At 68.7% G+C, this 98,262-nt stretch carries 92 protein-coding genes, 2 tRNA genes, 3 pseudogenes and 1 riboswitch; of the genes and pseudogenes, 54 read left to right on the top strand and 43 right to left on the bottom strand.

From position 1 onward, the window contains the following. On the top strand, positions 1 to 1,131 hold a 1,131-nt coding region (locus tag ACDP63_RS12790; RefSeq protein ID WP_409928102.1), incomplete at its 5' end, for a hypothetical protein. A 681-nt stretch (positions 1,132 to 1,812) separates the two neighbouring features. Here ACDP63_RS12790 and ACDP63_RS12785 read toward each other — a convergent pair. From ACDP63_RS12785 to ACDP63_RS12760, 6 genes are all read right to left on the bottom strand, one after another. Further along, complete coding sequence (locus ACDP63_RS12785) at positions 1,813 to 2,169, bottom strand: DUF779 domain-containing protein (protein WP_024843513.1); 357 nt, start codon at positions 2,167 to 2,169, stop codon at positions 1,813 to 1,815. Positions 2,170 to 2,171: 2 nt separating this feature from the next. After that, positions 2,172 to 3,206 (bottom strand): alcohol dehydrogenase AdhP, encoded by a 1,035-nt coding sequence (adhP, locus tag ACDP63_RS12780; protein WP_024843514.1) that lies wholly within the window; start codon positions 3,204 to 3,206, stop codon positions 2,172 to 2,174. Between the two features lie 91 nt (positions 3,207 to 3,297). Beyond that, positions 3,298 to 4,824 (bottom strand): aldehyde dehydrogenase, encoded by a 1,527-nt coding sequence (adh, locus tag ACDP63_RS12775; RefSeq protein WP_024843515.1) that lies wholly within the window; start codon positions 4,822 to 4,824, stop codon positions 3,298 to 3,300. A 106-nt stretch (positions 4,825 to 4,930) separates the two neighbouring features. Continuing rightward, the gene (locus ACDP63_RS12770; protein ID WP_024843516.1) at positions 4,931 to 5,929 is read right to left on the bottom strand and encodes a helix-turn-helix domain-containing protein; all 999 of its coding nucleotides are present in this window, start codon (positions 5,927 to 5,929) and stop codon (positions 4,931 to 4,933) included. A 129-nt stretch (positions 5,930 to 6,058) separates the two neighbouring features. Continuing rightward, positions 6,059 to 11,560 carry an alpha-2-macroglobulin family protein gene (locus ACDP63_RS12765; protein ID WP_024843517.1) on the bottom strand — a complete coding sequence of 1,834 codons (5,502 nt, stop codon included), beginning with the start codon at positions 11,558 to 11,560 and terminating at the stop codon, positions 6,059 to 6,061. Between the two features lie 57 nt (positions 11,561 to 11,617). Continuing rightward, positions 11,618 to 12,676, bottom strand: a complete 1,059-nt coding sequence (locus tag ACDP63_RS12760; protein ID WP_024843518.1) for a quinoprotein relay system zinc metallohydrolase 2 — start codon at positions 12,674 to 12,676, stop codon at positions 11,618 to 11,620. Positions 12,677 to 12,815: 139 nt separating this feature from the next. Here ACDP63_RS12760 and pqqA point away from each other — a divergent pair, with 139 nt between their 5' ends. The 6 genes from pqqA to ACDP63_RS12730 all read left to right on the top strand — a co-directional run bounded on the left by pqqA (position 12,816) and on the right by ACDP63_RS12730 (position 16,861). After that, complete coding sequence (pqqA, locus tag ACDP63_RS12755; RefSeq protein WP_024843519.1) at positions 12,816 to 12,908, top strand: pyrroloquinoline quinone precursor peptide PqqA; 93 nt, start codon at positions 12,816 to 12,818, stop codon at positions 12,906 to 12,908. Positions 12,909 to 12,974: 66 nt separating this feature from the next. Beyond that, entirely contained in the window at positions 12,975 to 13,865 is an 891-nt protein-coding gene (gene pqqB / locus ACDP63_RS12750; protein ID WP_024843520.1) for a pyrroloquinoline quinone biosynthesis protein PqqB, read from the top strand. Beyond that, positions 13,862 to 14,656: a pyrroloquinoline-quinone synthase PqqC gene (pqqC, locus tag ACDP63_RS12745; RefSeq protein WP_024843521.1), complete on the top strand. Its 795-nt coding sequence runs from the start codon at positions 13,862 to 13,864 to the stop codon at positions 14,654 to 14,656. The genes pqqB and pqqC overlap by 4 nt, the downstream gene beginning before the upstream one ends. Continuing rightward, positions 14,653 to 14,961: a pyrroloquinoline quinone biosynthesis peptide chaperone PqqD gene (gene pqqD, locus ACDP63_RS12740; protein ID WP_024843522.1), complete on the top strand. Its 309-nt coding sequence runs from the start codon at positions 14,653 to 14,655 to the stop codon at positions 14,959 to 14,961. Before pqqC ends, pqqD begins: the two co-directional genes overlap by 4 nt. After that, entirely contained in the window at positions 14,958 to 16,094 is a 1,137-nt protein-coding gene (gene pqqE, locus ACDP63_RS12735) for a pyrroloquinoline quinone biosynthesis protein PqqE (RefSeq protein WP_024843523.1), read from the top strand. Before pqqD ends, pqqE begins: the two co-directional genes overlap by 4 nt. After that, positions 16,091 to 16,861, top strand: coding sequence for a quinoprotein dehydrogenase-associated SoxYZ-like carrier (locus ACDP63_RS12730; RefSeq protein ID WP_024843524.1), 771 nt, complete (start codon positions 16,091 to 16,093; stop codon positions 16,859 to 16,861). Before pqqE ends, ACDP63_RS12730 begins: the two co-directional genes overlap by 4 nt. On the opposite strand, the gene ACDP63_RS12725 is transcribed toward ACDP63_RS12730, so the two are convergent. From ACDP63_RS12725 to ACDP63_RS12715, 3 genes are all read right to left on the bottom strand, one after another. Further along, complete coding sequence (locus tag ACDP63_RS12725; protein ID WP_024843525.1) at positions 16,849 to 17,439, bottom strand: ATP-binding cassette domain-containing protein; 591 nt, start codon at positions 17,437 to 17,439, stop codon at positions 16,849 to 16,851. The genes ACDP63_RS12730 and ACDP63_RS12725 overlap by 13 nt on opposite strands. Then, entirely contained in the window at positions 17,429 to 18,142 is a 714-nt protein-coding gene (locus ACDP63_RS12720) for an ABC transporter permease (protein ID WP_374327897.1), read from the bottom strand. The genes ACDP63_RS12725 and ACDP63_RS12720 overlap by 11 nt, the downstream gene beginning before the upstream one ends. 76 nt (positions 18,143 to 18,218) lie before the next feature. Beyond that, a complete protein-coding gene (locus ACDP63_RS12715) occupies positions 18,219 to 19,202 on the bottom strand; it encodes an ABC transporter substrate-binding protein (protein WP_409928101.1) in 984 nt (327 codons plus the stop codon). A gap of 189 nt (positions 19,203 to 19,391) precedes the next feature. Here ACDP63_RS12715 and ACDP63_RS12710 point away from each other — a divergent pair, with 189 nt between their 5' ends. The 10 genes from ACDP63_RS12710 (at position 19,392) to ACDP63_RS12665 (ending at position 29,405) form a co-directional block, all read left to right on the top strand. Next, positions 19,392 to 20,102: a response regulator transcription factor gene (locus tag ACDP63_RS12710; protein ID WP_024843528.1), complete on the top strand. Its 711-nt coding sequence runs from the start codon at positions 19,392 to 19,394 to the stop codon at positions 20,100 to 20,102. Further along, entirely contained in the window at positions 20,099 to 21,280 is a 1,182-nt protein-coding gene (locus tag ACDP63_RS12705) for an FIST N-terminal domain-containing protein (RefSeq protein WP_024843529.1), read from the top strand. Before ACDP63_RS12710 ends, ACDP63_RS12705 begins: the two co-directional genes overlap by 4 nt. Positions 21,281 to 21,283: 3 nt before the next feature. Next, entirely contained in the window at positions 21,284 to 22,609 is a 1,326-nt protein-coding gene (locus tag ACDP63_RS12700; protein WP_409928100.1) for a hybrid sensor histidine kinase/response regulator, read from the top strand. An 84-nt stretch (positions 22,610 to 22,693) separates the two neighbouring features. After that, positions 22,694 to 23,308, top strand: a complete 615-nt coding sequence (locus tag ACDP63_RS12695; protein ID WP_024843531.1) for a hypothetical protein — start codon at positions 22,694 to 22,696, stop codon at positions 23,306 to 23,308. Next, positions 23,305 to 23,643 (top strand): hypothetical protein, encoded by a 339-nt coding sequence (locus ACDP63_RS12690; protein WP_024843532.1) that lies wholly within the window; start codon positions 23,305 to 23,307, stop codon positions 23,641 to 23,643. The genes ACDP63_RS12695 and ACDP63_RS12690 overlap by 4 nt, the downstream gene beginning before the upstream one ends. A 58-nt stretch (positions 23,644 to 23,701) precedes the next feature. After that, positions 23,702 to 24,484: an SDR family oxidoreductase gene (locus ACDP63_RS12685; protein WP_024843533.1), complete on the top strand. Its 783-nt coding sequence runs from the start codon at positions 23,702 to 23,704 to the stop codon at positions 24,482 to 24,484. Positions 24,485 to 24,538: 54 nt separating this feature from the next. Next, a riboswitch (glycine riboswitch) is annotated at positions 24,539 to 24,628 on the top strand. A gap of 132 nt (positions 24,629 to 24,760) precedes the next feature. Beyond that, complete coding sequence (gcvT, locus tag ACDP63_RS12680; RefSeq protein WP_024843534.1) at positions 24,761 to 25,873, top strand: glycine cleavage system aminomethyltransferase GcvT; 1,113 nt, start codon at positions 24,761 to 24,763, stop codon at positions 25,871 to 25,873. Between the two features lie 10 nt (positions 25,874 to 25,883). Continuing rightward, positions 25,884 to 26,240 (top strand): glycine cleavage system protein GcvH, encoded by a 357-nt coding sequence (gcvH, locus tag ACDP63_RS12675; RefSeq protein WP_081750479.1) that lies wholly within the window; start codon positions 25,884 to 25,886, stop codon positions 26,238 to 26,240. A gap of 153 nt (positions 26,241 to 26,393) precedes the next feature. Next, positions 26,394 to 29,222 carry an aminomethyl-transferring glycine dehydrogenase gene (gcvP, locus tag ACDP63_RS12670; RefSeq protein ID WP_024843536.1) on the top strand — a complete coding sequence of 943 codons (2,829 nt, stop codon included), beginning with the start codon at positions 26,394 to 26,396 and terminating at the stop codon, positions 29,220 to 29,222. Positions 29,223 to 29,329: 107 nt separating this feature from the next. Beyond that, a tRNA-Ala gene (locus ACDP63_RS12665) sits at positions 29,330 to 29,405 on the top strand. Positions 29,406 to 29,899: 494 nt separating this feature from the next. Here ACDP63_RS12665 and ACDP63_RS12660 read toward each other — a convergent pair. Then, the gene (locus ACDP63_RS12660) at positions 29,900 to 32,080 is read right to left on the bottom strand and encodes a heavy metal translocating P-type ATPase (RefSeq protein ID WP_028710085.1); all 2,181 of its coding nucleotides are present in this window, start codon (positions 32,078 to 32,080) and stop codon (positions 29,900 to 29,902) included. Between the two features lie 97 nt (positions 32,081 to 32,177). Between ACDP63_RS12660 and ACDP63_RS12655 the strand changes: the two genes are divergently transcribed. The 5 genes from ACDP63_RS12655 to ACDP63_RS12635 all read left to right on the top strand — a co-directional run bounded on the left by ACDP63_RS12655 (position 32,178) and on the right by ACDP63_RS12635 (position 35,027). Beyond that, a complete protein-coding gene (locus tag ACDP63_RS12655; RefSeq protein ID WP_024843538.1) occupies positions 32,178 to 32,618 on the top strand; it encodes a MerR family transcriptional regulator in 441 nt (146 codons plus the stop codon). Between the two features lie 67 nt (positions 32,619 to 32,685). Continuing rightward, positions 32,686 to 33,315 (top strand): CDP-diacylglycerol--glycerol-3-phosphate 3-phosphatidyltransferase, encoded by a 630-nt coding sequence (gene pgsA / locus ACDP63_RS12650; protein ID WP_024843539.1) that lies wholly within the window; start codon positions 32,686 to 32,688, stop codon positions 33,313 to 33,315. Next, a complete protein-coding gene (moaD, locus tag ACDP63_RS12645; RefSeq protein WP_024843540.1) occupies positions 33,305 to 33,556 on the top strand; it encodes a molybdopterin converting factor subunit 1 in 252 nt (83 codons plus the stop codon). The genes pgsA and moaD overlap by 11 nt, the downstream gene beginning before the upstream one ends. 1 nt (position 33,557) lies before the next feature. Further along, entirely contained in the window at positions 33,558 to 33,998 is a 441-nt protein-coding gene (locus tag ACDP63_RS12640) for a molybdenum cofactor biosynthesis protein MoaE (RefSeq protein ID WP_024843541.1), read from the top strand. A 72-nt stretch (positions 33,999 to 34,070) separates the two neighbouring features. Beyond that, on the top strand, positions 34,071 to 35,027 hold the full coding sequence (locus ACDP63_RS12635; RefSeq protein WP_024843542.1) for an acetyl-CoA carboxylase carboxyltransferase subunit alpha: 957 nt from the start codon (positions 34,071 to 34,073) through the stop codon (positions 35,025 to 35,027). A 160-nt stretch (positions 35,028 to 35,187) separates the two neighbouring features. Here ACDP63_RS12635 and ACDP63_RS12630 read toward each other — a convergent pair whose 3' ends face one another. Beyond that, positions 35,188 to 36,456, bottom strand: a complete 1,269-nt coding sequence (locus ACDP63_RS12630) for a 4-aminobutyrate--2-oxoglutarate transaminase (RefSeq protein WP_024843543.1) — start codon at positions 36,454 to 36,456, stop codon at positions 35,188 to 35,190. A gap of 100 nt (positions 36,457 to 36,556) precedes the next feature. On the opposite strand from ACDP63_RS12630, the gene ACDP63_RS12625 reads away from it, so the two are divergent. Continuing rightward, entirely contained in the window at positions 36,557 to 37,273 is a 717-nt protein-coding gene (locus ACDP63_RS12625) for a rhomboid family intramembrane serine protease (protein WP_024843544.1), read from the top strand. Here ACDP63_RS12625 and mnmD read toward each other — a convergent pair. Then, entirely contained in the window at positions 37,270 to 37,926 is a 657-nt protein-coding gene (mnmD, locus tag ACDP63_RS12620) for a tRNA (5-methylaminomethyl-2-thiouridine)(34)-methyltransferase MnmD (protein WP_024843545.1), read from the bottom strand. The genes ACDP63_RS12625 and mnmD overlap by 4 nt on opposite strands. A gap of 46 nt (positions 37,927 to 37,972) precedes the next feature. On the opposite strand from mnmD, the pseudogene ACDP63_RS12615 reads away from it, so the two are divergent. Then, a pseudogene (locus ACDP63_RS12615) lies at positions 37,973 to 38,695 on the top strand (NAD(P)/FAD-dependent oxidoreductase); the annotation flags it as partial. Positions 38,696 to 38,736: 41 nt separating this feature from the next. After that, a pseudogene (locus tag ACDP63_RS12610) lies at positions 38,737 to 39,120 on the top strand (NAD(P)/FAD-dependent oxidoreductase); the annotation flags it as partial. On the opposite strand, the gene ACDP63_RS12605 reads toward ACDP63_RS12610, so the two are convergent. Beyond that, positions 39,104 to 39,613: an NnrU family protein gene (locus ACDP63_RS12605; RefSeq protein WP_024843547.1), complete on the bottom strand. Its 510-nt coding sequence runs from the start codon at positions 39,611 to 39,613 to the stop codon at positions 39,104 to 39,106. The pseudogene ACDP63_RS12610 and the gene ACDP63_RS12605 sit on opposite strands and share 17 nt — an antisense overlap. A gap of 88 nt (positions 39,614 to 39,701) precedes the next feature. On the opposite strand from ACDP63_RS12605, the gene ACDP63_RS12600 reads away from it, so the two are divergent. Together ACDP63_RS12600 and ACDP63_RS12595 are read left to right on the top strand one after the other, a co-directional pair. Beyond that, complete coding sequence (locus tag ACDP63_RS12600; RefSeq protein ID WP_024843548.1) at positions 39,702 to 40,265, top strand: DUF4202 domain-containing protein; 564 nt, start codon at positions 39,702 to 39,704, stop codon at positions 40,263 to 40,265. Continuing rightward, positions 40,258 to 40,950: a sirohydrochlorin chelatase gene (locus ACDP63_RS12595; RefSeq protein WP_024843549.1), complete on the top strand. Its 693-nt coding sequence runs from the start codon at positions 40,258 to 40,260 to the stop codon at positions 40,948 to 40,950. The genes ACDP63_RS12600 and ACDP63_RS12595 overlap by 8 nt, the downstream gene beginning before the upstream one ends. Before the next feature lie 61 nt (positions 40,951 to 41,011). Here ACDP63_RS12595 and ACDP63_RS12590 read toward each other — a convergent pair whose 3' ends face one another. From ACDP63_RS12590 to ACDP63_RS12565, 6 genes are read right to left on the bottom strand one after another with little or no spacing between them, the layout of a single operon-like run. Next, positions 41,012 to 44,104: a valine--tRNA ligase gene (locus ACDP63_RS12590; protein ID WP_024843550.1), complete on the bottom strand. Its 3,093-nt coding sequence runs from the start codon at positions 44,102 to 44,104 to the stop codon at positions 41,012 to 41,014. Between the two features lie 60 nt (positions 44,105 to 44,164). Continuing rightward, entirely contained in the window at positions 44,165 to 44,824 is a 660-nt protein-coding gene (locus ACDP63_RS12585; RefSeq protein WP_051419523.1) for a glutathione S-transferase family protein, read from the bottom strand. Continuing rightward, positions 44,824 to 45,456 carry a glutathione S-transferase family protein gene (locus tag ACDP63_RS12580; protein ID WP_024843552.1) on the bottom strand — a complete coding sequence of 211 codons (633 nt, stop codon included), beginning with the start codon at positions 45,454 to 45,456 and terminating at the stop codon, positions 44,824 to 44,826. Before ACDP63_RS12580 ends, ACDP63_RS12585 begins: the two co-directional genes overlap by 1 nt. A gap of 3 nt (positions 45,457 to 45,459) precedes the next feature. Then, positions 45,460 to 46,095, bottom strand: coding sequence for a YceI family protein (locus ACDP63_RS12575; protein WP_024843553.1), 636 nt, complete (start codon positions 46,093 to 46,095; stop codon positions 45,460 to 45,462). Beyond that, positions 46,092 to 46,880, bottom strand: coding sequence for a VOC family protein (locus ACDP63_RS12570; RefSeq protein WP_024843554.1), 789 nt, complete (start codon positions 46,878 to 46,880; stop codon positions 46,092 to 46,094). The genes ACDP63_RS12575 and ACDP63_RS12570 overlap by 4 nt, the downstream gene beginning before the upstream one ends. A 10-nt stretch (positions 46,881 to 46,890) precedes the next feature. Then, on the bottom strand, positions 46,891 to 47,247 hold the full coding sequence (locus ACDP63_RS12565; RefSeq protein ID WP_024843555.1) for a DUF1428 domain-containing protein: 357 nt from the start codon (positions 47,245 to 47,247) through the stop codon (positions 46,891 to 46,893). 88 nt (positions 47,248 to 47,335) lie between these two features. Here ACDP63_RS12565 and ACDP63_RS12560 point away from each other — a divergent pair, with 88 nt between their 5' ends. After that, positions 47,336 to 48,049 (top strand): winged helix-turn-helix transcriptional regulator, encoded by a 714-nt coding sequence (locus tag ACDP63_RS12560; protein ID WP_024843556.1) that lies wholly within the window; start codon positions 47,336 to 47,338, stop codon positions 48,047 to 48,049. Here the strand turns inward: ACDP63_RS12560 and ACDP63_RS12555 are convergent. After that, the gene (locus ACDP63_RS12555) at positions 47,983 to 48,465 is read right to left on the bottom strand and encodes a peroxiredoxin (protein ID WP_024843557.1); all 483 of its coding nucleotides are present in this window, start codon (positions 48,463 to 48,465) and stop codon (positions 47,983 to 47,985) included. The genes ACDP63_RS12560 and ACDP63_RS12555 overlap by 67 nt on opposite strands. A gap of 79 nt (positions 48,466 to 48,544) precedes the next feature. Between ACDP63_RS12555 and ACDP63_RS12550 the strand changes: the two genes are divergently transcribed. Further along, entirely contained in the window at positions 48,545 to 49,741 is a 1,197-nt protein-coding gene (locus ACDP63_RS12550) for an NAD(P)/FAD-dependent oxidoreductase (protein ID WP_409928099.1), read from the top strand. After that, entirely contained in the window at positions 49,738 to 50,334 is a 597-nt protein-coding gene (gene rsmD / locus ACDP63_RS12545) for a 16S rRNA (guanine(966)-N(2))-methyltransferase RsmD (protein WP_024843559.1), read from the top strand. Before ACDP63_RS12550 ends, rsmD begins: the two co-directional genes overlap by 4 nt. Here rsmD and ACDP63_RS12540 read toward each other — a convergent pair. Next, on the bottom strand, positions 50,301 to 50,732 hold the full coding sequence (locus ACDP63_RS12540) for an Lrp/AsnC family transcriptional regulator (RefSeq protein ID WP_024843560.1): 432 nt from the start codon (positions 50,730 to 50,732) through the stop codon (positions 50,301 to 50,303). The genes rsmD and ACDP63_RS12540 overlap by 34 nt on opposite strands. 140 nt (positions 50,733 to 50,872) lie before the next feature. Between ACDP63_RS12540 and ACDP63_RS12535 the strand changes: the two genes are divergently transcribed. Together ACDP63_RS12535 and ACDP63_RS12530 are read left to right on the top strand one after the other, a co-directional pair. Beyond that, a complete protein-coding gene (locus ACDP63_RS12535) occupies positions 50,873 to 52,030 on the top strand; it encodes a type III PLP-dependent enzyme (RefSeq protein ID WP_024843561.1) in 1,158 nt (385 codons plus the stop codon). Between the two features lie 80 nt (positions 52,031 to 52,110). After that, positions 52,111 to 53,196 carry a DUF2235 domain-containing protein gene (locus ACDP63_RS12530; RefSeq protein ID WP_024843562.1) on the top strand — a complete coding sequence of 362 codons (1,086 nt, stop codon included), beginning with the start codon at positions 52,111 to 52,113 and terminating at the stop codon, positions 53,194 to 53,196. 35 nt (positions 53,197 to 53,231) lie between these two features. Here ACDP63_RS12530 and metF read toward each other — a convergent pair whose 3' ends face one another. Further along, entirely contained in the window at positions 53,232 to 54,095 is an 864-nt protein-coding gene (metF, locus tag ACDP63_RS12525; RefSeq protein WP_024843563.1) for a methylenetetrahydrofolate reductase [NAD(P)H], read from the bottom strand. A gap of 90 nt (positions 54,096 to 54,185) precedes the next feature. Between metF and ACDP63_RS12520 the strand changes: the two genes are divergently transcribed. From ACDP63_RS12520 to ACDP63_RS12500, 5 genes are all read left to right on the top strand, one after another. After that, positions 54,186 to 55,103 carry a LysR family transcriptional regulator gene (locus ACDP63_RS12520; RefSeq protein WP_024843564.1) on the top strand — a complete coding sequence of 306 codons (918 nt, stop codon included), beginning with the start codon at positions 54,186 to 54,188 and terminating at the stop codon, positions 55,101 to 55,103. Between the two features lie 407 nt (positions 55,104 to 55,510). Beyond that, entirely contained in the window at positions 55,511 to 56,605 is a 1,095-nt protein-coding gene (locus tag ACDP63_RS12515; protein ID WP_024843565.1) for an MlaE family ABC transporter permease, read from the top strand. Then, positions 56,602 to 57,378, top strand: a complete 777-nt coding sequence (locus ACDP63_RS12510; RefSeq protein WP_024843566.1) for an ABC transporter ATP-binding protein — start codon at positions 56,602 to 56,604, stop codon at positions 57,376 to 57,378. Before ACDP63_RS12515 ends, ACDP63_RS12510 begins: the two co-directional genes overlap by 4 nt. Before the next feature lie 4 nt (positions 57,379 to 57,382). Further along, complete coding sequence (locus ACDP63_RS12505; RefSeq protein ID WP_024843567.1) at positions 57,383 to 58,684, top strand: MlaD family protein; 1,302 nt, start codon at positions 57,383 to 57,385, stop codon at positions 58,682 to 58,684. A 10-nt stretch (positions 58,685 to 58,694) separates the two neighbouring features. Beyond that, positions 58,695 to 59,321, top strand: a complete 627-nt coding sequence (locus ACDP63_RS12500; protein WP_024843568.1) for an ABC-type transport auxiliary lipoprotein family protein — start codon at positions 58,695 to 58,697, stop codon at positions 59,319 to 59,321. Here the strand turns inward: ACDP63_RS12500 and ACDP63_RS12495 are convergent, their stop codons facing one another. From ACDP63_RS12495 to ACDP63_RS12440, 12 genes and pseudogenes are all read right to left on the bottom strand, one after another. Beyond that, positions 59,322 to 59,753, bottom strand: coding sequence for a DUF4440 domain-containing protein (locus ACDP63_RS12495; RefSeq protein ID WP_024843569.1), 432 nt, complete (start codon positions 59,751 to 59,753; stop codon positions 59,322 to 59,324). It lies immediately after the preceding gene. Between the two features lie 12 nt (positions 59,754 to 59,765). Continuing rightward, complete coding sequence (gene uvrC / locus ACDP63_RS12490) at positions 59,766 to 61,637, bottom strand: excinuclease ABC subunit UvrC (protein ID WP_409928098.1); 1,872 nt, start codon at positions 61,635 to 61,637, stop codon at positions 59,766 to 59,768. A gap of 301 nt (positions 61,638 to 61,938) precedes the next feature. Beyond that, entirely contained in the window at positions 61,939 to 62,709 is a 771-nt protein-coding gene (locus tag ACDP63_RS12485; protein WP_024843571.1) for an SDR family oxidoreductase, read from the bottom strand. Positions 62,710 to 62,812: 103 nt separating this feature from the next. Next, positions 62,813 to 63,616: a S49 family peptidase gene (locus tag ACDP63_RS12480; protein WP_024843572.1), complete on the bottom strand. Its 804-nt coding sequence runs from the start codon at positions 63,614 to 63,616 to the stop codon at positions 62,813 to 62,815. Positions 63,617 to 63,655: 39 nt separating this feature from the next. After that, positions 63,656 to 64,525, bottom strand: a complete 870-nt coding sequence (locus ACDP63_RS12475) for a ribokinase (protein WP_024843573.1) — start codon at positions 64,523 to 64,525, stop codon at positions 63,656 to 63,658. 140 nt (positions 64,526 to 64,665) lie between these two features. Continuing rightward, a pseudogene (locus ACDP63_RS12470) lies at positions 64,666 to 65,379 on the bottom strand (cytochrome c1); the annotation flags it as partial. A 612-nt stretch (positions 65,380 to 65,991) separates the two neighbouring features. Then, on the bottom strand, positions 65,992 to 67,314 hold the full coding sequence (petB, locus tag ACDP63_RS12465) for a cytochrome b (protein ID WP_024843575.1): 1,323 nt from the start codon (positions 67,312 to 67,314) through the stop codon (positions 65,992 to 65,994). A gap of 10 nt (positions 67,315 to 67,324) precedes the next feature. Further along, positions 67,325 to 67,897 carry a ubiquinol-cytochrome c reductase iron-sulfur subunit gene (petA, locus tag ACDP63_RS12460; RefSeq protein ID WP_024843576.1) on the bottom strand — a complete coding sequence of 191 codons (573 nt, stop codon included), beginning with the start codon at positions 67,895 to 67,897 and terminating at the stop codon, positions 67,325 to 67,327. Positions 67,898 to 68,094: 197 nt separating this feature from the next. Beyond that, positions 68,095 to 68,886, bottom strand: coding sequence for a RadC family protein (radC, locus tag ACDP63_RS12455; protein ID WP_024843577.1), 792 nt, complete (start codon positions 68,884 to 68,886; stop codon positions 68,095 to 68,097). A 45-nt stretch (positions 68,887 to 68,931) separates the two neighbouring features. Further along, complete coding sequence (dnaJ, locus tag ACDP63_RS12450; protein ID WP_024843578.1) at positions 68,932 to 70,086, bottom strand: molecular chaperone DnaJ; 1,155 nt, start codon at positions 70,084 to 70,086, stop codon at positions 68,932 to 68,934. Positions 70,087 to 70,167: 81 nt separating this feature from the next. Continuing rightward, positions 70,168 to 72,084 (bottom strand): molecular chaperone DnaK, encoded by a 1,917-nt coding sequence (dnaK, locus tag ACDP63_RS12445; protein ID WP_024843579.1) that lies wholly within the window; start codon positions 72,082 to 72,084, stop codon positions 70,168 to 70,170. A 257-nt stretch (positions 72,085 to 72,341) separates the two neighbouring features. Beyond that, on the bottom strand, positions 72,342 to 73,163 hold the full coding sequence (locus tag ACDP63_RS12440) for an ABC transporter permease (protein ID WP_024843580.1): 822 nt from the start codon (positions 73,161 to 73,163) through the stop codon (positions 72,342 to 72,344). A 141-nt stretch (positions 73,164 to 73,304) separates the two neighbouring features. Here ACDP63_RS12440 and cysQ point away from each other — a divergent pair, with 141 nt between their 5' ends. The 9 genes from cysQ to ACDP63_RS12395 all read left to right on the top strand — a co-directional run bounded on the left by cysQ (position 73,305) and on the right by ACDP63_RS12395 (position 83,521). Continuing rightward, on the top strand, positions 73,305 to 74,102 hold the full coding sequence (gene cysQ, locus ACDP63_RS12435) for a 3'(2'),5'-bisphosphate nucleotidase CysQ (protein WP_024843581.1): 798 nt from the start codon (positions 73,305 to 73,307) through the stop codon (positions 74,100 to 74,102). Between the two features lie 4 nt (positions 74,103 to 74,106). Next, on the top strand, positions 74,107 to 74,907 hold the full coding sequence (locus ACDP63_RS12430; protein WP_024843582.1) for a 3-deoxy-manno-octulosonate cytidylyltransferase: 801 nt from the start codon (positions 74,107 to 74,109) through the stop codon (positions 74,905 to 74,907). Beyond that, complete coding sequence (locus ACDP63_RS12425) at positions 74,907 to 76,160, top strand: glycosyltransferase family 2 protein (RefSeq protein WP_024843583.1); 1,254 nt, start codon at positions 74,907 to 74,909, stop codon at positions 76,158 to 76,160. Before ACDP63_RS12430 ends, ACDP63_RS12425 begins: the two co-directional genes overlap by 1 nt. Before the next feature lie 102 nt (positions 76,161 to 76,262). Further along, the gene (locus ACDP63_RS12420) at positions 76,263 to 77,153 is read left to right on the top strand and encodes a UTP--glucose-1-phosphate uridylyltransferase (RefSeq protein WP_024843584.1); all 891 of its coding nucleotides are present in this window, start codon (positions 76,263 to 76,265) and stop codon (positions 77,151 to 77,153) included. Positions 77,154 to 77,158: 5 nt separating this feature from the next. Further along, positions 77,159 to 78,157, top strand: a complete 999-nt coding sequence (gene galE / locus ACDP63_RS12415) for a UDP-glucose 4-epimerase GalE (RefSeq protein ID WP_028710087.1) — start codon at positions 77,159 to 77,161, stop codon at positions 78,155 to 78,157. Continuing rightward, complete coding sequence (locus ACDP63_RS12410) at positions 78,147 to 79,385, top strand: glycosyltransferase family 4 protein (RefSeq protein ID WP_409928097.1); 1,239 nt, start codon at positions 78,147 to 78,149, stop codon at positions 79,383 to 79,385. Before galE ends, ACDP63_RS12410 begins: the two co-directional genes overlap by 11 nt. Positions 79,386 to 79,449: 64 nt before the next feature. Further along, positions 79,450 to 80,439 carry a glycosyltransferase family 2 protein gene (locus ACDP63_RS12405; protein ID WP_147427639.1) on the top strand — a complete coding sequence of 330 codons (990 nt, stop codon included), beginning with the start codon at positions 79,450 to 79,452 and terminating at the stop codon, positions 80,437 to 80,439. Beyond that, a complete protein-coding gene (locus ACDP63_RS12400; RefSeq protein WP_409928096.1) occupies positions 80,436 to 82,130 on the top strand; it encodes a beta-1,6-N-acetylglucosaminyltransferase in 1,695 nt (564 codons plus the stop codon). Before ACDP63_RS12405 ends, ACDP63_RS12400 begins: the two co-directional genes overlap by 4 nt. After that, positions 82,127 to 83,521, top strand: a complete 1,395-nt coding sequence (locus tag ACDP63_RS12395) for a hypothetical protein (protein ID WP_409928095.1) — start codon at positions 82,127 to 82,129, stop codon at positions 83,519 to 83,521. Before ACDP63_RS12400 ends, ACDP63_RS12395 begins: the two co-directional genes overlap by 4 nt. 6 nt (positions 83,522 to 83,527) lie before the next feature. Here ACDP63_RS12395 and ACDP63_RS12390 read toward each other — a convergent pair whose 3' ends face one another. The 7 genes from ACDP63_RS12390 to choX form a co-directional block, all read right to left on the bottom strand. Then, positions 83,528 to 84,469, bottom strand: a complete 942-nt coding sequence (locus ACDP63_RS12390) for a DMT family transporter (protein ID WP_028710089.1) — start codon at positions 84,467 to 84,469, stop codon at positions 83,528 to 83,530. Continuing rightward, on the bottom strand, positions 84,466 to 85,530 hold the full coding sequence (queG, locus tag ACDP63_RS12385) for a tRNA epoxyqueuosine(34) reductase QueG (protein WP_114669016.1): 1,065 nt from the start codon (positions 85,528 to 85,530) through the stop codon (positions 84,466 to 84,468). The genes ACDP63_RS12390 and queG overlap by 4 nt, the downstream gene beginning before the upstream one ends. Continuing rightward, a complete protein-coding gene (locus ACDP63_RS12380) occupies positions 85,511 to 86,200 on the bottom strand; it encodes a glutathione S-transferase family protein (protein ID WP_028710091.1) in 690 nt (229 codons plus the stop codon). The genes queG and ACDP63_RS12380 overlap by 20 nt, the downstream gene beginning before the upstream one ends. A gap of 87 nt (positions 86,201 to 86,287) precedes the next feature. Then, complete coding sequence (mtgA, locus tag ACDP63_RS12375) at positions 86,288 to 87,046, bottom strand: monofunctional biosynthetic peptidoglycan transglycosylase (RefSeq protein WP_024843593.1); 759 nt, start codon at positions 87,044 to 87,046, stop codon at positions 86,288 to 86,290. Positions 87,047 to 87,085: 39 nt separating this feature from the next. Continuing rightward, positions 87,086 to 87,667, bottom strand: coding sequence for a DUF1269 domain-containing protein (locus tag ACDP63_RS12370; protein ID WP_024843594.1), 582 nt, complete (start codon positions 87,665 to 87,667; stop codon positions 87,086 to 87,088). Positions 87,668 to 87,847: 180 nt separating this feature from the next. Further along, complete coding sequence (gene betC / locus ACDP63_RS12365; protein ID WP_024843595.1) at positions 87,848 to 89,344, bottom strand: choline-sulfatase; 1,497 nt, start codon at positions 89,342 to 89,344, stop codon at positions 87,848 to 87,850. Continuing rightward, a complete protein-coding gene (gene choX, locus ACDP63_RS12360; protein WP_028710092.1) occupies positions 89,345 to 90,283 on the bottom strand; it encodes a choline ABC transporter substrate-binding protein in 939 nt (312 codons plus the stop codon). Positions 90,284 to 90,455: 172 nt separating this feature from the next. On the opposite strand from choX, the gene ACDP63_RS12355 reads away from it, so the two are divergent. After that, positions 90,456 to 90,531: transfer RNA gene (locus ACDP63_RS12355), tRNA-Ile, on the top strand. Positions 90,532 to 90,685: 154 nt separating this feature from the next. Here the strand turns inward: ACDP63_RS12355 and ACDP63_RS12350 are convergent. Then, positions 90,686 to 90,841 carry a hypothetical protein gene (locus ACDP63_RS12350; RefSeq protein ID WP_155984340.1) on the bottom strand — a complete coding sequence of 52 codons (156 nt, stop codon included), beginning with the start codon at positions 90,839 to 90,841 and terminating at the stop codon, positions 90,686 to 90,688. Between the two features lie 548 nt (positions 90,842 to 91,389). Continuing rightward, positions 91,390 to 92,130, bottom strand: coding sequence for an N-formylglutamate amidohydrolase (locus ACDP63_RS12345; protein ID WP_024843598.1), 741 nt, complete (start codon positions 92,128 to 92,130; stop codon positions 91,390 to 91,392). 120 nt (positions 92,131 to 92,250) lie between these two features. On the opposite strand from ACDP63_RS12345, the gene pyk reads away from it, so the two are divergent. From pyk to pheS, 7 genes are all read left to right on the top strand, one after another. Continuing rightward, positions 92,251 to 93,696, top strand: a complete 1,446-nt coding sequence (pyk, locus tag ACDP63_RS12340) for a pyruvate kinase (protein WP_024843599.1) — start codon at positions 92,251 to 92,253, stop codon at positions 93,694 to 93,696. A 40-nt stretch (positions 93,697 to 93,736) separates the two neighbouring features. Then, a complete protein-coding gene (locus ACDP63_RS12335; protein ID WP_024843600.1) occupies positions 93,737 to 94,222 on the top strand; it encodes a hypothetical protein in 486 nt (161 codons plus the stop codon). Positions 94,223 to 94,330: 108 nt separating this feature from the next. Continuing rightward, on the top strand, positions 94,331 to 94,531 hold the full coding sequence (gene rpmI, locus ACDP63_RS12330) for a 50S ribosomal protein L35 (RefSeq protein ID WP_024843601.1): 201 nt from the start codon (positions 94,331 to 94,333) through the stop codon (positions 94,529 to 94,531). Between the two features lie 12 nt (positions 94,532 to 94,543). Further along, complete coding sequence (gene rplT / locus ACDP63_RS12325) at positions 94,544 to 94,903, top strand: 50S ribosomal protein L20 (protein WP_011748559.1); 360 nt, start codon at positions 94,544 to 94,546, stop codon at positions 94,901 to 94,903. Between the two features lie 199 nt (positions 94,904 to 95,102). Then, positions 95,103 to 96,464: a cytochrome P450 gene (locus ACDP63_RS12320; RefSeq protein WP_024843602.1), complete on the top strand. Its 1,362-nt coding sequence runs from the start codon at positions 95,103 to 95,105 to the stop codon at positions 96,462 to 96,464. 31 nt (positions 96,465 to 96,495) lie between these two features. Beyond that, entirely contained in the window at positions 96,496 to 96,840 is a 345-nt protein-coding gene (locus tag ACDP63_RS12315) for an arsenate reductase family protein (RefSeq protein WP_409928094.1), read from the top strand. A 60-nt stretch (positions 96,841 to 96,900) separates the two neighbouring features. Further along, the gene (gene pheS / locus ACDP63_RS12310) at positions 96,901 to 97,983 is read left to right on the top strand and encodes a phenylalanine--tRNA ligase subunit alpha (protein WP_409928093.1); all 1,083 of its coding nucleotides are present in this window, start codon (positions 96,901 to 96,903) and stop codon (positions 97,981 to 97,983) included. Positions 97,984 to 98,262 lie beyond the last annotated feature (279 nt).

Below are 98,262 nucleotides of genomic sequence, written 5' to 3'. Positions count from 1 at the left end.
CTATGCTACGGCGGAAATGACGGAGCGACTGGCGGCATAGAAACCAACCCGATCCACCTTAGCCAAGCCGCCAAACTGTCTCACCAGGCGGGTCCACCTCTGACCATGCTGAAGGATCAGCTAGACGCCCTGACCGGGGTGAGTGTTTTCACTGAACAGATGAAAGCCCAACAAAAAGCGATGCGGGCTTTGGCGCTGCCGGATGTGTCCGCTTTTTCGGGCATAACTGCACTCGCAGACCAATTCAAAATCGAACAGGATGCATTCGCGCAGGCGCGAAACCTTGCTCTTGGGGGCCTGCCCGGTGGCTTTCTGAACGCAATCACTGGCTCCGCTACGGGTGCGGCATCCCGGTTTTTTCAGGACATGCGCGAACAGTCCAGCTTGATCAATCAGCACATGGACATGTTTGCGGATATGCGGCGGGCGCTAAAGGCTTCCAGTCTTTTCGATCTTACCAAGGCGGTGAACATCCCACGCTTTGGCTCAGCGATTGAGGCACTTGGCATCGGCCGTATGGGGTCCGCGATTGAGGCAGCGAACGCGGTGCACATGTTGGGGCTTACCCCGACCTTCCATGACGAATTCAGGTCGGTAGCGGCGGCGCTTGCGGATCAAGCGTCTGCGTTTGCGCGGGTGCGTGACCTCACCTCTGTTGCGGCTCTTAACTTTGATCTTGCGGGTAGCCTGGAAGCAATGCTCGCCCGCAGCCTTGCGGCACAGGAGGCGCTGCTTGAAGAACACAAGGGCGCGGCGGTTGACGCCAAAGCAGAGGCTGCCTTTCACCGCAGGGTCGCCACGATTCAGGTCATCATCAGCATCCTGACGTTCTTCCTGACCATCGCTTTGCAGCTTGAAGCGCGGCTTTCGGATGGGGACGCCGCCGTTCGGGCAAACACAGAAGCCTTGGTTAAAATGCGAAATTCGTTTGATGCGATGGCGGCGCAGCTAGAAGCCATGCAAGAAACTCGGGAAACTGAAACAGAACGCCAAGACGCGGCAGACGCCGAGATCGCGAGCATTCTGCGCGGTATCGCCAAGACGCTTTCTGATCAGGCGGAAGCGGAACCGGAAGCGGCAATGCAGGCACCTGAAACGCCCTCGCCTAACCGCGGTGACAGCGTGCAGTGATCCGATTGAACTGCGCCCTGTCCGATCATCGGCCCTGCCCGATCTTGGCTACGGGTCCTTCTTGGGGTGGGGGTGCGCTGGGCGGGGACGCCGACCCGCCAAGATCGCGCGATTTCAATTTTCAGGCAGCAAGATTGGCCCCAGCATTGCGAAAATCCTGCACAGGCTGACAAGTCGCGGTTCAGGGCACCCGCTGGGGTGGCACATGGAAAGGGACCCATGATCGCCCCCAGCCCAGCGCCTGCGCGTGACAGAAGATCGGTTGTGGTCTATCTTGTGGGCCGGTGAAACCGTGGCGGCAGAGCAACAGGGCGGGCAAATTGCGCAGAACCCATCTGAACTGCGGGTATACTCGCGGGTAGAAGTGCAACTTTTCCGTTTGATTTCAGAGGTTTACCGTAGCGGTACCCGCCTCCAAGTCTTTTCAAGAGCTTGCGTCTCTCTTGCTGTTGCAGGTGTCGTCTTGCGCGGTGGCGGAACGATGCCCTTTCACCCGCGAGCGCGCCTGCATTCAGCCGGGCGCCCAGGGACCGGAACGCAAAACGGCGGGCCTTGGCAGAGGAAGGGAACGCTCGCAGGCCCCGGATAGGCCGGGCCTGCGTGTCCCGGTATCGCCGCAAGCGGCAGGGGGCAGGGCGGGCGCACGGACGGCTTGGGGGAGGCCGTGCGCCCGCGCCGCGGTCAGAGCCGGCAGATCTCGGACCGCACCAGGAAGCGCCGCTCGCGCCCGTTGTCCAGGCTGAACATGCCGCCGCGGCCGGGCACCACGTCGATGATCAGGCGGGTGTGCTTCCAGGTTTCGTATTGGCTGGCCGAGATGTAGAAGGGCATGCCGCCGACCTCGCCCAGCTTCACGTCATGTTCGCCGATGCGGAAATCGCCCTGCGGATAGCACATCGGCGAAGACCCGTCGCAGCACCCCCCGGACTGGTGAAACAGCACCGGCCCGTGATCGGCGACGATCTCGGTCAGAAGCGCCAGCGCGGCCGGGGTGGCCTCGACCTGGCCAGGCCTCTCGGGATTGGCGACGGGCTTCATGCTCAGCCCGCCATGTCCAGCACCATGCGGCCCTCGATCTGGCCCTTGTGCATCTGGCCGAAGATGTCGTTGATGTCCTCGAGCTTCGCGCGATGCACGGTCGCCCTGACCTTGCCCTCGCCGGCGAAATCCAGCGATTCCTGCAGGTCCAGCCGGGTGCCGACGATCGAGCCGCGCACGGTGATGCCGTTCAGCACCATGCCGAAGATGTCCAGCGGGAAATCGCCCGGAGGCAGCCCGTTCAGCGCCACCGTGCCACCGCGGGCGACCATGCCGATGGCCTGCTCGAAGGCCTTGCGGCCGACGGCCGTGACCAGCACGCCCTGCGCGCCGCCGTCGGTCTGGCGCTTGATCGCGGCGGCCGGGTCGGGGTCGGTCGCGGCATTGACCGTCACCGTCGCGCCCAGCTTGCGCGCCAGCGCGAGCTTGTCGTCGTCGATGTCCACGGCCGCGACATTCATCCCCATGGCCTTGGCATATTGCACCGCCATATGGCCCAGCCCGCCGATGCCCGAGATCACCACCCAGTCGCCGGGCTTGGTGTCGGTGACCTTCAGCCCCTTGTAGACCGTGACGCCCGCGCAGAGCACCGGGGCGATGTCCACAAAATCGACGTTCTTCGGCAGGTGGCCGACATAGTTCGGATCGGCCACCACATATTCGGCAAAGCCGCCGTTCACCGAATAGCCGGTGTTGAGCTGGCTTTCGCACAGCGTCTCCCAGCCGCCCAGGCAATGCCGGCAATGGCCGCAGGCGGTGTAAAGCCAGGGCACGCCGACCCGGTCGCCCTCCTTGACGTGCTTCACCCCGGCGCCCACGGCCGAGACGAAGCCCACGCCCTCGTGGCCCGGAATGAAGGGCGGGTTCGGCTTGACCGGCCAGTCGCCCTCGGCGGCGTGCAGGTCGGTGTGGCAGACGCCGGATGCCTGGATTTTCACCTGGATCATGCCGGGTCCGGGCTCGGGGACCGGCACCTCGTCTATGGTCAGCGGCTTGCCGAATGCGCGCACGACGGCGGCTTTCATGGTCTTGGCCATGAGAGGGAACTCCTTGCAGTTGCTCTTGGGGGAGGAAAGGGGGAGGGAGGAAGGGTGCCGGGCGCGGGGTGACGCGCGCCCGGCCGTTCCCCTAGAAGAAGCCCAGCTTCTTCGGGGAATAGCTGACCAGCATGTTCTTGGTCTGCTGATAGTGGTCCAGCATCATCTTGTGCGTCTCGCGCCCGATGCCGGACTGCTTGTAGCCGCCGAAGGCCGCATGGGCCGGATAGGCGTGATAGCAATTGGTCCAGACCCGGCCGGCCTTGATGCCGCGGCCCATGCGGTAGCAGGTATTGGCATCGCGCGACCACACGCCGGCGCCAAGCCCGTAAAGCGTGTCGTTGGCGATCTCCAGCGCCTCGGCCTGATCCTTGAAGGTGGTGACCGAGACCACGGGGCCGAAGATTTCCTCCTGGAAGATCCGCATCTTGTTGTTGCCGCGGAAGATCGTCGGCTCGATGTAATAGCCGCCCGACAGCTCGCCGCCCAGATCGGCCGCCTTGCCGCCGGTCAGCACCTCGGCGCCCTCCTTCTTGCCGATGTCGAGATAGCTGAGGATCTTTTCCTTCTGCTCGCTCGACGCCTGCGCGCCGATCATGGTGTCGCTTTCGCGCGGGTCGCCCTGCTTGATCGCCTGCACGCGCTGGACGGCGCGCTCCATGAACTTGTCATAGATCGATTCCTGGATCAGCACGCGCGATGGGCAGGTGCAGACCTCGCCCTGGTTCAGCGCGAACATGGTAAAGCCCTCCAGCGCCTTGTCGAAGAAATCGTCGTCCTCGCGCGCCACGTCGGCAAAGAAGATGTTCGGGGACTTGCCGCCCAGCTCCAGCGTCACCGGGATCAGGTTCTCGGATGCGTATTGCATGATGAGGCGGCCGGTCGTCGTCTCGCCGGTAAAGGCGATCTTGGCGATCCGGTTGCTGGACGCCAGCGGCTTGCCGGCCTCGAGCCCGAAGCCGTTGACGATGTTCAGCACGCCCGGCGGCAGCAGGTCGCCGATCAGGTTGGCCCAGACCATGATGCCGGCCGGGGTCTGCTCGGCCGGTTTCAGCACCACGCAATTGCCGGCGGCAATCGCCGGGGCCAGCTTCCAGCAGGCCATCAGCAGCGGGAAGTTCCATGGGATGATCTGCCCCACCACGCCCAGCGGCTCGTGGAAGTGATAGGCGACGGTGTCGTCGTCGATCTGGCTGATCGAGCCTTCCTGCGCGCGCAGCACGCCGGCGAAATAGCGGAAATGGTCGATGGCCAGCGGCAGGTCGGCGGCCATGGTCTCGCGGATCGGCTTGCCGTTGTCCCAGGTCTCGGCGGTGGCGAGCAGTTCCAGGTTCTGCTCCATCCGGTCGGCGATCTTCAACATGATGTTGGCGCGCTCGGCCGGGCTGGTGGCGCCCCATTTGTCCTTGGCGGCATGGGCGGCGTCCAGCGCCAGTTCGATGTCGCCCGCCTCGGAACGCGCGATCTGGCCGATCTCGGCGCCGGTGATCGGGGTGGTGTTGGTGAAATACTTGCCCGAGATGGGCGCCACCCATTCGCCGCCGATGAAGTTGTCGTAGCGTTCCTCGAAGGGCAGCGCGTTCACGCCCCGGAAAGGATGCGTCTGGTCGTTCGGCATGATCTTCCTCCTGTCAGCCCGGCTCCTCCAGCCGGTTGCACAAGAGCCTGTGCCCTGAGACCCCCTGGGGTCAACGCGGGGCTTCGCGCCGCGGGGCCGATGTGTTTCAGGGGCGAGACAGTTTGCCGGGGTTTTCGTCGATGCCCAGCCGCGCCATGCGGCGGTAGAGCGTGGCGCGTCCCACCCCCAGCGCGCGGGCGGCGGCCGAGACATTGCCCTCGGCCCTGGCCAGCGCGCGAATCACGGCGGCGCGTTCGGCGCGCTCGAACCCGGTCGCCTCGTCCTGCCGGCCCAGCAGGTCCGAGGCCGGGCGCGGGCGCAATTGCCCCTCTTTCTCAAGGCCGAAGGCGCGGCGGGCGGCGCGATTGGCGCCGATGGCCAGATCGTCCTTATCCACCGCGATCAGCAGCGTGCCGTCCTCGGCCCCTTCGGCCTGCGGCGTGACGATGCGCGCGCCGGGGAAGGAGACGCGGAAGAAGGCCGCCTCGATGGCGCGGGCGCTATGCGCCACCTGCGCCGCGATCAGCGCGTTCAGCCGCTCGGTATGGTCGGCGCGGGCGGAACTGATGTCCAGCGCCGCGATCAGCCGCCCGTCCGGGCCCCAGATCGGCGCGTCCATGCAGGACAGCCCGGTGTTGCGGGCATAGAAATGCTCGTCGCGGTGGATGGTGACCTGCCGTCCCTCGGCCAGGCAGGTGCCGATGCCATTGGTGCCCTGCACCGCCTCGGACCAGTCCATGCCGCGCCACAGCCCCCAGCCGCGAAAAGTGGCGGCATCGCCCTGGCTGACGCGGTGTTCCAGCACGATGCCCTGGGCATCGGTCAGCAGCAGGTTGCAGCCGGTCGGGCAGACCAACTGGAACAGCTGGTCCAGCTGCGGCCGGGCGACGGCGATGAAACGGTCCATGCGCTCGACGCGCTCGGACAGCTCGCGCTCGGTCAGGCGGCGCGGCTCGGGCGGCCGGGCCGGGTCCAGCCCGTGCTTGAGCATCGAGCGGCGCCAGCTTGCCGCCAGCCGGGTGACGGCGCCGGGCGATTGCGAGGCCTGGACCACGCGATCCTCGTGGCGGGTTGTGCTGTGCGGTGCCGGGCGGGTCTCGGGCAAGGCGTCCTCCCCTTCCTTACGCGGTGGCGGGATTATTGCGCGGCGGGACGCGATCGGGCAAGCAATGCTTTCGTGAAGCGCCCGCGGCGAAACACCCCGGCCGTTTCGCGGCCGGGGTGCTTGCGGTTTTCAGGGCGTGACGGTGACGGCGCCGCTGTCCGACCAGGCGCGGAATTCGGGGCGATACATGTCCTCGACGCTGGCGGCAGGGTGGCGGAATTCGCCCGGCGTCACCGCGCGGACGATATAGGCCAGCCGGAAGCGTTCACCCGAGGTCCAGGTCAGCGCCGCGGCGAAACGGTCGGCGCGGAACTCGGTCATCTCGGCCGCGGTCTCGCCCTCCAGCCAGTCCAGCGCCGAGACGTCGCCGGCGCGCAAGAGGTTCGGGTTGTCGATCTCCCACCCGGCCGGCAGCGGATCGGCGATGACCAGCCGTCCGCCGCCCTCGGATTGCGGCGCGACCTCCAGCACCACCACCATGCGCGTGCCCTGCTGCAGTTGCGCCGCGTCCAGCGCCTCGCCCTGCATGCTGTAATAGCGCCGGGCGATGCCATAGCCCTTGCCGCCGGCCGCGACCGGGCCCGCGGGCTTGCCGGTCGCGGTCAGCGTCACTTCCAGCGCGCTTTCGCCGGTATTGGCGATGCTCGCATCCGCCGGCAGGCTTGCGACCGGCTGGGTCAGCGCCACGCCGTTCAGCGTTGCGGGCGGGGCCGCGCCGAACAGCGACTGCGCCGCCAGCACGGTCCAGACCGATTCCTGGGTGGACAGGCTGCGCCCGTCCTCCTCGGCCCGGGCGATGCGCTCGGCGATCTGGCTGGTCAGGTCGGTGGCGTCGACCGCCTGCGTCCTTGCCTCGGCCGCCAGCGCCAGCAGCGCCGTGGCGTCGCGCAGCCGGGTGCCGTAATCGGCGCGGAAGGCATAGGGCTCGGGCGCGCCCAGGTTCAGCAGGTTCCGCGCTTGCGTGAACAGGCGATCCGCCCGCTGCTGGTCGCCATAAGAGGCCAGCGCAGCCCCCAGATGGGCCGCGGCCATCGGGGTCGAGAAGGAGCCTGCGGCGGTATCGGCGTAATAGCGCAGATCGCCCACCGTCGCCGCCCGTTCCCGCGCCAGCACCGCCAGCGCATAGGCCAGCGCCGCGTTCTCCTCGGCCGAGGCGGCGGCGGGTTCGGTGGCGTAATTGGCGCGGTTGCGCAGGTTGTCGATGGCCATGCGGAAGCCGGTCTCGGGCACCTGATGGCCTGCCGCCCGTGCCCGCGACAGGAAGTCGGTGACATAGGCCTCCAGCCACAGGTCGCCCGAATCCGCCGACCAGAGGCCGAATCCGCCGTTCGAGCCCTGCCGGGTCAGGATCCGGGTGATCGCCTTGTCCACCTGCTTGGCCGCATCGCCGCCATCGACCCCTTCGGCGGCGGCCAGGCCGGGCAGGTAGATCAGCGGCATCGCGCCCGAGGCCAGCTGTTCGGTGCAGCCATAGGGATAGCGCGCCAGCCGCATCAGCGCGCCGGCCACGTCCAGCCGGGCATAGGGGCCAAGCGCCGCCGTCACCTCGGCGCCGGGCAGCAGGCCCTGCGTCAGGCTGGCGGGCACGGTCAGGCTTTGCCCCGGCTCGACCACCAGCCGGTCCTGGCGCTGGATGTCGGCCTCGTTCAGCGCCACCGGGATGGCGATGTCCTTGGTCAGCCCCGCGCCGTCCGGCGTGGTCAGGGTCAGACGCAGATTGGCCAGTCCCTCGGCATCGCCGGCGGTGACGGGCATCTGCACCTGCGCCTCGGCCTTCTCGGCCAGGGTCACGCTGTCCGTGGGCAGGCTGGTGGTCAGCGGCGCCTCGCCGCCGACCTGCTGGACCGAGAGCCGCATCTCGCCCGCCGGGCCCGAGGCATGGGTCAGCCGCAGCCCGACCTGCGCCCGGTCGCCCGGTGCGAGGAAGGCGGGCGCGGTCACGGTCATCACCACCGGGTCGCGCACCAGCACCGAGGCATCGGCCTGGCCCAGGCCCTTGGCGGACCAGACCACGGCCATCACCCGCACCTCGCCATTGAAATCGCCCACCGGCACCTCGACGGTGGCCGTGCCGTCCGCGCCCACGGTCAGCGGACCCGAGAACCAGCTCATCAGCTTTTCGGTCGGCGGCGGCGCCTCGGCATTGCCGGCAAGGCTGGCGTCGCCGCCTTCGCGCAGCGCGCCGTCCGGCGCTCCGGTCGGCAGGATCAGCCGCCCGTAAAGGTCGCGCAAGCCGACGCCCAGCCGGCGCTGGCCGAAGTAATGCTGCGAGGGGTTCGGCGGCTGGAAGCGGGTCAGGTTCAGGATGCCCTGGTCGACGGCGGCGACGGTGGCATGCACCGTCTCGCCCGCCGCGCCCTCGACCTTCAGCGTGACCGGGATGGTGCCGCGCGGCCGCGTCTCGGCCGGGGCCGCGATGCTGGCGGCAAGCCTGCGGTCGCCGGGATCGACGGCGGCATGGGCCAGACCCAGCGCCCGCACCGGCTGGCGGTCGCCGGGCCGCGCCTCGCCCAGCGGGCGGATGGCGCTGACGGTGACATAGACCCCGGCGCCCCAGTCGTCGGTCACCGGCAGGTCGACCTGGTTCTCGCCCGCCTTGAGCGCCACGGTCTGCATGGACACCAGACGGTTCGACAGCACCGAGACGAGGCCCAGCCCCTCGCTGGCGGCCTCGACCCGGACGCGGGCGACATCGCCGCTGCGATAGGCGGGCTTGTCCAGCACCACCTGCAAGCGGTCGGGCGTCTCGGTCCCCGAATTGGCGACCGCACCCCAGCCGGCATAGAACCGCACCGAGCTTTGCCCGCCCTGACCCGAGGCCGGCTCGGCCACCAGCTCATACTGGCCCCATTCGACCGGGGCGGCGATCTCGGCCGGGGCCTGGCCCGGCTCGGCCACGCCCTCGGTGATGCGGGTGCGGGTGGTGATCGCCTCCCAGTTCCATTGCCCGCCCAGCGAATACCATTGGTAATCGGTGTCGATGCGGTTCAGCACCCAGCGCAGCGGCTCGGCGGCCGGTTTCAGGTCCGGGCCGACCGCGACCAGCGCAAAGCGCGCGTCCGAGCCTTCGGACACGGTGTCGCCCTCGAACAGCGGGCGGATGCCGGCAACCGGCGCCTCGGGCATGACCACGCGCGTTTCGCTGCGCTCGACCGGGCGGCCGGCGCCTTCGCGGATGTCCAGCACCAGCTCGGCCCGAACCGGGCGGGGGCCGAGCCGGCCAGCCGGCGGCAGTTCGATCTGCGTCTGGTAATGGCCCTGCGGATCGGTGGTGCCCGGCGGCAGGCTGTCCGTCACCGGCGCGCTGTCGTCATCGTGCCGGCCGAAGACATAGCCGTCGAAGCCGGTCAGGCTGCGGGTCGGGGACAGGCGCAGCTGCCCCTCGACCGGCAGGTTCGCGGCCGGTGCGCCGAACAGCCAATGCGCGGCAAGGGACAGCTCCAGCGTGCCGCCGGCGCGGGCCGGGCCTTCGGGCAGGCGCGGGGTGAAGTCGATGCGCTCGGGCAGGAAATCCTCGACCAGCAGGCGCGCCGTGGCCAGCGCCGGGCCGTCCGCCTCGGTGCGCAGTTCCATCCGCCAGGTGCCGCGCGGGGCGTTGCCGGGGATCTGCCAGGCGACCACGCTGCCGCCGGCGCCGGCATCCTGCGCGGGCAGGCGCATCGCCTCGACCCCGTCGGGACGCAGGATCACCGCGGTCAGCGGCAGGTTCTCCAGCGCCCGGGCCTCGGCATTGCGGGCCAGCACCGTCGCGTTCACCGTCTCGCCGACGCGATAGGCGCCCCTGTCGGTGGTCAGGAACAGGTCGATGGGCGGGGCGGGCGGTTGGCCCTCGACCCCGCGGTCGGAAAGGTCGAATTCCGGGTCCGAGAGCGACAGGAAGGCCATGTCCCGGGGGCTGCGCTCGGCGCCCTCGCCCTGCCAGTCGGTCACCGTGACCAGCGCCGGGGCGGCGCCGTCCTTGCCCATGGCGAGGCCAGGCGCGAAATGCGCGATGCCCTCGGCATCGGTCGCGGCCTTGGCCAGCACCTCGTTCGAGCGGCTGACCAGCGCCACCTCGGCCCCCGGCTTGGCCGAGGTATCGGCCAGGCTGCGCACCGCGACGGTCAGCCCGTCCGTGCCCGAGAAGGTGGAGATCCCGAAATCCGAGATCACGAACCATTGCGTCGCCAGCCCGGTGTCCTGGACGTTCTCGTTCTCGATCCCGGCCTCGGCGATATAGATGCCGGGCTCCAGCGGGCCGGCCTCGGCGGGGATGGCAAGGCTGGTGGTCAGCTCCTGGTTCAGGCTGTTCTGCCCCATCGGTTTCGCCACCTGCGCCGTGCCCCTCCAGACCTCGCGCGCCATGCGGTCGCTGAAATAATCGGCCCGCCAGCTGTCCAGCGGCGTGGCGAACATGTCCTCGGCCATGGCGCGGATCAGGTTGCGGTCGGAAATCCGCAAGAGCCGCAGGTTGATCGTATCGGCATTGACCGTGACCATGGACAGCCGCTGGTCGCCCGAGGCGGGCAGCACATAGGCGCGGCCGGGGAAGCGCACCGAGGGGGCGCGGTCGCGGACATAGCCCTTGACCGTCACGTCGCGGGCCAGCACCTCGCCGTCGGCGGCGGGCAGGCCGGCGCGCAGGGTCAGTTCCACCTCCTGGCCATGGGCCAGGCCGGCGACGCAAAGCCGCTGGCCATCGGCCTCGACGGTCAGGTCGCGGCCGGGCAGGCGCAGGAATTGCGCGTAATCGGTGCCCGAGGACAGTTCGCGCGACATCACCGCGCAGAAGCGCGGCATCCTGCCTTCGGATTCGACCTGGGTGTCGGTGACGCGCAAGCCGTTGCGGGCCTGCGATTCCTCCAGCGCCTGGGCGATGGCATTGTCGCCGGGCGACAGCCGCGCCGCCAGCCGCAAGGCTGCCAGCGCGTCGCGGCCGCGGTCCAGCCGCTCCCATGCCATGGCAAGCCAGGACAGCGCGCGGGCGGCCACCGCGTCCTCGGCCCCGCGCAGATAGCCGTTGATCGCCATCGAAGCGATGGCGTTCGACGCCTCGCGGTCGTTCTGGTCGCTGGTATAGAGCGTCAGCCGGGCCAGATTGGTCCAGTCCTCGGCCCGGTCGAAGCGTGCGGCCTCGGCGGCGAGGATGCGGGCGGCCAGCACCAGCTCGCCCGTGTTCTCGGCATCCTGTGCGCTGCCCTGCGGGTAATCCGCGCCCAAGGGCGGGTGCAGGGCGGGAAAGCTGCGGGCCAGCGATCGCGCGGCGGCCAGATCCTGCGCGGCGAGGAAGGGCGCGGCACCGGCGCGGGATTCGGCGCGTAGCCGCTCTTCGGCCGTCGAGGCGACGACATGGCCCGACAGCGCGCCGGCAAAGGGCGCCGCGGCCCCTGCGCCCTCGCCCTTGGGGAAACAGGCGCGGGACCGCTGGTTATAGGTCAGCGCGCGGCAGTCGTCATTGCCAAGGCACGCCTGCACGCAGGCTTGCAAGGTGGTGTCGAAGATCGGCCCCAGGTCGCCGCCCGGCAGGTCGGTATCGGCTTGCAAAGACAGCCGCCGCTCGGGCAGCGGCGCATCCTGTGCCAGAGCCGCGCCGGTGACGAGAAGCCCGCTCAGGGCTGCCGCGATGAAACCGTGCCAGATGGGACGTGCCATGACCTTCCTCCTTCCGCGCTCGGCATAGTTGTGGCACCGGCGCGCGGGCGAGGCAATCTATTCCCATTCCAGCTCGGCATAGGCCGCGGCGGCGTTGCGCGCCGTGGTGTCGCGGAAATCGGCCCAGCCTTCCGAGACGGGCTGCATCGCCGCGACGATGGCCGGGATCGCCTGCGACAGCGGCAGGCCGGCGCCGATCGCCTTGCGCGTGGCGTCGCGCAGCGCGGTCAGATATTGCCGCACGGGTGCCACCGCCTCGTCCCAGCTTTCCGCGACCGGGCCATGGCCGGGCACGATCAGCGCCGGCTCGGGGTCGGGCGGCGCGGCGATCCAGTCGAGCCAGCCCGCCAGCGAGCCGTCGAGCGAGGGCGTCAGGCCAATAAACACCAGATCGCCGGTGAACAGCGTGGCGGTTTTCTCGTCCAGCACGGTCATGTCGGTGCCGGTATGGGCGGCCGGCACCGGCGTCAGCCGCAGCTGCCGGTCGCCCAGCGACAGCACCTGCGGCGCCGCGACGGCCTGGTCGATGCCGACGATCCTGGTGCCGGCAAAGGCGGCATCGCCGATCTGGCGCGGGGTCGAGACCATCCAGCTTTCCGCGCGCCGCGCCACTGCCTCGGGCAGGCGGGCATCGGCGACGATGCTGGCGCCGGCCTCGGAGAACACCTCGGCGCCCAGGATGTGGTCGGGGTGCATATGGGTCAGGACCAGGTGGCTGACCGGCTTGTCGGTCGCTTGCCGGATCGCGGCGTAAAGCGCCTCGCCCTCGGCGCGGCTGCCGCCGGCGTCGATCACCGCCACCGTCTCGGCGCCGATGACAAAGGACAGGTTGGCGATCCGCCCGCGATTCTGCCTTGAGATCTGCGCCATGGCGCCCTGGTGCACATGGATGCCCGCCGCCACCTCCTGCACGCTCAGGGCCGGCAGTTCGGCGGTCTCGACGCAGCGCGGCCTGCCGCCGGTCAGTTCGGGATGCCGCGCCAGCCAGTCGCGGGCGATGGGGGCGGCGCGCGCCTCGCAATCCTCGCGCGTGGGCGCGTCGCCGGCAGGCAGCAGGCGGGGCTGGCAGGTGGCGGGCTGGGCCGCCAGGCAGGCGGCAAGGACCAGATGGAACATCCGCTTTCCTTTCGCGGCGCAAGGCTAACACAAGCCCGCGACCCGTGCCATCTACGACCTTTGGCGTGTTGACTGGCGGCCCGGTCGGCTTAGCATCGACAGAAGCCGCATCCCGCGGTTGTCTTGAGAAGGAGGACTCATGGCCTGGACCAAACCCGCGCCGAAGGAAATTGCCTGCGGCATGGAAATCAACATGTATGCCCCGGCCGAGGACGAGCCGGTCCTGTTCTAGCCCGCCGGCGATATTCCCCGGCCCGGTCCCCGGCTGACGGGGGCCGGGCCTGCCGGAGCCTTTCCCATGCGCATCGTGATTCTCGGCAGCGGCGCCGGCGGTGGCGTTCCGCAGTGGAACTGTGGCTGCCGCAATTGCGAAGCCGCGCGCGACGGACGCATTCCCGCCATGAGCCAAAGCGGGATTGCCGTTTCCGCGAATGGTCGGGATTGGGCGCTGGTCAACGCCTCGCCCGACCTGCGCCAGCAGCTTGCCGCGACGCCGGCGCTGCGGCCGGCTGGGCTGCGCGGTTCTCCGATCCGCTCGGTGCTGGTGACGAATGGCGATATCGACCATGTCGCGGGCCTGTTGACCCTGCGCGAAGGGCAGGGGTTTCACCTGTTCGCCACGCCCGCGATCCATGCCGTGCTGGCCGCCAACCCGATGCTGGCGGCGCTGGACCCGCGGCTGGTCGCCCGGCACGAGGTGGCGCTGGAGCAGGGCTTCGAGCTGGCGCCGGGCCTGACCGCCACGCTGTTCGCCGTGCCGGGCAAGGTGCCGCTCTACATGGAGGGCGAGCGGGTTGAGACCGAGCTGATGGGCGAGCAGACCGTGGGGGTTGAGCTGGCCGCCAATTGCCGGCGGGTCTTCTATATCCCCGGCTGTGCCTCGGTCCCGGACTGGCTGCGCGGGCGGATCGCCGGGGCGGATGCGCTGCTGTTCGACGGCACGCTGTGGACGGATGACGAGATGCTGCGTGCGGGTTTGGGCGCCAAGACCGGGCGGCGCATGGGCCATGTGCCGGTCTCCGGTCCCGGCGGCAGCCTGGAGGCGCTGCGCGAGCTGGAGCTGGGTGCCCGCATCTACGTGCATTTGAACAATTCGAACCCGCTGGTCGATCCGGCCAGCCCCGAGCGTGCGCAGGCGCAGGCGGCGGGCTGGCAGGTCGGCCATGACGGAATGGAGATCGCGCCATGAAACTTGCCGACCACCGCGCCCAGACCCGCGCCGAGTTCCACGAGCGCCTGAAGCGCATCGGCGCCGAGCGTTACCACGACCGCCACCCGTTCCACAAACGCCTGCATGGCGGGGAATGCACGCCCGACGAGGTGCGGGCCTGGGTCGTCAACCGCTGGCAGTACCAGTCGCGCATCCCGATGAAGGACGCGGCCTTCCTGTCGCGGGTCGAGGATCCGCAGCTGCGCCGCATCTGGCGCCACCGCATCGAGGATCACGACGGCGGCGTCGATCAGGGCGGCGGCATCCGGCGCTGGCTGGCGCTGGCCCGCGCCGTCGGCCTCGACCCCGATTATGTCGCCAGCGGCGTGGGGGTGATGCCGGCGACGCGCTTTGCCGTCGATGCCTATGTCCGCTTCGTGCGCGAGATGCCGCTGCTCGATGCCGTGGCCGCCAGCCTGACCGAGATGTTCGCGCCCAAGATCCATGCCGAGCGCATCGAGGGGTTGCTGAAGCATTACGATTTCGCCGACGACGCCAGCCTCGCTTATTTCCGCAACCGGCTGACCGAGGCACCGAAGGATGTCGAGTTCGGGCTGAACTACGTGCTGGACCATGCCGATACGCTGGAAAAGCAGGATGCGGCGGCGGCGGCGCTGGTCTTCAAGACCGACGTGCTTTGGGCGCAGCTCGACGCGCTGTGGCACGGCTATGTCCAGGGCAACATCCCCCCCGGCGCCTGGCGTCCGGGCGAGGGGCTGCTGGACGCGGCCATCCCCGAGCCGGCCCCCGAGGCCGCGGGGGCCTCATGACCGCGGATCGCATCAGCGGGGCCGCGGTGCCCTATCTGCCGCGGGGCGTGCGGCTGCATGACGACCGCGTGCGCGGCATCCGCGTGCTGCTGGCGCCCGAGCGGGTGATCCAGCTCGATCCGGTGGGCCATGCCATCCTGTCCGAGCTGGACGGCAAGCGCAGCCTGGCCGAGGTGATCGCGACGCTCTGCGCCCGCTACGACGCGCCGCCCGAGCAGATCGAGGGCGATGTGCAGGACTTCCTGCGCGACTTGGCGGACCGGCGCATGGTGTTTCTGGACGGCGAAGCGGGAGGGCCGGCATGAGAGACGATCCCGCCCCCCGCGATATCGACGGCAACCCGGTCCGCGTCGGCCTGCCCATGGCCATGCTGGCGGAACTGACGCATCGCTGCCCGCTGGCCTGTCCCTATTGCTCGAACCCGGTCGAGCTGACCCGCGCCAGCGCCGAGCTGAAGGCGGCGGAATGGGCCGGGGTGTTCCGCCAGGCCGCCGATCTGGGCGTGTTGCAGGTGCATCTGTCGGGCGGCGAGCCCGCCTCGCGCCGCGACCTGGCCGAGATCGCCGCCGCGGCCCGCGATGCCGGGCTTTACGTCAACCTGATCACCTCGGGCATCGGGCTGACCGAGGCGCGGCTGCGCGAACTGGACGGCGCGGTCGATCACATCCAGCTGTCCCTGCAAGGCATCGATGCCGAGATGGCCGACTGGATCAGCGGCTATGGCGGCAGCTTCGCCCGCAAGATGCAGGTTGCGGAATGGGTCCGCGCCATCGGCTTTCCGCTGACGCTGAACGCGGTGGTGCATCGCCAGAACCTCGACCGCCTGCCCGAGATGATCGACCTTGCCGAGCGGTTCGGCTGCCGGCGCATCGAGGTCGCGACCGTGCAGTTCCACGGCTGGGCCGACCTGAACCGCCGGCCGCTGATGCCTACGCAGGCGCAGGCGAACCGCGCGCGCGAGGTGGTGGACGAGGCGCGCCGGCGCCTGCAGGGCCGCATGGTCATCGACTATGTGCCCGCCGACCATCTGGCGGCATTCCCGAAAAGCTGCATGGGCGGCTGGGGCTCGACCGGGCTGAACGTGGCGCCGGACGGCACCGTGCTGCCCTGCCACGCCGCCCAGACCATCAAAACCCTGGTGTTCGAGAACGTGCGCGAGGTGCCCCTGGCCCGGATCTGGCACGACGGGGCGGCCTTCAACGCCTTTCGCGGCACCGGCTGGATGCCCGAGCCCTGCGCCTCCTGCGAGCGGCGCGAGATCGATTTCGGCGGCTGCCGCTGCCAGGCCATGGCGCTGGCGGGCGATGCGCGGGCCACCGATCCGGTCTGTTCGCGCTCGGCCCTGCATGCCCGGCTGCGCGCCGCGGCCGAGGCCGAGGCGGCGAGCGATTCGACCGTGCTGGTCTACCGCCGCATGACAAGGGAGAAACGGGGATGAGGCTGGCTTGCCTGCTTGCCGCGATGATGCTGGCGCCGGGGGCGCTCGCGGGCGAGGTCGCCAATCCCCTGCAGCCCTCTGCCCTGTGGGAGGACATGCGGCTTGCCGTGATCGGTACCGATGAGGAGCCGCCGGTCGATCCGGCGATCTTCGACCTCGACGCGCCGCCGCGGGCCGACAATCCGGCGCTGGTGCCGGTGCGCATCACCCAGCCGCCCGGCGCGCCGGCGATCCGGTCGCTGGCGCTGGTGGTGGACGGCAATCCCGCCCCGGTCGCGGCCGAGTTCACCTTTGGCGCGGCGCTGATGCCGCTGGATTTCGAGGTGCGGGTGCGGGTGGACAATTATTCCGACCTGCGCGCCATCGCCACGCTGGAGGATGGGCGCAAGGTCATGGCCGGGCGCTTCGTCAAGGCTTCGGGCGGCTGCGCGGCGCCGGCGGGCAAGAGCATGGACGAGGTGCGCGCCACCATGGGCGAGATGCGTTTCCGCCAGTCCGAAGGGGACGGGCGCCGGATCGGCACGCTGATGATCCGGCACCCGAATTTCTCGGGCCTGCAACGCGACCAGGTGACGCTGCTGACCATCCCGGCCGAGTTCATCCAGACGCTGGAGGTGAAGCAGGGCGAGGCGCCGCTGTTCACCATGGAGGCCGGGATCTCGATCTCCGAAGACCCGGTGTTCCGCTTTGCCCATGCGCCGGGTCAGGGGCCGGTGACGGTCCATGCCGAGGATACCGAGGGCCGGGCCTGGGATCAGTCCTTCTGAAGCCGCGCCGGATCGCCGCCCAGGTGCAGGGCGCGGGCCTTCAGCGCCAGGGCCTCGGCCGGGTCATGCGTGACCAGCACCAGCCCGGCGCCGCTGCGGGTCAGCAGCGCATCGGTCAAGGCCAGCATCCGCGCCGCCGTATCGGCATCCAGCGAGGCGAAGGGCTCGTCCATCAGCAGGATGTCCGGCCCGGCGGCGAAGGCGCGGGCCAGCGCCAGCCGCCGCTGCTGGCCCAGCGAAAGCTGGCGCGGGAATTTCGTCTCATGCCCGGCCAGCCCGACCTGCGCCAGCCAGTCCCGCGCCGTGGCCGCGCTGCAGCCGGTCGGGATGGTGATATTCGCCACCGCGTCGCGCCAGGGCAGCAGCACCGGCTCCTGGAACACCAGGGCCAGATGGTCGGCGCCTTCCAGCCGGCCGCGATAATCCGTGTCCAGCCCGGCCAGGATGCGCAGCAGTGTCGATTTGCCGATGCCCGAGGGGCCGAGGATTGCCAGCCGCTCGCCCCGCGCCACCGACAGCGCCAGCCGGCCCAGCACCTGCCGCGGGCCGAAGGACTTGGCGTCCAGCTCAAGCCGCATCCTGCCTCCAGCGGTTGGCGCGGCTCTCCCATGGCCGCAGCAGGAGGAGGTCGATGGCCAGCATGACGGCGACGAAGGCCAGCGCCCAGGCCAGCACCCCGGTCACGTCGAAGCTGGAGAACAGCAGGTGGATCTTGAAGCCGACGCCGTTCGAGCGGCCCAGGAACTCGACCACCAGCACGATTTTCCAGATCAGCGAGATCCCGGCCCGCGCCGAGGCGGCGACATGCGGCGCCAACTGCGGCAGCACCACATGGCGCAGCCGCGCCCAGGGCCGCATGCGAAAGGCGCGGGCCATGTCGTCGAGGTCGGGGCGCAGCGCGCGGGTGCCCTCGCGGATCATCACCGTGACCACCGGGATCTTGTTCAGCGCCACGGCCAGGATGGCGGCGGTCTCGTTCAGCCCGATCCAGATATAGCACAGCACGATGACGACCAGCGCCGGCACGTTCAGCAGGATGATGAGGCCGGGGTTGAGCCATTGGTCGGCCCCGCGGCTGCGGCCCATCCACAGCCCCAGCGCCATGCCCGCCGCCATGGCCAGCGCAAAGCTGGCGACCACGCGGAACAGGGTCATGCCGGCGTTGAACCACAGCTCCCCGGTCGCGGCCAGCCGGCCGATGCGCGCCGCCACGTCCCAGGGCGCCGGCAGGGTCTGCGGCCGGTCGGTCAGCTGCGAGGCCAGGGTCCAGACCAGCAGCATGGCCAGGATCGACAGCACCCCCGGCACGAGACCGGGGCGCAGCGCAGGAGATCTGGGCGGTCCGGTCAAGGCAGGGCTACTCCGGCCACCAGAACAGGCCTTCGGGCAGGGTGGCAAGCCCGCCGGTCAGTTCCTCGCCGCCAAGCTCGGCCATCGTGGCGAACATCTTCTGCGCGTTCGCGGCATCGACTGGGCCGGGCGCGGGGATGCCGGCGCGCCAGCCGGCCTTCAGCGCCTCGAACTCGGCATCGTCGGCGGCTTCCATGATTGGGCGCAGCGTGTCCCAGGCGGCATCGTCCCGGGCCAGCAGATCCTTGGCGGCGCGGGAGGCGCGCGCCAGCCCCGCCGCCAGCGCCGGGTTGGCCGCGATCCAGTCGTCGCGCAGCACATAGCCCAGAAGCGGCGTCGAGGGGTCCAGCCCCAGATCGCCCGCCGCCGTCTCGACCGACATGATCTCGCGCATGCCGCGCGCCTGCATCCTGGCCTGGAAATGCCAGAAGTTGATCGCGGCATCGACCTCGCCGGTCTCGGCCGCGTTCAGGATCATCGGCGGCGCGCCGAAGACCTGCTGCGTCACCTCGGCCAGGTCCGCGCCCAGCTTTTCGCGCGACCAGGCGCGCAGGATCAGCCAGCTCTTGTCCACCGGACCGCCGGCGATGCCGATCTTCTTGCCATGCAGGTCGGCCAGGGTCTGCACGGGACTGTCCGCCGGCACCATCACGCCCCCCACGGCAGTCGAATAGGGCAGGAAGCGAAAGCCGGTGCCGCGCGCCCGCTGCTGGGCCACCCACAACCAGTCCGAGACGATGGTATCGACCTCGGCCCCCTGCATGGCGACCTGGGTGGCGGGATTGCCGGCCAGGATCATCGGCACCAGCCGAAAGCCGTTCGCGATGTCGAGCCCGCCCCTGCGGATCGTCTCGATCTCCCAGGCGACGGTGCCGTTTTCCAGCGTGCCGACGCGGATCGCGGGGGTCTGGTCCTGGGCGAAGGCGGGCCGCGCCAGCCCGGCCAAGGCGGCGGCCCCCGCCAGCAAGGCGATTCTGCGGCTGAACGGCATAGTGATTTCCCCCTTGGCCCCGGTCAAATTGCCATGGGGCCCTGTTTCGGCCAATACAACCGAAGTCGTAGCCCGAAACCGGCCTTGCCGTCCAACGGGCTTGCGCCAGCGGGTGGCGGTCTTAAGATGGATGCGTAAAGGTCGGCGGCCAAGGCCCCGACCCACTATCGTTTCTTGGGGAGGAGAACGATGGCCTCAGCCGAAATGCAGTCGCAGGACCGCGCCGCATCGCCAAGGCTTTCCGCAGAGCGTGTCCGCGAGATCCTGATCGTGGACGACCATCCGCTGATGTGCGATGCGCTGGCCCTGACGCTGAAGATCAGCTTCGGGCTCAGGAACGTGCGCACTGCCCGCAGCCTTGCCGCCGCGCTGGAACAGATCCGCAACCAGGGCGCGCCCGACGCGGTGATCCTGGACCTGAACCTGCCCGATGCCAGGGGTGCCGAGGGGCTGGTGACGCTGCGCCGCCAGATCCCGGACGTGCCGATCACCATGATCTCGGCCGACCTGGAAAACGCCATGATCTCGGCCGCGATGGCGGCCGGGGCGCAGGGCTATATCAGCAAGTCGCTGGGCCGCGAGGCGCTGGTGGACAGCCTGCGCCGCATGTGGGAGGGCGAGCGGGTGACGCCCGACAGCTACCAGCCCGACCATGCCGGCGAGGAGGACGCGGCCCGCGCCGAACTGGCCCGCCGCTTCGCCACGCTGACGCCGCAGCAGATGAAGATCCTGCGGCTGATCTGCCAGGGCAAGGCGAACAAGGAAATCAGCTACGAGCTGTCCATCGCCGAGGCGACGGTCAAGACCCATATCACCGCGATCATGTCCAAGATCAACGCCCGGCGCCGCACCCAGGCGGTGCTGCTGGCCAACAGCGTCAGGCTGTTCGAACCGGCATGAGCGCGGCCTCGCCCGAACCCTGGCCGGGCGCACGGTCCGGGGCGCAGCCGGCCGTGCCGCCGCCCGCGCCCATCGCCGTCTCGGTGCCTGCCGCCGGCGCGGATACCGCCCGGCGCATCGCCGCGGCCATGGCGCCCCTGCGCCCGGCGCTGGTCCTGCTGTTCGGCATGCCGGCCGAGGGGCTGCCCGCCCTGGGCGCCGCGCTGCGCGAGCTGCTGGGCGAGGGCTGCCGGGTCGTCGGCTGCTCCTCGGTCGGCGAGATCGGCCCCGCCGGCTATTGCGCGCGGACGGTGACGGCGCTGGGCTTTCCCTCGGCCAGCTTCCGGGTCGGGGTCTGCGTGCTGCGCGACCAGGCGCTGGTGCCGGTGTCGGAATGGATGGCGACGCTGCGCCGCTTTCACGCCGATTTCCGCCCCGACCTGCGGCGCTCCAGCTTCGGCGTGCTGCTGGCCGATGCGCTGGCCCGGCAGGAGGACGTGCTGACCGCGACGCTGGATGCGGCGATCCCCGGCCTGCCCATCGTCGGCGGCTCCAGCGCCGAGGGCATGCGCTTCGAGCCGACCTGCCAGATGGTCGACGGCACCGCGCATCCCGGCGCGGCGCTGTTTTTGCTGGTCGAGACCGATCTGGCGGCGGCCGAGGTCTCGTTCTCGCATTTCAGCCCGACCGACCGCCGCGCCGTGGTGACGGCCGCCGACCGCCACAACCGCGTCATCACGGAGCTGAACGGCGAGCCGGCGGCCCAGGAATATGCCCGGCTGGCCGGCATCCCGGTCGAGGCGCTGACGCCCACGGAATTCGCCCGCCATCCCCTGCTGCTGCGCACCGGGCGGCGCCATCACGTCCGCGCCATCCGCGCCATCACCCCCGAGGGCGGCTTGCAGCTTCTTTCCGGGATCGAGGCAGGCAACATCCTGACGCTGGGCCGGGCGATGGACATGACGCGCGGCTTTGCCGAGGCGCTGGACGCGCTGCCGCGGCCGCCGCTGATGGTGCTGGGCTTCGACTGCGTGCTGCGGCGGCTGGCGCTGGAACGCGCCGGCATGGACGGGCAGATGTCGGAATTGCTGGCGCGCTATCGCGTCGCCGGCTTCAACACCTATGGCGAGCAGCACAGCGGCATGCATGTGAACCAGACCTTTGTCGGCATGGCGCTGATGCCCCCCGAGCCCGGCTGAACCATGTTCCTGCGCGACGACGATCCCCCCGCCCGACGGGTCGAGAAGCTGACGCGCATCGCCGATGTGCTGGTCGAGCGCATCGACCGGCTGGAGGAAAGCCGCGGCTCGGCCTGGTCGATGTTCCAGGCCGCCGTGGCGCTGGAGCAGGAGGTGCAGGTCCGCACCCGCGAGCTGGAACAGGCGCTGGCCGACCTGTCGGAGCGCAACCGCGAACTGGCCGTCGCCCGCGCCTCGGCCGAGGAGGCCAACCGCTCCAAGACCCGTTTCCTGCGCGCGGCAAGCCACGACCTGTTGCAGCCGCTGTCCGCCGCCAAGCTGTTTCTCTCGGCGCTGAAGGACACGCAGCTGGACGAGTTCCAGCGCGAACTGACCGGCCGCCTGACCGGCGCCTTCGAATCGGTCGAGGAGCTGATGCACGCGGTGCTGGACATCTCGCGGCTGGACAGCCAGCGTATCGAGTTCCAGCGCAAGCCGGTCGATCTGGGCGATCTGTTTCGCCGCCTTGCCGTCGAATATGCGCCGATGGCCGAGGCCAAGGAACTGCGGCTCAGCTTTGCGCCGACAACGGTGGTGGTGGAAAGCGATCCGACCTTTCTGCGGCGCATCGCGCAGAACCTGGTTTCGAACGCGATCAAGTATACCGACCGCGGCGGCGTGCTGGTCGGCGTGCGCAAGCGCGGCGAGCGCGCCTGGCTGGAGATCTACGACACCGGCATCGGCATCGCCGCCGCCGACCGCGCCCGCATCTTCGACGAATTCCAGCGCATCGGGCGCGACGGCGGGGTGCCGGGCATGGGGCTGGGCCTGTCCATCGTGCGCCGCGCCTGCGCCAAGCTGGGCCATCCCATCGCCATGGACAGCGAGCCGGGGCGCGGCACCGTGTTTCGCGTCAGCCTGCCGCTGGTGGCGCCGGGATGCGAGGCCGCGCGGCCCGAGGGCGCCGGCCAGGGCCCGCATCTGCGCGGCCGGGTGGCGCTGGTGGTCGAGAATGACGACGCCATGCGCCGCGCCCTGCAACTGGTGCTGCAGGACCGGCTGGGCATGGTGGCCCGCGTCTCGGGCGGCATTGCCGAGGCGCTGGCGCAGATGGGCGACGAGCCGCCGGACGTGGTGATCGCCGATTATAACCTCGACAACGGCGATACCGGCCTGCAGGCCATCGCCGCCCTGCGCAAGGCGGCGGGGCAGGCGGTGCCGGCCATCGTGGTCTCGGCCCGACGGGGGCCGGAACTGGGCAGCGTCTGCCAGAAGATGGGCGTGCCGGTGCTGGAAAAGCCCGTGCGCCCCGAGGATCTGCAAGCCATGCTGCAGCGGATGCTGGCCTAAGACCAAAGCAGCAGGCAGCCGGCGGCGGGCTTTCGCCGCGGCCCGGACGGGGGCAGGGTCGCAGACAGGGAGGAAAGGACCGGGATGAAAGTCTTGCAAGCCCTGGCGCTGATCGGATTGCTGGCCGGCCCGCTTGCGGCGGGCGAGGCGGGCGACCTGGTCTTTGCCGAGCGCGGCCCCTGGGATCTGTCGCAGGGACCGCTGGTCTGGACGCTGCGCCAGACCGGGCCCGAGGCCGAGGGCTTTGCGCCCGCGGGCGCGGGCACCGTGACACTGGCCGCCGTCCCCGACGCCGCGGACGGCCAGCCGGCGCTGGAACTGACCGAGCAGACGGCGCGCATCACCCGCAGGATCGGCCCCTTCCCGGTCTCGGGCGGCGATCCGGCGCTGATCTTCTTTCTGGAAACCACCGCGCGGGACATGGCGGCGCTGACCGGCGGCAGCCCGTTCTATATCCGCAACCGGCTGAAGGACGCGCTGTTCCGCGGCGGCGAGGTCCGGCGCGAGGGCGGGGCGACCGTCGCCGTCTTCGCGCCTTTCGCACAGGACGAGAACCGCGGGCGCATGGCCGGCTTCGACACGCTGGAGCTGCGCTTTACCCTGGGCGATCCGAAGCGGCCGATCCGGCGCATGCAGGCCGGGACCGGCCCGCTGGCCGGCGGACGGCCGGCCTATCACAGCGAGATGGTGTTGAAATGATGCGGGCAACCCTGACGGCAGCCCTGACGCTTTCGGCCGGCATGGCCGGGGCGCAGGCGATAAACGACTATCCGACCAATGCGCGGGCCGATTATGTCTTCGTCTGCATGGCGACGAACGGCCAGACCCGCGAGATGCTGGAGCGATGCAGCTGCGCCATCGACCAGATCGCCGAGATCCTGCCCTATGAAGACTACGTCAAGGCCGAGACGGTGCTGGCCATGCGCCAGACGCCGGGCGAGCGCGCCGGCATCTTTCGCCAGGGCATTGCCGTCAACGACATCGTTGCCAATTTCCGCCGCGCCGAGGCCGAGGCCGAGATCCTCTGCTTCTGAACTGGACAATCCGCGCGCCCCGCGCTTCCTTGGCGGCAAGCTGAACAGGAGGGAAGCCATGGATCTGGGGATCAGGGGCAAGCGGGGCCTTGTCTGCGCCGCGTCGAAGGGGCTGGGCCGGGCCTGCGCCGAGGCCCTGGCCGAGGCCGGGGTCGATCTGGTCGTCAACGCCCGCGGCGCCGAGACGCTGGAGGCCGCCGCGCAGGAGATCGCGGCGCGGCACGGCGTTTCGGTCACGCCGGTCGCCGCCGACATCACCACCGAGGCGGGCCGCGCCGCCGTGCTGGAGGCCCTGGGCGGGCAGGCCGACATCCTGGTCAACAATGCCGGCGGCCCGCCGCCCGGCAGCTGGACCGACTGGTCGCGCGATGATTTCATCAAGGCCATCGACGCCAACATGCTGACCGCCATCGCGCTGATGCAGGCGCTGGTGCCCGGCATGATGGAGCGCGGCTGGGGCCGGGTGGTCAATATCACCTCGCAATCGGTGCGCTCGCCCATCGCGGTGCTGGGCCTGTCGAACACCGCCCGCGCCGGGCTGACCGGCTTTGTTGCCGGCATGTCGCGGCAGGTGGCGCCGCATGGCGTGGTGGTGAACAACCTGCTGCCGGGCATCCATGCCACCGACCGCGCCGTGAGCCTCGATTCGGGCGTGGCCAGGGCCGAGGGCATCGACCTGGACGAGGCCCGGCGCCGGCGCGAGGCGACAATTCCGACCCGCAGCTATGGCCGGCCCGAGGATTTCGGCGCCGCCTGCGCCTTCCTGTGCAGCCAGCAGGCGCGGTTCATGGTCGGGCAGAACATCCTGCTGGACGGGGGCGCGCTGAACGTCACGGTCTGAAAAACCGGGCGACAGAAGGCTCTTGCCAGAATCCTGCCGCCCGGATACGACGAAGGTCGGAAATCGGGAGACATTGGCGAAATGCCAGGGCCGAAGGAGCAACCGCCCCGGGAATCTCTCAGGCAAAGGGACCGTTTTCCAATGTACGCTCTGGAGAGAGGCGGCAGATGCCGCCCGCCGAAGGGATAACGATCTCAGGCGCCCCCGTTTCGGGGTAGGGACAGAGGGGGCATCTAACCGGGCGGGATCGGTCCGTCCGCAAGACAGGGGATGCCCATGGCCGAGCTTCGGCGCACGATGCTATACGACCTGCACCTTTCGCGCGGCGCGAAGATGGTGCCCTTTGCCGGCTGGGAAATGCCGGTGCAATATCCGATGGGCGTGCTGAACGAGCACCTGCATACCCGCGCCCATGCCGGCCTGTTCGACGTCAGCCACATGGGCCAGGTGATCCTGCGCGGCCCCGGCGTGGCCGAGGCGCTGGAGACGCTGGTGCCCGCCGATATCACCGGGCTGGCCGAGGGCCGGCAGCGTTACGGCCTGTTCACCAATGACTCGGGCGGCATCCTCGACGACCTGATGATCGCCAACAAGGGCGACCACCTGTTGCTGGTGGTGAACGCCGCTTGCGCCGAGCAGGACATCGCCCATCTGCGCCGGCTGGAAGCCGCCGGCATCTCGGTCGAGCCGGTGACGGATCGCGGGCTGCTGGCGCTGCAGGGGCCCGAGGCCGAGGCGGTGCTGGCGCGGCTGGTGCCCGGCGTGGCGGCGATGCGCTTCATGGACGTGGCCGAGTTCGACTGGCATGGCGCCACGCTCTGGGTCAGCCGTTCGGGCTATACCGGCGAGGACGGGTTCGAGATTTCCGTGCCCGGGGATCGCACGGTCGCCTTCGCCGAGGCGCTGCTGGCCGAGCCCGAGGTGGCGCCCATCGGGCTGGGCGCCCGCGACAGCCTGCGGCTGGAGGCCGGGATGCCGCTTTACGGCCATGACATGGACGGCTCAACCCTGCCGGGCGAGGCGGGTCTGGGCTGGTCGATTCCCAAGGTGCGGCGCGCCGGCGGCGCGCGTGCGGGCGGCTTTCCCGGCGCGGATTCCGTGCTGGCGGAACTGGCCGAAGGCCCCGCCCGCGGCCGCATGGGCCTGCGCCCCGAGGGTCGTGCGCCCATCCGCGAGGGGGTCGAGATCTTCGACGTGGCCGAGGGCGGCGCGGCGGTCGGCACGGTCTGCTCGGGCGGTTTCGGCCCCTCGGTCGGCGGGCCGATCGCCATGGCGATCCTGCCCGCCGGGCTTGTCCCCGGCGCGACCCTTTGGGCCGAGTTGCGCGGCAAGCGCATTCCGGTGACGATTACTCCGCTTCCTTTCCATCAACCAAGCTACAGGCGCTGAGAGGCCAGGCATGCTGAAATACACCGAAGACCACGAATGGCTGAAACAGGACGGCGACGAGATCGTCGTCGGCATCACGGCGCATGCCAGCGAGCAGCTGGGCGACGTCGTCTTCGTCGAATTGCCCGAGGTCGGCCGCGAGGTCGAGGCGGGCGAGGAGATCGTGGTGATCGAATCGGTCAAGGCGGCCTCGGACATCGTGGCCCCGGTCGCCGGCGTCATCACCGCCGTCAACGAGGCGCTGCCCGATGCGCCCGGCGCGGTGAACGAGGATCCGATGGCGGCCTGGTTCTTTCGCATCAAGCCGGCCTCGGTCGACCTGTCCGGCTTCCTGGACGAGGCGGGCTACCAGGCGCTGATCGGCTGAAGCTGCCGGGCCTTGCGGCCCGGCGGAAGCCGGGGGCGCTTCGCCCCCCGGACCCCCCGAGGGTATTTGGAAAACGGAGAAAGGCGGGGCGTTCCCGGCCCGTGCGATCCCGAAGGCAATGCTTGTGAACATTCTGACGCATCGAGGCCAGTGATGGGTAAATGGACCCCGACCGACTATAATCCCGACGATTTCGCCAATCGCCGTCACATCGGGCCTTCTCCGGCCGAGATGGCGGCGATGCTGAAGGTCGTGGGCGCCGAGACGCTGGAGGAGCTGATCGGCCAGACCGTGCCGGCGAGCATCCGGCAGGCCGAGGCCCTGGACTGGCCGGCGCTGTCCGAGGCGGCGCTGCTTCAGCGCATGCGCGAGGTGGCGGCGAAGAACAAGGTGATGACCAGCCTGATCGGGCAGGGCTATTACGGCACCGTGACCCCGCCGGCGATTCAGCGCAATATCCTGGAGAACCCGGCCTGGTATACCGCCTATACCCCCTACCAGCCCGAGATCGCCCAGGGCCGGCTGGAGGCGCTGCTGAACTTCCAGACCATGGTCGCGGACCTGACTGGGCTGCCGGTGGCCAATGCCAGCCTGCTGGACGAGGCGACCGCCGCTGCCGAGGCCATGGCCATGGCGCAGCGTGCGGCGAAGTCCAAGGCCCGCGCCTTCTTCGTCAGCGAGAACCTGCATCCGCAGACCGTCGCCGTGATCGAGACCCGCGCCGCGCCCCTGGGCATCGAGATCATCCGCGGTAGCAGCTGCGACCCCTCGCAGGTCTTCGGCGCCATCTTCCAGTATCCGGGCACCTTCGGCGAGGTCCGGGACTATACCGCCGAGATCGCCGCGCTGCATGCGGCGGGCGCGGTGGCGATCATGGCCACCGACCTTTTGGCGCTTTGCGTGCTGAAGGAGCCGGGGGCGATGGGAGCGGACATCGCCGTGGGCTCGGCCCAGCGGTTCGGCGTGCCGATGGGTTATGGCGGGCCGCATGCCGGCTTCATGGCCTGCCGCGACGAGATGAAGCGCGCCATGCCCGGCCGCATCGTCGGCGTGTCCATCGATGCCAAGGGCAACCGTGCCTATCGCCTGTCGCTGCAGACCCGCGAGCAGCATATCCGGCGCGAGAAGGCGACCTCGAATGTCTGCACCGCCCAGGCGCTGCTGGCGGTGATGGCCAGCTTCTACGCCGTGTTCCACGGCCCGGTGGGCCTGCGCGCCATTGCCCAGCGGGTGCATCTGAACGCGGTGACGCTGGCCGATGCCCTGCGCGCCGCCGGGGCCGAGGTCCAGCCCGAGGCATTCTTCGACACCATCACCGTGCGGGTGGGCGTGGGGCAGGCGGGGATCCTGGCCGCCGCCCGGCATCGCGGCATCAACCTGCGCAGGGTCGGGCGCGACCGGGTCGGCATCTCGGTCGACGAGACCACGGATGCGGATGTGATCGCCCGGGTGCTGGACGCGTTCGGCATCAGCGATCCGGCCGCGCCGGCCCAGGCGCCGGCGATCCCCGAGGCGCTGATCCGCGAAAGTGACTACCTGACCCATCCGGTCTTTCACATGAACCGGGCGGAATCCGAGATGATGCGCTATATGCGCCGCCTGTCGGACCGCGACCTGGCGCTGGACCGGGCGATGATCCCGCTGGGCAGCTGCACGATGAAGCTGAACGCGGCGGCCGAGATGATGCCGATCACCTGGCCCGAGTTCGGTGCGCTGCATCCCTTTGCGCCCGAGGACCAGGCCGCCGGCTATCACGAGGTCTTTGCCGACCTGACCGAGAAGCTGTGCCAGATCACCGGCTATGACGCGTTCTCGCTGCAGCCGAACAGCGGCGCGCAGGGGGAATATGCCGGCCTGCTGACCATCGCCGCCTATCACAAGGCGCGCGGCGAGGATCGCGATATCTGCCTGATCCCGGTTTCCGCGCATGGCACCAACCCGGCCAGCGCGCAGATGGCGGGGATGAAGGTCGTGGTGGTGAAATCGGCCCCGAACGGCGATATCGACCTGGAGGATTTCGCCGACAAGGCCGCGAAGGCCGGCGACCGGCTGGCGGCGGTGATGATCACCTATCCCTCGACCCATGGCGTCTTCGAGGACACCCTGCGCGAGGTCTGCCGCATCACCCATGAGCATGGCGGCCAAGTCTATATCGACGGCGCCAACATGAATGCGCTGGTCGGCCTGGTGAAGCCCGGAGAGATCGGCGGCGATGTCAGCCACCTGAACCTGCACAAGACCTTTGCCATCCCGCATGGCGGCGGCGGTCCCGGCATGGGGCCGATCGGGGTCAAGGCGCATCTGGCGCCCTTCCTGCCCGCCGACCCGCGGACGGGGTCGGGCGCGGTCTCGGCGGCGCCCTGGGGCTCGGCCTCGATCCTGCTGATCTCCTGGGCCTATATCCTGATGATGGGCGGCGCGGGGCTGACCCAGGCGACGCGGGTCGCGATCCTGAACGCGAACTATGTCGCCAGCCGCCTGGCCGGCGCCTATCCGGTGCTGTTCATGGGCAATCGCGGCCGGGTGGCGCATGAATGCATCCTGGACATGCGGCCTTTCCAAGAGCATGGCGTGACCGTGGACGACATCGCCAAGCGGCTGATCGACAACGGTTTCCACGCGCCGACGATGAGCTGGCCGGTCGCCGGCACGCTGATGGTCGAGCCGACCGAATCGGAGACCAAGGCCGAGATCGACCGTCTGATCACCGCCTTCCTGGCCATCCGCGACGAGATCACCGAGATCGCCGAGGGCCGGATCGGCGCCGAGGCTAGCCCGCTGCGCCACGCGCCGCATACGGTCGAGGATCTGGTCGCCGACTGGGACCGCGCCTATTCGCGCGAGCAGGGCTGCTTCCCGCCGGGCGCCTTCCGGGTGGACAAATACTGGCCTCCGGTCGGGCGGGTGGACAATGCCTATGGCGATCGCAACCTGGTATGCACCTGCCCGCCGGTTGCGGATTATGCCGAGGCGGCCGAGTGATGCACCTGCCCCCGCCCCGTTCGGGCGGGGGTCTTTGCGGGGGCTTGCGAAAAGCCGCGAAAGCGGCCTTGACAAGCCCCGGCGCTTGGGCGAGATAGCACGCCGATGGGGCCGTAGCTCAGTTGGTAGAGCGCATCGTTCGCAATGATGAGGCCAGGGGTTCGATTCCCCTCGGCTCCACCAATTCTCTCGCACATTTCGATGAAATATCAGCCGCTTGGGCGGATGCCGCCGCGCGTCACCCCAGGCTGGCCTCGACAGCCGGAAAAAAGATGCCGCTGGATTTCGCTGGGTGTTCAACGACCCGTGTAGCCCGGAAGCGAGCCGGATCGAGATGTCAGATTCGTGGCGCGTCTAGAAGCCTTCTTGCCCGCTCTGGACGCCGAAGCGGCGGGCATCAGTTCAGCGCCGGATCGGCTAGGCCGCCCGGCGCGCGGCCCGCCGCCTTTGGCGGCGCCAAGCGGGCCATCGCATTGCCGTCCGGCTTCGGGTGCCCATGACGCGTCGAACGAAGATACGGCAATCGTCCGGCTTGACAGTCCGGGGAGAACGGGCGCCCCCTTTGTGCAACCGCCCTAGCAATCGAACTCCGCTGCGGCCCGGATATCCGGGCTGGCGGCACGGCGCTTGGCCCTCGGGCGGATCGCCAAGCGGCCCGCCCCTCCGGCGCGTCGGCCTCAGCCCGCCTTGCCGGGATCGTGGCCCAGCAGGCGCAGCGCGTTCAGCGTCACCAGCACCGTCGCGCCGGTATCGGCCAGGATCGCGATCCACAGCCCGGTGATGCCCAGGACCGATGTGACCAGAAACACCGCCTTCAGCCCCAGCGCGATGGCGATGTTCTGGCGGATATTGGCCATCGTGGTCCGCGCCAGACGGATCAGCGCCGGCACATCCGTCACCCGGTCGCGCAGGATCGCAGCATCCGCCGTCTCCAGCGCCACGTCGGTGCCCGAGCCCATGGCGACGCCGACGCTGGCCTGCTTCAGGGCCGGGGCGTCGTTGATGCCGTCGCCGATCATCATCACGCCCCCCTGCGCGGCCATGTCGCGGATCGCTTCCAGCTTGTCGGCGGGCAGCATCCCGGCCCGGAAGCCGAGCCCCAGCGCGCCGGCGATGGCCTGGGCGGTGCGGGGATTGTCGCCGGTCAGCATGGTCGCCTCGATCCCCATGGCCTTCAGCTGCCGCAGCGCCTCGGCGGCATCGGGGCGCGGCTCGTCGCGCAGGGCGATCAGGCCCAGCGGCCGGTGCTGGTCGAAGACGGCCACCACGGTCATGCCCTGGGCCTCCATCCCTTCGGCTTCGGACGCGTCACGCAGCCCGCCCATCGCCGCGGCATGCCGGGGCGCGGCGACCCAGGCGCGGGTCTGGCCCAGCATGGCCTCGACCCCCTGGCCGGGCAGGGCGCGGGCGGCATGGGCAGGCAGCGGCGCGATCCCCGCCTCGGCCGCCCGGCGCAGGATGGCCTGGGCCAGCGGGTGGCTGGAGCCGGCTTCGACCCCGGCGGCGGCGGCCAGCAGCGCGGCCTCGGTCACGCCGGGGGCGGGCAGGATGCGCACCACCGCCGGCCGGCCCAGGGTCAGCGTGCCGGTCTTGTCAAAGGCCAGGTGCCGGACATGGGCCGCCGCCTCGATCACCGCGCCGCCCTTCATCAGCAGGCCGCGCCGCGCGCCCGAGGACAGCGCCGAGGCGATCGAGGCCGGGACCGAGATCACCAGCGCGCAGGGGCAGCCGATCAGCAGCAGCGCCAGCCCGCGATAGATCCAGGTGTCCCAATCGGCGCCGAAGCCCAGCGGCGGGACCAGCATGGCCAGCGCGGCGGCCGCCACCACGGCGGGCATGTACCAGCGGCTGAAGCGGTCGATGAACCGCTCGGTCGGGGCGCGGGATTCCTCGGCCTGCTCGACCAGGCGGATGATGCGGGCGATGGTGTTGTCCGAGGGCGCGCGGGTGACGCGGATGCGCAGCGCCGCCTCGGTATTGATCGAGCCGGCAAGGACCGGCTCGCCCGGCCCGCGGCTGCGGGGCAGGCTTTCGCCGGTCACGGGGCTTTCGTCCAGGCCGCTGATGCCGGCGACGATCTCGCCATCGGCGGGGATGCGGTCGCCAGGCCGGACCAGAACGACCTGGCCGATCGCCAGCCGGTCGGCGGGAATTTCGCGGGTGCCGCCGCCGTCGATTTCCAGCAGCGCGGTTCGCGGCACCAGGTCGGCCAGCGCCCGGATGCCGTCGCGCGCCTTGCCGGCGGCGACGCCCTCCAGCAGCTCGCCCAGGGCGAACAGGAACACCACCAGCGCGGCTTCCTGTGCCGCGCCGATCACCAGCGCGCCAAGGGCCGCGATGGTCATCAGCGCCTCGATGGTGAAGGGCTGGCCCATGCGCAACGCGGCAAGGGCGCGGCGCGTCACCGGGGCAACGCCGATCAGGCAGGCGGCCAGGAAAGCCCATTGGCCGGCCGCCGCCGGGGCCAGCAGTTCAAGGCCCCAGGCGACCGCCAGCAGCAGGCCGGTCAGGATCACCAGCCGGCCCTTGCCGGTCCGGTGCCAGCTTTCGCCGCGATCCGGGCGGACGGGGACGCCGGGGTGCGATGCCGCGGCGGGCGCATCCGGCAGCGCCGGGCCGGGTGCCCCTGGCCCCTTGGGCGCGATGTTGTAGCCCAGCTTGCGCACCACCCCCTCGATCTCGGCTTCGGCTGTGGTACCGGGCGTCAGGGTCAGCGCCAGCCGCTCGGCCATCAGGGCGACGCTGACCTCGCTGACGCCGGGCAGCCGCTCGACCGCGCGCATGACCTTGGCGCTGCACGAGGCGCAATCCATGCCCGTCACCGTCCATTCGCGCCGCTGTGCCTGTTCCATACCCATCATCCTTCTTCTGCCCGCGCCGCTGCGCGGGGTATTGCCTTTCGATGATTCGGAACCCTAATTCCTCTAGCGACTATAGCTTCAAGGGGGTTTTTTCATGATCGCCATCGGCAAGCTGGCCAAGGCCACCGGCGTCAAGGTGCCCACGATCCGCTATTACGAGCAGATCGGCCTTTTGCCCCCGCCCGAGCGCACGGCGGGCAACCAGCGGCTTTACACGCCCAAGGCGCAAGAGCGGCTGGCCTTCATCCGCCATGCCCGCGACCTGGGCTTTCCGCTGGAGGCGATCCGCGAACTGCTGAGCCTGTCGGACCATCCCGGCCAGCCCTGCACCGCCGCCGACCAGATCGCCCGGCGCCAGCTGGCGGCGGTCGAGGCCAGGATCGCCCGGCTGGGCGCGCTGCGCGACGAATTGCAGCGCATGCTGGCGCATTGCGCCTGCGGCACCATCGCCGATTGCCGGGTGATCGAGGTCCTGGGCAACCATGCGCTCTGCGCCCATGACCATGGCGCAGGGGGGCAGGGGCATCCGGCGTGACGCGGGGATGCGGCCGATGGCCTCGGGGCCTCTTCCCCCCGCCGCGCCGAAAGCCTAGATTGCCCCCATGCGCTGGACCTTGCCCAATATCCTGACCGTTCTGCGACTTGCGGCCGCGCCGCTGGTTCCGCTGATGTTCTTCTTCCTCAGCCGGCCATTCGCCGATTTCGCGGCGCTGGCGCTGTTCCTGGTCGCGGCCGTGACCGATTGGTTCGACGGCTACCTGGCCCGCGCCTGGGGCCAGGAAAGCCGCTTCGGCGCCGCCATGGACCCGATCGCCGACAAGGCCATGGTCATCATCGCCGTGGTGGTGATCACCGGCTATTCCGGCATGAACCCCTGGCTGATCCTGCCCGCGACGGTGATCCTGTTCCGCGAGGTCTTCGTTTCGGGCCTGCGCGAATTCCTGGGCGACAAGGCCCGGTTGCTGAAGGTCACGAAGCTTGCCAAGTGGAAGACCACGGCGCAGATGGTGGCCATCGCCGTGCTTTTCCTGGGCACCGGGCTGAACTATTATGAAACCGGCCACCCGCCGCTGGTGGGCGAGACCAGCCTGCCCTGGTCCGACAGCTGGTCGGACCTGGCAACGCAGGCCGGGCTGGCGCTGATCTGGATCGCCGCGGTGCTGACCGCGATCACCGGCTGGGACTATTTCGCCAAGGCCCGGCCCTTCCTGAGGGATGACCATGGCGCTTGACGTGCTGTATTTCGCCTGGCTGCGCGAACGCATCGGCCAGCCGCGCGAGCGGATCGAGACCGGGGCCGCGACCGTGCGCGAGCTGGTTGCCGAGCTTGCCGCCATGGACGAATGGCACGCGGCGGCGCTGGCCGACCTGTCGGCGGTGCGCGTGGCCGTCGACCAGGAACTGGCCGACCTGGACGCGCCGCTGGCGGGGGCGCGCGAGGTTGCCTTCTTCCCGCCGATGACCGGGGGCTGAGATGTCGGCCCGGGTCCAGAGCGCGCCTTTCGACCTGGGCGCCGAACTGGCGGGTTTCGGCGCGGGGTCCGGCGCGGTCGTCACCTTCACCGGCCTGGTGCGCGACGAGGGCGGCCGGCTGGTGGCGCTGGAGATCGAGCATTACCCCGGCATGACCGAGAAGGCGCTGCAAGCCTATGGCGAGGAGGCGGCGCGGCGCTTTGCGCTGGACGACTGGCGCATCCTGCACCGCCATGGCCGGCTGGCGGCGGGCGAGCCGATCATGATGGTCGCCACCGCCGCCCGCCACCGCGTTGCGGCCTTCCAGGCGGCGGAATACCTGATGGACTGGCTGAAATCCCGCGCCCCCTTCTGGAAGCGCGAGATCGGCCCCGACGGCCCCGGCGCCTGGGTCGAGGCCCGTGCCGAGGACGAGGACGCGCTGTCGCGGTGGCAAGGCTGACGTTGCAATCCCGTCCCGCGGCGATCATATAGGGCGCGGACCAGACGACCGGATGACAGCGCGGAGCCCTGCATGACTTACCTGGAGTTCGAAAAGCCCCTTGCCGATCTTGAGGGCAAGGCCGAGGAACTGCGGGCACTGGCCCGAAAGGGCGAAGGCGTCGATCTGGAGAAGGAGGCGGCGGCGCTGGACCGCAAGGCCGAGGAGATGCTGCGCGACCTCTACAAGCAGCTCGATCCCTGGCGCAAGACGCAGGTCGCCCGTCACCCGGAGCGGCCGCATTGCCGCGATTACATCGACGCGCTTTTCACCGAATACACGCCCTTGGCCGGCGACCGCGCCTTTGGCGAGGATCACGCGGTCATGGGCGGGCTCGCGCGGTTCAAGGACCAGCCCTGCGTGGTCATCGGCCATGAAAAGGGCAATGACACCAAGTCGCGCATCTTTCACAATTTCGGCATGGCCCGGCCCGAGGGCTATCGCAAGGCGATCCGGCTGATGGACATGGCCGACCGCTTCCGCCTGCCGGTGATCACCCTGGTCGACACGCCCGGCGCCTATCCCGGCAAGGGTGCCGAGGAACGCGGGCAAAGCGAGGCCATCGCCCGAGCGACCGAGAAATGCCTGCAGATCGGCGTGCCGCTGGTCTCGGTCATCATCGGCGAGGGCGGCTCGGGCGGGGCGGTGGCCTTTGCCACGGCGAACCGCATCGCCATGCTGGAGCATTCGATCTATTCGGTGATCTCGCCCGAGGGCTGCGCCTCGATCCTGTGGAAGGATGCCGAGAAGATGCGCGAGGCGGCGCATGCGCTGAAGCTGACGGCGCAGGATCTGAAGAAGCTGGAGGTGATCGACCGGATCATCGCCGAGCCGGTGGGCGGCGCGCAGCGTGCCCCGGCCGAGACCATTGCGGCGGTGGGCGAGGCGATCGCCGTCATGCTGGGCGAACTGGCCGGCAGGAAGCCCGCCGAACTGGTCAAGGACCGGCGACAGAAATTCCTGGCCATGGGCTCCAAGGCCTTGGGCTGAGCGCCCAGCCGCGCCCGCGCGCGGGTATCTAAGAAACGGAAACAAGGCGTGCGCCGCTGCCCGGCCCGGTTTTGCGGCTGTTTCCGTTTTCCAAGCACCCAAGCGACGCTCCCCAGGGGCGCTGCCGCAGGGATATTTGCGAAACGGTGAAAGCGCGCGATCAGCCGCGGGCGGCGCGGATCGAGTCCTCGAGAATGTCCAGCGCCTCGTCGAAGACCGCGTCGGGGATGGTCAGCGGTGCGAGGAAGCGGATCACGTTGCCATGCACGCCGCAGGTCAGCAGGATCAGCTTGCGGGCGAGCGCCTCTTCGCGGACGCGGTTGGCGAAATCCGGGCTGGGCCTGTCGGTGCCGGCGATGTTGAACTCGACGGCGTTCATGAAGCCGGGGCCGCGGATGTCGACGATTTCCGGCACGGTTTCGGCGATGCCGGCCAGGCGCTGCTTCAGCCGCTGGCCAAGCCGGGTGGCGCGGTCGCAGAGCCCCTCGTCCTCGATCACGTCCAGCACCGCATGGGCGGCGGCGACGGCCAGCGGGTTGCCGGCATAGGTGCCGCCCAGGCCTCCCGGCGCGGGGCTGTCCATGACATCGGCGCGGCCGGTGACGGCGCTGATCGGCAGCCCGCCGCCCAGCCCCTTGGCCATGGTGGTGATGTCGGCGGCGGTGCCGTGGTGTTCCATCGCGAACAGCTTGCCGGTGCGGGCGAAGCCGGTCTGCACCTCGTCGGCGATCAGCAGGATCGAATACTGGTCGCAGATCTGCCGCAGGCGCTGGATGAAGCCCGCCGGCGCCTCGTAGAAGCCGCCCTCGCCCTGCACCGGCTCGACGATGATCGCGGCGACGCGCGAGGGGTCGATATCGGCCTTGAACAGCCGGTCCAGCGCCGCCAGCGCCTCCTCGGCCGTGACGCCGTGCAGCGGGTTGGGGAAGGGCAGGTGCCAGATGTCGTTCATCATCGGCCCGAACCCGGCCTTGTAGGGCTGGACCTTGCCGGTCAGCGACATGCCCAGGAAGGTGCGGCCGTGGAAGCCGCCGGCGAAGGCCACCACCCCGGCGCGGCCGGTATGGTGGCGGGCGATCTTGACCGCATTCTCGACCGCCTCGGCGCCGGTGGTGTAGAAGGCGGTCTTTTTCGGGCCGTCGCCGGGGACGAGCCGGTTCAGCCGCTCGGCCAGGGCGACGTAATTCTCATAGGGCACGACCTGGTGGCAGGTATGGGTGAAGCGGTCGAGCTGGGCCTTGACCGCCTCGACGACCCGCGGGTGGCGGTGGCCGGTATTGACCACGGCGATGCCGGCGGCGAAGTCGATATAGCGGTTGCCGTCCTTGTCCCAGATCTCGGCATTCTCGGCGCGCTCGGCATAGATTTGCGTGGTCATGCCCACCCCGCGCGAGATGGCGGCGTTCCTGCGGTCGGTCAGGCTGGTCATCGGCCCCTCCTCGATGCGATTCGCAGCCGATGCTATACGCGGTCCGGCCATCCGAACAGGGCCGCTTGCGTGCACCACCGCGATGCTTCAGGCTGCGGGCATGTTCCCGATCCGCGACCATAACCCCTCGGCGCGCACGCCCTATGTCACCCATGCGCTGATCCTTCTCAACGTGGCGATGTTCCTGATCACCATGCCCTGGGCGGGCGGGCAGGTCGGGCTGTGGTACCGGTTGGCGCTTTATCCCGCCGCCATCGCGCAAGGCGAGTGGCTGTGGGGGCTGGTGACGCATATGTTCCTGCATGCCGGGATCATGCATATCGCCGGCAACATGCTGTTCCTGTGGGTGTTTGGCGACAATCTGGAGGACCAGATGGGCCGTTTCGGCTTTCTGGCCTTCTATCTTGCCTGCGGGCTGGCGGCGGCGGCGGGGCAGATCGCCGCCGATCCGATGGGCGACATTCCCATGGTCGGCGCCTCGGGGGCCATCGCCGGGGTGATGGGGGGATACCTGCTGATGTTCCCGCGCGCCCGCGTCGACGTGATCGCGATCATCATCGTCATCATCCGCCGCTTTACCATGCCGGCCTGGGTGTTGCTGCTGGCCTGGTTCGGCATCCAGCTTTTGTCGAGCGCCACCGTGGTCGATGACGGCGTGGCCTATGTCGCCCATGCCGCCGGTTTCCTGGCCGGGATCGTGCTGGCGGTGCCGGTCTTCCTGCGCCGGGGCGGGCCGGGCTTCTGGCGCCGCACCCATGGCCGGCCGCCGCATGCCCCGACCTATGCCCCCTCGCGCATCCCGCGGGTGCGGCGCTAGAGCCGGCCGCGGCTCATGTGGCGCTTGCCGGCGAATCCGGGGGTGCGGCTGACCGCAAAGCCCGCCGCCGCCAGCGCCCGGCGCACATGGCCGGCCGCGGTATAGGTCGCGAATGTGCCGCCCGGCGCGGTATGGGCCGCCACCTCGGCCATCAGCGCCTCGCCCCAAAGCTCGGGGTTCTTGGCCGGCGAGAAGCCGTCGAGGAACCAGGCATCGGCGCGGCCGTCCCAGCCGGGCAGCGCCTCGCGGGCATCGGCCTTGATGATCTCGACCGCGACGGTGCCCAGGGTAAAGCGCGGCTGCGGCCAATGGTCGCGCAACTGGCGCGCCAGCGGCGCCAGTTCGGGAAAGGCGGCATGGGCGCGGACCAGTTCGCCCACGCTCATCGGGAAGGCCTCGAAACTGGTAAAGCGGATCGGCACCGTGGCGAGTTGCGCCAGCGCCAGCAGGTTCAGCCCGGTGCCGAAGCCCAGTTCCGCGACATGGAAGCCGGGGCGCAGCCGCTGGGGCAGGTCGTTGCCGGCCAGGAAGACGTGGCGCGTCTCGTCCAGCCCGCCGTTCAGGCTGAAATAGGGATCGTCGAAACGGCGCGAGACGGGGACCGCGCCCTCGCGCCAGTCCAGGTCGGCGCTGCTCTGGTCGGATGGCTGCATTCGCGCTAACTCCTTCTTGCAGGGCAGATGCGGCGAAAGGGACCGGATGGCAAGGGAAATCACGGTGGCGGGCGGCGGCATTTTCGGCCTGGCCTGCGCATGGGAACTGGTGCGGCGCGGCCGCAAGGTGCGCTTGTTCGAGGCGGCGCGGATCGGCGCCGGCGCCTCGGGCGGCCATGTCGGTGCGCTGGCCCCGCATGCGCCCGAGAACTGGAACGACAAGAAGCAGGTGCAGCTGGATGCGCTGATCGAGGCGGCGGATTGGTGGGCCGAAGTCGGAACGGCGGGCGGCGTCGATCCCGGCTATGCCCGCACCGGCCGCATTCAGCCCGTGGCCCAGGGTGCCGAGGCGCGCATGGCCGAGCGGATCAAGGCCGCCCGCGCCTATTGGCCGGAATGGGCGGGGATGGAGCTGACCGACCGGCCGCAGGGGGCGCTGGTCCCGGTCTCGCCCTCGGGGCTGTGGCTGGTGGACCGGCTGACGGCACGGATCAGCCCGCGCCGTGCCGGGGCGGCGCTGGCCGCCGCGATCCGTGCCCAGGGCGGCGAGATCGTCGAGGGCCAGGCCGCGCCGCCGGACGCTCCGGCGATCTGGGCCACCGGGGCGGCGGGGCTGGCACCCTTTGGCGGCAATGGCGTCAAGGGGCAGTCGGCGCTGCTGGCGCTGGACCTGCGCGACCAGCCGCAGGTCTTTGCCGACGGGATCCATGTCATTCCCCATGCCGATGGAACGGTGGCGATCGGCTCGACCACCGAACGCGACGTGCTGGACCGGCGGACGGACGAACAGNGCTGGACCTGCGCGACCAGCCGCAGGTCTTTGCCGACGGGATCCATGTCATTCCCCATGCCGATGGAACGGTGGCGATCGGCTCGACCACCGAACGCGACGTGCTGGACCGGCGGACGGACGAACAGCTCGAGGCGGTGATCGACAAGGCGCGCGCGCTGTGCCCGGCGCTGGCGGATGCCCCGGTGATCGACCGCTGGGCCGGCATCCGGCCCCGCGCCGGGTCGCGCGCGCCCCTGGTCGGGCCCTGGCCGGGGCGACCGGGCCATTACGTCGCCAATGGCGGCTTCAAGATCGGCCTGGCCATGGCGCCGGCCGTCGCCGCGATGCTGGCCGACCTGATGCTGGAGCGCCGCGACCGCATTCCTCCCGGCTTCCGGCCCAAGCTCAGGGCAGGGGGCTGACGCCGATCACCGGCAGGTGCAGATACAGCAGCGCCGCCCAGGCCAGCGCCGCCAGGGCCAGGCGCGGCCAGGTCAGGCGCAGCGCCACGCCCTGCCGCAGGCTGATCGCCAGGCCGAACAGCGCATAGGCCAGCAAGAGCCCGAACAGTACGACATGCGCCAGGTCGCCATTGGCCAGCAGATGCGCCGCGCCCCACAGAACAAATCCGCCCATCAGCCCCGCCATGCCCCCCACGAGCGCCATGGCCACGGCGACCGGCATGGCCAGGTTGACCAGCCAGCGCATCCAGGGTTCCTGCGGCCAGATCTCGACAAAGGGCGCCCGGCCCGCCGCCAGGATCAGCCAGTAAAGCAGCGCCAGAGACAGCAGGCTGTAGCCGGCGATATAGCCGCGCTTGCCCAGGCTTGCGACCAGCGGCCCGCGCAGCCGCGCAGGGATGACATGCGAGCCCAGGAAGGTCGCCAGCGCCAAGGTGAATTCGCCCCATTCCATGCCGAAAGCCTAGCTTCGCGCCCGCGCGACGGCAATCCGCGTTGACGCCGCGCGCCGCTGCGGCATGATGGCGCAAAAAGAGGACCGCATGACCCGCCTTCAGAAAGCTTTCGACGCCATCGACAAGGCCAATGCCGCCGACCCGCATCTCGACCCCGAGGGCCGGCCCGAGGCGCTGCTCTATGGCCAGCGCATGACGGCCGAGCAGCAGGCGCTTTACCCGGACGCCTCCGAGCCCCTGCGCGTTGCCTGCCGCGGCCAGCATGTCGAACGGTGGAAACTGCCGCGCGACGCCTATCCGATGGACCGCGCCGGCTACCTGGCCTGGCGCACCGAACAGGGCCGCCGCCACGCCGCCCGCATCGCCGGCATCATGCGCGAGGCCGGCTATGGCGACGAGGACATCGCTGCCGCCGAGAAGATGCTGACCAAGCAGGGCATCAAGCGCGACGGCGAGGTGCAGGCGCTGGAAGACGTCGCCTGCTTCACCTTCATCCGCTGGTATATGGGGCCCTTCGCCGAAGGCCGCGACCCGGACGAGCTGCAGCGCATCGTGGAAAAGACCGCGCGCAAGATGTCGGCCATGGCCCGTGCCCGGGCGCTGGAGGCATTCGCCATCCCCGAGCCCTTTGCCGCCGCCTTCCGTGCGTAACGTCCTCATCGTCGCCCATGGCCAGCCCGGCGACCCCGCTCCGCAGCAACGGGCCATCGAGGCGCTGGCCGCCCGTGTCGCGCCGCTGGTGCCGCAGGCCTGCGTCCGGGGCGCGACGCTGGCCATGCCCGGCGCGCTGGATCGGGCCGATGACGAAACGCTGATCTATCCGCTGTTCATGGCGACGGGCTGGTTCACTCGCAGCGAATTGCCCCGCCGCCTGGCACTGGCCGGCGCGCCCAAGGCTCGCATCCTGCCGCCCTTCGGCAGCGACCCCGGCCTGCCTGCGCTTTGCCTCGCCCTGATCGCCCAGGCGGCCGAGACGCAGGGCTGGCCCCTTGCTGGAACCCGGCTGCTGGTCGCCGCCCACGGCTCCGGCCGCTCGCGCGCGCCCTCCGAGGCGGCGCGCCGGATCGCCGCCGGCCTCGCCCCGTATGCCGCCGCCGCGACCTGCGGCTTCATCGAGGAAGCCCCCTTCATCGCCGATGCCGCGCGCGACCTGCCCGAACGCGCGATCTGCCTGCCGCTCTTTGCCACCCAGGCCGAGCACGTCACCGACGACCTGCCCGCGGCGCTTTCCCAGGCCGGCTTCCAGGGCCTCGTCCTGCCCCCGGTGGGCCTTGCCCCGCAAGTCCCGGCGATGATTGCCGAAAGCATCAAGGCCGCCCTGTCCAAGCGGCCCTGATCTTCTTCGTTCCCCAAATACCCTTGCGACCGCGCCACCGGCACGGCGCAAAAGCCGGGGGTCACATCGCCGCCAGCTGCGCCAGGGCCGCGCGGATGCGGGCCAGATCGTCCTCCAGCGCGGCAAGCTTCTCGCGCGTCTCCTCGATCACCTCGGGCTCGGCATTCTCGACAAAGCGCGGGTTGCCCAGCCGCCCGCGCAGGCCCGAGGCATCCTTCTCGGCCTTCCCCGCCGCCTTTTCCAGCCGTGCCGTTTCGGCCGTCACGTCGATCATCTCGCCGACCGGCAGCGCGAAGCTCGCCCCCAGTGCCGCGACCGAGATCATGCCCGGCCCCATGGCGCCCTCGGCAGGCGCGTTCACCCGTGCCAGCCGCTCGATCAGCGGCGCGTTGGCGGCCAGTGCCGCCCGCGCCGCATCGTCGGCCTCGGTCACGATCAGGTCGGGACGGGCGCCGGCCGGCACGCCGATCTGGGCGCGGGCCGAGCGGATGGCCTCGATGAGCTGGATCACCCAGTTCATCTGCCGGTCGGCCTCGGCGTCGATCAGCTCGGGCCCGTATTCCGGCCAGTCGCCATGCACCAGCATCCGCTGGCGATCCCCGGTCAGCGCCCAAAGCTCCTCGGTGACGAAGGGCATGATCGGGTGCAGCATCGTGTAGCACTGGTCCAGCACCCAGCCCATGGTGGCCCGGGTTTCCTCGCCATATTCGCCGTCGAACAGGGGCTTGGAGAACTCGACATACCAGTCGCAGACCTTGCCCCAGACGAAGGCGTAAAGCCCGGTCGCGGCGTCGTTGAAGCGGAACGTTTCCAGCGCCTCGTCGGTGGCCTGCCGGATGCGGGCGACCTCGCCGATGATCCAGCGATTCACCACATGCCGCGGCTGGGGCCGCGCCACGCCGCCGCGCACGCCGTTCATCTCGGCAAAGCGGGTGGCGTTCCAGATCTTGGTGACGAAATTGCGGTTCGCCTCGACATGCTTCGGCCCCAGCTTGGGGTCGCGGCCCATGGCGGCCATGCTGGTCAGGGTAAAGCGCAGCGCGTCGGCGCCGTATTCGTCGATCAGGGTCAGCGGGTCGATGACGTTGCCTTTCGACTTCGACATCTTGGCGCCCTTTTCGTCGCGCACCAGCCCATGCACATAGACGGTGCGGAACGGCACCTGCCCGACCACGGCCAGCTGCATCATCATCATCCGGGCCACCCAGAAGAAGATGATGTCGAAGCCGGTCACCAGCACCGAGGTCGGGAAATACCTGCGCAGCTCGGCCGTATCCTCGGGCCAGCCCAGCGTGCCGATGGGCCAGAGCCCCGAGGAAAACCAGGTGTCCAGCACATCCGGGTCGCGCCAGACCGGATAGACCAGCTTCGTCGGGTCCTGGGTCAGGTTGTAATCGGCCAGCCCCTGGGCGAAGGCATCCACCGCCGCCTCGCGGTCGGCGACCTCGACCACCCGGGCCATTTCCAGCGGCACCGGCAGTTCGGCGATGGCATCGCGGAACTTCTCGACCACCTCGGCAAAGCTCGGGGCGGCGTGGTGGATCTCGTCGCGATGCACCAGGCCTTCTTCCAGCAGGGCGAAGATCTCGACCTCGTCCAGCACGCCGTCATGGTCGTCCTCGACCTGGCCTTCCAGCCGCAGGTCGAGCCCGTACCAGACCGGGATCTGGTGGCCCCACCACAGCTGGCGGCTGATGGTCCAGGGCTCGATATTCTCCAGCCAGTGGAAATAGACCTTTTCATGCTGCTCGGGCAGGATGCGGGTCTGGCCCGAGCGCACCGCCTCCAGCGCCGGGCCGACGATCTTTGCGGTGTCCACGAACCACTGGTCGGTCAGCATCGGCTCGATGACCACGCCCGAGCGGTCGCCGAAGGGCTGCATGATCGGCTTGGCATCGACCAGCGGCCGGCGCTCCAGATGCTCGGCGCCGGTCTCCTTGTCGATGGACTTGTGCAGATAGGTGACGGCCAGCCCTTCCTCGGTGATCGCCTCGACCACCCGCGCCCGCGCCTCGTAGCGGTCGAGGCCGCGCAATTCCTCGGGCACCAGGTTCACGTTCGAGACGTCGCCCACGTCCTCGCCCCGTGCCGCGCGGGTGGCGATCTCGGCGCTTTCCTCGTAGCTCAGCCCGTCGGCGCGCATCTGGCCCTTGCCGTCCATCAGCGCGTAAAGCGGGATGCCGTTGCGCATGGCGACGGCATAGTCGTTGAAGTCGTGCGCGCCGGTGATCTTGACCGCGCCCGAGCCGAAATCCGGGTCGGGATATTCGTCGGTGATGATCGGAATCAGGCGGCGGTGTTCCTTGGGTCCGACCGGGATCTCGCAAAGCTTGCCGACGATGGGGGCATAGCGGGCGTCGTCCGGATGCACCGCGACCGCGCCGTCGCCCAGCATGGTTTCGGGCCGGGTGGTGGCGATGCTGATATAGTCCCGCATCTCGCGCAGGGTGACGTTGCCGTCGGCGTCGCGTTCCACGTATTCATAGGTCTCGCCGCCGGCCAGCGGATATTTGAAATGCCACATATGGCCGGGAACCTCGCGGTTCTCGACCTCGAGGTCGGAAATCGCGGTCTCGAAATGCGGATCCCAGTTGACCAGCCGCTTGCCGCGATAGATCAGGCCCTTCTCATACATGTCCACGAAGACCTTGATGACGGCATCGTGGAAATTGCCTTCCTCGCCCGCGGGGGCGCCGGGGGCGCCGGACATGGTGAAGGCATTGCGCGACCAGTCGCAGGAAGCGCCCAGGCGCTTCAGCTGCTCGACGATGGTATGGCCGGATTCCTGCTTCCAGGCCCAGACCTTCTGCAGGAAGGCTTCGCGCCCGATCTCGCGGCGGTTGGGTTCCTGCCGCTCGGCCATGCGGCGTTCGACCACCATCTGCGTGGCGATGCCGGCATGGTCCTGGCCCGGCTGCCAGAGCGTGTCAAAGCCGCGCATCCGGTGCCACCGCACCAGGATGTCCTGCAGCGTGTTGTTCAGCGCGTGGCCGATATGCAGGCTGCCGGTCACGTTCGGGGGCGGGATCACCACCGAGAAGCTTTCCGCCCCCGGCTTCGCATTGGCGCCCGCGGCGAAGGCATTGCTTGCCGCCCATTCCCGCGCGATCCGCGCCTCGGCGGTTCCGGCGTCGAAATTCTTGTCCATGGCCATGTCGCTTACCCCTCGAATCGAAAAGGGGATAGCGAAACCACGGCGAAAGGCCAAGAGGCGCTAGAGAAACCGCGCCGCGATCCCGTCCTTGAACGGGAACCAGCCATAGAAGGGCCGCGCGCCCTCGATCACTCGCTGGACCGAGGGCCGCGTCACCAGCCGCTCGAAATACCCGGTCAGGCGCGGATGATCCGCGAAGGGATGGATGGCGCCGGCATAGAACAGCGCCGGCATGGCGGCGCAATCGGCCAGGCCGAAGCCGCCCGCGATCCAGTCGCGCCCGTCCAGATGGCGGTCGAGCGCGGCATAGGCCAGGTCCAGCTTGCCGCGGGCGAAGGGCGCGACCCGTTCCTCGGCCCCCTCGGCCATGAAGATGCGGGCATCGACGATCTGCTGCATCATCTGCATGACCTGGAAATCCAGGAAGCGGTCCCATTGCCGCGCCGGCAGCGAGGCGTCGGGGTCGGGGTCCAGCAGGCGCTGCGGTCCGGGATGGTGCCGGTCCAGCCATTCGATCATCAGCGAGCTTTGCGACAGCACCAGATCGCCCTCGCGCAGCGCCGGCATCCGGCCCATCGGCTCGACCGACCGCATCAGCGCCCGGTCGCCCTCGTCGCCCAGGTCGATATGGCGAAACTCGAAATCCGTCCCCAGTTCGTAAAGTGCGATCAGCACCTTCTGCGTATAGGAGGACAGCGGGTGGCCATAGAGCGTCAGCATCACGCGGCCTGCGCGAAATGCGCGACCTGCGCGGCATGGGCGCGCCGGAAGGCCGGGCGGGCGGTGATGCGGTTCATGTAGGCGGAAAGCACCGGATGGACCGCCAGTTCGCCCACGCTGTCCACCACGCGCAGCACATCGGCCAGCAGCAGGTCGGCAATGGTGAAGCGGCCGGCGGCGATGAAGTCCCGCCCTTCCAGCACCGGGACCAGTTGCCCCAGACGCTCGTGCAGGCGCGGCAGGGCCAGTTCCTCGGCCCTTGCATCCTGGTCGAAGATCCGCGCCAGCACCATGGCCATCACCGCCGGTTCAAGGCTGTTGAGCGCGGCGATCAGCCATTGCTGCGTTTCGGCCCGCGCGGCGGCCTCGCGCGGCATCAGCGCCTCGGAGCGTTCGCCCAAGTAAAGCAGGATCGCGCCGCTCTCGAACAGCGACAGTTCGCCGTCGCGCAGGATCGGCACCTGCCCGAAGGGCTGGCGGGCGAAATGCTGCGGGGTCTTTTCGCGTACGCTGGTGGTTTCGATCTGATAGGGCAGGCCGGCTTCCTCGCAGGCCCAGCGGATGCGCAGGTCGCGGACATAGCCGACCGCAAAGGGCGGCACCCAGTCGTAGGTCGTAATCGCATATGTCATGGCTTACTCCTGCCGGGCGAACTCGGCGTCGATTTCGATGGTGATCGGATCGGTGAAGAATTCGTTCATGCCATGGGCCTGCGGGTCGATATCGGTCCGGGCATGCAGCCCGATCAGGTCGCGGATGATCGGGTTGCCGGATTCGTCGCCGGTATAGCCCTTGCCCGCGCCGATCAGCGTCACCTCGAATGTCGCGGGCTGGGTCTTGCCCAGCAGCGTCAGCTGGCCCGAGACCGTGCCCTTGGTCGGGCTCTCCGCGCTGAAGCTGTCGGCGATGAAGCGTGCGGTGGGGTTCGTCGCGCTGTCCAGATAGTCCGGGCCGGTCAGGATCTCGGTAAAGCCCGCGACCGGGGTCATGATCGAGGCGATCTCGACCTCGGCTTCCAGCCGGCTTTGCGCCGGGTCGTCCGGGTTCCAGTCGAGCTGGCCCGAGACGGTGCCGAAGCGGAAGACGCTGACCGAAAAGCCCATATGCGGCACGCGGGCCTGCACCGCCGAATGCGTCGGGTCCAGGCGATAGGCCCCGGCGGCTGCGGCGTGATAGTCCTGCTGGCCGCGGGGGATGCTCTCCGGCGTCACCTCCTGGGCCGCAGCGGGTGCGGCCCAGAGGGCGAGCGCGATCAGGGATGCGCGGATCATGACATTTCGTCCTTGGGCCCGACCACGGCGAAATGCGCGCCCTGCGGGTCGCGCGCCACCGCGATGAAGGCCGGACCCGGCACCTCCATCGGCCCGTGCAGCACCTCGCCGCCCCCCTCGCGGATGCGGGCGATGGCGGCATCGACGCCGTTCACGCCGAAATAGGGCAGCCAGCACGGCACCGGCGCATTGCCCAGCCCCATCATGCCGCCGATATCGGTGCCCTGCCAGGCGAATAGCTGGTAGGTGCCCATCTCGCCCATGTCCATGGCGGTGGACTTGGTCCAGCCGAACAGCTCGGCATAGAAGTCGAAGCCCGCGCCGGGATCGGTGGACATCAGCTCGATCCAGTTGCCGTGGCTTTCCTTGCCCTGGTTCCAGGCCCCGGATTCGACCGGAGGCTGCGGGTCCATCGGCGCCGGTTGCAGGATGCCGAAGGTGGCGCCCTGCGGGTCGGTAACGACGGCATAGCGACCGGTACCGGGAATGTCGGCCGGCTCGCGGAACACCGAGCCGCCCAGGGCCTTGATCTTGGCCGCGGTGGCATCGGCATCGTCCACGTCGAAATAGACCATCCAAAAGGGCGGCACCTCGGCGCAATCCTCGGGCATTTCCATCAGCCCGGCGACCATGTCGCCGCCATGGCTGGCCAGGCGATAGGTAAAGCCTTCCATCCCCGAGTCCGCGATGGTCCAGCCGAAGACCTTGCCATAGAAGCTTTCGGCCGCGTCGAGCCCGCCCCTGGCGGCGGAGAGCTCGAACCAGCAGGGTTTGCCGTGATACATGGCTGCCCCCTCAGGCTTTCTCGTCCACGATGGGCTCGAAGCCGCCCCACATCATCCGCATGCCGTCGAAGGGCATCTCGGGCGGCCCCTGCATCTCGGGGTCGGCCATCATCTTTTCAAAGCCCGCATCCGCGGTCGCCTTGTCCGGCCATTCGATCCAGGAAAACACCACGGTCTCGTCGTCCTTGGCCTGGGTGGACATGTAGAAATCGTTGACCTTGCCGCGGGGCACGTCCACGCCCCAGGCCTCTACCATGCGCAGCGCGCCATAGCGCTTGAACATGGACCAGGCCCCCTGGGCCATGTCGATGTATTTCTGCTTGTTCGCCGTCGGAACCGGCAGCAGGAAACCGGAGTAGTAGGTCATCTCTCTTCCTCCTCATCGGGCGCAAGATGCGCCAATGAGTCGCAGGTTGGCAGTTGCAGTATTAAAAAGCAACTGTTAATATTGAAACATGACTAACACTGGCAAGATCTCGCGACTGCGCTACGAGGAAGGGTGCCTTGGCGCCCATGCGTTGAATTTCATCGGCGACCGCTGGGCGCTGCTGGTGGTGCGCGAACTGATGTTCGCACCCAAGCGGTTCCAGATGATCCGCGCCGGGCTGCCCGGCGTCACGGCCAGCGTGCTGACCCAGCGCCTGAACCAGCTGGTGCAGGCGGGGGTGGTGGCGCATGACGATGTGCTGGGGGTCTATGCGCTGACCGAGGCCGGCCGGGCGCTGCATCCGCTGCTGCGCGAGCTGTGCCGCTGGGCGCTGGTGATGCCGGGGCACGATCCGCGCAAATTCATCAGCATTTCCGCGCTGATGATCTCGATCTCGGCCACGGTGGACAGCGCGGCTGCTGCCGGATCACCGCTGCGCGCCGGCTTCGTCTCGGGCAAGGAGGGGTTCGAGGTCGCGCTTTCGGCGGACGGGTTGCCGCTGGTCCGGGCGGCGCGGGTGCCGGCGGCGGATTTCGTGCTGGAGGGTTCGGGCAATGCGCTGGCGGCGGCGGTCTATGGGCCGGGGCCGGTGGCGCTGGCCTCGGCCGGGCTGATCGGGCTGCGCGGCGACCGCAGCGCCGCGCAGCAGTTCACGGCGCTGTTCCGCCTGGCGCCTCAGACCAGTTCCAGCAGCGATTCGCCCGAGGAAACCGAGCAGGCGCTGGGCGCTTCTTCGACCTGAAGCTCTTCGATCGTGCCGTCGTTGACCAGCATGGCATAGCGTTTCGAGCGGCCGTTGATCCAGCCTGCACCCTGGATGTTCATCCCCAGCGCCTTGGTGAAGCTGCCGTCGGCATCGGCCAGCACCTCGATTCCGGCATCGGTCGCGCCGGTATCCGCGGCCCATTTGCCGGCCACGAAGGGGTCGTTCACCGTGATGCAGACCAGGCGCGAGACGCCCTTGTCGCGGAAATTGCCGGCGCTTTTCACGAAGCTGGGCATATGGGCGTTGGTGCAGGTCGGCGTATAGGCGCCCGGCACGGCAAAGATCGCCACGAGGCCCTGGGCCAGGTCGGCGGCGGCCACTTCCTCGGGGCCATTGGCGCCCAGTTTCAGCAGCTTGCCTTCGGGCAGCTTGTCGCCTTTTGCGATGGACATGCGCGGTTCCTCCGTCAATTGCATCGTTCCGGGCGCAACTATAGGCTCTGCGCCGCGGGCAAACCAGCGAGGGCGAAGAATGAACATCGTGATCCTTGGCGCGGGGCAGGCGGCGGCCTCTCTGGCGGCGAAACTGCGCGCGCTGGGGCATGGGGGCGGCATCGCCCTCATCGGCGACGAGCCGGCTGCCCCCTATCAGCGCCCGCCCTTGTCCAAGGCCTATCTGCTGGGCGAGATGGGGCTGGACCGGCTGACGCTGCGCGCCCCGGACTGGTGGGACGAACAGGGCATCGCCCTGCACCTGGGCGAGCGTGCGGTCCGGATCGACCGCGCCCGCCGCGTGGTGGCGACGGAGCGCGGCGAATATCCCTATGACCAGCTTGCCCTGACTTTGGGCGCGAGTCCGCGCCGCCTGCCGGCCGCGATGGGCGGCGACCTGCCCGGCGTGCATGTGGTGCGCAACCTGGCCGACATCGCGGGCCTCAGGCCGGCGCTGGTGGCCGGGCGCCGTCTGGTGGTGATCGGCGGCGGCTATATCGGGCTGGAGGCCGCAGCGGTGGCCCGCAAGCTGGGGCTGGAGGTCGCGCTGGTCGAGGCGGCGCCGCGCATCCTGGGCCGTGTCGCCGCGCCCGAGACCGCGGACATGATCCGCGCCCTGCACCGCGCCCATGGCGTCGAGATCGTCGAGGGCACCGGCATTGCCCGTATCACCGGCGACACGGCTGCCGATGGGGTGGAACTGGCCGACGGCCGCCGCCTGCCGGCCGATCTGGTGATCTGCGGCATCGGCATCGCGCCCGAAACCGCGCTGGCCGAGGCGGCGGGGCTGGCCATCGACAACGGCATCGCCGTGGATGCGCTTGGCCGCAGCTCGGACCCGTCGATCTGGGCGGCGGGCGATTGCGCCAGCTTTCCGGCAGCGGGGGGGCGGCTGCGGCTGGAAAGCGTCGGCAATGCCATCGACATGGCCGAGGCGGTGGCGGCGAACATGCTGGGCGCCGATGCCCCCTATGTGCCCAAGCCCTGGTTCTGGTCGGACCAGTTCGATGCGAAACTGCAGATCGCCGGGCTGAACCTGGGTTGCGACCGGGTGGTGACGCGGCCGGCGGCGAATGGCGGCTCGGTCTGGTATTTCAGGGGCGGCCGGCTGATCGCCGTGGACGCGCTGAACGATGCCCGCGCCTATATGATCGGCAAGCGGCTGATCGAGGCCGGCCGCTCGCCCGAGCCCGAGGCGGTGGCCGAGGCCACCGAGCTGAAGGCGCTGATGGCATGAGAATCGTCGGCGGCACCCTGCGCGGGCTGAAACTGGCCGAGATCGGGGCCGGCGATCCGGCGGCGCATCTGCGCCCGACCACCGACCGGGTGCGCGAGTCGGTCTTCAACCTGCTGATCAACGGCACGCATGGCAATCCGATCCCCGGTGCGCGGGTCTTGGACCTGTTCGCCGGCACCGGCGCGCTGGGGCTGGAAGCATTGTCGCGCGGTGCCGCCCGCGTGGCCTTCGTCGATGACGGCGTGGCGGCGCGGGCGCTGTTGCGCGCCAATATCGACAAGGCCCGCGCCATGGGCGTGACCGATGTCTGGCGCCGCGACGCGACAAGGCTGGGCGAGAATCGCGGCGCGCCCTATGGGCTGGTCTTCCTGGACCCGCCCTATGGCAAGGGCCTGGGCGAGCGGGCGCTGGAATCGGCGCTGGCCGGCGGCTGGATCGCGCCGGGCGGCATGGTGGTCTGGGAGGAATCGGCCCCGCCCGGCCCGGTCGCCGGACTGGAACGCATCGATCAGCGCAAATACGGCGACACGATTGTCACATTGTTGCGCAGGGGACACGATCAGGCGGCGCGATCCAGCTTGGTGGACAGGTGAATCAGGCTCTCGCTGGAGCGGACGCCGGTCAAACCGCCGATCTGATCCAGCACATCGTCAAGCTGGCTGGTCGATATGGCGGCCAGTTGCAGCAAAAGATCGACACGGCCGCTGGTGGTATGGATGCGCTCGACCTCGGGCAGGCTGCGCAGCCGGGCCAGGATCGCCGCCTGGGCGCGCGGCTCGATGGTCAGCAGGCAGGTGGCGCGGATGCGATGCTCGCGCGCGGAATCGCCCAGCCGCAGCGTGTAACCCGCGATGGCGCCCGAGGTTTCCAGCCGCTCCAGCCGCGCCTGCACGGTGGACCGCGCCACCTTGAGCCGCCGCGCCAGAACCGCCACGGACATGCGTGCGTCCTGCGCCAGATGGGCCAGAATCCCGCGATCAAGTTCGTCCACCCGCCCACCTGTCGATTTGCCGAAGCTTTCGGCATATTAACGAAGTCGCGGCCCATTTCCACCCTTTTCATTGCAGCAATCGGAACCCATAGGGCGCAGACTTGTTTGCACCCCCACACGCGCACAGGAAGGACATGCCGATGGGACTGACCGAGGGCCGCGGCCCCAAGACCGTCTGGAACAATCCCGCCGAGATCATCCGCAGGCTGGCGCCGGAAAATCCGGTGATGGTCTTTGCCCCCTCGGTCCTGAGCGCCACCGCCCAGCGGTTCCTGCAGGGCTTTCCCGGCCTCGTCACCTATGCGGTCAAGTCGAACCCGGACGAGGCGGTGATCCGCACGCTTTCGGCGGCCGGGATCAAGGGCTTCGACGTGGCCTCGCCCTATGAGATCGACCTGATCGGCCGGCTGGCCCCGGATGCGGCGCGCCATTACCACAACCCCGTGCGTTCGCAGGCCGAGATCGCCCATGCCGTCGAGGCGGGGATCAAGGCCTGGTCGGTGGACAGCCGCTCGGAGCTGGACAAGCTTTTCGCCCGCGTGCCGGCCGAGCATTGCGAGATCTCGCCGCGCTTCAAGCTGCCGGTGCTGGGCGCGGCCTATGATTTCGGCTCGAAGTTCGGCGCCACGCCGGAACTGGCGGCGGAGCTGCTGCGCGCGGTGGCGGAGCGCGGCTATATCCCCTCGCTGACCTTCCATCCGGGCACGCAATGCGTCGATCCGCATGCCTGGGAAAGCTATATCACCACCGCGGTCGAGATCTGCGCCATGGCCGGCGTCAGGGCGCGGCGGCTGAACGTGGGCGGCGGCTTCCCCTCGCATCGCGTGACCGGGGTCGAGCCGGACCTGGCCGCGATCTTCGGTCTGATCCGCCGCGTGACCGACGAGGCCTTCGGCGCCGATGCGCCGCAGCTGGTCTGCGAGCCCGGCCGCGGGCTTTGCGCCGACGCCTTTTCGCTGATCACCCGCGTCAAGGCGGTGCGCGACGGCCAGAACGTGTTCCTGAACGACGGCGTCTATGGCGGGCTGTTCGAACTGCCCATCGTCGGCAATCTCGACCGGCTGCAGGTGCTGACGCCCGAGGGCACGGCGCGCGAGGAAGAGCCGATGCCGCGCATCATCTTCGGCCCGACCTGCGATTCGGTGGACCGGCTGCCGGGCGAGCTGTCCCTGCCGGCCAATATCCAGGAGGGCGACTATGTCATCTTCCACGGTGCCGGCGCCTATTCGACCGTCACCAACACCCGCTTCAATGGGTTCGGGTTGATGGCACACCTGACCGTGAACGCGCTTGAATAGGGATTAATCGACGCTTCGCGTTTCCATGCTAGCGTCGGACCATGGAATCATCCCGCCCGCCGATATGCCAGGTTGTCCTGATGGATGGCACCTTCGCCTCGCTGACCGAGGGGCGAAGGTCGTCCATCGCCCGCATCCACGCCCTGCTGTCGGGCGAATGCGGGGCGCTGCCGGTGCCGCTTGCGGTGCATTACGCCCCCGGCCAGCAATGGGAGGCCTGGCGCACCTTGCCGGAACTGGCCATGGGCTCGGCGCTGGAGCGGCATATCTGCGGTGCCTATGCCTGGCTTGCCCGCGAATGGCGGCCGGGCAATCCCTTGTTCTTCTTTGGATATTCCCGTGGCGCCTTTGCCGCGCGCTCGCTTGCCGGCATGATCGGGCGGGTGGGGTTGCTGACCCATGCCCATGCCACGCGCCGCAACGTCCAGCAGGCCTGGCAGCTTTACCGGCAGGGCCGCGACCGCATGGTCGGCCGGCTGGATCCCGCGCTGTGCCACCCGGTCGTGCCGATCCGCATGATCGGGGTCTTTGACACGGTGATGGCGCTGGGGATCCGGTTGCCGCTTTTGTGGATGCTGACCGAGCCGCGCTTTCGCTTTCACGACGCGCATCTGGGCGCGCATGTCGAGCGCGGCGTGCAGGCGCTGGCGCTGGACGAGACGCGGGCGGCCTTCCAGCCGCTGATCTGGGACAGCGCCTCGGCCCCCGGCCGGATCGAGCAGATGTGGTTTCGCGGCTGCCACCCGGATGTGGGTGGCCAGCTTTCGGGGCTGGAATATGCCCGGCCGCTGGCCAATATCCCGCTGGTCTGGATGATGTCGCGGGCCGAGGCCTTTGGCCTGCCGCTGCCGGATGGCTGGCGTGCGCATTTCGCCTGCGACGCCACCGCGCCCTCGGTCGGGTCGTGGCGCAACTGGGGCAAGGCCTTCCTGGCGCGCGCGCCGCGCCTTGCCGGGGCCGATCCGTCCGAGATGCTGCACCCTTCCGTGCCGCGGCCCTATACCGGCCCGGCGCTGCTGGCCGGGGCGCTGGCCGAGGCCGCGCCGCCGCGCCCGCATCGCCGGCTGGTCCGGGCCAGGCCCAAGGCAAAGGATGCGGCGGCCCGGCCGGCGACGGCGCCGCAGCCGGAAATCGCCACGCCGGCGGGGCAGGGGCCGGACGGCTGATGCCGCGCGGCGGCGCCCCATGCGTCCGTCCCGGTTCAGGCCACGCGCGAAAATTCGCCCTTGGGCTCGATCCCCAGCGCGGCGCAGACCTTCAGCACCAGATCGGGCTTGTTCAGCGTGTAGAAATGCAGCCTGTCCACGCCGCCTTCGACCAGCCGCTCGCACAGCTTGACGCAGGTCTCCAGCGCCAGCTGCGCCTCGCCCTCCTTGCCGGCGGCGGCGAAGGCGTCCTCGGCCCATTGCGGGACCGAGGTGCCGCAGCGTTCGGCAAAGCGGCGGGTGCCGGCCCAGCTTTGGATCGGCAGGATGCCGGGAATGATCGGTGCCGCGATCCCCGCCGCCTGGCAGGCGTCGCGAAAGCGGAAATAGGTCTCGGCGTCAAAGAAGAACTGCGTCATCGCCGAAGTCGCGCCGGCATCGACCTTGCGCTTGAGCCAGGCCACGTCGGCGGCGGTGTCGGGGCTTTCGGGATGCGGCTCGGGATAGGCGCCGCAGCGGATGGTCATGTCGCCGCGCGCCGCGATGGCCTCGATCAGTTCGACCGAATTGGCGAAACCCTCGGGATGCGGGGTGAAGCGGTCCTGTCCCTGCGGCGCATCGCCGCGCAGCGCCACGATCTCATGCACGCCGGCGGCGGCGTAATCCTGGACGATTTGCAGCGTCTCCTCGCGCGTGGCATCGACGCAGGTCAGGTGCGCGGCGACGTTCAGCCCGTAATGGCTGGCCAGCGCCGTCACCGCCTCATGCGTCAGCTGCCGGGTGGTGCCGCCCGCGCCATAGGTGACCGAGACGAAATCCGGCCCCAGGGGCGCCAGCGCCCGCGCCGTCTCCCACAGCCGGAAGGACTGGTCCAGGTTCCGGGGCGGAAAGAACTCGAAGCTGATCGCGGGTGTCGTCATGATGCCATCCTTTTGTCGCAGGCCTTGTGACACGCGTCGCGACGTGAGACAAATTCATAATCCTCAAGATCGTCATGAGTTCCAGTCAAGATGCACCTTGAACTTCGCCATTTGCGCAGCCTGCGCGCCATCCATGAACAGGGCGGCCTGGCCCGTGCGGCCGAGGTGCTGAACCTGACGCAATCGGCACTGTCGCATCAGATCAAGGCGCTGGAGGAACAGGCCGGGGTCGAGCTTTTCCTGCGCAAGACCAAGCCCTTGCGACTGTCGGCAGCGGGAATGCGGCTTTTGCGCACGGCCGAGCAGGTCTTGCCGCTGATCGACGCGGCCGAGGCCGAGTTCCGCGCCGTCGAACTGGGCCGCGCCGGGCGGCTGCATGTGGCCATGGAATGCCATCACTGCTTCGACTGGCTCTTGCCGGTGCTGGACCAGTTCCGCCGCGCCTGGCCCGAGGTCGACCTGGACATCCGCTCCAGCCTGGCGCTGAAGGCGCTGCCGGCCTTGCAGCGGGGGCAGGTGGACATGGTGATCTCCTCCGATCCCGAGGAGATTTCCGGCATCACCTTCCAGCCGCTCTTCGACTATGCGCCGACCATGGTCGTGGCCGCCGGCCATCCGCTTGCCGCCAAGGGCTATGCCGAGCCGGCCGACCTGGCGGGCGAGACGCTGATCACCTATCCGATGGAGCGGGCGCGGCTGGACGTTTTCTCGCAATTCCTGGACCCGGCCGGGGTCGAGCCGGCCCATGTCCGCCAGGTCGAGCAGCCCGCCATTGCGCTGATGCTGATCGCATCGGGACGCGGCGTGGCGGTGATGCCCGATTGGGTGCTGCGCGCCCAGGCCGGCAATCCCGAACTGGCGCTGCTGCCCCTGGGCCGCCAGGGCACGCTGCGCCGGCTTTACGCCGCGCTGCGGACCGAGGATCTGCAACAGCCCTATATGGCGCATGTGCTGCGCCTGGCCCGGACCGAGCCGGTCAGGATGATGCGCGCCCTGGCGCAAGGCTAGGGGCGGTCGCGCCCCCGATCATGGTCAAAATGGCACCCGTTCAGCCGGATCCCGAGGCGCCTTTCCGGCTTGGCCTTGGCCGCAGGGGTCGCGGGCCAGGCCGCAAGCGATTTACTGGGCCGGCCACGTCCCTTGGACCAGAGGGGCCGCAGCGCGTTTCATCCCGGCCCGCCGGCACGGCTCTGCCGCCCATGCGGAGAAAACGGGATGCGCCAACTGAACCAGTGCGGGTATTTCGGTCAATCCATGCAATTGGAAGGCCTTGGTTGAATTTTCGCCCTGGGCCGGGCGCACCGCCTGGGCCGGGGCGGATCGGCCACAGCCCTGGGCCGGAACCGCCCGGCGGATTTGACAAACCCGCGCAATCGCTGGATGAATCCCACTTACCCTTTGCGAACGGGACCGCCATGGCCAGCCTTTCCGCAGATCCCAAGTTCAGCGCCGCGGTTTCAGGCGGCGCATTGCGGCTGGCGGGCGAGTTCACGGTCTGGACGCTGGGCCAACTGCCGCCCGAGGCCGGCGCGGCAGACCGGCTGGATCTGTCGGGGCTGACGCGCATCGACACCGCCGCCGCCTGGTACCTGGTCGGGCGCGAACGCCAGGGCGCGCAGCTGGACGGGCTGAGCGGGGCGCAGGCCCGGCTGCTGGACACCGTGCGCCAGGCGCTGCCCCGGCCCGATGCCGAAACCGCCGGCCTGGCCGGCTGGCGGCGGGTGCTGGAACAGACCGGGCGGCGCATGGCCGCGGCGCTGCTGTTCCTGCGCGAGATCGCCGAATACCTGGGCCGCTTCCTGGCCGCCCTGGCGCGCGGCATCCGGCATCCGGGCGATTTCCGCCTGACCTCGCTGGTCTATCACTGCCAGGAGACGGGCTTGCGCGCCGTGCCCATCGTGGCGCTGATGTCCTTTCTGATCGGCATCGTGCTGGCCTTCCAGGGTGCCGTCCAGCTGCGCCAGTTCGGGGCCGAGGTCTTTGTCATCGACCTGATCGCCATTTCCATCCTGCGCGAGCTGGGCATCCTGCTGACCGCGATCATCGTCGCCGGCCGCACTGCCTCGGCGCTGACCGCCTCGATCGGCTCGATGAAGATGAACGAGGAAATCGACGCCATGCGCACGCTGGGGCTGGACCCCGACATGGTGCTGATCCTGCCGCGCGTGCTGGCGCTGATCATCACCCTGCCCATCCTGGGACTGATCGCCAATATCGCCGGGCTGGTCGGCGGCGCGCTGATGTCTTGGATCGAGCTGGGCATCTCGCCCTCGATGTTCCGCTATCGTCTGCTGGCGGATACCAGCGTCGACCATGTCATCGTCGGCCTGTCCAAGGCGCCGGTCTTTGCGCTGATCATCGGCGTCATCGGCTGCCATGCCGGGATGAAGGTCGGCAAGGACGCGGAATCGCTGGGGGCCGAGACCTCGCGCGCCGTGGTCAACGCCATCTTCGCGGTGATCGTCGCCGATGCGCTGTTCTCGATCTTCTTCTCCGAGGTGGGGCTGTGAGCGGCAATATCATCGAGGTCCGGGGCCTGCGCACCCAGTTCGGCCGCCATGTCGTGCATGACGGGCTGGACCTCGACCTGCGGCGGGGCGAGATCCTGGGCGTGGTCGGCGGCTCGGGCACCGGGAAATCGGTGCTCTTGCGCACCATCGTCGGGCTGAACCGGCCGACCGCCGGCACGGTGCGGGTCTTTGGCGAGGACGTGGCGGCGCTGAGCGGCCCCGCGCGCGAGGCGCTAGAGCGGCGCTGGGGCGTGATGTTCCAGGGCGGCGCGCTGTTTTCCTCGCTGACCGTGCGCGAGAATGTCGAGGTGCCGCTGCGCGCCGTGCCGGACCTGTCGCCCGAGGCACGGCAGGGGCTGGCCGAACTCAAGGTCTCGATGGCCGGGCTGCCGTGGAGCGCCAATGACAAATACCCTTCGGACCTGTCGGGCGGCATGAGGAAACGCGCGGGGCTGGCGCGCGCGCTGGCGCTGGACCCCGAGATCCTGTTCCTGGACGAACCCACGGCGGGGCTGGACCCGATCGGCGCCGATGCCTTCGACCGGTTGATCGTCGAGCTGCGCGATGCGCTGGACCTGTCGGTGTTCCTGGTCACGCATGACCTGGATACGCTGCATGCCTGTTGCGACCGCATCGCGGTGCTGGCGGAAAACAAGGTGCTGGTCAGCGGCACCATGGCCGAGATGCTTCGGGTCGATCACCCTTGGGTGCATGAATATTTCCACGGGCCCCGTGCCCGCGCCGCCATGGCCACCGGCCGCGCAAAGGAGTGAAGCGATGGAGACCAAGGCCAATTACGTCCTGATCGGAGCCTTCACCATCGCCGGCTTCCTGGGGATGCTGCTGTTCCTGATGTGGTTCGCCAAGCTGCAGCTGGACCGGCAATTCGCCTATTACGACATCTATTTCCCGGAAGTCTCGGGCCTGGGTATATCCTCGGAGGTGCTTTTCGCCGGGCTTTCCGTCGGCAAGGTGGTGGACATGCAGCTGTCGCAAAGCGTGAACGGCGCGGTCCGGGTCCGGGTCGAGGTGGCCGAGGACACGCCGGTGCGCATCGATTCCCGCGCCGCCATCGAGATCCAGGGCGTCACCGGCGTCGCCAGCGTGGCGATCACCTCGGGCCAGCCCGATTCGCCGCTGCTGCGCGACGTGGACCCCGATTCGATCCCGGTGATCACCGCCAACCGCTCGGCGCTGCAAACCCTGTCGGACCAGGGCCCCGAGATGATCTCGCGGCTGAACACCGTGGCCGAGCAGCTGACGCAGCTTCTGGGCGACGAGAACCAGGACCGGGTGCGCAACATCCTGGACAATGTCGAACGCTCCAGCGCCAACCTGGACAAGGCGCTGGCCGATGTAACCACGGCCACCGAATCCATCGCCTCGGCCGCATCCGACATTTCGGGCTTCGGCGAGCGGCTGGACGGGCTCGGCGCCGCGGCCGAGACGACGCTGGGCAATGCCGACACGGCGCTGGCCAAGTTCAGTGAAAGCGCGGCCAAGGTCGACGCGGCGCTGGATTCGGGCACCGCCACGCTGGACGAGATGCGCGCCTATGTCGCGGACGACCTGAAGGCGCTGACGCAGCGGCTGGACCAGACCGCCGCTATGCTGCAATCCGACCTGGCCCGGCTGGCCGGGCGCGCCGAGCAAAGCCTCGACAGCCTGGACGCGGCGCTGGAGGTCGGCAGCCGCACGCTGGCCTCGGCCGAGCGCGCCTTCGACGGCGCCGACCGGGTCATCAACAGCAATGTCGAGCCGGTGGTGGCCGATCTACGCGTGACGCTGGGCAAGGCGAACGAGGCCATCGACCGCGTGGTCGCCGACCTGCCCGAGATCACCGAGCGGCTGCGCAATGCCGCCGACAGCGCCGAGACCGCCTTTGCCAGCCTGCGCGGGATGCTGGACAGCGCCCGCGCCCCGGTGCAGGCTTTCACCCGCGAGGGGCTGCCGCAATTCACCCGCATGGCCAGCGATCTGCGCGGGCTGGTGGGCAATGTGAACGAGCTGGTCTCGGCGTTGCGGCGCAACCCCTCGCAAATCTTCTCGGGGCCGCGCGCGCCCGAATTCCGCCGCTGAGAGGTCCGCCATGCGTCTTGCCGCCGCCTTGCTTGTCCTGACCCTGACCCTGCCGGGCTGCGCCGCCTTGCGCGCGCTGGAGGGCGAGCCCGACCGCGACGTGTTCGAACTGCGCCCGCCTTCGGACGTGCCGCGGAGCTGCGGCCGCGGCCGGCTGGCCGAGCTGGTGATCGAGCCGCCCAAGGCGCGCGGCACGCTGGACACCGACCGCATCATGATCCGGCCGAACCAGTTGCAGACGCAATACCTGCCCGATGCGCGCTGGGGCGACACGGTGCCGGTGACGCTGCAAACCCTGCTGGTGCGGGGCTTTGCCGTCTATGACGCCTTCACCCATGTCGGCCGCGCGCCGCTGGGCGCGGCGGGCGACTATGCGCTGATCTCCGAGATCAACGATTTCAACGCCGAGGTCGCGGGACAGGGCGCCATCATCAAGCTGACGGTCGATGCGCAGATGGTGCGCGAGATGGACGCCCGCGTCGTCTCGCGCGGGCATTTCACCGCCACGGCCCAGGCGGCGACGACGAAGACCGCCGACCTGATCCCGGCCTTCGACGCGGCCGGCCAGCAGCTTGTCGCGCAGATGACCGATTGGGGCCTCAACGCGGTGGGGGTGAACCCGGCGCGCTGCCGCTGATCAGAGGATGCCGCGCTGCTTCAGCAGCGCCTCTTCGTCGCCCGTCACCCAGCCAAAGACCCTGGGCGTCCCGTCGAGGATCTGCACCAGGTAATGCACCTCGAAGTCGATGGTCACATCGGGCGCCTTGCCCCGGTCATAGACGGCCCGCCAGCCGACATGGGCCAGGCAATGCAGCGCGTCCATCGGCGAAAGCCGGATCGCGCGGATCGTCATCGCCTTGGTGCCGATGGTGCGGTAATGCGCATAACCCTGCGCCATCGCCTGCCTTAGCTGGTCGTCGTTCCGGCCCGCCTTCACCCCCGCCGGAGATGCGGCGATGAACTCCGGCGCGTAAAGAGCGGCAAGCTCCTCCATATCCGCCTCGCCGGCCAGCGCCTGCGCGAACAGCCGCTCGTAGCGGGCGAAGAAGGCGCGGATGCTGTCCTCCATGGCTTCCTCCGGTCAGCCCTTGTGGAAATGGTCGACGATCTTCTGCGCCATGGATTCGCTGATGCCCTCGACCGCGACCAGGTCGGCCAGACCGGCGCGGCTGACCGCCTTGGCGCTGCCGAAATGCTGGAGCAGCGCGCGCTTGCGGGCGGCGCCGATGCCGGGGATCTCGTCCAGCGGATTGGCCATCGTGGCCTTGGCCCGCTTGGCGCGATGGGTGCCGATGGCCCAGCGATGCGCCTCGTCCCGCAGGCGCTGGACGAAATACAGCACCGGGTCGTTCATCCGCAGGGCGAAGGGCCGCTGGCCGTAGCGGTGGAATTCTTCCTTGCCGTGGTCGCGGTCCTCGCCCTTGGCGACGCCGACCATGGGAATGTCCTCGACCCCCATCTCGGCCATGATCTCATGCACGGCCGAGACCTGCCCGGCGCCGCCGTCGATCAGCAACAGGTCCGGCCAGGTGTCGGTCTGGCGATCCGGATCCTCTTTCAGCAGGCGCGAGAAGCGGCGGGTCAGCACCTCCTTCATCATGCCGAGATCGTCGCCCGGGGTGATCTCGGTGCCCTTGATGTTGAACTTGCGATACTGGCTCTTGATCCAGCCCTCGGGGCCGGCGACGACCATGCCGCCGACGGCATTGGTGCCCTGGATATGGCTGTTGTCATAGACCTCGATCCGCTGCGGCACCGCGGGCAGGTCCAGGGCCTCGGCCAGCCCCTCCAGCAGCCGCTGCTGCGCGGCGCTTTCCGACATGCGCCGCGCCAGGCTTTCGCGGGCATTGCGCAGGGCGTTTTCCACCAGCTCGGCCTTTTCGCCGCGCCGGGGCACGCCCAGCGTGACCTTGCGCCCGGCCTTTTCCGACAGCGCATCGGTCATCAGGTCCGGGTCTTCGATGCCATGCGACAAGAGGATCAGCCGCGGCGGCACCTTGCCGTCGTAGAATTGTGCCAGGAAAGCCTGCATCACCTCGTCGGCCGATTCCACCCCGTTCAGCCGCGGATAGAAGTCGCGGTTGCCCCAGCTCTGGTTGCCGCGGATGAAGAAGACCTGCACGCAGGCTTGCCCGCCCTCCATGTGCAGCGCGATCACGTCGGCCTCGGGCACGCCGCGCGGGTTGATGGCCTGCACCGATTGCACGGCGGTCAGCGCCTTGATGCGGTCGCGCAGCGCGGCGGCGCGTTCGTATTCCATCGCTTCCGCGGCCTCGGCCATCTCGCGCGCCAGGTCGGCCTGGATGCGGGTGGTCTTGCCCTGCAAAAACAGTTCGGCATCGGCGACCAGGGCATTGTATTCCTCCAGCCCGATCCGCCCGACGCAGGGCGCGCTGCAGCGTTTGATCTGGTAAAGCAGGCAGGGCCGGGTCCGGCTGGAGAAGGTGGCGTCGGTGCAGGACCGCAGCAAAAACACCCGCTGCAGCTGGTTCAGCGTCCGGTTCACCGCCCCGGCGCTGGCGAAGGGGCCGTAATAGTCGCCCTTTTCCGCCTTGGCGCCGCGGTGCTTCTTGATCTGCGCGAAGGGGTGCGACTTGGCGACCAGGATGTTGGGAAAGCTCTTGTCGTCGCGCAAGAGCACGTTGTAGCGCGGCTTGAGCTGCTTGATCAGGTTCTGCTCCAAGAGCAGCGCCTCGGTCTCGGTGCGCGTGGTCAGGAACATCATCGAGCAGGTCTCGCGGATCATCCGCGCGATCCGCGCCGAATGCCCGGTGCCGCGCGCATAGTTCGCGACCCTGGCCCGCAGGTTCCGGGCCTTGCCGACGTAAAGCACCGCCCCTTGCGCATCCAGCATGCGATAGACCCCCGGCGAGCCGTCGAGCGTGCGCAGATAGTCCTGGATCAGCGCATGGCCGGTCTTGGCAGGGCGCGTTTCTGGGGTGGAATCGGTCATGCTGCTAACGAAATGATTCTCGGCCTCGGCTGCAAGTTCGGGCAGGAAAGTTCAAGCTGAATCCTGTCCACGGAATCTGTGGATAACTCTGTGAGTCAGCTTGGGAGTATCACATGTTCAATTAGCGTTTCTTGGGGTTTCGTCACTTTGCACAAATTCTAGGCAGTATTGTAAGCCAATGATTAATATCACTATTTTTTCTCTCCTGTGCAATAGACTGAAATTCTTACCAGAATCGTGAAGATTGCGTGAATGCCTTCCGCAAAGTGGACAACTTGCCGCAGACGAGCGATTTTCCGCCTTACTCGACGCCCAGGACGTCGGGGGTGCGCCAGGCAAGGTGCTGGCCGCCGTCCACGCAGATCAGCTGTCCGGTGACCGATGGCGCATCCATCAGGTAACCCAGCGCGGCGCAGACATCCTCGGGCCCGGCGCCGCGTTGCAGGATGGTCGCGGCGCGCTGGTTGGCGAAATGGCTGTCGGATTGGCGGGTGCCCTGCATGGTCGGGCCGGGGCCGATGGCGTTGACGCGGATCTCGGGCGCCAGCGCCTGGGCCGAGGTCCGGGTCAGCCACCACAGCCCGGCCTTGGCCAGCGAATAGGTCATGAATTCGGGCGTCGGCTTCAGCACGCGCTGGTCGATCATGTTGACCACCAGCGCGCGCGCCACCGGCTCGGTCCCGCTGCGATCCGCCCTGGGGGCCTGCCGGGCAAAGGCCTGGGTCAGCACGAAAGGCGCGCGCAGGTTCGATCCGATGTGCCGGTCCCAGCTGTCGCGCGTCGCCGTGGCGATGTTGTCATATTCGAAGATCGAGGCATTGTTCACCAGCAGCGCCAGCGGTCCCAGCGCGGCCTGGGCGCGGTCCACCAGCGCCTCGCTCTGGTCCAGGTCCAGCAGGTCCGCCGCGAAGATCTCGGCGCGCACGCCCAGGGCGCGGGCCTCGGCGGCGGTGGCCTCGGCCTCGGCGGCCGAACTTTGGTAATGGATCGCCACGTCCAGCCCGCGCCGGGCCAGGTACAGGGTGATGGCCCGCCCCAGCCGGCGGGCGCCTCCGGTCACCAGCGCGGTCATTTCCGCCCGATCCCCAGCAGCCGCGCGATCACGCGGCGCACCGCCGGACCGGCGGCCAAGGCCAGCGCGATGATGATGAGCAGGCACAGGATGACGGTCTTGATCATCCGCGTCCCGCCCCGAAGCGCGCGAAGGCGGCGCGCTCCTCGATCCCGTCGATCAGGTCATCGGCGGAAAGGCCGAAGCGGCGCAGCAGCGGCACGCGCTGGCCATAGGTCAGGAAGCGCACCTCCTTGCCGTAAAGCTCGCGCATCTTGGGCACCAGATGGGCGATGCCGTCGGCAAGGCCCAGTTCCACCGCCTCGCGGCCGGTCCAGATCTCGCCGGTGAACAGGTCGCTGTCCTCGGGCAGGCGGCTGCCGCGGCGGGCGCGCACCTGCTGCTTGAAGGCGTCGTGGATCGGGCCCAGCAGGCGGTTCAGCCGCGCGACATCCTCGGGCGTTTCGGGGCGGAAGGGATCCAGCATCGACTTGGAACGGCCGGCGGTATGCACGCGGCGCTCGATGCCGTGGCGCTGGATCAACTCGGCAAAACCGAAGCCCGAGGAGATCACCCCGATCGAGCCGAGCACCGAGCTGTCGTCGGCCCAGATGTAGTCCGCCGCCGTCGCCAGCCAATAGCCGCCCGAGGCCGCCACGTCCTCGACGAAGGCATGGACCGGGATCTCGCGCTCCTCGGCAAGGCGGCGGATGCGGGCGCCGATCAGGCTGGACTGCACCGGCGAGCCGCCGGGCGAGTTCAGCGCCAAGGCCACGGCGGCGGGCTTGCGGCGCTTGAAGGCGCGCTCCAGCAGCGGCGCCAGGGCGGCATCGGACAGGCCGGGGCCGCCGCGGCCGGCAACCCCGATGGCGCCTTGCAGGCGCAGGACGGCGACGGTGGCCGGGCGGTTCAGGAACGGTATTCTCATGGGCTCCAGATAGGCAGATGCGGGGCTGCGGGCAAGCTCTCAGCCGCGGGCTTTCAGAAAGGCCAGGACTTCTGCGCGGTCAGGCATGGCGTCGCCGGCGCCCTGGCGGGTGACTTGCAGCGCGGCGGCGGCGGCGGCGTGGCGCAATGCGGTCGGCATGTCCTCGCCCCGCGCCAGCCCGGCGGCGAACCAGCCGGTAAAGCAATCCCCGGCGCCGGTCGTATCCACCGCCTGCACCGCAAAGGCCGGCTGGCGCCAGACCTGCCCGCTGCCGAGGTCGCGGAACTCGGCCCCCTCGGCGCCGCGGGTGATCAGCATGCCCTCGACCGGCAGGTCTTCGCCAAAGGCGGCGAACGTGTCGCGGGCCTCGATCTGGTTCACCGCCAGGATCGAGACATGCGGCAGCACCTCGCGCAGCGCGGCGATGCTGAAGGGGGCGGCGGAATAGATCACCCGCGCCCCGGCCCGGCGGGCGTGCAGGGCGGCTTCGGCTTGCAGGTTGGTTTCGTTCTGCATCAGCAGGATGTCGCCGCGCCCCAGGCCGGCCGGGCTGGCCAGGTTGGCCGGCAGCGCCATGTTGGCGCCGCCATGCACCACGATCGAGTTCTCGCCCGCCGCATCGACCATGATGATGGCATGGCCGGTGGCAATGCCGGGCAGCCGGGTGATGGCCGAGATCCCGACCCCTGCCGCGGCAAGTCGCCGCGGCACCCAGTCGTCGCCCGTGCCCATGGCGCCCAGGTGGATGACATCGGCCCCGGCGCGGGCGGCGGCGACCGACTGGTTCGCGCCCTTGCCGCCCAGCCCCTGCGCATAGGATAGCGCGTGCCGCGTCTCGCCCGGACGGGGCAGGGCGGGCAGGCAATAGACATGATCGATATTGATCGAGCCGAGATTATAGATCGCCATGTCCCGTCCCTCGCCAGTGCCCTGCCAGGCCATCTGAACGAGGCGCGGCCGGCTTGTCCATATCGGCCGGGGCGGGAAGCGCGACCGGCCATGAAAAAACGCGCCCCGAGGGGGCGCGTTCCAGGATCAGGGGCGGGCGATCATTCCGGCTTGCGCGGATGCTTGATCGGTTGCCACAGCTTCTTGTTGGTCAGGTAGAGCAGCGCCGACAGCACGATCAGGAAGAGTACCGAGACGAAGCCGACCTGCTTGCGGTCCATCATCTTCGGCTCGGCGGTCCACATCAGGAAGGCGGCCACGTCGCGCGCCATCTGGTCGACCGTCGCCGGGGTCCCGTCCTCATAGGTGACCTGGTCGTCGCTGAGCGGCGGCGCCATCTGGATCCAGTTCCCCGCAAAGGCGGCGTTGTGGTAAAGCACCGTCCCCGCCTCTTCCTTTTCCTCGCCGTCATAGCCGGTCAGCACGGCGTGGATGTATTCCGGGCCGCCGATGCCCTTGAACAGCTGCGCAAGGCCGGTGCCATAGGGGCCGTGGAAGCCGGCGCGCGCCTTGGCCATCAGCGACAGGTCCGGGCCCATGCCGTCGCCGGTCACGGTCGGGAAGTGGTCGGTGGGAACACGCGGCCGATCCTCGCCGGTTTCGGCATCGGTGATGTCGAAATTCGCGGCATAGGCGCGGACCTGGTCCTCGGGCAGCTGCGGGCCGCCTTCGTCGGCCAGCGTCCGCAGCGGCACGTAGCGCAGGCCGTGGCAGGCCGAGCAGACCTCGGTATAGACCTGCAAACCGCGCTGCAGCTGGTGCTGGTCGAAGGTGCCGAAGGGGCCCTCGAAGCTGAACGAGATGTCCTCGATATGCGCGACGGCATGGCTGTCGGCGGCCTCCTCGGCGTGTTCGGCCGGGGCTGCCTCGGCAGCTTCCTCCTCGACAGCCGCCTCTTCGGCGGCTTCCTCGGCGTCCGCTTCCGGTTCCTCGGCGGCGGGCTCTTCGGCGGCAGGCTCTGCCTCTTCCGCCGGAGTTTCCTCGGCAGCGGGTTCTTCGGCAGTCGGTTCCTCTGCAGGGGCCTCCTCGGCCGCCTCGGCAGGCTCTTCAGCAACCGGCTCCTCGGCCGCCGCGGCGGGGGCCTCCTCGGCGGTTGCGGCCGGTTCCTCGGCAGCAGGCTCGGCCTCGATGGCCGCTTCCGGCTCTTCGGTGGCGGCTGGAGCCTCCGATGCCGCCGGTTCCTCGGCGGCGGATTCTTCCGCGGGGGCTCTTCCTGCGGCTCCGGCCTCGGGCGCGGCGGTGTCAGCCGCCGGCGCCGTTTCGGCCGCCGGGGCGGCCGTGTCGTTGGTCTGGTAGCTCGAGCCCGCGGGGGCCGTCGTACCGGGCGCGGTGCTGGCGTCCTGCGCCACGGCGCCGCCTGCCAGGGCAACCGTCAGGGCCGCAACAGCCGTGAGCGATGCGTTTCTCAGGGTCATTGTTGCCTCTCCTTACTCGGCAGGATGGGTTTCGGGCCCGTAATGGGCATTGAAATCGTCCTCGATCGTCTGCGGCATGGGATCGGGCTTCTCGATAATGCCCAGCAGCGGCAGGATGATGAGGAAATAGGCGAACCAATAGGCCGCCCCGGCCAGCGCGATATAGGGATAGATCCCCTCGGCCGGCATGGCGCCCACCCAGGTCAGGACCACGAAATCGACCGCCAGCAGCCAGAACCACCACTTGAACAGCGGACGATACTGGCCCGAGCGCACCCGCGAGGTGTCAAGCCAGGGCACCAGCGCCATGACCAGGATGGCGCCGAACATCGCGATCACGCCGAAGAACTTGGCGTCGATGATGCCGAAGGACAGCCAGTTGACCAGCATCACCAGCCAGACATCGGCGGTGAAGGCGCGCAGGATGGCGTAGAAGGGCAGGAAATACCATTCGGGCACGATATGCGCCGGCGTCACCAGCGGGTTCGCCTCGATATAGTTGTCGGGGTGGCCCAGGTAGTTGGGCATGAAGCCGACGATGGCGAAGAACACCACCAGCACCACGCCCAGCGCGAACAGATCCTTGATCACGAAATAGGGCCAGAAGGGCAGGGTGTCCTTTTTCGCCTCTTCCTTCGAGGTGCGGCGGACCTCGACGCCGGTCGGGTTGTTGTTGCCGGTGGTGTGGAAGGCCCAGATATGGACGATCACCAGCGCCGCGATGACGAAGGGCAGCAGGTAATGCAGCGAGAAGAAGCGGTTGAGCGTCGGGTTGTCCACCGCCGGGCCGCCCAGCAGCCAGGTCTGGATCGCCTCGCCGATGCCGGGGATCGCGCCGAACAGGCCGGTGATCACCGTGGCGCCCCAGAAGGACATCTGGCCCCAGGGCAGCACGTAGCCCATGAAGGCGGTGCCCATCATCATCAGATAGATCAGCATGCCGACGATCCAGGTCACTTCGCGCGGCGCCTTGTAGGAGCCGTAATAGAGGCCGCGGAAGATGTGGATATAGACGGCGAGGAAGAACAGCGAGGCGCCGTTCGCATGCAGGTAGCGCAGCATGTAGCCGCCGTTCACGTCGCGCATGATATGCTCGACCGAGGCGAAGGCCAGGTCGACATGCGGGGTGTAATGCATCACCAGCACGATGCCGGTGGCGATCTGCAGCACCAGGCAGAAGGCCAGCACGATGCCCCAGATCCACCACCAGTTGAGGTTCTTGGGGGTGGGGATCATCAGCGTGTCATAGACCAGGCTGACGATGGGCAGGCGGCGATGCAGCCAGCGCTCGAAACCCGTCTTGGGCTCGTAATGGTCGTGGGGAATACCGGCCATGTGCGCCTCCTCAGCCCAGTTTGATGGTGGTTTCGTCAAGGAATTCGGCGACCGGGATATGCAGGTTCTCCGGTGCCGGTCCGCGGCGGATGCGGCCCGCCTGATCGTAATGCGAGCCGTGGCAGGGGCAGAACCAGCCGCCGAAATCGCCGGCGCCGTCGCCGATCGGCACGCAGCCCAGGTGGGTGCAGACGCCGATCATCACCAGCCATTCTCCGGCCTCGTCCATCGTGCGGTTTTCGTCGGTGGCGGGCGCGTCGGGCTTGTTGGGGTTCTGGGCGCTCTGGTCGATCAGCTGGTTCAGCTGGACGGCGCGGCCCCCCTCGATCTCTTCCTCGGTGCGGCGGCGGATGAACACGGGCTTGCCGAGCCATTTCACCGTCAGCTGGGTGCCGGTCTCGACGCCGCTGACATCGACCTGGATCGAGGCGAGCGCCTGGACGTCGGCCGAGGGGTTCATCTGGTTGACAAGGGTCCAGGCTGCGGCTCCGGCCGCGACGGCGCCGGCACCGGCGGTCGCGTAGTAGAGGAAGTCCCTCCGGGTGGCGCCGTGGTCGCCTGCGTGTTCGTCTGCGTGGGACACGGTTCTGATCTCCATTTATGCCCCGGAATCGGGGCGATACGACGGAACGGGTCGTGTTTATCGCACAGCCCTCGCCGGGCGGTTCTAGCGATCAAATCCGCGTCAGTCCAGCGGCCCCGGTGCGCGCCAGCGCCGCAAATCGCCGCAGGTGTGGGATTTTGGTTGCGCGGGAAGCGACGGGTTTGGGGGTATCTGCGCTAAAGCAGTCCTTCGCTGCGAAAGCTGAGTTCGCGCGAGCGGCCGATGATCAGGTGATCGTGGACGGCGATTCCCATCACCTCGGCCGCGGCGGTGATGCGCGCCGTCATGGAGATGTCGGCCTGCGACGGCGTTGGATCGCCCGAGGGGTGGTTGTGGACCAGGATCAGCGCGCTGGCGGTCAGCTCCAGCGCCCGGCGCATGATCTCGCGCGGATAGACCGGGACGTGATCGACGGTGCCGCGGGCCTGTTCCTCATCGGCGATCAGCACGTTCTTGCGGTCGAGGTAAAGCACGCGGAACTGTTCGATCTCGCGATGCGCCATGGCGGTGTGGCAATAGTCCAACAGCGCGTCCCAGCTGGTCAGCACCGGGCGGTGCAGCACGCGCGAGCGCGCCAGCCGCTGCGCCGCGGCCTCGACGATCTTCAACTCCTGCACCACGGCGGGGCCTGCGCCCGCAACCTCGGCCAGCCGGGCTGGCGGGGCCGAAAGCACGCGGTTGAAATCGCCGAAATGGTCCAGCAGCCGGCGCGCCAGCGGCTTCACGTCCTGGCGCGGAATGGCGCGGAACAGCACCAGTTCCAGCAACTCGTAATCGGGCATCGCGGCCGCGCCGCCCTGCATGAAGCGGTCGCGCAGCCGGGCGCGGTGATCGGCAATATAGCTGGGCAGGCGGTTGCCGCGCGCCGGGATGGCAGTCCCGGCGGGCGGCGCTTCGTCCCCCGCGGTTCCTGGCTCGGGGGCGAAAAGCGGAAGCGGAGCTTCGTGAAAGGCGCGATTCGGTTCCATGCCGCCAGACTGGCACGGAAGGATGAACGGGCGGTTAACGCCTGATCACCCTTTCATCTCGTCCCAGAAGCCTTTGATCTTCTGGAAAAATCCATGGGTCTGCGGGTTGTTGTCGGCATTGATCGCCTCGAACTCGCGCAAAAGCTCCTTCTGGCGCGCGGTCAGGTTCACCGGGGTTTCGACCGCCAGTTCGATCAGCATGTCGCCGGCTTCGCCGTTCAGCCCCGGCCCGTGGCGCAGGGGCGGCATGCCCTTGCCGCGCAGCCGCAACTGCTTGCCCGATTGCGTGCCCGGCGGCACCTTGACGCGCGAGCGGCCGCCGTCGATGGTCGGCACCTCGATCTCGCCGCCCAGGGCGGCGGTGGCCATGCTGACCGGAACCTGGCAGGCCAGCATCCGGCCATCGCGCATGAAGATCGGGTGTTCCTTGACCTCGATGAAGATATAGAGATCGCCTGCCGGACCGCCGCGCATGCCGGCATCCCCCTCGCCGGCCAGGCGGATGCGGGTGCCGGTCTCGACCCCGGCGGGGATGTTCACCGAAAGCGTGCGCTCTTTCTGGACGCGGCCGGCGCCGCGGCATTCCTGGCAGGGATTCTTGACGATCTGGCCCTGGCCGTTGCAGGTCGGACAGGTGCGCTCGACGGTGAAGAAACCCTGCGTCGCCCGGACCTTGCCCATGCCCGAGCAGGTAGGGCAGGTGGCGGGCTCGACCGCGCCCTCGGCGCCGGTGCCGTTGCAGGCGCCGCAGGCGACCGAGCCGGGCACGGTGATGGTCTTTTGCGCGCCGTTATAGGCTTCCTCGAGCGAGACGCGCAGGTTATAGCGCAGATCCTGGCCGCGGCTGGCGCGCGAGCGTCCGCCGCCCCCGGCGCGGCGGCCCATCATGTCGCCGAACAGATCCTCGAACACATCGGCAAAGGCCGAGCCGAAATCGCCATGGCCGTTGCCACGGCCGAAACCGCCGCCGCCATTCTCGAAGGCGGCATGGCCGAAGCGGTCGTAGGCGGCCTTTTTCTGGTCGTCCTTCAGACAATCGTAAGCCTCGTTCACTTCCTTGAACGCGGCTTCGGACACCTTGCAATCCTTGTTGCGGTCGGGATGCAACTGCTTTGCCTTGGCGCGGTAGGCCTTCTTGATCTCGTCGGCCGAGGCGCCCCGAGGAACGCCCAGCACCTCGTAATAGTCACGTTTCGCCATGTTCATCGCGTCCGGGGTCTTTCAAGCAATGACCGGCCCGTGCGGGTCTGCATCGGGCCGGCCGGGTGGCTCACATCGCGCTTACTTGCGCTTGTCTTCGCCGAGATCCTCGAAGTCGGCATCGACGATCTCGTCATCCACGTCGCGCGGGCCGGCGTCGCGCTCGGTCTCGCCGGCGCCCGCCTCGGCCTGGCTGGCCTTGTAGATGGCCTCGCCCAGCTTCATCGAGGCATCCATCAGGTTCTGGATGCCGCCCTTGATCTTGCCGGCATCCTCGGACTTGACGGCCTCTTCCAGCGCGCCCACGGCCAGCTCGATCGCCTCGACGGTCGAGCCGTCCACCTTGTCGCCATGCTCTTCCAGCGACTTTCTGGTGGTGTGGATCAGGCTTTCGGCCTGGTTCTTGGCCTCGACCAGCTCCTTGCGCTGCTTGTCGGCCTCGGCATTGGCCTCGGCATCCTTGACCATCCGCTCGATCTCGTCATCCGACAGCCCGCCCGAGGCCTGGATGGTGATCTTCTGCTCCTTGCCGGTGCCCTTGTCCTTGGCCGAAACCGAGACGATGCCGTTGGCGTCGATGTCGAAGGTCACCTCGATCTGCGGCATGCCGCGCGGCGCCGGCGGGATGTTTTCCAGGTTGAACTGGCCCAGCAGCTTGTTGTCCGCGGCCATCTCGCGCTCGCCCTGGAAGACCCGGATGGTCACGGCGTTCTGGTTGTCCTCGGCGGTCGAGAAGATCTGCGACTTCTTGGTCGGGATCGTGGTGTTGCGGTCGATCAGCCGGGTGAACACGCCGCCCAGCGTCTCGATGCCCAGCGACAGCGGCGTCACGTCCAGCAGCACCACGTCCTTGACGTCGCCCTGCAGCACGCCGGCCTGGATCGCGGCGCCCAGCGCCACGACCTCGTCCGGGTTCACGCCCTTGTGCGGTTCCTTGCCGAAGAAGGCGGTCACTTCTTCGACCACCTTGGGCATCCGGGTCATGCCGCCGACCAGCACGATCTCGTCGATGTCGCCCTTGGACATGCCGGCATCCTTCAGCGCGTCCTGGACCGGCTTCATGGTGCGCTTGATCAGGTCGGCGACCAGGCTTTCCAGCTTGGCGCGGGTCAGCTTCATCACCATGTGCAGCGGCGTGCCCGAATCCTTGTCCATCGAAATGAACGGCTGGTTGATCTCGGTCTGGCTGGAGCTCGACAGCTCGATCTTGGCCTTCTCGGCCGCCTCTTTCAGGCGCTGGAGCGCCATCTTGTCCTTGGTCAGGTCGACGCCATGCTCTTTCTTGAACTCGTCGGCCAGGTAGTTGACGATGCGCATGTCGAAGTCTTCACCGCCCAGGAACGTGTCCCCGTTGGTGGATTTCACCTCGAACAGGCCGTCGTCGATTTCCAGGATGGTGATGTCGAAGGTGCCGCCGCCGAGGTCATAGACCGCGATGGTCTTGCTGTCCTTCTTGTCGAGGCCGTAAGCCAGCGCGGCCGCGGTCGGCTCGTTGATGATGCGCAGCACTTCAAGCCCGGCGATCTTGCCGGCGTCCTTGGTGGCCTGACGCTGGGCGTCGTTGAAATAGGCGGGCACCGTGATGACGGCCTGCGTCACCGGCTCGCCCAGATAGGATTCGGCGGTTTCCTTCATCTTTTGCAGGATGAAGGCAGAGATCTGGCTGGGCGAATACTTGTCGCCGCGCACCTCGACCCAGGCGTCGCCATTGCCGCCGTCGACGATGGCATAGGGGACGAGCTTCTTGTCCTTTTCGACTTCCGCGTCGGTGGTGCGGCGGCCGATCAGGCGCTTCACGGCAAAGATCGTATTCGACGGATTGGTAACCGCCTGACGCTTCGCCGGCTGGCCGACCAGACGTTCGCTGTCAGTGAAGGCGACGATCGAGGGCGTGGTGCGCGCGCCTTCCGAATTCTCGATGACCTTGGGCTGGCTGCCATCCATGATGGCGACGCAGCTGTTGGTGGTTCCGAGGTCGATGCCGATGACTTTGGACATGCAATAACCTTTCTTGCGGCGATAGTCTGGGCCTTGGGTCCACAAGCGGCCCCCGAAGCCCGATCCCTGGTTTGACCGAAGGGCGCCTGGTTCGGGAACCCTTCGAACTTCATGGGCCTATATAGGAAGGGGTCTGTCGGGCTGCAAGCAGACCGGAGGGCAGAAAACATGCTGCCCGAACCGGTGTCCGGGGCACCCCCGCGACAGCGGGGACAGGCCGGCAGGGTGCCGGGCGGGGCAGGGTGCGGGGGCCGTCTTCACCGGCCGGCCGCCCAACTGATCGAGACCGCCTTGCGGGTGGTATATTCGGCCATCAGCCCGATCATCAGCAGCGTCAGCGTGGCATAGAGCGGGTAGTCCAGCGACGAGTTGCGCGGCGAGTAGTTGATGAAGGCAAAGCCGCGGGTCTGGTCGATCAGGTGGAACAGCGGGTTCCAGGAAAACATCTGCAGCACGGCGCTGGGCATGACGTTCGCAACGAACATCTTGCCGGAAAACACCATGTTGATGCGCTGGTAGAACTGCGTCAGCACCTGCGCCGCCTGCGGCCACCAGGGCCGCAAGGCCAGGAAGATCAGCCCGATGCAGCAGCCCGAGAACCAGGCCAGAACCAGCATGGCATAGCAGGCCAGCGGCTTGTCGATCTGGATCGGCTGGATCAGGTAATGATAGCTGCTCAGCACCACCACGGCCGAGAAGGTCTGCTTGTAGAGCGAGGCGAGTGCCGCGGCCGAGATCATCACCGCGGTGTTCATCGGCCCGTGCTTCATCATCTGGTTGCTGGGGTTGCCGGCCAGGACCACCGCGCCGATGGTCTGGGAATGGGCCATGAACATGAAGATCCCGGACATGATATAGACGATGTAGTCGCCGCGGATCGGCGCGTGGCGCACGCCCATGATGGCAAAAAGCAGATAGAAGCCCAGGATCATGCTGACGGCCTGCACGACCGTCATGATCAGCCCGACCACGGCGTTGCGCTGGCCCTTGCGCAGGTTGTTGACCGTCACGTGATAGATCAGCGACAGCGTGGTGAACGCAGCCTCGACCATGTTGCGGCTGCGGTGCTGGGTGAACATGGGCGGGTGGCTCTGGTTGCGGTTTCGGTTGCGGCTCTCGCGGGGTGCTTGCCCTGCGCGATCCGCCGCATCATAAGGAGGCCGACAGCCGTATTCAATCGGCGCCGCATCCCCGAGGCCTCGGGTCGGAAAGGAAAAACCATGCAATGTGATCGAATGATTGCCGAAATGCGACGTCTTGCCCTGCGGGCGGGCGACGAGATCATGCAGATCTATGGCGCCGAGGATTTCGAGGTGCGGGCCAAATCCGATGCCTCGCCCGTGACCGAGGCCGACGAGGCCGCCGATGCGCTGATCTCGGCCGGGCTGCGCGCGGCCTTCCCCGATATCCCGCTGGTGACCGAGGAGCAGGCCGCGACCCATGGCCAGAGCCTGTCGACCTTCCTGATCGTCGATCCGCTGGACGGCACCAAGGAATTCGTGCAGCGCCGCGGCGATTTCACCGTCAACATCGCCTATGTTGAAAACGGCGTGCCGCGGCTGGGCGTGGTCTATGCCCCGGCCAGGGAGCGGCTGTTCTATACCACCGCGCAGGGCGGCTCGGTCGAGGAAAAGGGCCCCTTCGGCGAGGAACCGGGCGAGGTCGTGCCCATCGGCGTCAATTCGATGCCCGACAACCGGGCGCTGATGGTCGTCGCCTCGAAATCGCATCGCGACGCAGCGACGGACGACTATATCGCCCGCTACGGGGTGCGCGACATGACCTCGGCGGGCAGCTCGCTGAAATTCTGCCTGGTGGCGACGGGCGAGGCCGATCTTTACCCGCGCCTGGGCCGGACGATGGAATGGGACACCGCCGCGGGCGACGCGGTGCTGCGCGGCGCGGGCGGCGAGGTGGTGCGCTTTGACGACCACACGCCGCTGCAATACGGCAAGCCCGGTTTCGAGAACCCGTTCTTCATCGCCTTCGCCCCCGGCGTGCTGCTGGTCAAGGACTGAGCCCATGGCCGTCGTCATCGTGATTCCCGCCCGCCATGCGTCGACGCGCTATCCCGGCAAGCCGCTGGTCGAGCTGCGCGGCGCGACCGGCGAGGGGCTGTCGCTGATCCGCCGCAGCTGGGAGGCGGCGCGGGCCGTCCGGGGCATCGACCGGGTGATCGTCGCCACCGATGACGAGCGCATCCGTGCCCATGCCGAGGGATTCGGGGCCGAGGTCGCCATGACCTCGACCGGCGCCCGCAACGGCACCGAGCGTTGCGCCGAGGCGGTGGCCAATCTGGGCCTTGTGCCCGAGATCGTGGTGAACCTGCAAGGCGACGCGCCGCTGACCCCCGCCTGGTTCGTCGAGGAACTGGTCGCCGGGCTGCGCGCCGATCCGGGCGCGGACGTGGCCACGCCGGTCTTGCGCTGTTCCGGCGCCATGCGCTCGGACCTGATCGCCGACCGGGTGGCGGGGCGCGTCGGCGGCACCACCGCCGTCTTCGGCCACGACCGGCGGGCGCTGTATTTCTCCAAGGAAGTGATCCCCTATGCCGCGGCGGATTTCGGCCCCAGCGAGCCGACGCCGGTCTTTCACCATGTCGGCGTCTATGCCTATCGCCCGGCGGCGCTGGCCGAATACCCGAACTGGGACGAGGGCCGGCTGGAGGCGCTGGAGGGGCTGGAGCAGCTGCGCTTCCTGGAGCGCGGCCGCCGCATCCTTTGCGTCGAGGTCGAGGCGAAGGGCCGCGAGTTCTGGGAGCTGAACAACCCCTCGGACGTGCCCAAGCTGGAAGCGATGATGAGCCGCATGGGCATCGCCTGATGCCCGAAGGCGGGCTGCCTTCGATCAGCATCATCGTCGTCTCGCGCCACCGGCCGCAGGCGCTGGCCCGCTGCCTTGCCTCGCTGGCGGGTCAGGTCCATGCCGATTTCGAGCTGGTGCTGGTGGCCGACCCCGCCGCCGTCGGCATCTGCCCGGAGCTGCCGGCAAAACGGCTGGCCTTCGACCAGGCCAATATCTCGGCGGCGCGCAACGAGGGGCTGGCGCTGGCGGCGGGCGAGGTGGTGCTGTTCATCGACGACGACGCGCTGGCCGAGCCGGGCTGGGCCGGGGCGCTGGCCGCGCCCTTTGCCGATCCGCGCGTCATTGCCGCCACCGGTTTTACCCGCGGGCCCGACGGGCTGCGCTGGCAGGTCCGGGCCGAGCGGATCACGCCTTCGGGCGAAACCCTGCCGCTGCATGTCGCCGAAACCGCGCTGCTTGCGCCCGAGAACGGCTGCCCGGTCAGCACCATCGGCACCAATTCCGGCTTTCGCCGCACCGCGCTGCTTGAGATCGGCGGCTTCGACCCGGCCTTCGCCTATTACCTGGACGAAAGCGACGTGAACCTGCGCATGGCGGCGCGGTTTCCGCAGGGGCTGACGGCGGTGGTCCCGGCGGCGCAGGTGATCCATGGCGCCGCCCCCGGCGCCGGCCGGGGCGAGGCCGGGGTGCCGCGGGATCTGACCGCCATCGGCCGTTCCGCCGCGATCTTTGCCGCGCGGCACGGCGGCGATGCGGGCTGGCTGCACGAAGGCCAGCGCCGGCGCCTCCTGCGGTACATGGTGGCCGGCCGGCTCGACCCTTTCGCCATCGCGCCGATCCTGGCGACGCTGGACCGCGGCCTGGCCCTGGGCCGGGGGCAGATGCCCGCCCTGCCGGTCTGGAACCGGCCGCCGCCGCCGCCGTTTCGGCCGCTGCCGCGCCGGGCGCCGGCCGGCGAGCCGCTTTTCCTTGCCGGCTGGCATTGGCAGGCGCGCAGCCTGCGCGCCCGCGCGGCGCGGGCCGTGGCCCAGGGGCGGCCGACCGGATTGCTGCTGCTGACCCCCAGCTTCCTGCCGCATCGACTGACCCTTGCCGCCGGCGGCTGGTGGGAGCAATGGGGCGGCCTTTGGGGCGCCTCGCAGCCCGAAGACCCGCCCGTCATATTTCTGAGCAAGAATGCGCGCATTTTGCGCGAGCGAGGAAATTTGCCTAGACGGCGGAGCGAGATCAGCGGAAAGTCGCCGCAAAACGCAAAAATTGAATCGCTTTGATATTTTAAAGGAACGACTGTGCCCGCCAGGCGCTTGTTGCGCAGGCGCCCGCAAAAAGGGATAAATACCCTGCGTCGGTGCAGAAATCAGGAGACCGAATTCATGACTCGCAAAGTCACCAAGGCCATCTTTCCCGTGGCTGGACTGGGCACCCGCTTTCTTCCCGCCACCAAGAGCATTCCCAAGGAGATCATGACCTTGGTGGATCGACCGCTGATCCAATACGCCATCGACGAGGCGCGGGCGGCGGGGATCGAGGAGTTCATCTTCGTCACCTCGCGCGGCAAGGGCGCGCTGGAGGATTACTTCGATCACGCGCACGAGCTCGAATCGAGCCTGAAGAAATCCGGCAAGACCGAATTGCTGGACATCCTGCGTTCCACCAACATGGAATCGGGCGCCATCGCCTATGTCCGGCAGCACAAGGCGCTTGGCCTCGGCCATGCGGTCTGGTGTGCCCGCCGCCTGGTCGGCGACGAGCCCTTTGCGGTCATCCTGACCGACGACGTGATCATGGGCGAGCCGCCCTGCCTTCAGCAGATGATCGAGGCCTATCAGGAAACCGGCGGCAGCATGGTCGCCACCATGGAAGTGGCGCCCGAAAGAACCAAGGCCTATGGCGTGCTGGACGTGGCCGAGGACATGGGCGCCATCGTCCGCGCCCGGGGCATGGTGGAAAAGCCCAAGGACAATCCGCCCTCGAACCTTGCGGTGATCGGCCGCTACATCCTGGCGCCCTCGGTGCTCAACAATCTCAACAAGCTCAAGCAGGGCTCTGGCGGAGAGATCCAGCTGACCGACGCCATCGCCGACGAGATCGCCGAGGGCCGCGACGTGTTCGGCCTGCGCTTCCGCGGCCAGCGGTTCGACTGCGGCTCCAAGGCCGGCTTCCTGCAAGCGACCGTGGCCTTCGGCCTGGCGCGCGACGATCTCAAGGGTGAATTTGCGGACTATCTTTCCGACGTCCTGGCAATGCGCAAGGCGGCGGAATAAGCAGCATGACGAACAAGGTTCTGGTGACCGGCGGCGCGGGTTATATCGGCTCGCACGCCTGCAAGGCATTGCGCGCGGCGGGCTTCGAGCCCGTGACTTATGACAATCTCTGCACCGGCTGGCGACAGGCGGTGAAATTCGGCCCCTTCGAGCAGGGCGACCTCATGGACCGGGCCCGGCTGGACGAGGTCTTTGCCCGCCACAAGCCCGTCGCGGTGATGCATTTCGCCGCGCTGAGCCAGGTGGGCGAGGCGATGCGCGAGCCGGGCAAGTATTGGCGCGGCAATGTCAGCGCCTCGCTGAACCTGATCGAGGCGACGCTGGCGGCGGGGGTGCGGAACTTCGTTTTCAGCTCGACCTGCGCCACCTATGGCGACCATGACGGCGTGGTGCTGGACGAGGCGACCCCCCAGACGCCGCTGAACGCCTATGGCGCCTCCAAGCGCGCCATCGAGGACATGCTGAAGGATTTCGGCGCCTCGGACGGGCTGCGTTCGGTGATCTTCCGCTATTTCAACGTGGCCGGTGCCGACCCGGATTCCGAGGTGGGCGAGTTCCACCAGCCCGAGACGCATCTGATCCCGCTGATCCTCGATGCCATCGACGGCAAGCGCGCGGCGCTGACCATCCACGGCACCGATTACCCGACGCCGGACGGCACCTGCATCCGCGACTATGTGCATGTCATGGACCTGGTCGATGCGCATGTGCTGGGGCTGCAATACCTGCTGGACGGCAAGGTGGCCGATGGCGGGCAAGAGGTGTTTTGCCTAGGCACCGGCAACGGCTTTTCCGTGCGCGAGGTGATCGACCATTCCCGGCATGTCACCAACCGCCCGGTGCCGCTGACCGAGGGGCCGCGCCGTGGCGGCGATGCGGTCAAGCTGGTTTCGGGCAGCGAGAAGGCGGTCTCGGTGCTGGGCTGGAACCCGGCGCGCTCGACCCTGCCGCAGATGATCGGCGATGCCTGGCGCTGGCACCAGAACGGCGGATATGAGGCCTGATCCGGCGGTCCTGCTGGATGTCTCGCGGCTGATCTCGCGGCTTGGCGGCGGCCCGGCGACGGGCATCGACCGGGTCGAGGCGGAATGGCTGGCCCATCTGCAGGACCGGCCGCATCTGCTGCTGTGCCGGGTGCGGCGCGGGCAGCTGCTGTTGCCGCCCCAGGCCGGGGCGGCGATCCTGCGCTGGCTGGGCGGCGCGCTGGACGAGCTGCCGCCGCCGGACCTGCTGGACCGGCTGCGCGGCCGCCGCACCCTGGCCGCGCGGGCCGAGGCGGCGCTGCGGCGGATGGCCTTGGCGCGGGCCGGCCGCGAGGGGCGGGGCCTGGGCCGCGCGGCGCAGGCGCGCCTGGGGCAGGGCGTCTACGTCAACGTCGGCCATGCCAACCTGCAACCGGGGCTTTTGGCGAACCTGCGTCCCCTGCCGCGGGCGGTGCTGATCCATGACACCATCCCGCTCGACCATCCTGAATTCACCCGCGCCGGCCAGGCCGACAGGTTCCGCGACCGCTTCACCGCCGCGCTGGGGCAGTCAGAGCTGATCCTGACCGTCTCGGTCGCCACCCGCGCCGATGTGCTGCGCTGGCGCGGGCGGCTGGGGCTGCCGGGCCATGCGCCGGTCGTCGCCGCGCCCATCGGCACGCGGCTGGCCGCGCCCGATCCCTCCGGGCTGCCGGCCGGCCTGGACCTGGCGCGCCCCTTCTTCGTCACCCTGGGCACCATCGAGCCGCGCAAGAACCACGCCCTGCTGCTGGATGCCTGGCAGATGCTGGAGCGCGGGCCGGAACCGCCGCAGCTCTTCGTCATCGGCCGCCGCGGCTGGGAGAACCGCGAGGTCTTTGCCCGGCTCGACCGCCTGCCGCCGGGCGGGCCGGTGCGCGAACTTTCCGGCCTGGACGATGGCGCGGTGGCGGCGCTGCTGGGCCGCAGCCACGGGTTGCTGATGCCCAGCCGGGCCGAGGGCTTCGGCCTGCCGCTGACCGAGGCGGCCGGGCGCGGCGTCCCGGTCCTGGCCACGCCCCTGCCGGCGGCGCGCGAGATGCTGGGCGATTACGCGACCTGGCTGTCACCCGACGCCCCGGCCGACTGGGCGGCCGAGATCGCGCGGCTGGCGGCCGCCCCGCCGCCGCGGCGGCCGGCCTTGCCGGTGCCGGCCTGGCAAGGGCATTTTGCGCATTTCTATGCGACGCTGCGTGAAATATTGTGCAGCCCGGATGTGGCGGCTATGTGACGGGGTGTAAAAGGTAAAAGAGGCCCCCGTGCCGCGCCCGTTCAGGATTTTTCGGCGTAAGCTGATGCTGCGCGCCCGCCGTCAATGGCTTTTGGCGCGTGCCATGCGCCGTCGCCGGCAGTTGCATCCGGTCTGGGATCGCACCGCCCGAATCGCGCCCGGCGACATCCTGCTGTTCACGACCATGCGCAACGAGGCGCCGCGCCTGCCCTGGTTTCTGGACTATTACCGGGCGATGGGCGTGCGGCACTTCCTGGTGGTGGACAATGGCTCGCAGGACGGCGGACGCGAATACCTGGGCGAGCAGCGGGACGTCTCGGTCTGGCTGACCCATGCCAGCTACAAGGCTGCGCGCTTCGGCATGGACTGGATGAACTGGCTCTTGCACCGCCATGGCGCGGGGCATTGGTGCCTGACGGTCGATCCCGACGAGTTCCTGGTCTATCCCCATCACGACACCCGGCCCCTGCAGGCGCTGACCGACTGGCTGGACGCCAGCAATATCCGCGCCTTTTCGGCCATGCTCCTGGACATGTATCCCCAAGGCTCGCTGGCCGCCGAGCCTTACCGTGCCGGACAGGATCCGTTCCGCATCGCGCGCTGGTTCGACCCGGCCAATTACGTCATCCGCAAGAACGGCGAATACGGCAACCTGTGGATCCAGGGCGGGCCGCGGGCGCGGGCCTTCTTTGCCGAGGATCCCGAAAGCGCCCCGGCGCTGAACAAGATCCCGCTGGTGCGCTGGCAGCGCGGGCTGGCCTATGTCAGTTCGACCCATATGCTGCTGCCGCGCTCGCTGAACCTGGTCTATGATCAGGACGGCGGCGAAAGGGCCTCGGGCTGCCTCTTGCATGCCAAGTTCCTCTCCAGCTTCGCCGAGAAATCCGCCGAGGAGCTGACCCGGCGCCAGCATTACGCCGACAGCCAGGAATACCTGGCCTATCACGCCGGGCTGTGCGACGACCCGGATTTCTGGTGCGAGCAATCCTGCGAATTGCGGGACTGGCGCCAGCTCGAGGATCTGGGGCTGATCTCCAAGGGGAACTGGGCATGAGCGATGCGCCGGTGCGGCTGGGCGTGGTCATGCTGTGCCACGAGGAACTGTCCATCGCCGCCCGCATGGCGCGGGTCTGGGCCGAGGGCGGGGCGGCGGTCGCGGTCCATGTCGATGCCAAGGCGTCGGCGGATGCGGTTCGCGCCATGCGCGCCGGGCTGGCCGACCTGCCGCAGGTGCTGTTCAGCCCGCGCCACCCCTGCGAATGGGGCACCTTCAGCCTGGTGCGGGCCACGCAGGACGCGGCCGCGCTGCTGCTGGACCGCTTTGAGGACGTGACGCATGTGCTGGTCGTCTCGGGCGCCTGCCTGTCCCTGCGCCCGGTGGCGGATCTTTGCGCCTACCTGGCGTCGCATCCGGGCCGCGACTTCATCGAAAGCGTGACCGCCGCGGATGTCGGCTGGACCGTCGGCGGGCTGAACGAGGAACGCTTCACCCTGCATTTCCCGTTTTCGTGGCGGCGCCGGCACAAGCTTTTCGACCGCTATGTCGCCTTGCAGCGCCGGCTGGGCTACAAGCGCCGCATTCCGCAGGGGCTGGTGCCGCATCTGGGGTCGCAATGGTGGTGCCTGACGCGGGCCACGCTGGGCGCGATCCTGAACGATCCGCGCCGGGCCGAGTTCGACCGCTATTTCAGCCGGGTCTGGATCCCGGACGAAAGCTATTTCCAGACCCTCGCCCGGCGCCATTCGCCGAATATCGAAAGCCGGTCGCTGACGCTGGCCCGGTTCGACGACCAGGGCAAGCCCTATATCTTCTACGACGATCACCTGGAACTGTTGCAGCAGTCCCGCTGCTTTGTCGCGCGCAAGATCTGGCGGGGCGCCGAGCGGCTTTATCGGCATTTCCCGCAAGGCGATGCCGCGCCGCCACCGGCCGCCGAGCCGCGGCCCGAGCGGGTCGAGCGCATCATCCGGCAGGCTGTGGCGCGCCGCCGGCTTGGCCGGCCCGGGCTTTACATGCAAAGCCGCTTTCCGCTGAAGGATCGCGAGAACGGCAAGACCGCCGCGCCCTATGCCCTGCTCCAGGGCTTCACCGACCTCTTTCCCGACTTCGAGCCCTGGCTGGCCGACCGCATCGACGCCGATGTGCATGGCCATGTCTTCGCCGTGCATGGCGTCGAGTTCGCCGGCCGCAAGCCGCTGGGGCCCGGGGCGCTGCCCGACAGCGCCGGGCTGCGCGACCTGGATCAGCGCGGCTTTTTGGCCAACCTGATCCGCAGTTCGCGGCGGATGCAGGCCTGGCAGTTCAGCCCGCGCGACCGGCAGGAGATGAACTGGTTCCTGGCCACCGATCCCAATGCGCGCATCTTTGTCGTCACCGGCGCCTGGGCGGTGCCGCTTTTGCATTCCGGCATGCCCTTCGACGACATCCGCCGCGTCGCCGCCATCCTGCAACGCACCGAACTGGCGCAGATCGAGGTGCTGAACTCGGTCTGGCTCAAGGCGCGCACGCGGGTCTGGGATCTGGGCGATGCCTGCGCCCGGCCCGCGGCCGTGCTGGGCGACATCCTGCAGGGGCTGGGTGGCGATCCCGCCGCCGCCGCCGACCTGCCCCGGATGCGCGATGTCACCGGCATGGGGCGGTTCCTGCAACGGTTGCGCAATGCCGGGCTGCATCCGCAACTGATGGGCGATTTCCCCGCCGCCGATCCCGACCACATCCCCGGCCAAGGAATCCCCGCGCCATGACCCAGCCCTTCCGCAGCTTCGTCATCTTTGCCGAGATGCGCACCGGCTCGAACCTGCTCGAGGCGACGCTGAACGCCATCAAGCGCGTCACCTGTTTCGGCGAGGCCTTCAACCCCTACATGATGGGTTGGCCCGACAAGGAAGAGCTCAAGGGCATCACCATGGCCGAGCGCGAGGCCGATCCGCACCGGCTGCTGGCGGCGATCTTCGACAAGCCGAACCACCTGCCGGGATTCCGCTATTTCCACGACCACGACTCGCGCGTCTTCGATGCCATCATCGAGGACCGGTCCTGCGCCAAGATCGTGCTGACCCGCAACCCGGTGGACAGCTATGTCTCGACCGCGCTGGCGCGCGCCACCAACCAGTGGAAGCTGAACGAGACCGAGACGCCGATCCCCGCCGCCGTGCGCTTCGACGGCGCCGAGTTCCGCCAGGCGGTGGGCGAGATCGAGGCGTTCCAGCTGAAGGTCATGCACCGGCTGCAGGTGACCGGCCAGGCCGCCTTCTGGCTGGGCTACGAGGATCTGCGCGATGCCGAGGTCATGACCGGCCTGTTGCATTGGCTGGGCCGCACCGATCTGGAGCGGGTCGAGCCGGCCAACGATCAAGTGCCGCAAAACCCGCGCGAACTGCCAGAGAAGGTCGAGAATTTCGACGAGATGCAGGCGGAGCTGGCGCGGCTCGACCCGTTCATGCTGCGCCGCATCCCGAATTTCGAGCCCCGCCGCGGCCCGGCTGTGCCTTCCTTCCTGGGGGCCGAGGCGGGCAGCGGGCTGATCTTCATGCCGGTCAAGGGCGGGCCGACCGGCTTGGTCGCGGGCTGGCTGCGGCGGATGGGCGAGGTTGCGGGCGATTTCAACCAGGCCAGCCTGCGGCAATGGAAGCGCCGGCATGCCGGCCATCGCAGCTTCACCGTGCTGCGCCACCCGCTGCCGCGGGCCTGGAAGGCGTTCCAATCGCTGCTCGGCGGCAGGAATGCCGAATTGCGCGACCTGATGCGCCGCATTCACCGCGTGCCCCTGCCGCCGGATCAGGAACTGGCCGCGCTGGAGCAGGGCCGCAAGGCGGAACTGTTCGCGGCCTTCCTGGAGTTCCTGCGCCGCAACCTGAACGGTCAGACCACGCTGCCAACCTATCCCGGCTGGGCCAGCCAGTCCGAGGTGCTGGCCGGCTTCGCGCGTTTCGGCGCCCCAGACATGGTGCTGCGCGAGGCGGAACTGCCGCACGATCTGTCCTGGCTTGCCGCCAGCGCCGGGATCGGGGCACCGGCCGACCCGCCGCGGGCCGAGCCCTTCCCGGATTTCCTGGACGACCAGGAACTGCGTGCCGCGGCGAAAAGGGCCTATCTGCGCGATTACGTCGCTTTCGGCTTCGCTGACCGGCCCTAGCCCTGCCTAGCCCTGCGGGGTCATGGCTTTGCGCTGGCGGTTGCGCTCCAGCCCCAGCTGCCGCTCGCGCCAGATGATCAGGATGCCGGCGGTGATGACCAGCGCGGCGCCCGCCAGCATCACCAGCGTCGGCGCCTCGTCGAAGACGAACCAGCCGATCAGCAGCGCCAGCAGCATCGAGGCATATTCAAAGGGCGCCACCAGCGAGGCATCGGCATAGCGATAGGCCGAGGTCAGCAGGATCTGCCCCAGCCCGCCCAGCAGCCCGATCATGACCAGCAGCGCCGCGGTTTCGGCATCGGGCATCACCCAGCCGAAAGGCACCGTCAGCAGCCCCAGCAGCGTCGATGTGACCGAAAACCAGAACACGATGGCCGAGGTGCGTTCCTCCTGCACCAGCTTGCGCACGAAGATCTGCGCCAGCGCCGTGCAGGCGGCGCCCGACAGCGTGACCATGGCGCCCAGGCTTTCCTTGTAGCCCATGGCGGCGCCGAAGCTCAGCCGCGGCGACAGCACGATCACCACGCCGACCAGCCCCAGCACCACCATGGACAGGCGGAACAGCCGCACGTCCTCGCCCAGGAACATGGCGGCGAAGATCACCGTCAGCAGCGGCGCGGCATAGCCGATGGCCGTGACCTCGGGGAAAGGCAGCAGGGCCAGCGCCCAGAAGCCCAGCCCCATGGCGGCGGTGCCGATCACGCCGCGATAGAAATGCCCCATCGGGCGAAAGGTTCTGAGGCCGACGCCCAGTTCGTGCCGGAATGCCAGCCAGACCAGGATGACCGGGATGGCGAAAAGCGAACGGAAGAAGACCTGCTGGCCCGGCGGCACGCCCAGGCCGCCCTCGGCGGTCGCCTTGACGATCGAGGCCATGATGGTGAACACCAGCACGCTGAGGCATTTCAGCAGGATGCCGCGCAGCGGGCTTGGGGGCGTCTGGATCATGGCAATCGCTCGCATGCCCAGCGTGCCGCGTCGGCGACGGCCGGGTCGGGGTCATCGGCCAATGCTTCGGCCAGCGGACGCAGATGTGCAAGCCCCGAATTGCCGATGGCGTAAAGCACGTTCCTGACCATGCGGTCGCGCCCGATGCGCTTGATCGGGCTGCCCGAGAAACGCTCGCGGAACCCCGCGTCGTCCAGTTGCGCCAGTTCCGCCAGCGCCGGCGCGCCATGGGGACCGTGATAGCGCAGCTCGGTCGCCGCCCGCGCGAACTTGTTCCAGGGGCAGGCGGCCAGGCAATCGTCGCAGCCATAGATGCGATTGCCCAGCATCGGCCGCAGCTCGGGATCGACCGGCCCCTTGTGCTCGATGGTCAGGTAAGAGATGCAGCGCCGCGCGTCCAGCTGATAGGGCGCCGGAAAGGCCCCGGTCGGGCAGGCGTCGAGGCAGGCCCGGCACGAGCCGCAATGGCTGCGTTCCGCCGCGTCCTTGGGCAGCTCCAGCGTGGTAAAGATCGCGCCCAGGAAGAACCAGCTGCCCAGCTCCCGCGACAGCAGGTTGGTGTGCTTGCCCTGCCAGCCCAGTCCCGCCGCCTGCGCCAGCGGCTTTTCCATCACCGGGGCGGTGTCGACAAAGACCTTGATCTCGCAGCCGGTCAGCCCGACCAGCCAGCCGCCCAGGCGCTTCAGCCGCTTCTTGACCAGGTCGTGATAATCCTTGCCATGGGCATAGACGCTGACCGCGCCGCGATCCTTGTGGCGGGCGGCCGCCATCGGGTCGTGCTCGGGCGTGTAGAGCTCGGCCAGCATGACGACCGAGCGCGCCTCGGGCCACAGGCTTGCGGGCGAGGCGCGCCAATGCGCCCGCTCGGCCATCCAGCCCATCTGGCCATGCCGGCCTTCGGCCAGGAAGGCGGCCAGCCGCTCGGGCAGTTGCGGGTTCGCGTCGGGGGCGCAAATGCCAAGGGCCGAGAAACCCTCGGCCCGCGCCTGCTGTTCCAGCCGCAAACGGATCTCCGCCGGGTCGGTCGGTCTGTCGGTCGGCCTAGAAGTCGAGCAGCGCATAATGCGGCGCCGGGTGAACGCCCGGCAGGTGGTCGGCCAGCAGGCTGCGGAAGGCGGGCCGCGACTTGATCTTGGCATACCATTCCTGCACCTCGGCCGAATGGGTCCAGTCCACGTCCGAGATGTAGTCGAGGCAGGACAGATGCGCCGCGGCGGCGAAATCGGCCAGCGTCATCACGTCGCCAGCCAGCCAGCGGCGATGTTCGAGCAGGCTTTTCATGTAGTCCAGGTGATAGCGGATCGCCGAAAGCCCGGCCTTGACGGTGCGCGAATCCGGATAGCCCAGGCGCATCACCTTCTTCCAGACCCGCTCGTTCATCACCGGCCGCGTCACCTCGGCGTTGAACTTGTCGTCGAACCACGCGCAAAGCCGGCGCACCTCGTAGCGTTCGGCCGGCAGCGCCGGCATCAGCGAGGGCTGCGGCTGGATCTCGTCCAGGTATTCGCAGATCGCCTGGCTTTCGGCCAGAAGCCGGCCATCCATGCGCAGCACCGGCAGCTTGCCGGCGGGGTTGCGGCGCATGATTTCCGAGCCCGGCTCCCAGAAACGATCCTCGACCAGCTCGACCTCGATGCGCTTTTCGGCCAGCACCAGCCGGACCTTGCGGCAAAAGGGCGACAGGGCGACATGGTAAAGGCGAATCGTGGAACTGGGCGAGGAAGTATTCATCAGGGGAAAACCGGTTCGTTCTCGGGTCTTCGGTTGATACGCCCAGGGGCGCGCGGTTTCAACCGCGATGCGCGGGCAGGGCGCGGATCAGCGCCCAAGCCCCAGGCAGGAATCGCGGCCATCCGCCCGGATCGTCTCGGCGCCGCTGACGATCGAGCGGGTGCGGGCCGAGCCGGTCTGCGGGTTGCGCGTGCGCGGCGCGGGCAGGATCGAGGCCAGCGCCGCCGCCTGTCGCAGGCTCAGCTTGTCGGGCGTGGTCTTGAAGTAATATTCCGAGGCCGCCTTGATGCCGAAGACGCCGCGGCCGAATTCGGCGATGTTCAGGTAGACCTCGACGATGCGGCGCTTGGACCAGAGTGCCTCGATCATCGGGGTATAGGCCGTCTCCATCACCTTGCGCGGCCAGCTGCGCCCCTGCCACAGGAAGACGTTCTTGGCCGTCTGCTGGGTGATGGTCGAGGCGCCGCGCGACGAGCCCGAGGCGATGACCCGGCGGATCTCGACCATGTCGAAGCCCCAGTGGTTGCAGAAATTCGCATCCTCGGCCGCGACCACGGCGCGGACCATATGCGGCGAGACCTGGTCCAGGCCCACCCATTCGCGCGAGGCCCGGCCGGGAAATTCGCGCTGGCCCTGGATGATGGTCCAGGTGGTCGGCGGGTTGACGAAGGAAAACAGGAAGACCAGCACGAACATCAGCGCCAGCAGCCGCGCCCCGATCCAGCGCAGCCAGGACCACAGCCACAGCGCCAGGCGCCGCAGGGGCCGCCAGCCGCGCAGGCCGCGGCGCCGGCGCGGCATCGGCGCCTCGGGATTGTCGTCAAGGGTGTCCATGCGGTGGGGCATGGCGGCGTCCTGTCACGCCCATGCCCCTTGCGTCAAGCGTCAGGCCGAGGGCGAGGGGTCCGATCCTTCCGCCGCCGCCGCCCCCGAGGCAGGCCGGTCCACATGCGGCATGCCGAGCGCCGAGCCCAGCCTGCCGCCGGCGAAGGCCTCGCGCAGGCGCGCCTCCTCGGCCTCGGGCAGCGAGCTTTGCAGCACCCGGCCCCTCAGGTGGAAGCCTTCCAGCCGCGCCAGCACCTTGTCGGCGGTCATCTTGCGCACCAGGATGAATACCGCCGAGCCGCCGGGCGGGATGGATTGGCCAAGCTCACGCATGAAATCGTCGTTGATGCCGATGTCGGACAGCGTGCCGGCGATGGCGCCCGCGCCCGCGCCCACCGCGGCGCCGATCAGCGGATTGAGGAAGATCAGCCCGACCAGCGTGCCCCAGAAGCCGCCGCCAAGCGCGCCCGCCGCGGTCAGGTTCACGGCCTGGTGCAGCTGGATGTCCTCGGCCGAGGGGCGGGTGACGACCACGGCGTCCTCGAGCTCGATCAGATATTCCTTCTGCATCTTGACCAGTTCGGTGCGCAGCTCGAAGCCGGTCGCCTCGTCGTCGAAGGCGATGACAAGCAGGTCGGACATGGCGGAAATCCCCTCTTGGCTCATGACGGCGGGCCAACGCCCCGCCCGCGCCGCGGGTTCCTTGCTGCGGCACAGGGTCGCGGCCCGGCCGGGGGACACTGGCCTGTTTCTCCCTTGGCCAAATATCCTCGGGGGTCCGGGGGCAGACAGCCCCCGGCGGCGGATCGCCCAGGCGCGACCCTATTCGCCGCGCGGAAAGCGCTTGGCCTCCTCCAGCACGTTCAGGTCCATGTGGTTGCGCATGTAGCGTTCGGATGCCTTCATCAGCGGTTGGTGGTCCCAGGGGAAATAGGCGCCGTTGCGCAGCGCCTCGTAGACCACCCAGCGCCGGGCCTGACTTTCGCGCACCTCGGCGTCATAGGCGGCCAGATCCCAGCGTTCGGCCGCCATGTCCCGCATCCGCGCCAGTACCCCGGCCGCCGCCGGATCGGTCGCCCGGTTCACCCGCTCGTCCGGGTCTTCGGCGAGATTGTAGAGCATTTCGGGATCGGCCGTGCAGGCGACGTATTTCCAGTCGCCGTCGCGCAGGCAGACCAGCGGCGCGATGCTGCCCTCGGCCGCGTATTCCATCGCCACCGGCCCGCGCCCCTCGGCGCCCTGCGCCAGCGAGCGCCCGTCGGTCCAGGGCGCGACCTCGGCCATCGAGATGCCGGCAAGCTCGCAAAGCGTCGGCAGCACGTCGATGGTCGAGACCGGCACCTCCACCCGCCCCGGCGCCATGCCCGGCGCCGCGATCATCAGGGGCACCCGCGCCGAGCCCTCGAAGAAGCTCATCTTGAACCACAGCCCGCGGCCGCCCAGCATCTCGCCATGGTCCGACAGGAAGACCACGATCGCCTCCTGCCGGGTGCGCTCCAGCACGTCCAGGATCTCGCCCAGCTTGTCGTCGACATAGGAGATATTGGCGAAATAGCCCTGCCGGGCGCGGCGGATGTGGTCCGGCGTGATGTCGAAGGCCCGCCAGTCGCAGGCATCCATCAGCCGCTGCGAATGCGGGTCCATCCGGTCATAGGGAATGGCCTCGGGCGGCTCCAGTTCGGGGATGCCCTCGTAGAGATCCCAATACTTGCGCCGGGCGACGAAAGGGTCGTGCGGATGGGTGAAGCTGACCGTCAGGCACCAGGGCCGCTCGTCGCCGCCGCGCGCCAGGTCGTAGAGCTTGCGGGTGGCGTGATAGGCGACCTCGTCGTCATATTCATACTGGTTGGTGATCTCGGCCACGCCGGCGCCGGTCACGGAACCCAGGTTGTGATACCACCAGTCGATGCGTTCGCCGGGGCGGCGATAATCCGGGGTCCAGCCGAAATCGGCCGGATAGATGTCGGTGGTCAGCCGCTCCTCGAAACCGTGCAGCTGGTCGGGGCCGACGAAATGCATCTTGCCCGACAGGCAGGTGTGATAGCCCGCCCGGCGCAGGTGATGGGCATAGGTCGGGATGTCCGAGCAGAACTCGGCCGCATTGTCATAGACCCGCGTGCGGCGCGGCAGCTGCCCGGACATGAAGCTGGCGCGGCCGGGCGCGCAGAGCGGGCTGCCGGTATAGGCGCTGGCATAGCGGGTCGAACGCTCCGCCAGCGACCGCAGATGCGGCACATGCAGGAACTCGGCCGGGCCGTCGGGGAACAGCACCCCCGACAGCTGGTCGGCCATCACGATCAGGATATTGGGTCGTTGCAATTACTTCACCGATGCCATGACTGCTTCCGCGCCGGGTTTTCCATCCAGCGTGGTCACGCCGTCAAGCCATGCCGCCACCGCATCCGGGTTCTCGGCGATCCAGCCCTTGGCGGCCTGGGCCGCATCCATGCCCTCGTCCAGGATCCTGCCCATCAGCAGGTTCTCCATCTCCACGGTAAAGACCAGCTGGCCGAACAGCTTCGCGGCGTTGGGGCAGGCGGCGACCCATTCCTTGCGGGCCAGCGTGTGTACGGTGGCGCCGCCGAAATCGGGACCGAACTCCGCATCGCCGCCCGACAGATAGGTGATGTCCAGCTTGACGTTCATCGGGTGCGGCGCCCAGGCCAGGAAGACCGAGGGCAGGCCGGCCGCATCGTTGCGCGCCACTTGGGCCAGCATGCCCTGTTCGCTCGATTCGACCAGTTCCCAGTCGCCGAGGCCGAACTTGTCCGCCTCGATCATGCCCTGGATGGTCTGGTTTGCCGGCGCGCCGGGCTCGATGCCATAGATCTTGCCCTGGAAGGCGTCCTTGTGCGCGTCGAGATCGGCGAAATCCTTGACGCCGAGGTCGGGGGCCGCATCGGTGACGGCCAGGGTGAACTTGGCGCCGGTCAGATTCTGCACCAACTCCTCGGTCTGGCCCGAGGCGTCCAGGTCGTCGCGGAATTTCTGCTGCGCGGGCATCCAGTTGCCCAGGAAGATATCGGTATCGCCGTTCTTGAGCGCCTCGTAGCCGACCGGCACCGACAGGGTGCGCACGTCCGGCCGGTAGCCCAGCCCTTGCAGCAGGGCGGTGGCGACGCCGTTCGTCGCGGTGATGTCTGTCCAGCCCGGATCCGAGAAGCGGACGGTGCCGCAGCTGGCGGGTTCGTCCGCCAGCGCGGGCGCGGCGGCGACGAGGGCAAGGACGAGGGGTGACAGCGGGGCGGTTCTGGACATGGTCGGACCTCCGGTTTCATGCCGCGTCGTGTCACGGCTTCATGCGCCATCAGCCCACAGGCGGGATGCGGGATCAAGAGCTGATGCCGGCCCGCTTGCCGGGGATTTCCCGCGATGCGGCGATCCCGGCCTTGACGAGGCGGGCCGGCTCGATCAATGGTGACGCCGTTCGGGGCCTGTAGCTCAATGGTCAGAGCAGGGCGCTCATAACGCCTTGGTTGGGGGTTCGAGTCCCTCCGGGCCTACCAGAACACCTTTCGCAGACGTTCGCAGTAACCCAAAAACGCCTTAATTTCAGGGTGTTTACGGGTATTGTCGTTCTCGGGTGCTCACGTTCGTTCGCGGGCATCCTAGACAGAATCATGGTATCAACATCCTGCCGATACCATGCGAACGAAGGGCCTAGGCCACCAGCATCGGCGTCCCGTTCACCTCGTCGTGCAGATCAACCAGCGCCTTCAACTTCTCGTCGTGAACCCAGATGTGGGCGCCGTCCTCCTGGTACATCGACCCGTTGGCGAACTGCAGCAGCTTGCTGGTCAGGACGGCGGCGTTCACTGCCTCGACATCATAGACCTCGCTGACGAGGGTACGGGTCGGGCCGCTGAATTTTACTTGATTGTCCGCGGTGTCCCTTGTGCGGTGCTATTAGCGCAGAAGGCCCTTGTTTTGCTGGTGTTTCGGCCCTTCCGTCAGGGTTTTGCCAGACAGTCAAGTCACTTGATTGTTCGCGACCCTCGGATCGCCCCTGCGGACGCCCGATTTGAAAAGGGCCTTCATGCAGGAGGCCCAGCCTCTGCGGGGACTTGATAGGTTCTCGAAGGCTTCGAAAGGGTTTTTCGAGAGGCCCTTTCAATCCGGCCAAGACACGGCCGACCGCCCCTCGACGGCGACCATCCTTCATTTCTGATGTCCCCGGCCCCCCTCGGAGCAGCACCTTCAAGGGCCATCAAGCCTTGGCAATCAAAGCCTTTTTCCGCGAGCCCACGCATTCAGGCGGGTATTCCCACATTCTTCGATTCAGATGTCCCGTATCCTTCGTCCTGGAATCGCCTTGTCCATCGACAAGGCGGCCGCCCGTCATCCCCCGCCTGCACCCAGCCGTTTCAGACGCCGCGCCGGTCCAGGAAGCCTGCCAGCACATCGGCCAGGCGGTCGGCCCAGAGCTGCTGGCCCGCCGCATCGGCGATCAGATCGTTCCTGACCTCGATCAGCACGTTGGGTCGGCCCTGCGCCAGGGCATGGCGGTCGATGGAATCGCCGTCCAGGTGGCCGGAATAGGGCTCGTTCTCGCCGGTGATCCAGCCCAGGTCGCGACATTCGCGCACCAGGGCGGGGCCCAGCCGCTTGTCGCGATGCGAATAAAGCACCCCCACCGCCCAGGGCCGGCGCGGCCGGCCGCGCAATTGCCGGGTAAAGCTGTGGATTGCGCAGATCGCCCGGCGCGGATGCTTTGCCGCCAGCCGGGCATAGGCCTCGTGATAGGGGCGGTAAAGCCGGTCGAGCCGCCGTTCCCGCTCGGCCGCGTCGATGTGGCGGTTGGCGGGAATCACCGTGCCGTCATAGATGCGCATCACCAGCGTCGGATCGTCCTCGCCCCGGTTCGGGTCGATCACCAGCCGCGAGAAATCCGACAGGATCGCCGGTGCGTCCAGCCGCTCGGCCAGCGCCCGCGTCAGCCCGGCCGTGCCCACGTCATAGGCGATGTGGCGCGCCATGTCCTCGGGTGCAATGCCCAAGTCGCCGCCGCCGATCCAGCCCGGCACGCGGTTCGTCGCATGGTCGCAGGTGATCAGCCAGCGCGAGGGCCGGTCCTCTCCGATCGTTGAATAGGGCTGTGCCGTCATTCGTCTGTCGCCTTTCCGCAGCATGGTTTAGGCAATCGCCGGACCAAGCACCAGTTGCCGCAGGCGCCCGGATAGGCCATAACAGCAGCGACGATAGCGCAAACATGCACGGAGAGACGGATGAGACGGCATCGCAAGGTCAAGATCGTGGCAACCCTGGGCCCCGCATCCAGCGATTTCGCCACCATCCGGGCCCTTTTCGAGGCCGGCGCGGACGTGTTTCGCCTGAACATGAGCCACGGCACGCATGAGGAACAGCGCGCCCGCTATGACATCATCCGCCGGGTCGAGGCCGAATCGGGCCGGCCCATCGCGGTGCTGGCCGACCTGCAGGGGCCGAAGCTGCGCGTCGGCACCTTCGCCCAGGGGCCGCACGACCTGGCCGATGGGCAGGCCTTCCGCTTCGACCTGGATCCGGCGCCGGGCGATGCCAGCCGCGTCCAATTGCCGCATCCCGAGATCTTTGCCGCGCTGGAGCCGGGCGCCGAACTGCTGGTCAACGACGGCAAGATCCGCCTGCGGGTCGAAGCCTGCGGCGCGGATTTCGCCGATTGCACGGTGACGGCGGGGGGCGCGATCTCGAACCGCAAGGGGGTGAACGTGCCCGACGTGGTGCTGCCGCTGGCGGCGCTGTCGGAAAAGGACCGCGACGATCTGGAATTCGCCTGCGCGATGGGCGTGGACTGGCTGGCGCTGAGCTTCGTGCAGCGCCCCGAGGACGTGATCGAGGCGCGCGAACTGGCCAAGGGCCGCGCCGCCATCCTGTCCAAGATCGAAAAGCCCGCCGCCGTGCGCGCGTTTTCCGAGATCCTCAAGGTCTCGGACGGGATCATGGTGGCGCGCGGCGACCTGGGGGTGGAACTGCCGGTGCATTCCGTGCCGCCGATCCAGAAGCGGCTGGTGCGCGCCTGCCGCGCGGCGGCCAAGCCGGTGATCGTGGCCACGCAGATGCTGGAATCGATGATCGAAAGCCCGATGCCGACCCGCGCCGAGGTCTCGGACGTGGCCACCGCCATCTACGAGGGCGCCGATGCGGTGATGCTCTCGGCCGAAAGCGCGGCCGGCGCCTATCCGGTCGAGGCGGTCGCCACCATGGACAATGTCGCGCGTTCGGTCGAAAGCGATCCGACCTATCGCGACATCATCGAAAGCTCGCGCAGCGCCAAGCGCCAGACCGTGGCAGATGCCATCGTCGCCGCGGCGCGCGAGATCGCCGAGACCACCGACATCTCCTGCATCTGCGCCTTCACCCAGTCGGGCACCACCGCCAGCCTGACCGCGCGCGAGCGGCCGCGGGTGCCGATCGTCGCCATGTCCTCGGAACAGGACACGCTGCGCCGGCTGTGCCTGACCTGGGGCACGCATTGCGTGCAGACGCCCTCGCTGGAGCGTTTCAAGCAGGCGGTGGTCAATGCGGCCAAGGCGGCGCGCGATTTCGGCTTTGCCGACGAATCGAACCAGATCGTCGTCATGGCCGGGGTGCCCTTCAACGTGCCGGGCACCACCAACATCCTGCGCATCGCGCCCTGCGATGAGCGCTTGATCTATCGTACCGATCCGGAATAAGGCGCGGGTTCAAAGAGATCCGCAACGGAAAGGTGATCCGATGATCGATATCCTGCTGCTGGCCGGGGTGACGCTTTGCGCGCTCTCGGTCCTTCTGGCCATCCTGTCGGTGGCGCGCACGCAGGCCCCCCGAGGCGCCGCGATCCTGCTGGTGCTGGGCATCGTGCTGCTGCTGGCGGGCGGCTGGCTCGATCAGCGGCCCTTCGGCATCCAGTCCCTGCAGGAAAGCTGGCAGCGGCTGGTGAGCGGCGAGGTGACGACCGGCACCGACCCGGTCACGGCGCCCGCGCCCGAGGCCCCGGCCGAAGAGGCGCCGGAGGAAGCCCCGGCCGCCGATGCAGCCGCGACACCGGCTGCCGAAGCCCCCGCGGCCGACACACCCGCGGCCGAACCCCCCGCAGTCGAAGCGCCCGAAGCGGCGGAGCCCGAGGCCGAGGCCCCGGCGGCGCAAGAGCCCGCGGCCGAAGAGCCTGCCGCCGACGCCGCAGATGCAGGCGAAAGCGAGGCGCCGGCCGAGGGTCAATAACCCTTGCCAATTCGTGCGTGTCCGCTTATAGGGCACGCTTCCACCCGCGCGGCCGGCCGAGATGGCATTGCCGAGTCGCGCGTTCACTCTGACCGCAAGGAGAGTAAAATGCCGAAGATGAAGACCAAATCGGCCGCCAAGAAGCGGTTCTCGATGACGGCCTCGGGCAAGGTCAAGGCCGGCCCGGCCGGCAAGCGCCACGGCATGATCAAGCGCTCGACGAAATTCATCCGCGACGTGACCGGGACCATGATCCTGTCCGATGCGGACGCGAAGATCGTCAAGAAATACATGCCCTACAACCGCTAAGGAGAACCGGACATGGCACGAGTCAAATCGGGTAAGATCACCCACGCCCGCCACAAGAAGGTTCTTGACGCGGCGAAAGGCTATTACGGCAACCGGTCGCGCAACTTCCGCACCGCGACCCAGGCCGTCGACAAGGCCAACCAATACGCCACCCGCGACCGCAAGACGCGCAAGCGCAACTTCCGCGCGTTGTGGATCCAGCGCATCAACGCCGCCGTCCGCGCCGTCGATGCCGAGATGACCTATTCGCGCTTCATCGCCGCGCTGGCGAAAGCGGGCATCGAGGTGGACCGCAAGGTTCTGGCCGATCTGGCCGTCCACGAGCCCGAGGCCTTTGCGGCCGTCGTGGCGCAGGCGAAAGCCGCCGCCTGAATCGGGGCGGGCGGATGAAACGGAGAAAACCCGCGTTCTTCCCGGCGCGGGTTTTTTCATGCCCGGATGCTGGAGGGAGAGGGGGGCTTTGCCCCCACACCGGCCCGGCCCCTCGAAGGGGCCGGGCCGGCGTTCCCCCAGGATATTTTGACAAGAAAGAAGCCGGGAGCTTCGGTTCTGCCGGCGAGGTCTTGCGCTGATGTCCCCCCATCGCCCGCCCAACCGCTATCCTGTGCGCGTGCCGCTGCACCACAAGCCGATGGGGGTGATCGCCAGCGCCATGACCGCGCGGCGCAACGTGCTGGAGCTGATCCCCGACCTTGCCACCCGTCAGCCCATGGTCTCGGGCAAGACCGGCAAGCGCTGGCACATGGTCATGGACCCCGAGGCGCTGCGCCGGGTGCTCAAGGATCGGGTTGAGGACTATCCGAAATCCTTCGTCACCCGGCTGATCCTGGAGCCCGCCATCGGCAATTCGATGTTCGTGGCCGAGGGTGCGCATTGGCGCTGGCAGCGCCTGGCCGCCGCCCCGGCCTTTGCCCAACGCCATGTCGAGGCGCTGGGTCCGGTGATGACCGCTGCCGCCGAGGCCAGTGCGCAGCGGCTCGCGGCGGCCGACGGCCCGGTCGATGTCTTTGCCGAGACCGTGGCTGCGACCTTCGAGGTGATCTCGGACGTGACCTTTTCCGGCGACGAGGGTTTCGACCGCGACGCGGTGCACCAGGCCATCGACGCCTATATCGCCGGCACGGCGCGGATTTCGGTGCTGGACATCCTGGGTTTGCCCGGCTGGATTCCGCGCCCCGGCCGGCTGTTTTCCGGCGGTGACCTGCGGCGGATGAAGCGCGTCGCCGACGAGGCGATCCAGGCCCGCGCCCGGTCGGGCCCGCGTGCGGTGCCGGACCTGCTGGACCTGCTGCGGGCCGGCGAGGATCCCGAGACCCATCGCCGCATGACCCCGGCCGAGCTGCGTGACAACCTGCTGACCTTTATCGTCGCCGGGCACGAGACGACGGCGCTGACGCTGGCCTGGGCGCTTTACCTGCTGGCCTTCGATCCGCAGGTCCAGCACCGCGCCGCCATCGAAGCGGGCACGGTGCTGGGCGGTCGCGCGGCGACCGCCGCCGATCTGCCGCGCCTGACCTATATCCGGCAGGTGGTCGAGGAAGCGCTGCGCCTTTATCCGCCCGCGGCCTTCCTGTCGCGCACTGCCCGCATCCACGACACGCTGGGCGGGCGCGAGGTGCGGCCGGGCGACACGATCATGCTGCCGATCTATGCACTGCATCGCCACCGCATGCTCTGGGACGATCCCGACCGCTTCGACCCCGAGCGTTTCGCCCCCGGCGTGACCCGCGACCGCTTTGCCTTCCTGCCCTTTGGCGCCGGTCCCCGGATCTGCATCGGCGCCAGTTTCGCCTTGCAGGAGGCGGTGATCATCCTGGCCACGCTGGTCGCGCGTCTGCGCTTCGAACTGACCGCACGCCAGCCGCAGCCGCGCATGATCCTGACGCTTCGGCCGCATGGCGGGGTCTGGCTGACGGTTTCCGAACGCTCTTGAAAGCCCGGCCGGCCCGCGCCAAAGTCGCGCCATGATCACCATCTATCACAAGCCGACCTGCTCGACCTCGCGCAAGGTCTTGCAGATGATCCGTGACGCCGGGTACGGGCCCGAGATCGTCGATTATGCCCGCGAGGGCTGGACCCGCGCCCAGCTTCTGGGCCTGCTCGCCGCCGCCGACGTGACCCCGCGCCAGGCGCTGCGGGTCAAGGGCACCGATGCCGAGGCGCGCGGCCTGCTGGATGCCGGCGATGCGGACATTCTGGCCGCCATGGTCGAGAACCCGCTGCTGGTCGAGCGTCCCTTCGTCTGCGGCCCCGGCGGCGTGCGGCTGTGCCGCCCGGCCGAGCTGGTGGCGGAACCCTTCGCCCGCTGAGGCTTTTCCCTGCGGCCCCCGCGTGCTATCGGCGCAGGCAAACCGCAAGGAAGCCCGCCCATGTCCGACCTGACCGTTCTTCGCCAGTCCTATCTCGACCGCATCTCGACCGCCGCCGATGGCGACGCGCTGGAGCAGGTGCGCCTGGCCGCCCTTGGCAAGAAGGGCGAGATCAGCGGCATGATGAAGGAACTGGGCCGGATGACGCCCGAGGAGCGCCAGACCCGAGGCGCCGCGCTGAACCGGCTGAAGGACGAGATCGACGCCGCGCTGCGCGCCCGCAAGCAGGGGCTGGAGGATGCGGCGCTGGATGCGCGGCTGAAGCAGGAATGGCTGGACGTGACCCTGCCGGGCCGGCCGCGGCCGCAGGGCACCATCCACCCGATCAGCCAGGTCACGGAAGAAGTCACCGCGATCTTCGCCGACATGGGCTTCCGCGTCGCTGAGGGCCCGCAGATCGAAAGCGACTGGTTCAACTTCGATGCGCTGAACATCCCCCCCGAGCATCCCGCCCGGCAGGAGCATGACACCTTCTTCATGGCCCGCGCGGCGGACGACCCGCGCCCGCCGCATGTGCTGCGGACCCATACCTCGCCGGTGCAGATCCGTGCCATGCAGGCCAGCGGCGCGCCGATCCGGGTGATCTGCCCGGGCCGCGTCTATCGCATGGACATGGACCAGACCCATACGCCGATGTTCCACCAGGTCGAGGGGCTGGCGCTGGGCAAGGACATCTCGATGGCGAACCTGAAATGGACGCTGGAGGAGTTCTGCCGCGCCTTTTTCGAGGTGGACGAGGTCGAGCTGCGCTTCCGCGCCTCGCATTTCCCCTTCACCGAGCCCTCGGCCGAGGTCGACATCCGCTGTTCCTGGGAGGGCGGCAAGCTGACCATCGGCCAGGGTGAAAGCTGGCTCGAGATCCTGGGCTCGGGCATGGTGCATCCCAAGGTGCTGGCGGCCGGCGGCATCGACCCCGAGGCATGGCAGGGCTTCGCCTTCGGCATGGGCATCGACCGGATCGCCATGCTGAAATACGGCATTCCCGACCTGCGGGCATTCTTTGAAAGCGATCTGCGCTGGCTGTGGCATTACGGGTTCGCGGCGGGGGACGTGCCGAGCGTGAGCGGTGGGCTGTCGCGGTGAGGGATGCCCCTTCGGTTGGTCGGACCGAGGAGTATGATTTCTCCGGGGCGCTGACGCGGATATGGACGATCGGAGGGATTGCCATATCTGTATCTGCCTTTTCTGTAGGTATAAAATGGAATTGACCACGTGAGGGGGTTCAGATTGCACTTAACGCCGCAGAACCATCCCCATAAAATGGAATTGACCACGTGAGGGGGTTCAGATTGCACTTAACGCCGCAGAACCATCCCCATAAATATTGAGGCATCCACAGGGCGAAAAAAAGAGGCGGCTTCG

This window comes from Paracoccus sp. P2 (genome assembly GCF_046335115.1).
Taxonomy (GTDB): Bacteria; Pseudomonadota; Alphaproteobacteria; order Rhodobacterales; family Rhodobacteraceae; genus Paracoccus; species Paracoccus pantotrophus.
The sequence above is the reverse complement of the archived record's forward strand: the minus strand, read 5'-3'. Positions and strand labels throughout refer to the sequence as shown.

Bases quoted from the DNA above. Each gene is read 5' to 3' on its own strand.
- ACDP63_RS12395 (WP_409928095.1), top strand. From the start codon at position 82,127: ATGACCCAGCCCTTCCGCAGCTTCGTCATCTTTGCCGAGATGCGCACC.
- ACDP63_RS12315 (WP_409928094.1), top strand. From the start codon at position 96,496: ATGATCACCATCTATCACAAGCCGACCTGCTCGACCTCGCGCAAGGTC.
- choX (WP_028710092.1), bottom strand. From the start codon at position 90,283: ATGTCCAGAACCGCCCCGCTGTCACCCCTCGTCCTTGCCCTCGTCGCC.
- ACDP63_RS12640 (WP_024843541.1), top strand. From the start codon at position 33,558: ATGTCGGCCCGGGTCCAGAGCGCGCCTTTCGACCTGGGCGCCGAACTG.
- galE (WP_028710087.1), top strand. From the start codon at position 77,159: ATGACGAACAAGGTTCTGGTGACCGGCGGCGCGGGTTATATCGGCTCG.
- rsmD (WP_024843559.1), top strand. From the start codon at position 49,738: ATGAGAATCGTCGGCGGCACCCTGCGCGGGCTGAAACTGGCCGAGATC.
- ACDP63_RS12420 (WP_024843584.1), top strand. From the start codon at position 76,263: ATGACTCGCAAAGTCACCAAGGCCATCTTTCCCGTGGCTGGACTGGGC.
- ACDP63_RS12565 (WP_024843555.1), bottom strand. From the start codon at position 47,247: ATGACCTACTACTCCGGTTTCCTGCTGCCGGTTCCGACGGCGAACAAG.
- ACDP63_RS12500 (WP_024843568.1), top strand. From the start codon at position 58,695: ATGCGTCTTGCCGCCGCCTTGCTTGTCCTGACCCTGACCCTGCCGGGC.
- ACDP63_RS12690 (WP_024843532.1), top strand. From the start codon at position 23,305: ATGATGCGGGCAACCCTGACGGCAGCCCTGACGCTTTCGGCCGGCATG.
- dnaJ (WP_024843578.1), bottom strand. From the start codon at position 70,086: ATGGCGAAACGTGACTATTACGAGGTGCTGGGCGTTCCTCGGGGCGCC.
- ACDP63_RS12515 (WP_024843565.1), top strand. From the start codon at position 55,511: ATGGCCAGCCTTTCCGCAGATCCCAAGTTCAGCGCCGCGGTTTCAGGC.
- ACDP63_RS12430 (WP_024843582.1), top strand. From the start codon at position 74,107: ATGGCCGTCGTCATCGTGATTCCCGCCCGCCATGCGTCGACGCGCTAT.
- ACDP63_RS12380 (WP_028710091.1), bottom strand. From the start codon at position 86,200: ATGAATACTTCCTCGCCCAGTTCCACGATTCGCCTTTACCATGTCGCC.
- ACDP63_RS12590 (WP_024843550.1), bottom strand. From the start codon at position 44,104: ATGGCCATGGACAAGAATTTCGACGCCGGAACCGCCGAGGCGCGGATC.
- ACDP63_RS12715 (WP_409928101.1), bottom strand. From the start codon at position 19,202: ATGCCGTTCAGCCGCAGAATCGCCTTGCTGGCGGGGGCCGCCGCCTTG.
- ACDP63_RS12570 (WP_024843554.1), bottom strand. From the start codon at position 46,880: ATGTATCACGGCAAACCCTGCTGGTTCGAGCTCTCCGCCGCCAGGGGC.
- gcvP (WP_024843536.1), top strand. From the start codon at position 26,394: ATGGGTAAATGGACCCCGACCGACTATAATCCCGACGATTTCGCCAAT.
- ACDP63_RS12505 (WP_024843567.1), top strand. From the start codon at position 57,383: ATGGAGACCAAGGCCAATTACGTCCTGATCGGAGCCTTCACCATCGCC.
- ACDP63_RS12320 (WP_024843602.1), top strand. From the start codon at position 95,103: ATGTCCCCCCATCGCCCGCCCAACCGCTATCCTGTGCGCGTGCCGCTG.
- pqqA (WP_024843519.1), top strand. From the start codon at position 12,816: ATGGCCTGGACCAAACCCGCGCCGAAGGAAATTGCCTGCGGCATGGAA.
- ACDP63_RS12760 (WP_024843518.1), bottom strand. From the start codon at position 12,676: ATGTTCCATCTGGTCCTTGCCGCCTGCCTGGCGGCCCAGCCCGCCACC.
- ACDP63_RS12705 (WP_024843529.1), top strand. From the start codon at position 20,099: ATGAGCGCGGCCTCGCCCGAACCCTGGCCGGGCGCACGGTCCGGGGCG.
- ACDP63_RS12630 (WP_024843543.1), bottom strand. From the start codon at position 36,456: ATGACCAGCCTGACCGACCGCAGGAACGCCGCCATCTCGCGCGGGGTG.
- ACDP63_RS12730 (WP_024843524.1), top strand. From the start codon at position 16,091: ATGAGGCTGGCTTGCCTGCTTGCCGCGATGATGCTGGCGCCGGGGGCG.
- gcvT (WP_024843534.1), top strand. From the start codon at position 24,761: ATGGCCGAGCTTCGGCGCACGATGCTATACGACCTGCACCTTTCGCGC.
- ACDP63_RS12580 (WP_024843552.1), bottom strand. From the start codon at position 45,456: ATGACATATGCGATTACGACCTACGACTGGGTGCCGCCCTTTGCGGTC.
- ACDP63_RS12495 (WP_024843569.1), bottom strand. From the start codon at position 59,753: ATGGAGGACAGCATCCGCGCCTTCTTCGCCCGCTACGAGCGGCTGTTC.
- ACDP63_RS12530 (WP_024843562.1), top strand. From the start codon at position 52,111: ATGGATGGCACCTTCGCCTCGCTGACCGAGGGGCGAAGGTCGTCCATC.
- ACDP63_RS12720 (WP_374327897.1), bottom strand. From the start codon at position 18,142: ATGCTGCTGGTCTGGACCCTGGCCTCGCAGCTGACCGACCGGCCGCAG.
- ACDP63_RS12785 (WP_024843513.1), bottom strand. From the start codon at position 2,169: ATGAAGCCCGTCGCCAATCCCGAGAGGCCTGGCCAGGTCGAGGCCACC.
- ACDP63_RS12560 (WP_024843556.1), top strand. From the start codon at position 47,336: ATGACTAACACTGGCAAGATCTCGCGACTGCGCTACGAGGAAGGGTGC.
- ACDP63_RS12480 (WP_024843572.1), bottom strand. From the start codon at position 63,616: ATGAGAATACCGTTCCTGAACCGCCCGGCCACCGTCGCCGTCCTGCGC.
- ACDP63_RS12700 (WP_409928100.1), top strand. From the start codon at position 21,284: ATGTTCCTGCGCGACGACGATCCCCCCGCCCGACGGGTCGAGAAGCTG.
- ACDP63_RS12475 (WP_024843573.1), bottom strand. From the start codon at position 64,525: ATGGCGATCTATAATCTCGGCTCGATCAATATCGATCATGTCTATTGC.
- pyk (WP_024843599.1), top strand. From the start codon at position 92,251: ATGAGACGGCATCGCAAGGTCAAGATCGTGGCAACCCTGGGCCCCGCA.
- ACDP63_RS12600 (WP_024843548.1), top strand. From the start codon at position 39,702: ATGACCCGCCTTCAGAAAGCTTTCGACGCCATCGACAAGGCCAATGCC.
- ACDP63_RS12425 (WP_024843583.1), top strand. From the start codon at position 74,907: ATGCCCGAAGGCGGGCTGCCTTCGATCAGCATCATCGTCGTCTCGCGC.
- mtgA (WP_024843593.1), bottom strand. From the start codon at position 87,046: ATGCCCCACCGCATGGACACCCTTGACGACAATCCCGAGGCGCCGATG.
- ACDP63_RS12685 (WP_024843533.1), top strand. From the start codon at position 23,702: ATGGATCTGGGGATCAGGGGCAAGCGGGGCCTTGTCTGCGCCGCGTCG.
- ACDP63_RS12550 (WP_409928099.1), top strand. From the start codon at position 48,545: ATGAACATCGTGATCCTTGGCGCGGGGCAGGCGGCGGCCTCTCTGGCG.
- radC (WP_024843577.1), bottom strand. From the start codon at position 68,886: ATGGAACCGAATCGCGCCTTTCACGAAGCTCCGCTTCCGCTTTTCGCC.
- pqqB (WP_024843520.1), top strand. From the start codon at position 12,975: ATGCGCATCGTGATTCTCGGCAGCGGCGCCGGCGGTGGCGTTCCGCAG.
- ACDP63_RS12655 (WP_024843538.1), top strand. From the start codon at position 32,178: ATGATCGCCATCGGCAAGCTGGCCAAGGCCACCGGCGTCAAGGTGCCC.
- ACDP63_RS12440 (WP_024843580.1), bottom strand. From the start codon at position 73,163: ATGTTCACCCAGCACCGCAGCCGCAACATGGTCGAGGCTGCGTTCACC.
- rpmI (WP_024843601.1), top strand. From the start codon at position 94,331: ATGCCGAAGATGAAGACCAAATCGGCCGCCAAGAAGCGGTTCTCGATG.
- ACDP63_RS12520 (WP_024843564.1), top strand. From the start codon at position 54,186: ATGCACCTTGAACTTCGCCATTTGCGCAGCCTGCGCGCCATCCATGAA.
- dnaK (WP_024843579.1), bottom strand. From the start codon at position 72,084: ATGTCCAAAGTCATCGGCATCGACCTCGGAACCACCAACAGCTGCGTC.
- pgsA (WP_024843539.1), top strand. From the start codon at position 32,686: ATGCGCTGGACCTTGCCCAATATCCTGACCGTTCTGCGACTTGCGGCC.
- ACDP63_RS12765 (WP_024843517.1), bottom strand. From the start codon at position 11,560: ATGGCACGTCCCATCTGGCACGGTTTCATCGCGGCAGCCCTGAGCGGG.
- ACDP63_RS12405 (WP_147427639.1), top strand. From the start codon at position 79,450: ATGCTGCGCGCCCGCCGTCAATGGCTTTTGGCGCGTGCCATGCGCCGT.
- ACDP63_RS12725 (WP_024843525.1), bottom strand. From the start codon at position 17,439: ATGCGGCTTGAGCTGGACGCCAAGTCCTTCGGCCCGCGGCAGGTGCTG.
- ACDP63_RS12370 (WP_024843594.1), bottom strand. From the start codon at position 87,667: ATGTCCGACCTGCTTGTCATCGCCTTCGACGACGAGGCGACCGGCTTC.
- ACDP63_RS12390 (WP_028710089.1), bottom strand. From the start codon at position 84,469: ATGATCCAGACGCCCCCAAGCCCGCTGCGCGGCATCCTGCTGAAATGC.
- ACDP63_RS12585 (WP_051419523.1), bottom strand. From the start codon at position 44,824: ATGCTGACGCTCTATGGCCACCCGCTGTCCTCCTATACGCAGAAGGTG.
- adhP (WP_024843514.1), bottom strand. From the start codon at position 3,206: ATGGCCAAGACCATGAAAGCCGCCGTCGTGCGCGCATTCGGCAAGCCG.
- ACDP63_RS12335 (WP_024843600.1), top strand. From the start codon at position 93,737: ATGATCGATATCCTGCTGCTGGCCGGGGTGACGCTTTGCGCGCTCTCG.
- ACDP63_RS12485 (WP_024843571.1), bottom strand. From the start codon at position 62,709: ATGACCGCGCTGGTGACCGGAGGCGCCCGCCGGCTGGGGCGGGCCATC.
- ACDP63_RS12345 (WP_024843598.1), bottom strand. From the start codon at position 92,130: ATGACGGCACAGCCCTATTCAACGATCGGAGAGGACCGGCCCTCGCGC.
- cysQ (WP_024843581.1), top strand. From the start codon at position 73,305: ATGCAATGTGATCGAATGATTGCCGAAATGCGACGTCTTGCCCTGCGG.
- ACDP63_RS12635 (WP_024843542.1), top strand. From the start codon at position 34,071: ATGACTTACCTGGAGTTCGAAAAGCCCCTTGCCGATCTTGAGGGCAAG.
- ACDP63_RS12400 (WP_409928096.1), top strand. From the start codon at position 80,436: ATGAGCGATGCGCCGGTGCGGCTGGGCGTGGTCATGCTGTGCCACGAG.
- ACDP63_RS12535 (WP_024843561.1), top strand. From the start codon at position 50,873: ATGGGACTGACCGAGGGCCGCGGCCCCAAGACCGTCTGGAACAATCCC.
- pheS (WP_409928093.1), top strand. From the start codon at position 96,901: ATGTCCGACCTGACCGTTCTTCGCCAGTCCTATCTCGACCGCATCTCG.
- ACDP63_RS12575 (WP_024843553.1), bottom strand. From the start codon at position 46,095: ATGATCCGCGCATCCCTGATCGCGCTCGCCCTCTGGGCCGCACCCGCT.
- metF (WP_024843563.1), bottom strand. From the start codon at position 54,095: ATGACGACACCCGCGATCAGCTTCGAGTTCTTTCCGCCCCGGAACCTG.
- ACDP63_RS12695 (WP_024843531.1), top strand. From the start codon at position 22,694: ATGAAAGTCTTGCAAGCCCTGGCGCTGATCGGATTGCTGGCCGGCCCG.
- ACDP63_RS12605 (WP_024843547.1), bottom strand. From the start codon at position 39,613: ATGGAATGGGGCGAATTCACCTTGGCGCTGGCGACCTTCCTGGGCTCG.
- gcvH (WP_081750479.1), top strand. From the start codon at position 25,884: ATGCTGAAATACACCGAAGACCACGAATGGCTGAAACAGGACGGCGAC.
- ACDP63_RS12660 (WP_028710085.1), bottom strand. From the start codon at position 32,080: ATGGGTATGGAACAGGCACAGCGGCGCGAATGGACGGTGACGGGCATG.
- mnmD (WP_024843545.1), bottom strand. From the start codon at position 37,926: ATGCAGCCATCCGACCAGAGCAGCGCCGACCTGGACTGGCGCGAGGGC.
- queG (WP_114669016.1), bottom strand. From the start codon at position 85,530: ATGCGCTGCTCGACTTCTAGGCCGACCGACAGACCGACCGACCCGGCG.
- pqqD (WP_024843522.1), top strand. From the start codon at position 14,653: ATGACCGCGGATCGCATCAGCGGGGCCGCGGTGCCCTATCTGCCGCGG.
- rplT (WP_011748559.1), top strand. From the start codon at position 94,544: ATGGCACGAGTCAAATCGGGTAAGATCACCCACGCCCGCCACAAGAAG.
- uvrC (WP_409928098.1), bottom strand. From the start codon at position 61,637: ATGACCGATTCCACCCCAGAAACGCGCCCTGCCAAGACCGGCCATGCG.
- adh (WP_024843515.1), bottom strand. From the start codon at position 4,824: ATGCCGAACGACCAGACGCATCCTTTCCGGGGCGTGAACGCGCTGCCC.
- moaD (WP_024843540.1), top strand. From the start codon at position 33,305: ATGGCGCTTGACGTGCTGTATTTCGCCTGGCTGCGCGAACGCATCGGC.
- pqqC (WP_024843521.1), top strand. From the start codon at position 13,862: ATGAAACTTGCCGACCACCGCGCCCAGACCCGCGCCGAGTTCCACGAG.
- ACDP63_RS12555 (WP_024843557.1), bottom strand. From the start codon at position 48,465: ATGTCCATCGCAAAAGGCGACAAGCTGCCCGAAGGCAAGCTGCTGAAA.
- petB (WP_024843575.1), bottom strand. From the start codon at position 67,314: ATGGCCGGTATTCCCCACGACCATTACGAGCCCAAGACGGGTTTCGAG.
- ACDP63_RS12410 (WP_409928097.1), top strand. From the start codon at position 78,147: ATGAGGCCTGATCCGGCGGTCCTGCTGGATGTCTCGCGGCTGATCTCG.
- pqqE (WP_024843523.1), top strand. From the start codon at position 14,958: ATGAGAGACGATCCCGCCCCCCGCGATATCGACGGCAACCCGGTCCGC.
- ACDP63_RS12625 (WP_024843544.1), top strand. From the start codon at position 36,557: ATGTTCCCGATCCGCGACCATAACCCCTCGGCGCGCACGCCCTATGTC.
- ACDP63_RS12710 (WP_024843528.1), top strand. From the start codon at position 19,392: ATGGCCTCAGCCGAAATGCAGTCGCAGGACCGCGCCGCATCGCCAAGG.